Origin of the sequence: Oceanospirillum linum (assembly GCF_001995095.2) — a bacterium.
GTDB classification, from domain to species: domain Bacteria; phylum Pseudomonadota; class Gammaproteobacteria; order Pseudomonadales; family Halomonadaceae; genus Oceanospirillum; species Oceanospirillum linum.
Genome location: NZ_MTSD02000001.1, coordinates 173,015 through 288,357 on the forward strand (window position 1 = coordinate 173,015; position 115,343 = coordinate 288,357).

A 115,343-nucleotide genomic window follows, 5' to 3' on the forward strand; every position below is an offset into this window, starting at 1 on the left:
ATCAACATGACCGTGGTCGTGGTGCTCGTCATGATCGTGCTCATCGTGGTGTTCGTCATGATCATGCTCATCATGGTGCTCGTCATGATCGTGCTCATCATGGTGCTCGTCGTGATCATGCTCATCGTGGTGCTCGTCATGATCGTGCTCATCGTGGTGCTCGTCATGATCATGCTCATCGTGGTGCTCGTCATGATCATGCTCATCGTGATCTTCGTGGTCATCATGAGCATGATGACGTTCTTTATGTCCTTCAGCATCCAGGAAAGGCAGAGAAACCGTGCGCTCTTCCAGTTCGCAATTGGCAGGTAAACTCAGCCATTTCTCCGGGTGATGAAGTATCTCATCTGCATGATAAAGCGCTTCCTGCTCTTTTTTATTCGTTGGCTCATGCTCATAACCGATCACACTATCAGCAGCTGCTGTAAAACTGATGCTAATCTCATGCCCTTCCTGAGCCAGAGCCAGATTAGCGACACCATGCTCATGGGCACTCAGGTCAGCGGCCTTAACAGGGCTCGCCAGTAGCAAGGTAAGTATGGGTAACGCAGTCGTCACAGAAAGAGCCTGCCGGATACGATTCAGGTGTTGATTACAGAAACAATTAAAAGGGACAGAGCGTTTAAAAACAGCAGCAGATTTCATAAATCATCCTTTGTAGGCTACCAGCCAACTTGCAAGCAAGAGTATAAAATTTAGTCCCTGAGCCGACAATTCACTCAGAACACCTTTTAAAAAGACTGACGTTATAAAACAAAATTTGAAATGTTACAACATAACACCCCGGCTGAATATCCCGCTTATCTTTTAGAAACCACGCTCTTATTTGTGGTCAGGACACCCCCTTGTGCCTTGGCTTTAATTGATACAGCTGAAATAATACCGGCATAACAAAGAGCAGCAAACGACGACCTGCTGGCATCTATGCTCCCAACGCTTTCAGAAACCTCATTTCTTTTCGAGAACAGTCGTTACTATGAACGCCGAAAAACGCTACGAGATTTTTTCCCGTCTACGGGATAACAACCCGCACCCGACGACAGAGCTGAACTATACCTCCCCTTTCGAGCTGTTAATCGCAGTACTTCTCTCCGCACAGGCCACGGATGTCGGAGTCAACAAAGCAACAGCCAAACTTTATCCCGTAGCCAATACCCCCCAGGCGATTTACGACCTGGGGGTCGATGGCCTGAAGGAGTACATCAAAACCATCGGCCTGTTTAACAGTAAGGCTGAAAATACCATTAAGACCTGCCGCATACTGCTGGACAAGCACAACGGCGAGGTACCACAAACCCGAAAGGAGCTGGAGGCGTTGCCCGGTGTTGGCCGGAAAACCGCCAATGTTGTGCTGAATACCGCCTTTGGCCAGCCGACCATCGCCGTGGATACTCACATCTTCCGGGTATCCAACCGTACGGGTATCGCCAAAGGAAAAAATGTCGATGAGGTGGAGCAAAAACTACTGCGCCATGTCCCCAAAGAGTTCAAACTGGATATCCATCACTGGCTTATTCTTCATGGGCGCTACACCTGCGTAGCACGCAAACCACGCTGTGGCTCGTGCCTAATTGAAGATCTGTGTGAGTTTAAAGAGAAAACGGAGATCTGATTCCGTCAAAGTAATAAAGGTGTAACGCAACGCGAGAGCAAACCGTACTTTCGCGTACTTTTTCTGAGCGCTCCCGGAATCACCTTCCTACGCCAACAGATGCTCAGCCTGCCGTTGTTACACGGATGTAATATCCCTGCCCCAGATCAACCCTCTCTTTAAAAAAACCTAATGTCATAAAACCGTCATTTGACCCATACCCGGGACAAATGTATTGTCGTTGTATATACATTGCATATCACCAAGATATCCAATACAAAACAGGCGGGGCTGATGATGCCGTCAGAGAAAAAGAAGAAAAAAAATAGCCAACTGATTATCCGTATTAATCAGCAGGAAAGAGATGCATTTGTTTCTCTTTGCGATGAGCTGGATACCAGTGCCGCCCGTGAAGTTCGCCGTTTTATACGCAGTTTTCTGGCAGAGCATAAAACACCAGATGATCAGGCATCCACCTGAAACACTGAATGCTCTGCAAATTACCGCTCTGGTTTGGAGTGTTTATCACTTGGATCAGTCAGCGTTTTTTCAAAGCCGGTGAGTCTTCACCGGCCTAAATCTGAAAGGAGAAGTACGATGGCTAAGGTAGCTAAAAAAGAAGTTAAAAAAGAGATCAAAGCACGCGAAGCTAAGATCGAAAAACATGAAGGCAAAGTTAAAAAGCTGAAAAAAGCACTGAAAAAAGCTAAGTAAGTTTTTGCCTTGCATAGAAACGGCCTACGGGCCGTTTTTTTATGTCAGGCACCCACCCGTTAACAGCTGACACCCCATCTTCCCCCTCTCTTGCGCATCACTTTATTATGACGGTACAGACGTTCAGCTCGCTCTTTTTGTGCAGCCGTCATTCGATCTTGCTAAACTTGCCCTCCTGTCAACCCCGGCTCTGCCAGATTAAGGCAGCAAAAAAATCTGCAACGCTAACCCTCAAGCTAAATAATGGACGTTTTCGTGAACACGAGTGCCCCGCTTTTACAGCCCCGGAACCTGGGCTCAGGCTATCTGGTAAAAATTTTTGTTTTTTTTCTACTGGGTTGTTCTATCGCAATGTCAGCACATGCTGGTGGAATTGAGCTACAGGATGACCTTAACAATAAGGTCGTTCTGCCACAGCCTGCACAGCGCATTGTCAGCCTGGCACCCAGTGTTACCGAGCTACTGTTTTCTGCCGGAGCAGGGAGTAAAGTCGTAGCGGCAGTGGATTATAGTGACTTCCCCGAAGAGGCTAAAACCCTGCCCAGAGTTGGCGGTTATACCCAACTGGATATTGAGCGCATTCTTGCGCTCCGTCCAGACGTGGTAATCGGCTGGAAGAGTGGCAACCACCCAGCGGCACTGGAGCAGCTGCGCAAACTGAACATACCGGTTTATATTACAGAAACCCGCTTTCTGGATCAGATCCCCACAACCCTTGAACGCTTTGGTCTGATGGCAGGCACACAGGCCCAGGCTCAACAGGAAGCCGAACATTTTCGCAATACACTCCATCGGCTCAAAACACAGTACCAGCATAAGACGCCCGTTCGCGTTTTCTATCAGGTCTGGAATCAACCTCTGATTACCATTAACCGGCAAAACCTGATTAATCAGGTCATTGAAGCCTGCGGTGGTCAAAATGTCTTTGCTGAATTGAATACTATCGCCCCCCGTATTGATGTAGAGGCCGTGCTTAAAGCGAACCCCGATGCAATTGTCGCCAGTGGCATGGGTATTGAACGTCCTGAATGGCTGGACGAATGGCTCAAATGGCCTGCTATTAAGGCGGTAAAAAACCATCAGCTACACTTTATTCCACCCGGGCATATTCAACGTCAGACCGTTCGTGTTTTATTGGGTACTGAGCGTCTTTGCCAGCAACTTGAGCAGACCCGTCACACCATGGACGGCCAACCATGACCCAGGACAGGCCCGGCAAAAACGTCAGCTATAGCCAGCAGCAAAAGCTTAGAGCTCTTTTCTGGCTTGGGGGCTTAGCGCTGGCCTGCATACTGAGCCTTATGCTATCGCTACTGACCGGTAGTATCGATGTGGTCATTGCGGATATCTGGCAGCTGATTCAATACCAGACCGGACTAAGTCACTCACCGGTCAACGCACTATCCGCCACCGTTATAACTGAGCTTCGCCTGCCCCGGTCTCTTTCAGCCCTTGTCGTTGGTGCTGAACTGGCGCTGGCCGGTTGCCTGATGCAGGTACTGCTACGCAACCCCCTGGCTGATCCCTATGTTCTTGGGGTATCCGGCGGGGCTGCGGTGGGGGCTCTGTTCAGTATCATGGCGGGGCTGGGCAGTTTCTGGGTCTCCGGCAGTGCCTTTGTTGGCGCATTAACGAACCTGCTACTGGTTTTTGGCCTGTCCCACGCCAGTGGCGTCTGGTCCCCCTCTCGCCTGCTGCTAACGGGGGTGGTCACCGCCGCCGGCTGGGGAGCCGTTATCAGCTTTATGCTCTCCATTGGTGAAGATAATCAGTTACGCGGAATGCTGTTTTGGCTGATGGGTGACCTGAGTCGCGCCACCCTACCCGGCTGGCACGGGCTATTCCTGCTGATAAGCCTGACGATCAGCGCTCTTTTGGCACGACCACTGAATATGATGCTCAGAGGGGAGTTACAGGCTAAGGCTCTGGGTGTTGCCGTTTATCCTCTGCAGATCACCCTGTACTTACTGGCATCGGTATTAACCGCATCTGCGGTTACCCAGGCCGGAAGTGTTGGCTTTCTGGGTCTGGTTGTCCCCCATATTCTACGCCTCAGCATCGGTTCCGATCACCGCCTGCTGTTACCGGCAACAGCTCTGGCAGGCGCTTGTCTTCTGCTACTGGCAGATACCCTTGCCCGTACGCTAATCGCCCCGCAGCAGCTACCTGTGGGGGTTATCACCGCCTTTATCGGAGTACCGGTTTTCCTCTGGGTACTGCAGAAAAGCAATCGGGGGACAATATGAACTGCGACAAGATATTACCGAATAGAGAAAATCCACCACCCTTGCTGGCAAGTCATAACCTGACCGTAAGTATTGGCGGAAAAACCCTGTGCCGTAACTGGCAGCTACAACTCAAAAGTGGTGAAATCTGGGGCATTCTAGGGGGAAATGGCGCAGGAAAAACAACGCTGCTGCATACTCTGGCAGGGTTACGGAAAGCAGATCAGGGTGAAGTTCTGCTGCAGAACAGGCCTCTAGAAAGATTAAAAGACCGTGAAAGAGCGCAACAGCTTGGCTTCTTGCTACAGGATGACAGCACAGCCTTTCCGGCCACGGTGCTTGAAACCGCACTCCAGGGACGACATCCTCATATGGGGCACTTCAGTTGGGAGAGTTCAGAAGATGAAGCCATCGCAATGGCAGCGCTGAAGCAGGTTGGCCTTACCGATTACTGTCAGCGCAATATCGATCAACTCTCCGGTGGTGAGCGTCAGCGACTCAAAATCGCAACACTCCTGGTGCAACAGCCTAAGGTTTGGCTACTGGATGAACCCGCTAATCACCTGGACCTGCACCATCAGGTCAGCCTGCTGGAGCAGCTGATCGGTTCGGTAAAAGCTCACTCCGGGACACTATTGATGAGCTTGCATGACCTGAACCTGGCCCAGCGCTTCTGCGACAAGCTGATTCTGCTCTTCCCAGCGGATGAAAAAGGTAACGGGCCGGAAGTAGGCGATAAAGTAGAGCTACTGACAGAAGAGAATCTCCAGCGCCTCTATCAGCACCCCATCCGCCGTCTGACAACAGAAGCCGGGCCCGTATTTATTCCGGCCTGACACTCTGCACTCTGATCAACAGGTAACCCTATGACGCTCTTATGCTTATCCCGTCGCACCACCCTGCTGCGCACGCTCTTTTGCCTGATGACCATGATGTTTGCCTTACCAACCCAAGCCTGGTGGTTGCCAGGAGGAGACAATAATGAGGATCGCGGCTATCAGGCCGAGTTTCCATTTAATGAACACTATCAGTTTGAGTGCGGTGCGTGCCATATCGCTTACCCGCCTCAGGTTTTACCCAAAGCCAGCTGGCAACATCTGTTTGCCAATCTGAACGATCATTTTGGCGAAGTCGCAACACCGGATCAGCATCAGAAAGAAATACTCAGCTATCTGCAAGACTATGCCAGTAACAGCCCCCATGCCGGTAAATTTAAAGACTTCACCAAGCGCCTGCAGACACCAGCTCCGGTTCGCATCACCGAGCTTAGTTTCTGGCGACTGAAGCATGATAAGGTACTGAACCATAAAACTCGGTTTATCACCAACAATCCGGATGTCGGCAGTAGCAGCCGCTGTAACGCCTGCCATAAAGATGCCGAGAAAGGATTGTTCCAGAAACATACTGTCAGCATTCCGAACATAGAAAAGCGTGCGTATAAATAGCGAATGCCCATAGATAGAATAAAGCGATAACCAAAGACTGATTAATTACTCTGTAACGGGGTCTATTGTAATCTTCCCTATGCATCCCCACTCACTCAACGAGTATAAAGCCTAGCTTTACAGAATACAGAATAACGGCAACACACAAAACTGACCGATTAGCGGAGAAATTATGCGTTTACTACACACTATGCTGCGGGTTGGCGACCTGCAAAAGTCCATCGAGTTTTATACCCAAGTGATGGGCATGGAGCTACTGCGTCAGTCTGAAAACGAAGAGTACAAGTACACCCTGGCGTTTCTGGGCTACGGCGATGAATCCGACACGACTGTTATCGAACTGACATACAACTGGGGCACCAGTGAGTACGATATGGGCAGCGGCTTTGGCCATCTTGCTATTGAAGTTGATGATGTTTACAGCGCCTGCGATAAGATCCGTGCAGCAGGCGGCACCATCACCCGCGAACCAGGACCGGTGAAAGGTGGCAATACCGAAATCGCTTTTGTGCGTGACCCTGATGGTTACGCTATAGAGCTGATCGCCAGTAAGTTTGCTGGCAAAGGACTTGGCCAGGACTGATTTAACCTCTCTGGCCGGATATAGTAGCCATCATGGCCGGATACAGCAGCCATCGGCATTGAGTCGATGGCTATTCCCCTTATCAGCAACCTCTGACCTGCAAAACCCCAGTCCCGTGCGTCTCCCCATCCTATGCCATTGCGGCAGCTTCTTTCTTGAGCTATTTTCAAACAAGTGTTTAAATAGTTTCAGCTCTGCACCGAGCCTGAAGATAACATATCGCTTCTGACCCGCACCGGAAAGCAGCGCCTAACAGACAAGCAACACGTAACAAGAAAACAATAACGAGGGATTTATGTCTGATACCACACGGATTGCCTTTGAGCGCTCAGGCCATATCGCCATTGTGCGCCTTAACCGCCCGGAAAAAATGAATGCCCTGGATATGCAAACTTTCAATGAAATTCTGCAGATTCAGCAGGAGATCGCATCAGACCCAAAAATACGCGCTGTTGTACTGACCGCAACAGGCGATAACTTCTGTGCCGGGCTTGATATTCAGGGCGTGATGACAGACCCCAATGCTGTGGAAACCCTCCTCAGCCAGCCGGAAGATTACCAACTGGCAAGCGCCAAAGCACTGGGTAACTATGTCCAACAGGTCGTCGTTGGCTGGCAGCAGCTTAAAGTGCCGGTTATTGCCGCACTAAATGGCTATGTCTTTGGTGGTGGTCTGCAGATCGCCTTAGGGGCCGACTTCCGTATTGCACACCCGGAAAGTCAGCTCTCAGTTATGGAAATTCGCTGGGGAATCATCCCGGATATGGGCATTTCAGTTGTCGCGCCCTCTGTTATCGCCCGGGATCAGCTGAAATTAATGGCGATGACCGGCGACCGTGTTTCCGGGGAGAAAGCGCTGCAATTAGGCCTGGTTACTGAAACTGAAGATAACCCTGAAGAAAAAGCCCGGGAATTAGCGAACACACTGAGCCTGAGAAACCCTCAAGCGGTTCAAGGTATAAAGCACCTGTTTAACACCGATAATCTGAGCCCGTCTGAAAGCCTGGCACTGGAAGAAAAACTGCAACGCGGAATTTTATTTAGTCCCAATCAGATAGAAGCCGTTCAAGCCAACCTTCAGAAGAGAGACCCTGAGTTCAAATAACTCAGAGCTGCTCCTCTGACAGGTTATTGGCAAAGGCCACAGGCCTGAGCAGATGAAAACAGATCCACACCAGCGGATAGATGCTAATCAGTGTCGTGAGAATATCGGCCAGGGTGTGGTAATCCAGCTCTATCATCAGCATGCCATAACCTACACCACTGATAAGAGCTGCTATCAGAGCGGCTCCCTGTCGCAATCTGGCTCGCCAGCAAAAAGCGGGCTCAGATACTTTCCCGTCGGGTAAAAACATCAAAACCAGCAACATCTGATAAAAAGGGATCAGGATAGCGCTATGGGTGCTGAAATCCAGCCCCCAGCTTTTCCAGAAGCCAAAATAAGTGTCCAGTGCACTGAAGATAAACACCAACAGCAGACTCACTGGCAGAAAAACAGCCCCTGCCCGCATAAAACCCGACCGGTATAACATCCAAAACACGCCTGCAGCCAATAATGGTGTATAAATATCTGCCAGGATATCCCCCATATAAACCTCCTTTTATCGGGTCTGGAAAGTATAAATCGTAAAATAGCATCATTGGCATTACGTATCTTGACAAAATTTCACTATGTAAAACTTTATCTACAAATCAATATGTTAGAACAGCTTTACCCGCTATGCCTTTACCGTTAGTCTAGCCACGGTAAAACCAGCCTGACGATAAAACTGCCTGCTATTACTCAGGCAGCTGAAATCTGATTTTGTTCTGACGGGGGAATTTGGAGTTCCTGATATGGATCCATTAGCACAACATATTCATGAGCGGGCCAGACAACTGACCCGAGACTTACTGGAACCTCACACAGAGGTTTTTAAAGGTGCAGCCGAACTGACGGCCAGCGGCTCCCAGGCACTGGGTATTGTAAATTCAGAGTTGACCCGACTGGCCCTGAACTGCCCTCAGACCGAAGAGAAAAAAGCCATTATCGAAGGCTTCTCCCGGGCTTTAGCTCAGCTGGAGTGGAATGCAGAAGATGCTGCAGATCTGGTTCGCAACCTGGAAAAAGAGCTGAAGCTGCATCCGGTTCAATCCTCCCCATAAGCACCCCGGCACATCTGGTATTTCAGACTGGGCCAACATAAAGGCTCAGAGCTCTGAGCCATTCACTCTAAAGATCACAAAGCTCACGCATCGCTTCATGGGTGCTAAGATAGACTTGGCCCGGCTGCAGACGATGCAGAAAGTCAGTCTGACGCAGCTGATCCATAACCGGCCCTTTCACATCCGATAGATGCAGGGTGATACCCGACTCCCGCAGATTATCGACCATCATCTCCAGTGTTTCTAAGGCACTGGCATCTATAAAGCTAATTCCATTGCAGATCAATACCAGATGCTGCAGCTGAGGTTGCTCAGAAATAATCGCCATTACCTCATCTTCGATATAGCGGGTATTGGCAAAATAAAGATTCTCATCGATCCTTAAACCTAAGCAACAGGGGTTTGTTTTCACCTCAAAACGCTTAACATTGCGAAAGTGTTCACTATCCCCCACACGCCCAACCACAGCGATATGCGGTTTGCTTGTTCGCTGCAACAGTAAAGCCACCGACAGCAACATACCGGCCAACAACCCAGCCTCAACACCGGCGATTAACACCACGGCAAATGTTATCGCTAAAGTCAGTGCATCAGCCCGGTTAAAGTTCCAGGTATTTTTGATACCCGAAAGATCGATCAGCGGCAGAACCGCCATAATCACGATGACCCCCAATACCGCCTTTGGCAAATAATAAAACCAGGGCGTGAAGTAAAGCACCGTCAATGCAAGGCCCGAGGCTGTTATCACTGATGCCACCGTAGTCTGGGCACCGGACGCATCATTTACCATAGAGCGGCCAAAACCACCTGCCACCGGATAAGCGCCACCGAAAGCAGCACCAATATTGGCAAAGCCTAAAGCCACCAGTTCCTTGTCCGGTCTGATGCGCTCCCGGCGCTTACTGGCCAGAGCAGTACCAACGGAGACACTCTCCAGAAACCCGACCAGGGCGATCAATAGCGCCGCAGGTAAAAGCCCCAGCCACCAATCCATTTCAAAGGGCAGTAAAGATAAAGCAGGCAGGCCAGCAGGAATATCGCCAACAATTTTAACGCCCTGCTGGTTATTCAGGTCAAAGCCCACCACCAGCCCAACACCGGCTAAAATAGCAAACATGGGCCCCGCCTTAGCGACAGACCCTGCAAGCAGGGCTGATGCCCCCCACTTTTGCAGCACAGGCCCCAGATACTTTTTGCTATACCACATAATAAAACCCGCAATCAGAGCGATCCCGAGGGTTGCTGGGTTAAAGTCAGGCAGGTTAACGGTCAGATTATTCAGGGTTTCGTAAAAGTGGTGACCGCGGGGGAAATCCAGCCCAAAAACATATTTCAGCTGACTAAAGGCGATCATCATTGCCGCCGCCGCCGTGAAGCCGGTAATCACCGAATGACTGAGAAAATTAACGAGAGAACCTAAACGCAGAATAAACATCAGCAGTAGCACAAGGCCGACTAAAAGCGCCAATACCATAGCTGTGACCATGTAGAGTTCTGTTCCAGGCTCTGCATGCTGTGAAACGGCCTCTCCCACCATCAGCGAAGCAATGGCTACCGGCCCCACCGCAAGGCTGCGACTACTGCCCAAAAGCGCATAAACAAACAGAGGAATAATTCCCGCATACAGCCCCATTTGCGGAGGCAATCCTGCCAGGAATGCGTAAGCCATCCCTTGAGGCACCAGCATAATCGCTACAATAACACCCGCAAGAACATCATTAACCAGGGTGTCACGTCGATAATCGGCCAACCAACCAAGAATAGGGAATACTCTCTGAGCCCGGGTTGGCATTTTTTTGCGTACCTGCACCGGTCTTTGTGAAGGGGATGCCATAGTCAGACGCCTTATTTTTAAAACTTTTTGGAATATTGTTATCATAAATGATTATATGCTAATATTCCATAAAATCGAGTCATCAGCCATCGACAACCCGAAGCCAAATAAAAAATGACAAGCGGTTGTTGGAGCTGTGTCTTAAATAAGCAATACGGCAGAACTGAAGAAAATGGTAACAGCTCGTGAGTCAACCCGCATGCGCTGGCTGCTGAAAGGAGATCTATGATGAATCCGACAATCAAAGCTTTCTTCCATGAAGCAACCTCAACCTTTACTTATGTGGTACACGATGGAAAGAACTCTCAGTGCGCGGTTATCGACCCGGTACTGGATTTTGATTATAAATCCGGTAGCACCAGCACAGAGTCTGTTGAGGCAGTGATCCGGTGGATCACAGAGCATAAGCTAACACCCCAATGGATTCTGGAAACCCACGCCCACGCAGACCACATCAGCGGGGCCAAGCATATCCAGGCTAAGCTGGGTGGCAAAATCGCCATCGGCGAGCACATCACCCTGGTTCAGGGCGTCTTCAAAAAAGTCTTCAACTACGGTGATGAGTTTGTCACCGACGGTCATCACTTTGATGATCTGATGGTTGCAGGCAGTCAGTTTAAGATCGGTGACCTGGAGGCTAAAGTACTGCACACTCCCGGCCACACACCCGCCTGTATCACCTACGATATTGCCGGTAAACTCTTTGTTGGCGATACTCTGTTTATGCCGGATGTTGGCACAGCGCGCTGTGACTTTCCCGGCGGCGATGCTGAAACCCTATATGACTCCATTCATACCCTATTGAATTATCCGGACGATACTGAGCTGTATATGTGCCACGACTATCCTCCGAAAGGCCGTGAGATCCGCCATATGTGTACCGTTGTGGAACAGAAAGAGCACAATATTCATGTGGGCAAAGAAGCCAGTAAGGCAGATTTCGTTAAAATGCGCTCAACCCGCGATGCAACCCTGGAGATGCCAAACCTGATTCTGCCGTCTATTCAGATTAACATCCGTGCCGGTGAACTGCCCGATGCGGAAAACAACGGCGTATCTTATCTGAAACTGCCTCTTAACCAGTTTAAGTAATTTATCTGAAAGAATGGCCATATCCAGCTATAACGCCCCATTTCTGTTAGCTTAAGCTCCGGTTGTCAGCTAAAGAAGAAATAAGGGCATAAAAAAACCGCCGCTATCTTTCTGATAGCGGCGGTTTTTTTTGTGTCAGACAAGGCCGAAGCAGTCCGACACCAGGCTCAGACAGCTTACAGCTGACTGCGGCCTTTCTGTGCAGCGATACGCATACGCAGTGCATTCAGCTTGATAAAGCCTTCCGCATCTTTCTGATCATAAGCGCCAGCATCGTCTTCAAACGTTACAATGTTGTCATCATACAGACTGTCTTCAGACTGACGGCCCACAACGATCACGTTACCTTTGTAGAGTTTCACCCGAACCACACCGTTTACGAATTCCTGAGACTCATCGATCATGGTCTGCAGCATCTTACGTTCTGCACTCCACCAGTAACCGTTGTAGATCAGCTCAGCGTATTTCGGCATGATGCTATCTTTCAGGTGTGCTGCTTCACGATCCAGAGTGATGGATTCGATCGCACGGTGCGCCTTCAGGATCACAGTGCCCCCCGGAGTTTCGTAGCAACCACGGGCCTTCATACCTACATAGCGGTTCTCAACGATATCAACACGGCCAATACCGTTATCACCGGCCACCTTGTTCAGGTAGGTCAGTACGGTTGCCGGGCTCATCTCGTCACCATTAATGGCAACGATGTCACCTTTCTTGAACTGCAGATCCAGATACGTTGCTTCATCAGGAGCACGCTCAGGGCTCACAGACCAGCGCCACATATCTTCTTCCGGCTCTGCCATTGGATCTTCCAGAATGCCACCCTCGTAAGAGATATGCAGTAGGTTAGCATCCATAGAGTAAGGCGACTTCTTCTTACCGGAGGAGAAATCAACCGGGATATTACGGTCTTCACAGTATTTCATCAGGGTATCACGGGAGGTCAGATCCCACTCACGCCAAGGGGCAATCACTTTAACACCTGGCTTCAGAGCGTAAGCGCCCATTTCAAAACGTACCTGATCGTTACCTTTGCCGGTTGCACCATGGGCAATCGCATCAGCACCGGTTTCATTAGCGATCTCAACCAGACGCTTGGCGATCAGAGGACGGGCGATGGACGTACCCAGCAGGTATTCACCTTCATAGATGGTATTCGCACGGAACATCGGGAATACGAAATCACGTACGTACTCTTCACGCACATCTTCGATGTAGATCTCTTTCACGCCCAGAGCTTCTGCTTTGGCTCGTGCCGGTTCTACTTCTTCACCCTGACCCAGGTCAGCAGTAAAGGTCACTACTTCGGCGTTATATTCGTCCTGTAACCAGCGCACGATTACAGAAGTATCCAGGCCACCAGAATAGGCCAGTACTACTTTTTTTATGTCTGACATTGGATGCTCCACGCTGACTAAAATGGCCAGAGACCTCTCTGACCCTAAAATATTCTTGGAGATTAATCCGGAAAACAACGATAAACGGCTATCTCATGGATAGCCGTTCAGGGGGATCATCTGCCTGAAGGAAATTCTTGCGCAACATTATATACGACTTACAGGAAAGTTACGATTTGAGAAAAAAAGACACCCAAAACATGCACAGGAAGGGTCTGATTTCCACAAGTCAGTGGCTCTACTGAAGCTCACCGTTAAACTCACCGGTATATTCCGGGCGGGCATTCGGATCACCCGGCGCCAGACCTTCACGCTCAAGACGGATCGTAACACGACGGTTTTTGGCCCGGTTTGCTTTGGTCGTGTTTGGCACAATCGGATAACGCTCACCATGATAACGGGCGGTGACCATGGTTTCATCAAGCCCTACGTTAAGCAGGTAATTCAGTACCGTATCCGTACGCTGCTTGGATAGTTTCCGGTTATCACGCCGGGAACCGTAACTGTCAGAGTGACCATCCAGGAAGACATACTTAACGGATGGATCAGCCTTAATATACCGCACAATAAGGCTCAGCATCTCTTTATCATCTGCAGTGATATCAAAGCCACCGCCGGGAAAGTTGATTGCTGAGCGGGCAATCTGATCAAAATTCACCGGCAACAGCTCACCCCGGCAGGCGATATAATCAAAGTATGCCGGTTTAAAGTTCAGGGCACTCAGATGGCCACGAACAGGAGCATAACGGGTATCTTTTGGCGTCTGCATAAAGGTTGGATTCATCCCCCGGTTAAGGGACTCTATCATCAGGTGGGCCTGTGGCGAATCGATGCGAACACCGTCTTCACCCTCCCCGACAGTCACTGATCCCAAATCAAGAGGCGCTTCTCCTGCCTTCCAATCGGGTGCCAGCGCCATCAGGTCTGCACGACCTTTACGCAGAGGCTGCCCCAATGGCTCCAGAAAAAACTTAAGATCTTCACCGGAACGATGGGTAAATCGGGCGGTTCCCATTTCAGGAATCGGGTGAGTCAACTCACAATACAAAGGAGAAGGCTCCGTCGCATACCACTCACTGTCACCGATGCCGGCACCAAATTCTGCCGCCATAATAACAGATGGCAGTAAAAGACCCGACGCGATAGCCAACCAGTGTATTCCCCGTGACGTTTTTGCCAATGACCGAGTAAGCGGCATCAGTTGCAATCTCCTTGATTTTTAAGAACTCTCATTTTGCCCTCATCGGCCTGCAAACTCAAAACTTTAGCCTATATCTGACGGTATGAATCAGTTACCATTTGTTCAATTGTAACTTTTGACCAAATTTGACTAGGGAGCAAAGGGTCTTGGATTCTTTCACATCTGACGCAGAGCATTTTGGCGACAAACATCCTATGGCCTACCGCTTCCGGGGCTTTCTACCTGTCGTGGTTGATGTTGAAACTGCAGGTTTCAATGCCAAAACCGATGCCCTGCTGGAGATCGCAGCCGTTACATTAATGATGGATGAAGACGGCTACCTGCACCCCTACAACACCTACTCCTGCCATGTTGAGCCTTTTGAAGGGGCTAATATTGAACAGGCGGCACTGGATTTCACCAAGATTGACCTTGAGAATCCAATTCGCAAAAGCATGGCAAAAAGCGAGCAACAGGCGCTTGGAGATATCTTCAAGCCTGTTCGCAAGGCGTTGAAAGAGTTTGATTGCACCCGGGCCGTTCTGGTGGGGCATAACGCCAGCTTTGACCAGGGATTCGTCAATGCGGCTGTCGAGCGCAGCGGTATTAAACGTAACCCTTTCCATCCATTCTCCAGCTTCGATACAGCCTCGCTGTCCGGTCTGGCTTATGGTCAGACGGTTTTGGCGAAAGCCTGTAAAGTTGCCGGAATCAACTTTGATAACAGTCAGGCTCATTCTGCACGCTATGATACAGAAAAAACCGCAGAGCTTTTTTGCTCTATTGTAAACCGGTGGAAAGAGCTGGGTGGCTGGGAACTTGCCGCTGAAGAGCAGCACCGCCTGAGAGACTAAAACATTCAGTTTCCCATACATAAAAAGCCCTGATAGTCATGCTATCAGGGCTTTGTTATTGATGAGCTTTGAACAGATCAAAGCCCATCCGCGGTGACTTCCAAAAGAAAGTTACAGCTTGTCAGCTTCACCGGTCAGGTAAGAAGCAACGCCTTCAGGGGATGCCGTCATACCTTTGTCACCTTTGTTCCAGCCGGCCGGGCAAACTTCGCCGTGCTCTTCATGGAACTGCAGCGCGTCAACCAAACGGATCAGCTCATCCATATTACGACCCAGCGGCAGATCATTAACGATCTGAGAGCGCACGTTACCTTCCTGATCGATCAGGAACGCACCACGGAATGCAACACCACCTTCTGCTTCAACATCATACGCCTGGCAGATTTCATGTTTAACGTCAGCTACCATGGTGTATTTAACCGGACCGATACCGCCATCATTGATAGCAGTATTACGCCATGCATTGTGCGTAAACTGAGAATCGATAGAAACAGCAACCACTTCAACACCACGGGCTTTGAACTCATCCATGCGGTGATCCAGTGCGATCAGCTCTGATGGGCAAACAAAAGTAAAATCCAGTGGGTAAAAGAAAACCAGACCAAATTTACCTTTCAGTGCTTCCGTCAGATTGTAGTTATCAACGATTTCACCATTGCCCAGTACCGCAGCAGCAGTAAAGTCAGGAGCTTTTTTTCCAACCAATACGCCCATTTTAATTCTCCAATGTTGGGTTATTTAATGACAAAGTCTAACCATAAAAAAATTCTGACACCATACAGTGTCAGAATCAAAAAACGTTGCCCAATCTAAAGTATAGGCAAAAGCCCGGCATTCAAGTGCCGGTCTCTGCCTATGGCAAAAATACGATCAGGAAGCAGCGGCCTCAGAAACCAGCGTCTTCAGTTCGCCGGACTGATACATCTCAATAATGATGTCGCAGCCACCAACCAGCTCACCGTTCACCCACAACTGAGGAAAGGTCGGCCAATTAGCAAATTTAGGCAGTTCTGCACGGATATCCGGGTTATCCAAAATATTAACAAACGCGAATTTTTCTTCACAAGCCATCAGGGCCTGAACCGCCTGGGATGAAAAACCACACTGCGGCATCTGAGGGTTACCCTTCATGTAAAGCAGAATAGGGTTGTTAGAAATCTGATCTTTAATGGTATCTAGCGTGCTACTCATGTGCGTTCCTTTAATACAGGGAAAAGCATTTACGGTATTAACCGACTAATACAGTCAATTTTACAGTGCTTCATCTAAAAATGCAGCCTCAACAGGCGATATTCAAGTCCCAGGTACTTTATTTTTGAACACAATCGTTTTTTTAAAATGCGACTTTATTGACAGCGACAAAGTTTGCCTTTAGCTTTACTCCCTTGGTCACCTTACCGGCAGCAATTCGCTGCCGTTTTCTGTTTTGGGGCTGCTGTTTTTAGATTCTGGCGGCAGACAAGCCACCAGAGCACGGAATACCGCTTGCGCGTAACAATGAAGATGATAAGCATCGGGCGGCCAGCACTGGCTTCAGACCAATGCCTCCGACCTGCAGGCATATAAACTAAAACTGATTATCAGGCTGTCACTCTGCAAAAAGACAGCCGTGAACTCTTATTGGAATTCGTGAAAATGGCAAGACACTTTTTAACCCTGCTGGATCTGTCTCCGGAAGAACTCAATTATGTTATTGAGCGGGCGATCATCATCAAAAAAGGCCTTAAGGCCGGTGAAATCTACGAGCCGCTTAAAAATAAAGTCCTGGGTATGATTTTCGAAAAATCGTCCACCCGTACCCGAGTCTCTTTCGAAGCCGGTATGACCCAGTTCGGTGGCAGTGCCATTTTTCTGTCACCACGGGATACACAGCTCGGTCGTGGCGAACCGGTCGAAGACAGTGCCCGAGTGCTATCTGAGATGGTTGATGCCGTCATGATCCGCACCTTTGATCACGCTGTGGTTGAACGCTTTGCGGAGTATTCCAGTGTACCTGTCATTAACGCACTGACGGATGACTACCACCCATGCCAGTTGCTTGCAGATGTTCAGACCTATGTAGAAAAGCGCGGCAGCATTCAGGGCAAAACAGTGACCTGGGTTGGCGATGGCAACAATATGTGTAACTCCTATATCAATGCCGCCCGCCAGTTCGACTTCCAGTTGAATATTGCCTGCCCGGAAGGCTTCGAGCCCCTGCCTGAGCTATTAGCAGCGAATGAAGAGCGCATTCAGATCTTCCGCAAGCCCGAAGATGCCGTCGCTAATTCACACCTGGTTGTAACGGACGTCTGGGCCTCCATGGGCCAGGAAGACGAACAAAAAGCCCGTGAAAAAGCTTTTGAAGGCTATCAGGTTACCACTGAGATGATGGATCTGGCCGACAACGACGCGCTCTTTATGCATTGCTTGCCTGCTCACCGCGGAGAAGAGGTCAGCGCGGAGCTGATGGATGACCCCCGCGCCGTGATCTGGCAGGAAGCAGGAAACCGACTTCATGCACAGAAAGCCTTGCTAGAATTCCTGATTCTGGGCAAAATTGAGAATAACTCTTAATTAGCTTTTTTTGCACGGTAGATTAAAAGCCCGGGAGCATGCTTTCGGGCTTTTTTGTTCGTAGGGTTTATCCGTCATGATTGATCCTGCACCTGCCACCGCACTCTGTAAGGACCTCTTAATGAGCACTCTGCTTCAGGTCGAAAATATTGAATGTCGCTACGACCAACTGGTGATTACCCGGGAGATTAGTTTTGCCCTGAATCAAGGGGATATCTGCTGCCTTCTCGGCCCCAGTGGCTGCGGTAAAACCACACTGCTCAGAACCATCGCCGGTTTCGATCCGGTTTATACAGGCTCAATCAGTCTGAATGGCGAAGTAATTTCTGCTCCCAACCTTATGGTGCAACCGGAAGAGCGTCGCATCGGTATGGTTTTTCAGGATTACGCCCTGTTTCCTCATCTTACCCTCGCAGAAAATGTCGCTTTTGGCCTTAGAAAATTCAGCGATAAAGAGCGTAAAGAACGGGTTTGTGAAATGCTGGACCTGGTTAACATGAGTGATCTTGGTCATCGCTACCCCCATGAACTATCAGGAGGGCAGCAGCAACGTGTCGCCCTTGCGCGGGCTTTAGCCCCCCGACCGCAGATAATCCTGCTGGATGAACCCTTCTCCAATCTGGACTTTGAACTGCGTAAGCACCTGGGGCTTGAGGTGCGCCGTATCCTGAAAAGCCTGAATATCAGCGGTATTCTGGTAACCCATGACCAGACTGAAGCCTTTGCTATGGCCGATTATGTTGGTGTACTGAATCAGGGGCGTCTGCAGCAGTGGGATACACCTTACAACCTGTATCATGAGCCCCAGAATCGTTTCGTGGCGAATTTTGTCGGCCAGGGATACTTTATTCCAGGAACTCTGCAGAATCACTGCAACGTAGAAACCGAAATTGGCCTGATAGAAGGCAACCGCGCCTACCCGTGGAAAGATGGCACCCCAGTGGATGTCCTGTTACGGCCTGATGATATTGTGCATAGCCCAGAAGGCCCCATCAAAGCGATCGTTGAACAGTTCACCTTTACCGGTTCTGCAACGCTCTATCGATTAAAGCTGCCATCCGGTCAAATAGTCGAGTCTATGTTTAACAGCCATGCAGAGTTCAGTATCGGAGATACCGTTCAACTGGAGGTAAAAGCAGACCATCTGATCCTCTTCCCACAACCCGGGGCCAATGTTAACGAAACACCATCGGCTTTGGCTGAAGCCAGTTAGTAACGGCAGCCAATACTCTACATAAAAGACCACTCGCCTCTTTACAGCCAGAGGCAGAGTGGTTTTTTATCACACCGGTCTTTCGGTTCCACTGGTACCTTTTTCTGCACGGGCTACCTGCTATCAGGCTCCTGACGCTTCTTCCGGATATACAGTGTTCTCATGACACGGGCCACCAACTCGCCTTCCTCATCCAGAATCTGCACTTCAAACTCGGGCAGGTATTTCTCACCGGTCGCCGTTTTTTCCCGAATAGTATCCAGCATCTCCCGGGAGACCCGGAACTCAGCCCGAACAGTGGAGCGCCCTGGCTTTATATAATCAATATGAGCAGCTTTATCCCAAACCACATAATCACGGCCAAGGCTTTCTGAAAGCATCAGCATATAAAAGGGATCTGTCATGGAATAGAGGGAACCGCCATAATGCACACCGACATAGTTCCGGTTATACCAGCGTAATTTCATACGGATACGGGCATAAGAAAAGTCTTTTGCCAAGACTTCAACCTTAACCCCGGCCCCCAGAAGCGGTGGCCAGAGGGAAATCCCCCACTTTAGCAATGTAGCTTTCAAAACAGAACTTCCCTCCGCCGGATCAAACAAGAATTCAAACAGTTGTTCGACATTAAAGCAGAAATAAAAAAAGGAAGGCAAGGCCTTCCTTTTTAATAATCAATCAGTCTTCTGCCCAGCGAGGCAGCAATCAGCTCTGTGTATCCAGCAAACTTCCCAGAGACGCCTGATCAGTACGAACCTCCGCTTGCTTTCGCAGCAGGTCGTTAGACTGATCCTGAATACTACTGTAGGTACTTTGCTGCTCAGTTGTTTCAGCCATTTGGCTGACCTGAGTACTGGGTGCGGAACTAATAGGTACACTGCCCTTTACAGCATCCGCAGAAACCCCTGCATTTGATGTTGGCTGAGTAGTCCCGGATTCCTCCTGACGACTTTCGCTGGCAGCATCCAGACGCTGCTGAGCCTGATTGTTAGTGCCGGCAGCCTGACGGTTTAGCAAGGTTACCTGAGATACAGAAGATTCAATCATATTGGCCTCCAGGAGAGAAAAAATTAAACCCATGACGCACTGGTTACAACCACCAATACGGGCATGGGTTCAATATAGCCTTAAATAACGATTACCGAAAGTATGCAACTGTAACGAATTACTGCTTTGGCTTATCATTCATGATGAAGTAAATCACGCCACCAAAGAAAACCAGAGCACCACCGATTACCAACAAACTGGCAAATACCGCATCATCCATATACATAATCATCACCTCAGAGGGTTCGTGAGTAAACAAATCATCTGAGTTCAGATTAGCAGGGATCAGGGGGTAAACCCTGCCCCAGATCAAACTAATTAGCGGATCTGTATATAGCAGCAACTCATGTGTGACAAAGGTCAATAAATATCGCTTATTGGCCGAGGCGATGCTGAATAAAATGCCCGATCGCTTCCAACTCAGCCACACAAACCTCATGGGCCATTGGATAAGGGTGCCACTGGGAATCTGCAGCTTTCAGTTCCGTTTGCTCAGCCGCTTTTTTACCCATTGAGAACGGCACCACATCATCCTGAGAACCATGCCCGTGCCAAAAAACCATCTCGCCTAGTTTTGGATGAGGTTGCTCAACAGGCTGAGCCTGATAGGTTGATAATGCAAATATGGCGGCAGGCTGGCTAACTGAGTGATCTGCAGTCATATAACGGCCACCGTTCAGGGCTGCTTCAAGCACCACAGCACCACCCTGAGAAAATCCGATCCAGAATATACGATCTTCAGCTATTCCGGCATCAATCTGTTGTCGGGTCAGTTCATGCAGGCCAAGTGCGGCCTCCTGAAGGTGTGCCGGATCGATTTCACGCTCTGGCAGCATCTTCAGAATATCGTACCAGGCGGGCATCTCCCAGCCACCGTTGATACTAACAGGCCGATGAGGTGCCTGGGGAAACAGAAAGCGAACCCCAAGTGAATCCGGTAATTTCAGATAGGGTACCGCCGGAATAAAATCATCAGCTCCAGCGCCCAAGCCATGTAACCAGATGACACAAGCATCCGGTTTCTCTGAGGTCTCGACCTGTTTCATGCCCTGAGTAAATAGCGTCATTATCGCCTCTTTTTTCTGTCAAAAATGTTCATTGTTTAAGATATCTTTGAAAACCAGCGGTATTTTCTTTATGCTGCCGACCATCTGCCTCTTACCATTTCAACCAGACTTTATGCCATGCCGAAGCTGCTTTTCATATTGACTGCTCTTATAGCCAGTTTTTTGCTATCTGCCTGTAGCAGCACACCCTATGGCACAACCAACAGTAAAGTGCATCTGGTTAAACCCGGAGAGACCTTTTACAGCATCGCCCGCCGCTACAAGGTTGATCTGGAGACTCTGTCCCGCTATAACCCGAAAGTTGTTCCCCATCGGCTGAGGGCCGGTACCGAATTACAGCTTCCAACCCGTGGCAGCAACCCTCAGACACCAAGCATTCAATATACGGTGCAAAAAGGGGACACCCTGAGCAGCATTGCGGATCATTTTGCCATATCGCTATCGAACCTGAAGCGCAGTAACCCTGGTATCGACCATGACAGGCTGCACCCCGGGCAGAAGTTAATTATTGGTGTCGCCCCCCGCCGGGCCACCACAGGTTATATCTGGCCGATCTCTAACCCCCGGCTGATCAGTGGTTTTGGTGAAGAGAACTGGGGATTACAGAAAGGCGTCAACCTCCAGGCTCAACCAGGCCAAACCGTATTCGCAGCAAAAGAGGGAACGGTGAGCTTTGCCGGAGAGATGCGAAGCCTGGGGAAGGTCGTCATTATTCAGCACCCAGGTGATCAGCAAACCGTTTACGCAAGCTGCGATGCATTAGTCGTAAAAACAGGTGATACCGTCAAAAAACGCCAACCCATCGCAACCGTTGGTTTTAATACGCTGGTAAATCGTGCCGCACTGCACTTCCAGTTCCGTGATCGCGGTGCTCCTCTCCCCCCGGAAAACTACCTACCTGTGATCCAATAAATCATTGCAGGGAAGCCGCCTCTAAAAAACCGCAGACTTAGCTGCGGTTTTTACGCTTATTGATGGCATCCTGCAAAAAACCTGCAGGCATAGCCCTGGATTCATTCGTAAAGTCGGTCCGGGCACCATTTTCATCAACCCAGCAGCTCACCAGGCGGGCAGGAGTCATATCAAAATAGATATTGCGCGGCTGGACAAAATCAATCACAGGTAACTGAAGCTCATCCCCGGCAATCTCTTCCAGTTCAATTTCGTCAGCCCTGCGATGGCTGTGCTTAAAGCTCTCCGCCGCCACAAAGACAGGCACATCATGATCCTTTGCAGCCAGGGCCACCAGATAGGTGCCGGCCTTATTCACCACGGCCCCATCCTCCAGTATGCTGTCAGCACCCAGAAGCACCACATCAGCGCTGCTGATAAAGCACCCCAGCTGCGCCTCCGCAATATAGGTTGTGTCTATCTTCAGCTCAGACAAAGCACGGGCCAGGCGACGGCCTTCAACACCGGGCCGGGCCTCTGTCATAATGACCCTGCAGTCTGCCGTCTGCATCGTCTCCAGGATAGCCAGAACCGTAGTGCTGTAGCTGTGGGTCAGAATAACACTACCCGGGGGAATCTGTGGGCTAAGGGCCTGAACAATGGCTTTTCCGGCCTGAACAGAAGACTGCTGCAGAGCTCCAGCCTGTTCCATAGCAAACTGACGGGCGTTCTCCATCGCATCTTCCGGCATAAACGCCAGCTGCTCTATCCAACGCTGCATAACATTCCACAGAACCGCCATACTGGGCCGGGCCAGCTGCATCTGCATCGCCAGATCCAAAAGTTCACTTTTCAGATCAGCAGGGCTTTGTGCATCACAGGTATTAGCGTACTCCTTCAGGTCTTCCAGAGCACTTCGCGAAAGCTCACTACCGCCTTTGCGAATATCTTCTTTTACCGCCCGGATACGACGCTCTTTAAACTGATCGTTATTGATATACATACCAGAGATGGTCCTTATTTGTGTCTGATCCGAAAGTTTCTGTTACTCAACATTCATCCGGGGGCGCTAGAGCTTCCCTAACAATTGCTGAAGCTGGCTGAGCCGGTTAACCACGGACTGGCGGTCATTATCCGCAAGGATCTGAGGTGTTACCAGCCAGGATCCACCGACGACCGGTACATTCTTCAGCGCCAGGTAGTCCATCATGTTTTTCGGGGTGATGCCGCCGGTCGGACAAAAAAGAATGTCCTGCAAAGGTGCGCCTATGGCCTTCAGCAGATGAGCTCCCCCCGCTGCTTCAGCCGGAAAAAACTTCTGCAGGCCAAAGCCATAATCCCTTGCCCGCATCGCCTCAGAAGGTGTCATAACACCGGGCAAAAAGGGTACCGGGCAATCCTGACCGGCATCCAGCAACGGATCCGTTGCCCCCGGAGCAACAATAAAATCAGCACCAGCATCCACTGCCCCGGCTATCTGATAGCTTTTCAGCACTGTTCCGGCACCAATGGAAAGTTCAGGAAAATGGCGGTTAAGGTACTCTATTACCTGCAGTGCCGCAGGGGTTCTGAGCGTCACCTCCAGATGTTTCATGCCGGCTTCAATAAAACAGCTGCCAATCCAGTCCGCCTGTTGTACAGACTCCAGCACCAAAACAGGCAGTACTTTCTGTTGGCTTAGCTGAGATAAAAACATAGACACTCCTAAATTTTGCCCGCCTGAAAGATGAAACGAAACAGCGCTTACTCCAATCTCAATAAATCACGACATAGCGGGCCTCTGATCCAGCTTGCGCTTCAGCACCCACATCATAACCGGTTGAGCGAGAACGAAAATCAGCGTTATTGTACTCAGTATCACCATACCCTGTAATACCCCGTGCTCATCAGCAGTCAGCACCCACGAGCTGCCAACCGCCGCGATGCCCGTTGAAACATGCTGAAAAGCAAACTGAGCCGAGGTGTAGGCCGCCCGCTCATGGGCTTCCGGTGTCTGACTGGTCAAAGCATTCTGCGCCACTCTGCGGGCCGATGAAAACACCATAAATCCGGCAAAAATAAAAGGCACCAAGGCCAGTTCCGGCTGCTGCATAAAACCAAACCAAAGCACCAGGGCAAGGCCAAGGCAGACCACGGTTCCCGTCCCCAGACTTCCGAAACGATCCGTCAGATAACCCGTCACCTGCATACCGATAAGAGATGCACCACCTCCGATCATATACAGTTCACCAATGCGTTCACGGGGAAAGCCCAGATTGAACTGGATATAAGCAGAAAGATTGGGAACCAGCAGAAAGTTGCCAAACATAGAAACCACGACCAGCATCAGAGCCCAGCGCGTCAGGGATTTATTGAGCAGTGAGAAAACACCTGTGGCGGGCTTGCCTTTATGTTTCCCCTTATGACGGTCCATCTTAGGCAGTAACAGAAAGATCGCCAGCAAGACACTGATACCGCTCAGGGCTATGCCATAAAAAGGGGTCTGCCAACCATGCCAATTGGCCAGTTCAAGACCAAAAGGGATTCCCGCAACCGCAGCAACAGAAAAAGATCCCATCGCAATTGCCATCGCTCTGCCCCGCCGCTCCGTTGGCACAACATCAATAATCATCGCCATACCAATGGCTGACGCAGGCCCACCAAAAGCTCCGGCACAGATCCTTGCCAGCATTAATTCCGCCTGATCTGTCGCCAGAGTGGCCGCGAAGGTACTAAGTGATAAACCTGCTAAAGCCAGCATAGCGATGGCTCGCCGGTCAAAGCGATCCAGATATTGACTGAGAATAAACCCGGAAGCTGCCGCCGCAAACGTATAGCTGCCACCAATAAGCCCCAGGTCTGACATGGGAATATTCAGATCCCGGGCAAAGTCCGGCCCCAGGGGCATCACCATCATAAAATCGACGATATTAATAAACTGAATCAGGGTCACCAGAATGACAACCCGCCATTCGCCGGGTGCTGCACCAGAGCGCAGAGAGTGGTCTGGGGGTTGTGAGTACATCGGGGCTCCATAGTCGGAACAAAAGAGTGCTGCGGTCTGAAAAAAGAGAATAAGATCAAAAAGAGAGGCATAAAGCCCCTCTGAAGCACTCAAGTATACTCCCTGAGAAGCAATAGCTCGATATCTATGATGCCCCAGGGTCAACAGAAACCTGTCGCACAACTCCGATACCAAGCCGCTTTGCCAGACGTACCAGATTTGCACGGTCGGTCTTCAGCTTACGGGCGCTTTTGGCCCAGTTACCCTCAGATGCGGTTAGGGTCGCAATAATCAGCTTCCGCTGAAATGCCTCTGTTGCGGTTTTCAGCCCCTGCTCCGGGTCAAAACCAGCACTCCCTGTCTCTGATAACTGGCGAGCCTTGTCAGCAGTAGCCGCCACCGATGCCGCCCGTTGCAAAGGTGGCTCTGAAACCTTGTCCGCAGACGATGGGATATCCCCCAGATGGCAGCACTGAATTCGAACCATAGGTTTGATGGCACCGGGCCCCTCTGCAGAGCTATTCACTTCTGGCCTACTCACATCCGCGCTGGCAATTAAAGCAGCCCGGCCAATGACATGCCCAAGCTCCCGGACATTGCCCGGCCAGGGATAAGCTTCCAGAAGTTGCCGGGCACCTTCTTCCAGCAATAACTGCTCCAACCCCAATTTACGGCGGGACAGCTCCATAAAATACCCCGCCAGCAGGCTGATATCGCCATGGCGCTCCCTCAGGGGGGGGGAACCCTGATCGGATAGACACTCAAACGATGATAAAGATCAGCCCGAAAACGATTTCGCTCCACCTCATGCTGTAAAACGCGATTCGTTGCAGCTAAAACCCGTACATTAACGTTAGAGACCCGATCCTGCCCAACCGGCTGAATTTCCTGATTTTGCAAAGCTCTTAGTAACTTACTTTGTGCAGCCAGAGGCAGTTCGCCGATCTCATCCAGAAACAGCGTTCCCCCATCGGCCAAACTGAATTTCCCTTCCCGGTTTCGCTCAGCACCAGTAAAAGCCCCTTTAATATGACCAAACAGTTCGCTTTCCACCAGGTGTTCAGGAATTGCGGCACAATTCACATACACCAAAGGCTCTTTGGCACGCTGCGAAAGCCCATGCAGGGTACGGGCAACCAACTCCTTACCGACGCCCGTTTCCCCCTCAATAAGAATGGCAAAATCAGACGGAGCCACAAGGGCCAACTCCTGTTTCAGCTTTTGCATCACAGCGCTGTCACCAATCAGCTCACCACCATCTTTGATCAGTGCCTCTTGAGTCAACTCATGGATCACATTGCGGGTATGGACAGAGTCAGCTTCCAGATGCTGCAACAGCATAGCGGTTTTCAGGCTGGCCGCCGCCATGGCCGCCATCACCTCCAGAGTCTGTGAGGGGATATGTTCAAAGGCGTCAGGGGTCATACTATCCAATGTCAGCACACCAATCAGCTGCCCATCAGATTGCAACGGAAGTCCCATACAGGCGTGTACCGGCAGGTCACCGGAAAAGCCCTGTAACATACCATCGTAGGGGTCTGGCAGGTCACATCCAAACTCAAAAAGCACAGGGGTTTCTGACCGGCAGATCGCCTCAAAGCGCGGGTGCGAGCGAATCTCAAAACGGCGTCCCAGAGCATCGGCTCCCAGCCCTTTCTGAGCCAGCGGCTTAAGCTCATGTCCCATACGCTGTAACAGAACCACCGCATCACAGGGAACACTGCTTCTCACCGCAGTTAGCAGACGATTGAAGCGGTCCTGCGCACTCAGGCTATCGGCAAGATCAATCGCCAGCTGCAGCAGGGTGCTCTGGCTGACAGGGGATACCCCGGAGCTACCCTCCCCGTGGGCCGCTTTTACAAAGATGTCGCCAGACTTTATTAAGGAGGTATCCGTTTTCTCAGACATAGGTCACACCATTACCGGCCTATCGTTCAATCAGAGGAATCTTCACTAAAGCATACGCCGCCTCAGCAAACAATATGGTTCATGTCATTTTGACCTAAAAATACTTTTTAGACCTACTCAATAAAAGATCTATTTGACTCTTTTATAAATAAGAAAACAAATAAAAAATCATAACATACTGATTAAAAAGACTTTTTAACATCTGGCACACCCAGTGCTAATACCTGTATTACCGCACAGCATAATCCACTCCAGGCTCCGGCTCAGCGGAATGAGCCTGACAGCCAGGGTCATAGGGATCGATGCACCGGACAGGTGCTTTGCGGCACTCAGCTACTTAGAAATCAGTTACTTATAAAAAGGTTTTACACTGCTATGCTTACACCAAACCAGATCGACATTGTTAAAAGTACTATCCCACTGCTTGAAAGCGCAGGCAGCAAAATCACTGAACACTTTTACACCCGTATGTTCAGTCACAATCCTGAGCTTAAAAACATCTTCAATATGAGCCATCAACACTCAGGCCGCCAATCCGTGGCTCTGTTTAATGCCGTCGCCGCCTATGCCCGCTATGTTGATGACTTGCCGGTATTACAAGCCGCCGTTGAGCGCATCGCCCATAAACACACCAGCTTTAATATCCGCCCTGAACAATATGGAATTGTCGGCCACCACCTGATCCACACGCTGAAGGAACTGGCCCCGGATGCCTTTACCCTAGAAGTTGAAGACGCCTGGACCGCGGCTTATCAGCAGCTGGCAGATATCTTTATTCAGCGGGAAGAAGCACTTTATAAGGAAAATGCCCAAAGCCTCGGTGGCTGGGAAGGTCCACGCCGCTTTCGCCTTGAGACCAGCAAACAGGAATCTGAACGGGTTAAAAGCTTTATCTTTATTCCGGTTGACCAACAACCGGTGGTGGCCTACAAGCCGGGACAGTACGTGGGTATTCGCGTTAAACCCAGCCACTCTGAATTTGAAGAGATCCGTCAATATTCATTATCTGATGCCTCAAACGGCAGCAGCTATCGCATCTCCGTTAAGCAGGAAAAAGGTGAAGTCGATGGCCTTGTATCTAATTTCCTGCATGATGAACTGATGGTTGGCGATGAGGTTGACCTGTTTGCACCAGCCGGTGATTTCTACTTCACTGACCGGCAGCAGCCTGTTGTCCTTATCTCAGCAGGGGTTGGCATTACACCGATGATCGCAACGCTGGAGACACTGGCACGTTTGCAATACAAACACCCGGTCAGTTTCCTGCATGCCTGCGAAAATGACGCGCAACACTCCTTTAAACACCGGATTAAGGAACTGAGTAAACATCTTAGTTTTTCCGCCCATACCTGGTATAACCAGAGCCAAGATGATCATAGTGTCGCGGTTAATGGCCTGCATACCGGACTGATGTCACTGGAGGCTATTCAATCAGAGCTTCCCGTGTCAGCGGGGGATTTTTACCTGTGCGGCCCGGTTGCCTTCATGGCCTTTATTAAAAAGCAGCTACTGGAGCTGGGTGTCAGATCAGAGCAAATTCACTATGAGGTATTTGGCCCCCACGCCGACCTTTAAGCTTCAACGGCGCAAGGCCGCCTGACACTGCATACAGGCGGATTCCCCGCCCCTTTAGCAAAATACCCCGACAGATCGATGATCCGTCGGGGTATTTTGTACTCAAATGTCAGCACCCGCTATTAGCTTTTTTGCTTCAGGTATTAACTTTTTACATCAGGTATTCAGAAAGGCCTGCACATGAGCCAGAAAATCCAGTGGTTTCTCCGCATGCAGCCAATGACCGCAGCCTGACATGGTAATCAGCTGATTTTGTGGAAACAGAAGGTCAATCTGTCCCTGATAGCCATCTTCAACATAATGCGAAAGCTCACCGCGAATAAAAAGCGAAGGCTTACTAAAAGCCTGGCCCGTCGGTGCCTTAACCACGGCATCATAATCCGCATTAATCTGCTCAAGGCCCATGCGCCAACCCAGCTTACCATTCGGTTTCTTTTCCAGATTAGTACTCAGAAACTGACGCACACCCAGAGTATCCAGATGCTCCGCCATCAGGGTATCCGCTTCTTTACGACTGGCAGCACCACCGGCATTCTGCACCGCGTAGAGAGCGGCTAACACCTCATCATGGCCGTGGCCATATTCTACCGGTGCGATATCGGCCACAACCAGTTTCTCAATACGCTCAGGGTGATTCAGTGCCAATTGCATCGCAACCTTGCCGCCCATGGAGTGCCCGAGAATATGAGCTTCTTCCAACTGCAGACTGTCCATCAGCGCCAGCACATCACTCGCCATCGCAGGATAACTCATCCCCTCCACGTGGGGAGAGCGGCCATGATTACGCAGATCCAGAGCGATCACACGATATTGCTCCGCAAACTTTTTACTTAAAGTGCGCCAGTTATCCGCTGAACCAAACAAACCATGGATAATGATCAGCGGAAAACCTTCTCCCTGCTCCGTATAAAACAGTGTGGGGCGATCTGACATCCTATATACCTCCGAACCGTGTCATCAAACATAGAAAGGCTATCGAAACAGCGCCGTATTATGCAGCGCCCGCCGGGCTTGCGCCACTATGAGCCCCTTAATCGTGCCATAGCCGTCAAGGCGCATGCTCAATGAAATACCGGATCAGGCAACCTGCAGCTGATACCGGCTCACCTCATCAACGCCAGCATTCAGAATCCCCCTAAGCCGGAGCTGTTTGCGGAACTCACACAGCGTCGGTAGCTGATCAAAGCGGAAAAAGTGCGCCTGACACTGACAGTCCGTCGCCCCAAGATCTTTGACCGGTATTTCAGCCGTGGGCAGATCCTGCAGCACGCTCGCCCAGTCATGTTCACGGGGTTCTTTGTCTTCGGTCATCCACAGGCAAAGAAACTCCATCTCAGGGCGGATATAATCCAGGTGCCAGTGACAACGTTCACTGATGCTCAAATGATGCCTGAGCCTGGCGTGTAGCCCCCCTGGGCCAAAAGCACTGCCCACGTAGGCGTAAAAGCCCGGTGAAAACTTGGTTTCTGTCAGTTTACCAACGCGAATGGTTTTAGCATGTTTCATCTCGAAAAAAATCAGGTAAGAACCCTTTTCTTTCGGTAGCTGACGGGTCAGTTCAGCAATATCGAGACGCGACAGGTCTTTTATTTTTTTCATAGGATCCCTGTTAGCATTCTTGAGTCTGTGTTTCTATATTAGGTTCAGGTACTTTTTATTATTGGTTGCCTGGCCCTTTTTATTTAGTGGTAATAGCTTATATCGCTATTGATCATACTTATCGCAAGCATGAAGGAGACAGATCATGGATCTATCCACTCACAACATGACCAACCTGTTTAACCAGCTTGGCCTGCCCAGCGACGAGACATCTATCCAACAATTTATCAGAGATAACGCCCCTATTCCGGCTGACCAGCCCATCTATGAAGCCAGCTGCTTTACCGATGTTCAGGCAGCCTTTTTAGCCCAGGGTCTGGATGAGGACTCCGACTGGAGTGAGGTTATCGATACGTTACACAGCGCACTGTCTGAACCAGCAAAGTAATATAGACTGAACCGGTCAGGCGGCGTAATGCACCTGCCGTAAACGATACAAAATAAGAGCAAATCTTTCAATTTAAGAAACATAAATTCCACTACCCAGAGAATACCGTTCAGGCAGACCCGTTTTACGGGTGGCCGGACGGTACCTCGCACCGAAAAAACATCAGGCTTTCAGAGGAATACTTGTCAGAAGCTTTATCTGCCCTCAGGATATATTGCATCAGCTCCCCCAGGGCGATATCCTGTTATCTCTGTGTTTTAGCCTATTCAACTTCAGCGTTACATCGACGGTATATGACAATAAAAAGTGAGCCTCCCAGTTGCCACTCTGCAACGCATATAAAATCCCCAGACTATTTCATTCTGCCGAATTCATCAGAATTCCCGGCAACATACTTCAGATCAGCCCTCTCATCACACTTTTTTGCCAACGCAACCACTGTGATTAAATCAGGTTCTGGCACGACATCTTTCTTTTACACCGGCCTGCAATCCGTTAGTCTGCTAAAAAACAATAGCCAGCACGATAAACGATTTGCAGTCAGTAATCGCAACCTGGCAGCAGGCATTGGGTTAAGGCCAAAGAATTTTCAGCAAGTGAGGCAGCATTAATGCGAATACATGTTTTTCAGCATGTTCCCTATGAAGGGCCGGGCAATATCGCCCGCTGGGCAGAAAAAAATGGCCACACACTGACCACCACACATCTTTATGAAGGTGAAGCACTGCCATCCCATGATGACTATGATCTGCTCATGATTCTTGGTGGCCCCATGAGTGCCAACGATGATTTCAATGTTGACTGGATGCAAGCGGAAAAGCGCTTTATTCGTGAGGCGATGGCACAGGATAAAATGTTACTCGGCATCTGTCTGGGCTCTCAGCTTATCGCAAGGGTACTGGGCGCGACGGTCAGCAAAAACGAAGACCGTGAGATCGGCTGGTTCCCCATCACCGCAACGCCTAATGCCATGGTTCTGGGGCTGCCCCAGCAGTTTCAGGCCTTCCACTGGCATGGCGACACCTTTACCCTGCCGGAAGGTGCTAAATCCATCGGCAGCAGCGAAGGCTGTGCTCAGCAAGGCTTTATCTATCAGGATCGGGTTGTAGCGCTGCAGTTTCACCTGGAAACCACCCCAGAGGCTGCCCGTGAACTGGTGGATGCCTGTCGGCATGAGATTGATGAAGAAGGCCCTCACACCCAGCCTGCAGAAGCGATGCTGGTGGACTTTGAACTCTTCTCTGAGGCGAATCAGCGTATGGAGCAGATCATGGGCTATATGCAGGCTCAGCTGGAGGCCACTGCCACCGTGAGCTGATAACCTCGATCCAGATACAGAAAAGCCGGAATATATCAGAGATAGATTCCGGCTTTTTTAGTTCAGACTAAACGTCAGGCTCTTACTACAGTATTTCCAGAACCTTACTACATTATTTCCAGAACCTTACTACAGTGTTTCCAAAACCTTAGCCAGACGCTTCAAGCCTTCTTCCATATCCTCAGGTGTCATCTGACTGAAGCTCAGGCGCAGAGCTTTACCCGCGGATTTCTCAACTTCAAACGGCGTACCCGGCAGAGGCACAACTTTAGCTTCGATTCCTTTCGACAGAACGTCACGGGTATCTGTTTCTAACTCCAACCAGAAGAACATACCACCGGCAGGCAGCTTCCATTTCACAGACTCCGGCAGGTACTGCTTCAGCAGTTTCTGCATCAGATCACGCTTCACACGATAATGGTTCTGCAGACGCTCAATGTGTGCAGGCAAGCTGCCAGCGGCCATAAAATCACCAATGATCTTCTGTCCTAAGCGGTTAGAGTGCAGATCCGTCGCCTGCTTAGCCCGCAAAATCCACGGATACAGATCCGGGTGTGCAATCACATAACCGGTACGCAAACCCGGCCACAGCATCTTGGAAAAAGACCCCATATACATCCAGGTCGCTTTCTTCAGATAAGAGCAGATCGGACGAGTAAAGGCGTTATCGTAGTTCAGAACACGATACGGATCATCTTCAATCAGGGTAACATCATAGCGATCCAGCAACTCAGCCACTGCGATACGCTCCGCTTCTGTGTAGCTGTACCCCGTCGGGTTCTGGAACGTCGGAATCAGATACACCATACGCGGGTTCTTATCTTTAAGCTGCTGCTCTAAAGAGGCCAGATCGACACCGTTTTCACCCAGGTCAAACGGCACAAGATCAGCACCCAGTCCACGGAGAACCTGCAGCATCGCCAGATAGGTCGGATCTTCAACAACGACCTGAGTCCCCACATCCACCAGAATACGGGCCGCAAGATCCAGACCCTGCTGGGAGCCAGACGTGATCATAATCTGATCTTCGGTACAGGCCAGGCCTTCGCTACCCAGCCATTTCACCAGCTCCTGCTTCACCAGAGCCTCGCCATCTGAAGTGCCATACTGCTTAATGCTGCTCAGATCACCCAGTTCCGGCATCTCAGGCATAACAGAAGCATCCGGCAGACCACCGGCAAAAGAGATCATGCCCGGTTGTTGGCTGACCGACAGAATCTCACGGACCGGAGAACCCGGCAGGCGGTTAGCATAAGCGGACAGTTTCAATTCCGGTGAGGGACTGGACATAAGGTAATCCTTTTTCAAATGATGATATTTATTGTCACTGAGCAACAGAGCCTGAAGCGATGAAAAGTGTTTTGCAGGGCTCCAGTCTATCTCAGACTTTATGATGACATTATGGAAATGGAAGGGGCACACAGAAAAGATACAGTTTGCTAAAACAGCCCCATACAGACCAAAATAACTGATACACAGTTCGCTGAAATTTTACCATACTGCCAAAAAGCCACAAACAGATGTCTGAATATAAACCAACACAAGCGTTAAACAGCCCTCAGGAGGAGCCCCTATACCAACAGGTGGGGCAAAAACTCTATCAGCAGGTCATTCAGCACGCCAACCCTGACCAGAAGCTACCCAGTCTGCGCTTAGTGGCTAAACAGTTTAATATCAGTCTGAGCAGCGCGCAAAGTGCCTATCAGTATCTGATTGATCAGGGGCTGGTTATGGTGCGCCCCCGCTCCGGCTACTATCTCCCGGAAACAGTATCCCACGGTCAGCTACAACCCCAGATCCCTGCAGCGAATCCTGCGGCAGAACGGGTAAAGGTCAGTAATCTGGTGATCCGTATGCTCTCTATGGGACGGGAGCACCCCCTGATCAACCTGGGTACAGCGGTACCGGAGCCGGCACTACTGCCGTTAGATGCGCTGGCGAAAATTCAGCGCCAGATCAGTCGAAAACCTCAGTGGGCCTACGGTGGCTACAGCCCCTCCGGGGGAGAGCCTTTGCTGCAACAGGCATTAGCGCAGCACCTTTATCAGCAAGGCATACAGTGCCTGCCTGAGGATCTGCTGATTACCAATGGCTGCACAGAAGCCCTACGTATCGCGCTTAGTGAGTGCACCCGCCCCGGTGATGTCGTGGCCATTGAGTCTCCCACCTACTTCACCATTCTGCAGCAGCTGGAAAGCCTGGGGTTAAAAGCCCTGGAAATTCCAACCTCGCCGGAAACCGGTATCGACCTGAACCACTTAGCCACCATGATGTCAGCTATCACCGTCAATGCCTGTGTTGTAAATCCGGTGGGGCACAACCCTTTGGGTTTTGTGATGCAGGAAACGCAAAAAAATGCCCTTATCGATCTTTGTTACCGTCACGGCACCCGACTGATTGAGGATGTGATCTGTCTGGATCTCGCCTATGCCGATCGCCCTCTTCGCTCACTGCGAGCCCTGGACAACTACGGAGTTGTCAGCCAGTGCGGCTCATTCTCCAAAAGTCTCTCTCCTTCCCTAAGGGTTGGCTGGCTATTACCGGCGGAAGATACCGCCTCCGCTACGGCCCGAAAATTTCAAAACAACGTCAGTGTCAGCACCCCTTGTCAGCTCAGTGTCGCTTATATGCTGGAACAGGGTGTTTATCAGCGCTCTGTGCGTAAGATCGCCAGCCAACATAAATTACGGGTACACCAAACCCGGGAGTGGGTACTGCGTTACTTCCCGTCAGGCACGCGGGTATCTCTGCCCGAGGCGGGTTTTGTTTTGTGGGTCGAGCTCCCGGAACCTTTTATGGCGATGCCTCTGCATCAGAAAGCGCTGGGAAAAGGGGTGATGTTTCTGCCGGGGGATGTCTTCTCCCCCACCAGTGACCTTTATAGCCGCTATCTGCGCATCAACTGCTGCGCCTGCCCGGAGGAGGAGGTTTTGGAGGGGATCAAACGCATCGGGCGCTGCTTTTAAGCGCCCAATGGCAGAGTCGATAAGACGGAGTGATTCAGGAGCTGCCGTTCAGGAAGAGCAACTCAGATGGGAGACGCCACCGGCACCAAAAGCCTCAATAGGCTTTTGACGATAGAAGCGTTCAGCAACCGCTTCTGATTGCTCATCATAGGGCTGCCCCATAACGGTCTGCAGTTCATGGATCAGCTGGTAATCCCCTTCCGCTGCGGCCTGGTAGGCCGGTGCCAGCAGCCATTCCCGCAGGGTGTATTTCGGGTTAACCGCTTTCATCTGAGCCTGCACCTCAGCTTCTGAGCGTACGGCTTCGCCCCGCTCATCCGCTATCACCGCCTCCCGCATAATCGCTTGCCGCCATTGGTTTAACCAAAGCGACCAGCGATGCTCCATCTCCCCATGATCCAGGTTATACCGGGGGTGCAGGGCGACCGCTCCGTAATCGTCACCATTATAGAAGCTGGCTTTCAAGGCGCTGATGTCCGCTTGTTCGGTAGAAAGTTCAGAGGGCGACTGCTCAGAAAGAGCCCGGAAGAAACGGGTATAATCCACCGGTGTCAGCATCATCAGCATCTCAAGCTGACGAAAAAGCTCTGCATCAAACATGGTTAAACCCAGCTTGGCCGCCCACATCGCTTCCATCTCGGCCTGCATGACATTATCAAAGCCGCGCTCAATATCATGCAGCTGCCTTAACGCTTCCGGCTCAGCCGCCAGTAACGGCTGCAGGGCAGAGCAGAAACTACCAAAGTTTTTACCCGCCGCCACCGGCTGATTCATAAAAGAAAAATGCTGTCCACCACCGGTCCACGGCTGGTAATGGGGGTTAAAGGCATCGATAAAGCCGAAGGGGCCGTAATCCAGTGTAAAACCACCGGCGGCGCAGTTATCACTGTTGAAGTTGCCCTGGCAGTAACCCACCCGGATCCAGTTAGCGACCAGTCGGGCCAACCGGCCACGGAAAGCTTTGGCGAGTTCCAGCACGCTATCGGCAAGACTCAGGTTTCCGGGAAGCTCATCGGAATATTCCCGCTGGATCAGGTGACGTACCAGCTGCTCCAGCTCCGCTAAAGCATTCGACTGCTGCTGACGGGCACGGCGGGCAAACAGCTCCAACTGACCAACACGGATAAACGAAGGTGCCACACGGGTAGTGATGGCCACCGGTTCCGCCACCATACGATCCGGGTCCATAGAGCGGGAGCCTTCCGAATACCAGGGGCGTTTGACCATATCGGTTTTGGAGACATACAGCGTTAACGAACGGGAAGTAGGTACACCCAGTGCATGCATATGCTCCTGGGCCAGAAACTCCCGCACGCTGGAACGCAGCACCGCACGGCCATCGCCACCACGGCAATAGGGCGTGCGACCACCACCTTTCAGCTGCATCTCCCAGCGCTGGTTGCCCAGCACCGCTTCCACCACAGACACCGCACGGCCATCGCCATAACCGTTACCGGTCTGAAACGGGCACTGTTGATTATACTCTGTACCATAGATGGAAAGGGCATAACCTGTCGCCCAACCGGTTTTACGAAAAGGAGGCGATAAACGGGAAAGATCACCACTGAACAGGCAGGTAAAGCTGTCATCCTGCGCGAGCTTGTCACTCAACCCCAACTCACGGAAAAAAGCCCCGCTGTGGGCGATATATTGCGGTTGACGAATAGGCGTAGGCGTTACCGGCACATAATGTCCACTGAATACCTGACGGGGGTTATGATCCGCGCCATCGGTCGTGGCATCCGGATCAGAGGTTAGCGAATCCATCAGGGAGTAATCGAGGGCGTTCGCCAGATCATCCAGTGAGTTGATGGTTGCCGTTGTCTTAGAAATGCTTTTCACAATAACGCCTGCCCGTTAGGTAGCTGGAAAGTACTCGTTAGAAAAAGTGCCTGGGTGTCTTTGATAAGACATTATAGAGAGTGCAGGGGCAGGCAAACAACGGGACACAAAGCAGGGTTATTTTTAGGTTCTTTGTTTAAGCAACAAAAAAGCGACCGTAAGGCCGCTTTTAATGAAGTATTTTAATGGCAGGCAACAATCTTACTTACTTATAAAAGGCACGATTGTAATTCATTGCTGTCGGGCGAAGAGCTGACGTTGTTCCGTCATTAAAGCCGTTATCATCACCCATATAAAGCACATTACCTTCGATGGTAAAAATGGTGTAGGTGTAAGTGTCAAAATCAGCACCACTGTAGCGGGTAACATGGCTATCCAGCTCCTGAGCAACAACACCACTGGATGTTGTTACCTCCGCACCTATGCTGAATACACCCTCAGCGATAGGGTTAGGCGCCTCGCTCATGGGGATAGAACAACCGGCATCCAGGTAGTTTTTAATATTGGATGTAAAGTTATTACCGGAGAAGGTCGCGGTAACAATATCGTATAAGGTCTCAGGGTCACTGGGGTCAACAGGCCCACAGGATTTAACCCAGACACCATCCAGAACAGTACCCGTCTCACCGCCAGAACCTGCATCGCCACCTGAACCTGTATCACTGCCGCTGCCACCGCTGGTACTATCACTTCCCGTTGATGAAGACCCTCCGCCACAGGCTGCCAATATTGTCACCATTGCAAATAAAACGATCAATTTCTTTAACATTCCATGCCTCTTAGATCTATCAATCAATAATTGCGACTTTTTCCATTACAGACACAACAATTATATTTTTAATATGTATTTTTGAGATAACCATATAACAAAAAAATCAACCGACGTTTTATAACACCAACCCTGCAGCGAATCAAAACGATTTATTACTTCAATATATCGCTTAATAAAAAAACACTAATAGTTTAATTTCTAATATAAAAGTGGAATTTTTCTTCGATTATCAGCTCAGGAAGTGCGGTGCTTATCATCAGGAGAAACACCGCACCCTGTTCAGGTATGCGTTAATTTAAGACCAATAATCCCAGCGCATATCAGTCCTAAACTCACCAGTTTAGGGGCATCTGCCGACTCACCAAATAAAAATATACCCAGGACAGCCGTTCCGACAGCGCCAATGCCCACCCAGACAGCATAGGCCGTACCCACCGGCAGCGTTTTCAGGGCCAGACCCAACAGCAAAAAACTGGCAACTAAAGAAACCACCGTGCCCACTGTCGGCCAGAGCCTTGTAAAACCATCTGTGTACTTAAGCCCAATCGCCCAAGTGACCTCTAACAGCCCGGCAGCGAACAAAATAAACCAACTTATACCCATGAAATCTCTCCGTTAGCTTTGGGGCCGTCCCCTAACGAGATTGAGCGGTGAGGTCGTCCTCACTTCAGATGAAAAAGATATTTTAAGCGCAAGCGGATGCAGGTAATAGAGAACGTTTCGGGTTAGTTATCGTCTACGGTCTTTCTCTTACCAATGCCTTCCGATGGATAAAAGCAGGACACAGGGCAGGGGGTTAAAGATCATGTTAGTTTCGTAGCACCACGGGATCTCACGGCTGGAGGTGATGCCTTTAGCGTAAGCAAACAGGATGATCTTTAACAGGAAAGATCCAGCTTTTCATAAAAAACGGGGGGTAAGGCAGTGCACGCTCAAAAGCACCCAGCAGCAACTGGCCCTGACCATTGACCACCATCGACGTTTGGTTGTAGTCCTAGTGCTTGAATCGAGCCACCACCGCCTCCTGCGCTTCAAAACCCGACCAGATCATTGTTCGGGAGGTTTTTCTACAGCCTGAACGCTTGGCACAGCGGGCGTTTTGGAGCGACAAAAGAGCGGAAAAATGTTCCGGCTGCTGCCACTTGTTAGCCATGTTTATCGGTGCCTGCATCTCCCCTACTACTGGATTTGAATTCTAGCTTGTCTAGTAACTTCATAAGAATTTCTTGACTGTTTATTGGGTACGCATCATTGGCGTCTGATGAGTAATCTTTGGGAGCAAATAGTCTATTAGCAATTTCTGATTTAAGTCTATGCTGTTCTTCAATAGGTAATGAGGCCAAGTAGGGAGTGATAGCCTTTAAGTCTAGAGAAGTTTGTAAGTGGGCATACTGCTGCTGCCGATGCTTTGCAGATTCACGCGCCAAATATGCCGCTGGAATAGTTAAGAGAAACGTAAAGACCAATCGAAATAATGAGTTCTCCCATTTGAAGGCATCAGTTGTTGTTTCATATAAAGACAAACCAACGATTACCGCAATAATAACCATACAACCTAAAGAACCAGCCCGTAGCCAGTCTGCCATTTTCTTTTCTGATGTTGCACTCGTGTCATAGTCTCCAGCAATAACACTCGCTGAAATAGTTCCAAGTAGGTCGTCTACCCCTTTTTGTTTCTTCTCTAACTCTTCTTTAGCACCAGAATAGAGCGCATCCACAGCCTCTAGTCGAGACTGAACATCTTCTTCAATCGTGTCTATTGAAGATTGAATGTCCTCTAATCTTTTAGATAGTGTTAATTGTCTTTTCTCATGACGATCTTCAGAGTCTTGAAGTTGTCCCTGTAAAATTTCAATATTTTTGCGTAATACCTGAGTATCGGGAAGGCTACGTTTTGAATTATCTTCAATCTCTTTGCGATCAGACCCTGAAAATGTTACTTCTCTATCCTCAATACATTCCTTTAGTGATTTAGACAGGCTAGAAAGCCTGCTAGTCATTTCTCTTAAATTATCATCAGCAGATGAGCTATTTTTTAAGCCATTACTTATTGCCGACAAATATACAGACAAATGAGAAGCCGACTTCGTGACTCGATCATAATCAGCTCCAGACTCCAATGCATTTATATAATCACTATATCTAGCATCAAATGTATTCATGAGCTCTTGAACTTTAGCAGTGACCTTCTTTCCTTTTAAAAAATTTTTTAGATCGGTTACGTATTTATCTGCTTGCCTTGCTATTTGGTCAACTCTATCGAGTGTATTACTTGGAGATTCAGTTTCCATTCTCATTCTCTCGGTATCTCAGATTATTTGATGGCTAACGAGCCTGTAGAAAAACCTGTTTTCAGCCAGCTTTTCTCGCAGCAGCTCGTTTTCTGTTGTTTATTTTCGATGACCGGTTTTATCGGCCATCATTTGTTTATTCTGTGTTTTCCTGCCTTTTTAAGCTTTGGCTGTCTGTAAGCTCGATTCATGCTGCTTTCAGTGCCTGTTCTAAAGCTGTATTAACTCTGTTTTACTGGCTGAGATGTCCGTATTTTGCCAGTTTTTCTACATTATGCACCAGGCAATAAAGTTGCCACTGAATATCTTGGCTGGAGGTGATACCTTTGGAATAAGCAAACAGGATGATTTTCAGCAAAATGGCTGGATCGTAGGCTGGGAGAACTTCGCTATCATTCTTATAAGGCTGGCGAAACGCGAAAAGATCCAGCTTTTCAGCCTCTTTATAAAAAGGCAGTGCATCCCCAAAAGCACCCAGCTGCAACTGATCCTGATAATTGATCACCACCATCGACGTTTGGTTGTAGTCGTAGTGCTTGAATCGAGCCATCACCGCCTCCTGCATTCCAAATGCCCGATCAGACCATAGTTCGGGAGGTTTTTCTACAGCCTGAACGCCTCATTCAGAGGCAATAAAATAGCTGGTTAAAATTAGCGAGGCACGAGCAAAAACCAGCTGTTTTTTGTCCTGCTGAAATGATTTGTTATAAATTTATAGTGCCAATAAGTTATTCAACGTACTTTCTACATCTGTCCATGTGTTAATCCAACAAATCCTAACACCAATATGTAGAAGTGATATTTCCATCAACTCTTGTTGTTTGGGGTCACTTGGTTTTAAATGAATCCAGATATGCCTTGGACTTACTGCTGGGTTGCTCCCTGTTTGATTAGGCATTAACTGAGATAACTCTTTGAGGTTATTTTGATGACTCCATGCAAGCCATTTTCTAATATTTGGATCTGAAAGTGAATGACCAATTATTAAGAACTTTGAGTTTTGAGCATGATACAAGCACAATGTTTGAGCCCAAGTTGACGCATTACCTGCTATTTCTAAATATTCGCTTTCTCGGAAAACTAAATTCTGCCTAGAATCATTGGTCTTTTTACCTTTTGAACCTTTAGGGCTTATGGCTCCATGACAATGATGTATTGGCACGACATTTCTAGAGGAAGTTTCTACTCCTCGAAAAGATTTTACAAATTGTGCTGCGGGTTGATTCCATGAACCTCCGTTATTGTTTCTTGCTATATGCTTTATTTCAACAAGCATATGTAGCAAAGTATCAGCATTAAAGTTAATAATTGATAACGGGAGTCGGTCTTTATCATGAGCTTTACTTAAAACTTCAGCTAATTGATTTAATGTAGAGTCCGAGTAATTAGTATCAAAAAAATCCACTAAAGCTAACGTTTCATCTTTATTTAAATTTCTTGGCTTAGATAAGCCTTTCGCTAAGGCATTTTTTAGAAATGAGCTTCCCATTTGGTTCATTAAATCACTATAGAGGTGCTTCTCTAGCAAGTCATAAAAAGCATCCTTACCTGAACCAGTTATTTCAAGTTGATTAGACGCACCTTGAAGTAAAGAGTCCAATGACCATTTCGTGGCGTCAGCTATGTTATCAAACTCACTCGAAGTGCAGTTCCATCCAAATGCATCATTTACAACATTTCTAGTTAAGTCATACCAAGTAGGAACAAGAGAAAATGAAATGCCAGCACCTACACATAGCGTCCAAGAACTTGATGCTAAATGACCTTTATAATTCGGATTTTTGCCATCAAATGACTTATTTAATAACTCCACTAAGACTCCCGAGTTTGAAAATTTATAACATCTATGGACGCCCCTATTTTGGCAAGTAATTTCCGATAACATAAAAAGGTTTGCAGCCATCTATTCGGATTTTAATCGGGCGTTCGCCCTAATTCCCTGATGAGCTTCGCTGATCTGGTTCTAATCATTTTAGCGTTCTCATATCGGAACGATGTTAGGGCCAGAATGTCCAGATCACGGTTCAACCTGTCGTGTCATCTTTGATACTACCTGCGCAAAATCAGGCTTCCTCTACTCTTTGATAACGAACGCCTTTGGCTAACAATGCCCAGGCTATCCGCGCTAACTTATTCGCCAATGCCACAATCACTTTGTTTTTGTGCATTCGGCTTTCCAAACTCTGTATCCAGCTATACCAAGGACTACCGGGCTTTGAATGGCGGATAACCGCTCTTGCCCCATGAATAAGAAGTCGCCTCAGATACGCATCACCACGTTTGCTGATACCTTGTAGTGTCTGCTTTCCTCCACTGGAATACTGCTTGGGTACAATCCCCAACCACGCCGAAAGTTGTCGCCCTGACTTAAATGCCTTGGCATCATTTTAATCATAGGCATGCGCGTTTTGCCGATTTCAATATACCGCCAAAAATTGAGGAAAGATTTTGATTAGAAAGGGACAAATCCATTTTCTGATCTGACTGCTTCCCTGCTAAACGCGCATGCGCATCTGCGCCAATAACCGTGCGCCTGTGTTCTTAAAAAAGAACAGGCGCGGTTTCCATAATGTATTGAATTTGCAGATTATCCAATTTCGCCGTGCTGGTAAACCGGGCAAAAAGTCGGATGGCGCGCCCACGGCGCTTATGCCGACCTACATGGAAATGAGTCAATTCAAGCGGAGTCAGTCCGCGCCTTTAAGACACGCCTTTAACCCCGCCTCTAACGCATCGACGTCATCAAACGACTGAGGGCTGATCAGCTCAAAACGTGAATCCCGTCGGTAGGCGATGGGGAAGCGGTCGGATTCGCTGCCAACCCGGTTATAGAACTGCCACTGATCACGCACCCGGTACACGGCTTTCAGGCGGAGCAGGTTGGGGATGGTATCCATCCAGCTGACCAGTTTGGCTTCATCAAACTGATCCTGCGGATGGAACAGCCAACCGATGGTATAAACCCCTGCACCTTCACCCGATAACTGAACCGGTTGTCCCGGTTGTACTTTTTGCAGGGCGTCGGCAGCAAAGGTATCCGGTGTCGTCCCGGTCGGTTGGTGATGATGGTGGTGATGCCCATGATCGTGATCGTGATCGTGATCGTGGTCGTGGTCGTGGTCGTGGTCGTGGTCGTGGTCGTGGTCGTGGTCGTGATGATGATGGCCCGTCAGCTCCTGCTGATAAAACACGCCGTCACGGCTGAGGGCCAACAGATCCAGGTCGATCTGCCCCTGCCGGGCCCGAACCACAAGCTGTTTGGGTGGGAACATACCCAGAGCGGCCTGTTCAAAACGGGTGGTTTGCTCTGTGGTCGCCAGATCGGTTTTATTCAGTACCAGAATATCCGACAGACTGAGCTGATCCTGAAAGATCTCATTCTCCTGCACGCGGCGATCTTCAATCGCCCGTGGGTCAACCAGGCAGATCACGGCCCGAAGATCCAGTACCGGGGCAAAGGTCTCACTGGTTAAGGTGTCAATAATGCCCGCCGGATGACCAATACCGGTCGGTTCGATAATCAGACGATCCGGCTTGTACAACCGAATCAGCTTCACCAGCGTTGCCGAGAGAACAACCCCCAGACTGCAACAGATACAACCGCCGGGTAACTCCTGAACTTTAAGGCCACCATCACCACTTTCCGCCCCTGGGCCGGTTTCCGGGTAGGCCGCCTGGTCGATGCCAATCTGGCCAAACTCATTCACGATAACGACCCATTGCTCATGTTCCGGTTTTTGCGCCAGCAGGTTACGAATAGCCGTGGTTTTACCCACCCCTAAAAAGCCGGTAATCAGATGAGTAGGGATCATTTTACGGGATTTTTTATCACCCGTAGCGTTAGAGGATGGGGACTGTGTTAGGCTCAAGGGGAACTCCTGCAAGACAGCCGGGCTGCCGATAAATAGTGTAATCCTAAAAATGTTACAACATAACATTTTAAATGTCTGCCGGATCACCCATGAAACTCAGTATCGTTAAACAGGTGCTCTTATGCGTCGCTCCAGCCGGAACCCTTTTTTACGCCTGCCGATCACTCTTGGCAATGATGTGATCCACCACCTGATTCATGCAGATCATATTCTGCAGATCACCGCCGAAGATGAGCTATCCTGCTCTCTGGAACTGATTAATGGCAAGGAGTACCAGGTAGAGCTGGATCTGAAAGCGATGGAACACCTGCTAAATCAGGCATATGGCCATGAATTAGCCCAGCCAGCATTGGATCTGTAGGCTGCGGCCATCACCTTTTAAGCCTTACGGAAGTATCGATAAAAGCGCATCAGATCCTGCTGTGCGCCATGGCATGACATAAGCTCAAAGCGCACTTTGGTATTGGGGTGACGCTGGGCCAGCTGACCGGTATCCGGTGGATAAACGCAACCTAGCTTGGGGTAGCCACCAATGGTCTGGCGGTCACGCATCAACACGATGGGCTGACCATCCGGTGGCACCTGAATCGCCCCCAGTGCAATACCTTCAGAGGTGATACCTGACTGCAGCGCTTTAATCGGTGTACCCTGCAGACGTACTCCCATACGGTCACTGTCCGGTGAAATCTGATATTCCTCACTGAAGAAGCGCTCCAGCTGCTCCGCCGGAAACTGATTATACTGATAACCGGCAATCACCCGCAGCACCAGATTTTCGGAGTAATCCGGCAGATAATTGTTACTGACCCGCTTGCCGATCAGTTTCTGCAATTGAGGATCTTTGCGGTGTTCCTGCTCGTCACAAGGCAGACAATCACCAAAGTTCAGCAGTTTGCCCTCTCCGGTCAGCCCTCCCATCTGCTCTCGCTGAACCGTAGCGACACTGCCAAAACACGGCTTAACCTGGAAGCCGCCCTTCACCGCCAGATAAGCCCGCGTGCCGGAACGGGGGTAGCCAAATTCCAGCCGATCACCTGCCCGCACAGGAATCACCTGCCAATTCGCCACGGGCTGACCATTCAAAGTCGGTGCGAGATCTGCTCCGGTGACCGCAATCAGAGTATCCACCTGGGCCTGCAGTTTGAGGCCACCAAAGCTGACCTCCACGGCCGGAGCATTCCAGGGGTTTTTCAACAGATGGTTACCCCAGAGAAAAGCATGTTCATCCAGTGGCCCACCGGTGGTCAGGCCAACATGCTGAAAACCGATACGTCCGGCATCCTGTAACTGGGACATCAACCCCGGATGAATCACGGTAAAGCCCGCTTTCAGGCCTGAGCTAAGATCAGCGCTTTTATCACTGTTTTTGACCTGAGCCGCATCTGGCTGCATTTTTTGATCCGGGACAGCATCAGTATCGGTATCAAGGACACCACCCAGCGCCAGAAACTGCTCCCGGCTGATAGGTTCAAAACGTACCGAATCCCCCGGAGCTAAAGGGGTCAGATCCGGCAGGGAACGATCGATCATCCCCTGGGGTGTTCGGCCAATAATATTCCAGCCGCCGGGGGATTCCAGCGGATATACCGCCGTTTGCGTACCCGCAATCGCAACGGAGCCTTTAGCAACACTAAGGCGTGGAGTGGCATGACGGGGAGCCTGAATGGACGCATCGACATCCCCCAGATAGGCAAAACCGGGAGCAAATCCGATGGCGGCGACCCGATAAGCTTTACGGCTATGTCGCTGAATGACCTCGTCGGGAGTTAAGCCTCTGCTCTGTGCCAGTGCTTCCAGGTCCGGTGCCACCTCGGGGTGATAGTAAACGGGAATCGAAATCTGCCGGCCTGCTCTGATGGCTTCCGAGGGGTTATTCGCCCAATGTTCCGCCAGGGGCTCCAGCAGGGCATCAAGCTGGAATCTGAGCTTTGCCGCATCCGTCTGCAGCAGATCAAAGGTGACCAGAACCGTTGTATAAGCCGGAATCAAATCGGTTATACCGGTCAGTCCCCGAATCTTTTCACAAGCCTGGGCGATGCGGGCACTAAGCTGAGCACTGGGTCGAGCGGCAAAATAGAGTATCAGACTGTCAGTAGAGGCTGTTTCAATACGCACCATGGGGTTATCAGTTCCGGTTGTTTCTCGTGGTTCTGGTCATGCAAATAGCTACAGAGCCGGATCAGAAAGACGGCTCCGTCACCCATCATCATAAACATTACTTAACGCGCGTTCAGTGCCCGGCGAATCGCTTTTACCGCCTGCAAAGACGCATCATTGTCCCCGTGTACACATAGGGTATCAGCCTTAAGAAGGACATTAACATCTGGTGTCAAAGTCGAAACTTCATACCCCTGAGCAATAGCCAGAGCCTGTTGTACCACCTGCTGAGGATCATGGTAAACAGCGCCAAGTATACGACGGCTCACTAAGCGGCCTTGCTCGTCATAAGCACGATCAGCAAAGGCTTCAAACATAAGAGGAATACCTACGGCGGCGGCCAGCTGCTCTTGTTGGGTGTTGTCTGCCGTTGCCATGACCAATACCGGTAGCGGGTCAGCACCTGTAAGGCTCTCCCTCGGCGTAAAGTCAGCCACCGCCTGCAAAATAGCCCGCAAAACATCAGGCTGCTGCATCATGTCGTTATACAGGGCACCGTGGGGCTTAACGTAACTGACGCTTTGCCCCTGGGACTGGCAGATTCCCTGCAGTGCTCCCAGCTGATAGAGCACCATGCTGTAAATTTCATCAAAAGAGCAGGCAAGACTACGACGACCAAAACCCACCAGATCTGGGTAGGCCGGATGCGCGCCGACTCTGACACCATGCTGTTTAGCAAGGGCTACAGTACGCTGCATAATCAAGGGGTCTGCTGCGTGAAAACCGCAGGCGATATTTGCCATATCAATATGGGGCATCACGTCCTGATCCATTCCTGCAGACCAGTTACCAAAGCTTTCGCCCAGATCACAATTAAGCTTCATATTTCTGCCTGTTAAGTCAATGCGGTTATCCTGCACCGGAAAGGAAGAAACTCACACCAGACTACGCCAGCGGCCCATTAAAAGCGCTGTTTTTATTACACTTTTCACCTTAACACAGTTAGATTATACCCTGTCGGATTTATGACCTGAACCCTGGGTCGATCCGGGCCCTGCCACAGGAGGTATTCATCTGAAGCCAGGGCGATCTCTCAACCTTTATTTCCGGACTTAAACCTTTTGAGGTGACCCTCCCATGCCGACAACGGAACCGACTCCTCCCGTCACAGCGACAGTCACAGCGGTTGACCCTGTATCCATCACCTCAGCGGCCGCCACTGAAGGCGCTCACAATACCATCGCCATGATTTATACCGGTGGCACCATCGGAATGGTCGGCAGCGACAAGGGCCTGATACCCGGTGGCAATATGGCTGAACGCCTGCTGAATCAATTGCAAACTCTACCGGAAAAACGGCGACGGACACTGCCCGCCTTTGATCTTCTGACCTTACCCCAGCTGATCGACAGCTCAAACGCAACGCCCGGGGATTGGTTAGACCTGAACCGTTTGATCCGTCACCATTCCAGGCGCTATCAGGCGTTTATCATTTTGCACGGCACGGATACACTGGCTTATACCGCCTCTGCCCTGAGTTTTCTGCTACCACAGAATCTTCCCTGTATCGTTACGGGGTCTCAATATCCACTGGAGAAAGAAGCCAGCGATGCACTGAGCAATGTGGAAGCCTCTCTGCTGGTGGCGAGCAGCCTGATCAATCAGCCGATGGCACACAATGCTGGAGTCATCGTGTTTGGCGGCAAAATACTTCAGGGCAACAGGGCCAGCAAAGTCAGTACCCACTCAGCACAGGGATTTGACTGCATCAACCTGCCCGCTTTAGGCACTTGCTCGGAAGGCAAACTGAGCTGGTCGGCTTCTGCTCAAATGGCTGCAGAGCTGAAGCCCACACCGGATATCAATTTCCCGCAGATCAGCACTGACGCGATACATGATATTCCTCAGGTGGTCATACTGAAACTCTGGCCCGGCATTCAATCTCAGCAGATCGCAAGCCTGCTGGCAGCCCCTGTTAAAGGCGTTATTCTGGAAAGTTACGGCAGCGGTAATGCCCCGGATTTGAATCAGCCACTGCTGAGTGCATTTAAAGCAGCCACAGACCGTGGCATTATCATTGTCAATCGCAGTCAATGCCCTGAAGGCTCTGTTAGCATGAGCTATGCTGCGGGTTCCGCCCTCAGCGAGGCTGGTATTATCAGCGGTTATGATCTGACCTGTGAAGCCGCCTTCAGTAAGCTCACACTTCTGCTCTGCAGTAATCTGAGCAACAAACAGGTAAAAGAAGCATTTAATCGAAACCATTATGCCGAGTGTAGCGTATAGCCAGTGTCATACTGAGCCAACTCAAGAGAGAAGGGAATAATGCCGGAACACGACACCAAAAGTACCGCTGAAACTCCAAATACCGTTTTTTACCGGGACTTGCCAGCTGTTACCGACTTTTCTCTGCTGCTGAACCTTGATGCCTATCAGCCAGTACCGGATAACTGGTATGTGCTGGTAGCCGATGTGGTGAACTCCACCGGTGCCATTCTGAATAATCGCTACCAGGATGTGAATACCTTGGGTGCCAGCTGTATTATTGCGGTATTAAATGCCTGCGAGCAGGTGATCTCTGCTACCTGCCAGGCACCGCAATCCTCTGCAACAGCCGGAGATATGGCAGCGGTTCCGGCGGCTCAAAGCCGTGAGCATATTCCTTATGTCTTTGGCGGTGACGGGGCCTCCTTTTGTATCCCTCCCTGTTATTTGGATGCCGCTCTGGCTGCCCTCAAGGGGACTCAGAAAGTCTCTACAGAAGCTTACAACCTGGAGCTGCGCACGGGCTTTGTCGCCGTATCCGACCTGCGGGCAGCAGGCCATGAACTGCTGATCAGTAAGATGCAGGTCAGCCAGCATGCCTTTCAGGCCGCATTTGCCGGTAGCGGCATGACCGAAGCAGAAATTTGGCTGAAAAAAGACCCTGAAAAGTATGCGATTGCGGATTCAATTCCTGCTGAAGCTGATTTCTCCGGCCTGCAATGTCGATGGGATCGCATTCCCAGCCCCCGGGAGGAGACAGTTTCTCTGCTGGTGGAAAGCCAATGTGAAACTCTGGATCAGCAAAGTCAGCTGTATCAGGATACACTGAGTAAAATCATTGAAATATATGGCGACCGGGATCAGCATCACCCGCTACAGGCCAACCGGATGCAGATAACCTTCTCCAATGAGAAGCTACGCACGGAAACGCTACTCTATAGTGCTGGAAAAAGCCGGCTCTACAAACTGGGTTACGCCTTAAAAATCCGGTTTATTGCTATCATGGCCCGTATCATGATGGCCAGTAATATCGTTATTAAGGGCTATAACTGGGGTGGTTATAAAGAAGATATGATCCGCCACTCAGATCACCGTAAATTCGATAATATGCTGCGCATGGTAATGGCAGGCACGCCACAACAACGAGAACAACTGGAAAACTGGCTGAAAGAACGACAGAGCGCAGGGGTGCTGCACTACGGTATCAGCACATCAGAGGCAGCACTGTTAACCTGTCTGGTATTTCAGCATGGTACAGACCATTTCCATTTTGTCGATGGTGCCGATGGTGGTTATGCCCTTGCCGCTACCCACCTGAAACGGCAACGGAAAACATCACATGACATAAAGACAACGGCAATCCATGATGCACCGATATAGAAACACCCCGTACCTGATAGAAACACCCCGTACCTATGGCCAATCAATGGCCATACTTTGTTTCTGTTGCATCCCGCTATAGCCCGGCGTAAAGTCCGGTTTAACCACCTTATTTATATGGAATAGTTACCCACACAACGTTCTGAGCAGGAAGCCAACATGACCGAAGAAGAATTCAAAGCGCTACAGCAATGGCAAAGTAATGATCTATTAGAAGGTGTCCGCTGCCTGATGGCCGTTACCGAGGTAAATAGCCTGACCGATCTGTTCCGCCTCAATGAGTTGGCAGAAAGCTATCGTCAGCATTACCCGTTACCGAATCAGGAGTAACGGAAAAATACCCTTCGCCCGCTTTACAGTACCCCGGCATTTCACTAGAGTTCGCCCTCTGCAAAATGGGGTAGCGAGTAATGCAACAACAGCCAAAACATCAACAGCATGATGTGATTATTATTGGAGCCGGTGCGGCTGGCCTAATGTGCGCCATCAGCGCCGGACAGCGCCAACGCGGTGTACTGGTACTCGACCATGCCCGCAAAGCCGGCAACAAGATTATGGTATCCGGTGGAGGTCGCTGTAACTTCACAAATTATTATGTTGAACCAAACCGCTACCTCTCACGCAACCCTCATTTCTGCAAATCGGCCCTGAGCCGCTATACCCAATGGGATTTTATCGCATTGGTGGACAAGCACGGTCTGCCCTACCACGAAAAGGAAGAGGGTCAGCTTTTCTCGGATAATAAATCCAAGGCGATTCTGGATATGATGCTACAGGAAGTCGCAGATGCCGGTGCCCGACTTCGTCTGAAAACAGACGTTCAGCAGATCACCCCTCTGCCGGATACCGCTGCGCCTTACCGTTATCAACTGACCGTAGAGCAAAACGGGCTGAAAGAAACACTGCACTGCCAGTCACTGGTTATCGCTTCCGGCGGCCTTTCTATGCCCACCATGGGAGCTTCAGGCTTTGGTTATCAGGTCGCTGAACAATTTGGTCTGACAGTACTGCCCCGCTCCGCAGCACTGGTGCCTTTTACACTGCAACCAGAAGAAAAAGAGCTGACCGAACCCCTGTCCGGGCTCAGCACGCCTGCGTTGCTGAGCTGTGAGCCTGCCAAGGGCAGCAAAAACGATAAGGGCAAACCCCGGGAAGGTATGAGCTTTAACGGCAGTCTGCTCTTTACCCACCGTGGCCTGAGTGGCCCTGCAGTACTACAGATCTCCTCCTACTGGCAGTCCGGCGATACCCTTGAGATCGACCTGATTCCGGGACTTGATCTGAACGAGCACCTGAAAGAACTACGTCAGACCCGCCCCAAAGCAGAGCTAAAGACAATCCTTGGTGAGCACTTACCTGCACGCCTGGCCAAAGCCCTGTGCGAACACTGGTTTGATAACACCACCATAAGTGAACTGAGCAATGTAAAAATTGAAGAGATCGCCAACAAGGTGCATCGCTGGCAGCCAAAAATTTCCGGTACTGAAGGCTACCGTACGGCAGAGGTAACCCTGGGCGGCATCGATACTGACGAGCTCTCCTCCAAAACCATGGAAGCGAAAAAAGCCCCCGGCCTCTACTTTATTGGTGAAGTGGTGGATGTCTCCGGCCACCTGGGTGGCTTTAACTTCCAGTGGGCATGGAGTTCAGGGTGGGTCGCCGGGGAAGTGGTTTAAGGTTATGTATACGGCTCTATGACGATTCTGAAAATATCCGGCAAGAGAGCCTTATCATGAGCCGATATGATGTATCAGGAAGCAAGCGTCAGGTTAGTAAACCGACGGTTTCCGGAACGCAGTCGCTTTTCAATAACCTCTGTACGCTCATTAATTTCAATAGCACTGGAGCTGGCAACAGAGCGTTGAATACAGGCTTTTGATACCGATACTTTTGCATTCGGGGATCTGCGAATCATCGTTTTCTCTCCAATTAACTACGTCTTCATTAATAACACTTCAGCCTATCGGATATATACAATTCACCCCACATCCATTTTCCCCTATTCCTGCGTATAATAAGCCTGTGCTAATTGAACTGACAGCAGGTCTGATATGTCCGAAAACCTCGTTACCGCCCCTGATGCCCTGCCCGAAAACCTGAATCTGGATTTCAGCCAGCGCCTTGCCATTAACACCGCTGAGATGGCTTGGCTGCCCAGCCCTGCCAAAGGTGTGCGCCGCAAACCGTTGGAGCGGGCTCAGCGTGAAGCAGGTCATACCACCAGTATTGTCGAATACGCGCCGGGCACCAGCTTTAGTGAGCACCCGCATCCGCTGGGTGAAGAGATTTTTGTTCTGGAAGGCATCTTTTCCGATGAGAGTGGTGATTATCCTGCAGGCAGTTATCTCCGTAACCCGCCGGGCAGTCGCCATGCCCCTTTCAGTAAAGAGGGCTGCAGGATTTTTGTGAAGCTGAATCAGTTTGATGCAGGCGACCTTGAACAGGTACGCATTAAAACAACGGAACAGCCCTGGCAACCCGGTATAGGTGGTTTACAGGTGATGCCATTACATGACTTTGAAGGTCAGCATACCGCCTTGGTGAAATGGCCTGCCGATGAACGCTTCCAGCCCCACCGGCATTTTGGTGGTGAGGAAATTCTGGTGTTATCCGGCACCTTTCAAGATGAATATGCCAGATATCCGACAGGCAGCTGGCTGCGTAGTCCGCACCTGAGTCAGCATACCCCCTTCGTCGATGAAGATACTCTGATTCTGGTTAAGGTGGGGCATCTTCCTTCGGAGAGTTAGACGCAGCGTCCGTTACCTCTTTCTCAGAATACTTATCCAAAATATGAACTCTGTTGCGCCCGGAGTTCTTCGCCTGATAAAGCGCCAGATCGGTTCGCTGATACCAGTGAGAAAACCTATCTTCCGGGTCAAGCTGAGATACCCCGATGCTCACGGTAAAAGCCACGGTCGCTTTGGCAGCCCCTTCTTCAATCAGCCGACGGTATCGCTCTGCCAACTCTCCGGCGGCACTCAGCTCTGTATCCGGCAGCAATACCAGAAACTCTTCTCCCCCCCAGCGCACCAAGTGGTCAGTTTCCCGCGTGACACCGGCCATAACAGCACCGAACCAACACAGAACATCATCCCCGGTTTTATGGCCCAGTGAATCATTGATTCGCTTAAAGTAATCAATATCAAGAATCATCATGCAGACAGGCACCTGATAGCGGCGGCAACGCGCCATCTCCTGCTCAATAAGAGGTTCCGCTCCATGACGATTCATAAGCCCGGTCAGCTGATCGGTTCTTGCCAGATTAAGAGCAGCCTGCTGAGCTTCGTTTTTCAACCGGACCTCTTTTTTCAACATCAGGTTCAAGCGTATATACCAGATAATCACACCACCCAGAACCATAACAGTCGCAAAAATACCCGCCAAAGTTATCAGCCAGTCATGCTGGGCTGCATAGCGGATAGAAACCCAGCGATTGATAACCTCCTGTCGGCTGGATGGAGGAATCTGGCTCATCACTTTATCCAAGATTGAATCCAGTGGTTTCAGTTCGTTACGTACCCCGATTGAAAGCTGCCAAAACCTATCGATCTCACTACTGATCTTCAGCTGGCCAAGATAATGTTTCTGTACCAAGTAACCCGCTGTGATCAGGGAGTCGATATAACCAAAAAGCTCACCCTCACGAACCTTGAGCAAGCCCTCTTCAATATTGTTCACTTCCACAAAATTAAGATCAGGGTACTGCTCACTTAACATAGGATTAAAAGCATAGCCTTTAACGATACCAATCTTCTCCCCCTTCAGGCCATCTAACTTAGACAGATAGGCTTCGTTAATCCCCGTAACCAATACCAGAGGGGACTCGACAAAGGGCCGGGTAAAGCTCAGAAATGATTCCCGTTCAGGAGTTTTCATGATCAGAGGAAAAATATCACACTCCCCTGCCTGTGCCTGCCGGAGGGTTTCAGACCAGGAACCACTCGCTACAGGGGTAAAACGTATATTAAGCTGCTCGGCCACTAACGCCATCAGCTCAGAGGCGATGCCAGTATGCTGACCCGCTTCCAGTCCTTCTAATGGCATCCAGTCAGGATCAATACAGAGCTTCAGATCAGGGTGTGCACGTAAAAAACGCACCTCTTCAGTCGTCAGACCTGCGGCATCGTCCGTACGATGTACACTGCTCATCCAACGCTCTTTTAATCCGGAAACAAAGCTTTGAGGCATTGCCGCCTCCCCTTTGGACAGGATACTGTTCAGCAAGGTATCACCCTTCTGAACCCCCATCGATAACGACGTTTGACGAGGCAGATCAAGACCCGGAACCTGACCGGTCATCAGATTGCTTAACCAATGCTTCTGAATATAAAAATCCAGCGACGGATAGCTACTGACGGCGATATCCGCACGACCATTTGCCACCGCAAGAACCGCTTCATCAGTTGATGCCGTGACTAAAAGAAAAACATGAGGGTAGTGCTCTTGCAGATAGCCATGCAGAAAAGTATTTTTCGCCACCGCAATAATCTGCTTTTCCAGAGGGGCTCCTGCCTGATCACGGTGAAAAACTGCAGCGCTGATATACTCAATATGTTTAAAAGAAGTGAAATCGATATAAGTGCTTCGTTCTGAGGTTTCAACGATAGTAGGAATAATATCCAACTCTCCGGCACGGAGCATTCTTAACGCTTCAAACCAATGAACACCATTAACAAAACGTATCTCTTTATGGAGCAGTCGCCCCATCTCCCGCATATAGTCAGCGGTATACCCTTTTACAACGCCGTCTTCCGAATAACTGAACGGAGGAAAGCTATCCAGCGCCAGAACCGACAAGTAGGGCTTAGTATCAAGATAAGCCTGCTCTTTAGCCGCTAACTGTACCGATGCCTCGGATCTGACAGAGGTTATAAAGAGCATCATCAGAGCTAAAAAAAAGAAAAACAGAGTACTCTTTATTGAGCGTTGTGGGCATGCCCGCAATAACGGCTTTAACATTCCCTTTCCCCCTCTGTATGTTACAGCTTGTATCCCACAGTAATACAACCCTAATCAGGAAGAAACAGTGATTCGTCAAAAATTTCCAAAACCTGACAGGGTTAACTTATTCAGGCTGGCAACCTTCAGGCCCGACAGCAGAAACCCTGAGTAGCCTTTCAGGCAAGGTCTGAAGCAAAAAATTACAGACATTGCCCGATATATAAGGTATTTCGGCGACGTAGTCTGCATAAAGGCGTCAATTGCATTTTACATTCAATTACTTACCGATGTGGCCGACCACTGGTTAGCACCTTCCAAGGCTGGTAAGATACGCCGAACCTTTTGGCCGCAGTAAAGTATTAAGCACGCTGCAAGCAAAAGGTGGCCCATCCCACAGATAAAGGCTTTTCACTCTTAGGATAAGAGCTGAAACAATAAAAAAATGATGAGTATGAATAATCAAACGGTAGATTTGTTTTCCCCGGATCATGATTATGATCTGCGCTTTCATGAAGAACCTGACCTGAGTTTTGCCAGCCAATGGGCCTCAGTACCCGTTCATATTAAAGAAGCCGTAGAGCTGTCTCAGAGCCTGCCTGTGGTTTTCCGTCGTAACCTTACCGGTACGATCGAGATTATTGCGCTATTAACCTGTGATGGCGAACACCTGATCAGGAATGGTCAGTGGACCCTGAAGCAGCAACCGGAATTGCTCCGGCACTATCCTTTCACCTGGATACTGAAACAGCGCGATATTAAGCTGGCCTACTACTCCCAGGCACCGCATTTTCAGGGCAAAGGCCAGAAGCTGCTAACCTCTAAGGGCAAGCCAACCCGTAAGCTGAATGACGTGATCAAGGGATTGGATAAAGCGCAAAGCTTTTTCTCGGCCACCGGCCAACGTATGATGGAGCTGGTTCGCTTCAATCTGCTGACTCCAATCACCGTGGCACAAAATGTTACCTTGCCCCAGGAAACTTACCTGGTTTTGCAGGAGCCTCTGTCCGATGATGTGCGCTCACAACTCAGCCCGGAAGTTGCTCACCTGCTGGACTGCCACCTAAAAAGCCTGGCACTACTGCCGGCCATCAATGGTGTTCTGTCAGATGCCGGGGCAACAGAAAAACCGGCAAACAAGACGCGTAAAAAAGCAGCGTCTGAAAAGAGTTCAGCTAAGAAAGCAGCGGCGCCTAAACAGGCGGAGACAAAGGCTAAAAAAGCAGCCACTCAACCCGCCGGAGCTGAAGGTATCGATAAGATCATCGATAACACCTGTGAGCAACTGGGTGTCAGCCGTGAAGATCTTCAGAGCCGGAAACGTAACGACCTGCTAACTCAGGCCCGCAACCAGCTGGCTGCTGAAGCTAAAGCGGCTGGTAGCCTGAAAGAGATGGCAACCTGGCTGGAGCGCTCTCCTGCCACACTATCCAGCTGGCTCAAATAGCCTGCACTCAAGCAATGCAAACAGCCCGACACTCATCTGTCGGGCTGTTTGCATTTAAAGGCTATCTACAAAACTACGTCTACCACTCATACACCCGCTGTCTTTTGCTTCAGCATGTGCTGTTTCACAATATCCGGCAGTTCAACGACCTTACGTTCCGCCACCGAGAACCAACCAAAAACAGCTTTATGGCGCGCCGCCAGATCACCATTCTGTCGGTAGATACTATTGACCAGCTGAACCGATTTTGCGGAACCGGTGGGCTCACCGAGCTCAATAGTGACCTCAACGACTTCTCCCATAAAAAGTTCACGAAAATATTCTGTTTCTTCCTTAAATAGCACTGGGCCGAGCCCTTGTTGCTTTAGCCACTCCTGAGTCATACCGATTTTAATCATGTACCCGACACGGGTATGAGCACAGAAATCTGCATAAGCACTGTGACGCATATGCTGGTTGGCATCGCAGTCACCCCAGCGCACTTCAATCTGCTTTCGGAACAATACATTTTCATCTGACATTTTTAGCTCTCCTCCGCTACCTCAACCACAAACCCTGGTCGGGCAGTAAACCGACATAGGCAGTAAACTGATATCGATAGTATCAGGCTCGGATACCTTATTAACTTTAATCGCAGTTGCAGCATTGTGACCCGATCTTTAGTATAAGTTAAATTCATAATTCAAATTCTTACCATGATTCTAAATCATCAAAATGATTTAACGCCACAGGATAGATAAGCCGGTAAGAAAATAAGAAAGAACAAGAGCCTGCGCCATGGATATACGCACCCTAAAAAAGATCGACCTAAATGCACTGGTAACCCTAAAAGTACTTCTGGATGAGAAGCATGTCACCCAGACCGCCCATCAGCTGAATCTGACGCAGTCTGCTGTCAGTCGAACACTGGCAAAGCTCAGGGAGATGTTTAACGATCCACTCCTGGTCAAGTCCGGGAAGCATCTGGCCCTGACAAACCGGGCAGAGAAGCTTCAGCCTCAGCTTAACGCACTACTGGAAAATGCCAGTGCACTGCTGCTGCCGGAAAAATTCAACCCTGCAACTCACAAAGGCAGTATTCGCCTGGCAACAACCGACTACGGCACCCATAGTTTGCTGCCAAGGTTGGTTCCTGCTTTAAATGAGGTTGCTCCCGGTGTCAGCCTGACCGCTGTGGACTGGCGCTCTAACCTGTTGACCGAGCTGGAGGAGAACCGGGTTGATCTGATTATCGGAGGGGCTACTGTCCCGCCTTCAGATATTTTCCAGCGCATTGTGGCCCATGATCATTTTGTAGCCGTTGTCCGCAAAAGCCACCCATATGCGCAAAAAATCACTCTGGATCAATACCTTCAACTCAAGCACGTTATGATCAGCCCCACAGGAACGGGTAACAGTGGTATTGATGATCTGTTGGCATTCAACCGCCATAAACGCAATATCAGTGTTCGGGTACCCCATTTTTTTGCCGCACTGGAGATTATTGCCACCACCGATATGATCATCCTGCTACCGGCTAAGTTTGTGCGCCGTTATGTCTCTGAAGATAAATATTCAGTACTGCCGCCTCCGTTTGAGATCCCTCCGATGGAGATCTCCATGTTTTGGCATGCCAGAATGCATCATGACCCACTGCATCAATGGTTTCGCCAATTTGTCTACGACACCATCTATGACCGAAGCCGCTGATCAGCATACTGGATTGCCATAAAGTCTCTTAAGACGAAGAAAGGGTTTTACTATTGATAACGCGAATACTCACACCCAGCAAACAAGCGCTGAATAGCATCAGCACCATCGGCAATGGCGTTCCATCGGCAAAGTAACCAATAATCCCTCCGGAAAGGCCTCCGGCAAGAAAACCCAATGCAGCGATGAGAGCGGTGGCGGTTCCGGCTCTCTCTGGAAACAGCTCAGTCGTACAGGAGATACTGTTAGCCACCACAAAACTATGGCTACCCATAAACAACATCGTCATCGGAATCAGCAGATAAAGTGAGTGCTGATCTGCCAGCAGAATATAGGCCACCATCAGGCCACTGGCCACCAGCTGCACACCCTGCCCCAGTGCAATCAGCTGACGGGGTTCAAAACGGCTCAGCAGGCGCAAGTTGACCCGGCTCATCAGTAGCATCGACGCAACATTAAAGCCAAAAACAAAGGGATAGATCGTTTCTGTTAAGCCAAAATACCCCATCAGAACACCGGGGGATGCGGTAATAAACCCTAACAGCCCGGCATAGGCTGCACAGGTTGACACAATAAAGCCCCATACCCTGCGTTCACGCATCACGGCAAAATAGTTCGCCAACAGATTCCCGTCGGCCCTCATCGGACTGGTTTCCGGCAGATAGCGATAAAACAGCAGCATCAGTACCAGGGCATACACCAGAAGAAAGGCGAAAATAGCGTGCCAGCTGCTCACCTGCAAAATAAGCATCCCGATAACAGGTGCCGCCAAAGGTGCCACCATCATCACCTGCATCACACGTATCAGGTTTGCCGCACCCGCTTTACCAGAGCTGAGATCCCTGATAATGGCAGAGCTGTTGACCATGGCAAGGCCACCACCCAGCGCCTGAAAAAAGCGTAGCAACCAAAGCTCAGTTAACGTGTCAGACAGCAGAATTCCCAGGCTTGAAAGTGCAAAAATCCCTAAACCACTCACCACCAGTTTCCGGCGGCCAAAGCGATCTGAGAGCGGGCCTCCCAGTAGTTGCCCGATACTCAAGCCTAATAAAAAATAGCTGATCGAACTCTCTACCTTATGAACCACAACCGCAAAATCAGTGGCCATTGCAGGAATTGCAGAGAGATAGATATCGGTACCTAAAGGTGCCAGCGCCGTCAGAGCGGAGAGCATCAGTAGCAGACTGGTCGTGGCTTTGACATTCATTGAGGAGGTACTAACCACCCGATCAGGTGGAGAAGAGGGCTTTCTGTCAGACATAAAATCAGTCCTGGTCTTCAGGGGGTCACCCTGCAGTAAATCATCAGCAAAAAAAAGCAGAGCAGAGGAAGTACCTCTGCTCTGTAAAACAGCGACAACAGACAGTACCGGCATGAAGAGTACTGCCGTGAAATTTACAAAGTCGCTGATAAGAACACAATCTGATAACCCAGAGATTCAATGGGCTTAAAGAGGAACCGTCAGAATCGGTCGACGACAGTGATGCATCACTTTTGTCGGTGTATCCCCTAACAAGCTATTCTGATGGCGAACACCCATAACGATCACAGTCGCATCTATTTCCTCTGCCACTTCAAGGATCTTTTTCCAGGGTGAGCCTTCTTCAACGCGGGCTTCCAACTGGCCATCCGCCAGCATTTCTGACGCATCAAGTTCCTCACGGCAAAACCGCTCGACACGCTCGACAACCTGCTGCTGAACATGCTGGAGACTCTCATCATGCAGCGCCTTCAGACTGGGATCATCACTCATCATTGAGCGCACAAGACGCTCCGCATGACCGCTTACCGGCTCAACCACATGGAGAAAGGTGATCTGAGATTTGTAATGACCGCAGAGGCTCATCGCCGCACGAAAGGCTGGGCGGGAACCGGGCCGAATATCCGAGGCATATAAAATACGGTTAACTCCGGGCAGCATAGCAAACCCTCCTTATTATCCGAAGTTGCTCAGAACAAAGCCGTTCTGAGCAATTTTCATTCATTGTTATTTTTTTCTATATTCGGGATTGTTATCGGTATAAAAGTTCCGGCAGAAACAGAGCGATCTGAGCAATAAAAGTGATCAGCACCAGGCGAACAATATCCGCCATCCAGAACGGTGTTACCCCTTTAAAGATAGTGCCCGGTTTCACATCCCGGAGCACCGCACTGAGCACGAAGACATTCATCCCCACCGGCGGCGTAATCAGACTGATCTCCGTCACCACCACAACCACGATACCGAACCAGACCAGATCAAAGCCCAGGCTCTGAACCAGCGGATAGAAAATCGGCACCGTCAGCAGCATCATAGAAAGACTTTCAAACACCATACCCAGCACAATGTAGATCGCCAGAATAACCAGAATAACCCCCATCGGGCTAATATCCAGCGACGTCACAAAATCCAGCAGAGCATCCGGCAAACCGGCACGATTAATAAAGTCAGAAAAAACCAGCGCACCGATCAGAACACCAAACAGCATCGCTGTGGTTCGACCGGTATCTGTCATCGCATGGAACAAAGAATCCAGGGTCAGAGAGCGACGGGCCAGCGCGATAACAAACGCACCACCTGCACCGATACCTGCAGCCTCCGTCGGCGTGAAGACACCCAGGTAGATACCACCCATTACGATGGTAAAAAGCACCAGCACGCCCCAAACGCCTTTCAGTGCAGCGAAACGCTCACTCCAGCTCATCTTCTCACCCGGAGGACCCGCCTCAGGGTTACGCCATACGGTGTAACGCACAGCCGCCAGATAAAGAATGATCCCCAGAAGCCCCGGAATAAAACCCGCAGCGAACAGCTCACGGATACTGGACTCTGTCAGCAGGCCATAAATCACCAGAATAACACTGGGCGGAATCAGAATACCCAGGGTGCCACCGGCGGCAATAGATGCCGTGGCCAGAGAATCAGAATAGCCAAACTTACGCATAGGTGGCATCGCCACCTTCGCCATGGTGGCTGAGGTTGCCAGAGACGAACCACAGATGGCAGAGAAGCCACCACAAGCCACAACGGTAGCCATTGACAGACCACCTTTACGGTGTCCGAGAAAGGCGTAGGAAGCCTGATACAGCTCCTGAGACAATCCTGACTTGGTTACCAGGTTGCCCATTAAGATAAATAAAGGGATAACCGACAGACCATATTCCTGTGCTGTATCGATGACACGGTTCGCGGCCATAGATAAGGCACCGGTCCAGCGGAAATCAAATAAGTTGTCAAAGCCCAGCCCCTGCAGGTAGGCGAAGCCGAAGAATCCTACGAAGCCCATCGCAAACGCGATAGGGATTCGCACGATCACGATCAGTGCCAGCAGAATAGCAAAGCCGATAAGTGCTACAGTCATAAACTTGATCCGGAAATAACGCAGATGACAAACTCAGCCCAACCCGCTACAGATTCAGGCTAAGCCTTTTTCTGCACCAGACGATGGAGCGTTAACTCTCAGCTGAGCACGGGTTTCGATTTAGTCGCGGGTTTCGAGAATGATCCGATACACGCCATAGGTAATCATCAGCGCTGCGGTGGCATAACTCATAACCGCAATATACTGCACGATATACCCCACAGGGATCTCAAGATATTCCGTAACGACCCCCCGACGCATAGATCGTTCGCCCAGGTAGAACATACGCTCTGCCAGGAAGTAAAGCCCGCCGGACATCAGCAGTGCAGAGAGCAAGCCCAGCACACGCATCAGCTTATGACTGATGAAACTGTCCAGAAGATCAACAACAACATGGCCACCGCGCCAGGTAACTATCGGCATTTGGGCAAAAACAATCACCGCCAAGCCGATCTCTGTAAGCTCTACGGCACCATCCACTGCATTATCGAAAAAATATCGGCCGATCACATCCATGCAAGTCAGAGCCATTAAAGCAAACAGAACCACCGCCGCACAGGCCTCAAGAAAAAAGGCCAGCCAGATAACCGGCCCTTTTTCCTCGTAGTGTTCTGCCACCCACTTAGGAAGCGTTGCGAGAGACATACACTACTCCACTCAGTTACCGTTTTTCATATTAGCTTCGTAATCACGGGCAATTTTGCGCATCTCTTGCAGCGCCGCTTTCGCGTCTACGTCACGATCTTCAACAGAGTCGATCCAAACCTGATCCATACCTTTGGTCAGGGTTACGAACTCTTTGTACATCGCATCATTTTTAGAGATACGTTTTACATTTACACCGGCTTCCTGAGCCGCTTTGTAACCATCCAGATCGGCACCATCCCATGCACTACCAGCCAGGGCTGACAAGCGCAAACCGGATACACGGCGGATCGCCTGACGGTCTTTCTCAGACAGATCTTCCATAAACTCAGGATTAATAAACATAGAGAAGCTACCCAGGTACATACCACCCGGCAGTACGGTCACATAATCAGTAACCTCACTCAGACGCAGGGATTTCTGCTCACCCATAGGAATGAACACACCGTCAATAACGCCCTGTTGCAGCATCTCATAGACCTTAGTCGCCGGTGCACCAACCGGAGTCACATGCATGCGCTCAGCAAGAACCCCCTGCACACCACCGCCAACGCGAATTTTCTTACCCTTAAGGTCCGCCAGAGCGTTAATCGGCTCCTTGGAGTGGATCAGACCCGGCCCATGGGTAAACATACCCAGAACTTCCAGACCTTCAAACTCACCGGCTTGCTTAAAGTACTTATCGTACACTTTCCAAAGCGCAACAGATGCAGCCTCTGCACCAACACCCAGACCAGGCTGTTCAACCGCTTGTGGTAGTTTAAAGCGACCCGGCACATAACCGTGATAGCTGAAAGAAGCGTCGATCACACCATCTTCAACCAGATTGAACATCGTTTTAGGATGACCTAAACCCTGTTCAATTTTAATTTTCACACGACCTTCTGTCGCTTCTTCAACCCATTTAGCCCAGGTAGGCCAAACAACTGAGTTCTGAGCCGCCGTTGGTGGCAGCCAGGTGCCCACACGCAGAATGGTTTCAGAAAAAGCCGAATTAGAAGCCAGTACGGAAGCACTCAGGGTCAGACCCACCAGTGCTTGTTTAAACGTTTTCTTCATTATTGTCATTGTTGTTGTCTCCTGCTTAGGTTTTGCCCTATAACCGGCCGTGCAGTAGGGTCAAGCTGGTTATAGTTCACACGCTTTATCGTTGTTAGTGTTTTTTATTCTCAGTCAGCCATTACAGATCTTTGCCTGCTCCGGCAGGTTTTAAATCACTTTAAAACCCTGACAAAAAGATTCTGTATCAAATTCAATGCCTGTACCACTTTCCCCTGCAGGATAAAGAGCCATACCAGCGCTACTTATCCCCATCAATAACTCAGGTCAAAGCTGCCAAGCTTAAAATCTGACGCAGATCAGATTTCCAAGATACAGCATTATTTACGATACCAAAAGAGAATCCTAAATAAAATTTATGTATCTGTTTAACCTCAAAAACCGAGTATAAACTCTATTTAATACCAGAGATCCGGGGCAGTTAATCGCCACCAACGCCTATTTGGCAGCAAACAGCGGGTGGATATTGTTCTTGTTAAACTTAAGAACAGGGTCCAGCTCTGTCATCTCAAAGGAGATCTGACAGTAGCCGTTATCGGTAACAGGGGTCATCCAGTTACAGAGAATCTCAAACACCCTTTCTGCAACTTCCTGTTTAAGTGCCATATCCCGCCCATGACCGATTTTCAGACTAAGATTGAGAAAAGCAAAGTCTTCCCGGCCATCCGCTACCCGATAGTCATAACAACGAATCGCACGGCTACGGACGCCACCAATCGGGAAGGCTCCGGTTGAAACCACATACTCATGCAGCGCTTTAAACAGCGGCTGAAAATCCAACTGCTCATGCAGATTGTCAGAATACTCCACAACAAAATGCGGCATAGATCACCTCAATATCAGCTTCAGATTCAACCGAAGCGCCCGTTACAGACAGAGAGCACACCTGGTGCACCCTGCCTACCGGATAAAAAAATTACACACCCCATTTAGGAATATGGTGTGACCCCATACTGATACAGACATTCTTTGGCTCACAGAAAACTTCGAAACTGTAATCGCCACCTTCACGGCCTGTACCTGATCCTTTAACACCGCCAAACGGAGTCCGCAGATCCCGCACGTTCTGGCTGTTCACAAACATCATGCCCGCTTCAATGCGGTTGGCGATGCGATGCACCTTACCCACATCCTGAGTCCACAGGTAAGACGCCAGACCATAGTCATTGTCGTTCGCCATGCGAACCACATCTTCTTCATCTTTAAACGGAATAATCACCGCCACAGGACCAAAGATCTCCTCACGGGCGATGCGCATATCGTTGGTGACATCACGGAAAGCGGTCGGACGAACAAAGTGCCCCCCTTTCAGATGATCCGGCAGCTCATCAACCGGCTTCTCAGGACCACCGGCGATCAGGGTTGCACCCTCTTCGATGCCGGTTTTGATATAACCGGTTACCTTATCCCAATGGGCCTGACTGATCAGAGAACCAACCTTGGTGTCCATCTCAGTCGGATCACCCACCTTAATCTTGTTAGCACGAGCGGCGAACGCTTCGCAGAACTTGTCGTAGATACCTTCCTGCACAAACAGACGGGAACCGGCAGTACAACGCTCACCGTTGATAGAGAAGATACCGAATACTGCAGCATCCAGAGCGCGCTCGTAGTCGCAGTCATCAAAGATGATCACCGGAGACTTACCACCCAGTTCCATGGAGAACTTCTTCAGGCCTGCGTTCGCGATGATATGCTTACCGGTTGACGTTCCGCCGGTGAAAGAGATCGCATTCACGTTAGGGTCGGTAATCAGTGCGTTACCGGTAGTGCCACCAAAACCATGAACGATGTTAAATACGCCAGCCGGAATACCCGCCTCCAACGCCAGATGACCCAGGAAGTCGGTCGACAGCGGAGACAGCTCAGACTGTTTCATCACCGCCGTGTTACCCAGCGCCAGCGCCGGTGCTGTTTTCCAGGTGCCGGTCATAAAAGGTACATTCCATGGGGAGATCAGAGCACAGACACCGGTTGGCTGATACAGGGTGTAGTTCAGCATCTGGTCATCCATCGGATAGGTGTGACCGTTCATCTGGCGGGATTTTTCAGCGAAGAAGTAGAAGTTATTGGAAGAACGTGGAATCAGAGCATTCTGAGTCTGATAGATCGGCAGCCCCGTATCCGCTGTTTCCAGCTGAGCAATCTTCTCAACATTCTCACCGATCAGGTCACCCAGTTTTTCGATAATTTTAGAACGCTTGGCAATCGGCATATTCGCCCAGGCAGGGAATGCATCTTTTGCCGCCTGAGTTGCTGCCGCAACCTGCTCAGGGGTTGCGTGAGCGACTTCAGCCAGAACCTCTCCGGTCGCTGGATTTACGGTTTCAAAGGTTTCAGGGCTTTCTACCCACTTGCCGTTAATCAGGTTCTTAATCATTGTTCTGTTCCGTCCTACCATATGCACTAAAGCCCTGCGGGGCTTTAACTGAAATTTGAGCCTGCTGTCTTTCTCCGAAGTTCAGATCCAACCTCCGAGCAACAACAACTTAACATATTAACCAATTTATTTAACATATTAACAATTGTCAACTGAGAAGTTGCCTATGAAACTAAAATCTGTCTGCTAACTTTAGTCTAATCTCAGGGAAAAATGACAAAAACAGCCTGAAAGCCCTACCTGGCCTGAATGATGAAAGAGTCCTGCAAAACCTGCAATTTAATTAACATATTAAGTTATTGACAATTCCGCCCTTAATAGCAAAACTAGTTAACATAGAAAGTAATCAACCTAGACATGTACAACTCATCAGAACATTCCAACAAGAATCCAAAAAATCTGGAGATTTCGCCATGAGGCACAGCCGAATCCTGAAGGATGGCGTAGCAACTGAGCTGGCTATCGACCCAAATCAAAAGCAGGACATGACGTCACAGCAATGGCTGCCTGCAACCACAGGCACCGTGTTTGGCATCGCGCTGAACGACAAAGAGCTTTGCGCCAGCATGGAGCAGGCTTTTAACGAAAAGCCCCACGTAAATCCGCCGAAAACTCCGGTACTGCATATTAAGACAGCCAACACCCATATCGGTTATGGCGCGGCGATCCCGGCACCTGCAGATGGCACCACTATTTATGCAGGCCCATCTCTGGGTATCGTCATCGGCAAACAGGCTACCCGCGTTTCTGAAGAGAACGCCATGGATTACGTTGCCGGTTACACCATCGTCAACGAAGTGTCTCTGGCAGAAGGTTCTTTCTACCGCCCGGCAGTTAAAGCCAAATGCCGTGATGGTTTCTGCCCCATCGGCCCATGGGTTGTCAATAAAGAAGATATTTCCGACCCTGAGAAACTGGGTATCAACACCTTTATTAATGATGAGCTGGTTCACAGCACCAGCACCGACCAGCTGGTTCACGGTCTGGCTAAAATCGTCAGCTACCTGAGCAGCTTTATGACGCTGCAGGAAGGCGATCTGATTATCGCCGGTACGCCACTGCGTACAGAGAAGCTGGCACTGAAAGCCGGTGATACCGTTGCCATCGAGATCGATTCTATCGGCCGTCTGGAAAACAGCGTTGTTATTGAGTCGAACATCAACGAAGCAGAGCTGGGTTAAGGGGAGTTCATCATGAAACGCGCACGTATTCTTTTAAACGGTGAACTGACCAAGGTTACCGTTAACGACAATCTGGATGCTGTTCTGGCCGACGGCACCGTTATTGCTCAGGCCGATGCTGACTGGCAGCCACCTTGCGATGGCAAGATCTTCGTTCTGGCGATCAACTATGCCGATCACGCCGCCGAGCTGTCCTTCAAGGCACCGGATGAGCCACTGGTGTTCCTGAAAGCGCCAAACACCCTGTTAGGTCACAACAAAAACACCTATCGCCCGGACAACGTAGACTACATGCACTACGAATGTGAGCTGGTCGCCATCATCGGTAAAACCGCGAAAAACGTTTCCCGTGAAAACGCGATGGATTACATCGGCGGCTACACCGTCGGTAACGACTACGCGATCCGGGATTACCTGGAAAACTACTACCGCCCTAACCTGCGGGTTAAAAGCCGTGATACCTGTACTCCGGTTGGCCCTTATATCGTTGACGCAAATGACGTTGCTGATCCCCACAACCTGACTCTGCGCACCTATATCAACGGTGAACTGAAACAGGAAGGCTCCACTAAGGATCTGGTGTTCAACATTCCTTATCTGGTGGAATACCTGAGCAACATCATGACCCTGGAGCCCGGCGATATGATCTTCACCGGTACACCTGAAGGTCTGGCGGATGTGAAGCCCGGTGACGAGATCGTCACCGAAGTTGAAGGTGTTGGTCGACTGGTGAATCACATCATCAGCGAAAGCGACTACCTGAAAACCCTGGGCTAAAAAAGCCTCACCGTTAAAGAACCATACTGACACTAACAATAAGAATAAAAACCGCTGGCTACATCTGTAACAGGAACAGCCAGCGGTCAGCACAAGGATTATCACGATGCTTTCCGAAGAGATTATTAAAGATTGCGCCGCCCAGCTGCATCAGGCGGAAAAAGACCGCAAACAGATCCGCCAGATCTCCCTGCAACACCCGGAGATCACCATTCCCGATGCCTATAAAATTCAGAGTGAATGGCTGAAACTGAAACTGGCAGAAGGTCGTAAAGTGATCGGTCACAAGATCGGTCTGACCTCCCGCGCCATGCAGATGTCCTCCCAGATCGACGAGCCGGATTACGGCACCCTGCTGGACGACATGTTGTTTGAAGATGCCGGTGATATCCCCACCGACCGCTTTATCGTCCCCCGTATCGAAGTGGAACTGGCGTTTATCCTGAAAGCGCCCCTGTCCGGCCCGAACTGCACGATTTTTGATGTTTATAACGCCACCGACTACGTGATTCCGGCACTGGAACTGATCGATGCCCGTTCTCAGTCCATCGACCCGGAATCCGGTCGTCCGCGCAAAGTGTTCGACACCATCGCCGATAACGCCGCCAACGGTGGCATTATTATGGGTGGTCGTCCGATCAAACCCTCTGAGATGGATCTGCGCTGGGTATCCGCCATGATGTATCGCAACGGTGTCATCGAAGAAACCGGCGTTGCTGCGGGCGTACTGAACCACCCGGCAAACGGCGTTGCCTGGCTGGCAAACCGCCTGCACCCTTACGGCATCACACTGGAACCGGGGCAGATCATTCTGGGTGGCTCTTTCACTCGTCCGGTTGCTGCCCGCAAAGGTGATACCTTCCAGGTGGATTACGGTCCACTGGGAAGCATCAGCTGCTTCTTTAAATAGAAGTAATCAGAGAAATGCCAAATACAGGTAGTTAGAGAGGCGTCGGATGGCGCTTCGCTTATCCAACCTACCGATTTTCAGAACGACCCCGACAGCGATGCCTGTCGTCATAGCCGGTCGATCCGCTTCAGGAGAACGCAATGCCCGCGCCAACGAATACCTTTAAACAAGCCCTGAAACAGGGTGATACCGCTCAGATCGGCCTGTGGCTGGGTCTGGCCAACAGCTATACTGCGGAACTGCTGGCCGGTGCCGGGTTCGACTGGCTGCTGATCGATGCCGAACACGCGCCGAATGATCTGCAAACCATTCTGGGTCAGCTGCAGGCGATTGCCCCTTATCCCTCTCATCCGATTGTTCGTCCGCCATGGCCGGATGCCGTGCGCATCAAACAGATTCTGGACTTAGGGGCACAGACTATTCTCGCGCCTATGGTGGAAACCGGTGAACAGGCGGCAGAAGTCGTGTCTGCCACCCGTTATCCGCCCCAGGGCATTCGGGGTGTCGGTAGCGCACTGGCTCGCGCATCCGGCTTTAACCGTATGCCTCAGTATCTGCAGACCGCTAACGATGAGATCTGCGTACTGATTCAGATCGAGACCCCGAAAGGCGTTGAAAATCTGGATGACATTCTGGCAACAGAAGGTGTCGATGGCGTCTTTATCGGCCCATCCGACCTGAGCGCCTCCATGGGCTATATTGGTAATCCAGGTCACCCGGAAGTACAGAAAGTGATCGAAGAGAGCATCGCCAAGATCGTCGCCGCCGGTAAAGCACCGGGTATTCTGATCGCCGATCAGGCTCTGGCACAGCGCTATATTGAGCTGGGTGCACTGTTCGTTGGCGTTGGCACCGATACCGGGCTGCTGATGAAGTCATCCAATGATCTGGCAGCTAAATTTAAAAGCGGAATTGAAGCACCAAAAGCTGAAAAGGGCTCAGTTTACTGATTCTTTTCTGCGTACCTTAATCAGAGCAGATACGCCATGCCGGTAAACCATAACGATGAGTGGATTCCCAACATTGTCATCGGACAGGATTATGACCAGCACTTTGCGGATGCCTCCATTCACTTTGATGTGCTGGGGCGCATGGCGGATTTCTTTGGTCGTGATATGCCGGTGCACCTGCATGCTCAGTTTCTGCAGATCCACTTTATTCATGGCGGCAAAAGCCACTTCTATATCGACGAAGCGGTTTATAACTGCGAAGGGGCCTCTGTTTTTCTGACCCCACCGGCTATCCCCCACTCCTTTATGACCCAGAAGGGGATTACCGGTTACGTGCTGACCGTGCATCAGTCGATGATCTGGTATCTGCTCAGTGACAGTCAGAACAAGCAGCTGGACAGCGAGCGTATCCGCCCTATCTGTATCGAAAAACGCAAGCTGAATGATCAGCAGCTGACCCTCTGGCATCGGTTAGAACACAGTTTTGAAGCTCTGCAGGATGAGTGGCAGGGCGCGCATAGCGACAAAAACTTTGCCCTTGAGAGCATCGTACGCCTGCTGCTGTTACAGATCATGCGTCTGGCTCCGGAAAACAGCGAAACCCAGATGGTCGCCAGCGAAGAGCTGCGCCTGTTCCGCCGTTTTTCCGAACTGCTGGAGCAACAGTTTCGCAACCGTTGGTCCCTCAGCCAATACTGCTCCACCATAGGCGTCTCTGAAAGCCGCCTGAATCATATCTGTCAACGGGTCGCCAACTGCCCCCCGAAAAAGCTGATCCATGAACGCGTGCTACAGGAGAGTAAGCGCATGCTGCGCTACTCCAACCTCAGTATTAACGATATCGGTTTTGAACTGGGCTTTACCGATCCGTCGTACTTCTCCCGTTTCTTCCGTAAGCAAACCGGCCTGACCCCGAAAGACTTCAGGTTACAGAGCGAGTCAAAGTACCCTTAGACTGCTATACTTAAACGAGTTATGGGAGATATATGATGAAACAGAGAACACCGACCAGAATTGTCAGCAAAGAGCGCATATTAAGAGCAGTTGCCAGCTCCAGCGCTATTGAAACGAATGAATCGATCACTCAGATCGAAAACAGACTACGAAATAAGAAAAGCCGTTTTAGTGATCTTCAGCTGGCTCGTTAAGATTTGACAACGTCTAGTATATCCCTGACCAGACGCTCAATATATTGATAGTCTCCAGCAACGCCTGCCTGAATAGACTTAAAATAAAAGTCCTTATTTTGATCCCAAATTGAATAGTCCAATGCACTGAACCCCGCCTGAACCGCCATAACATCCATCAGCAATCTCGATATACGTCCATTACCCTCTCTGAATGGATGCAGAAGAATGAACTCAACATGGCTTCTCGCCAACAAAGAAACCAGCTGGCTTTCATCTAACTTCATTAAATTCTCGAATTGACTAAGAAAATCCATTTCAAAATCATTGAGCAATACAGAGATATACTTAGCTCCGGCAAACAAAAAGCCGCCTTTTGACATATTCACGGTTCGCAGCTCTCCCCCCCATTCATAGATAGGATTAAGCCATCGGTAATGCCATCTGCGTATGTCCGAAACAGATAAAGATGACAGCTGAAATTCAGGGGAAAATATCGACTCATAAAGCTTATGCAGCATCTCCTCCTCAACCAAGTTCATCTCATTAATATCTGTGATACCAAGACGATTCTTCAGTACAACCACTGTTTCAGACTCTAAATCACCTTCTGATGATCCTATACTGTACTTCATCTTAGCGGCCTCCATCCTGCAGCATCTGTCCTTAAGGATAAGCTATTTGCTTAGATTGTCCGCTTACATTCCGCAAAAAATCGGTTAGACTTACCATATACTTAATATGTTAACGAGATATTAATCTGACCATGGTAACCATCCCCCTTAACAAACATGATGGGCGTATCACTGGCGATGTCCGGCTCACTGTTCAGCGGCGTAAATATCATCACTCATCATCAATTTAAGGTTTCCAATCGAGCCATGCTTCGGGACAATATGCCCTACTCCATTATCATGCTGCTCTTTGCCACCGGAATCCTCTTTATCATGGAGGCCAAGGGTGTTCGCTGAAGCAAAAAAATATGACACCGCCGCTGCATCCGGGACTCTGGAGCAGCAGGCTGATCAGGCTAAAAGCCTGCAACGGAAATTTGATCAGATGCGTAAATTTAATGACTCTATCCCGCTGAAACTGCTGAAGGCCCGTGAATCCACGATGGCTTTCTTCCGCCCGATTCTTCAGGAAGCCGGGCTAACAGAACAACAGTGGCGCGTGATCCGTGCCCTGAATGAATATGAAGAGCTGGAATCCAAACAACTGGCAGAGCTGTGCTGTATTCTCAGCCCCAGCCTGACCGGCATCATCAACCGGCTGGAAAGCCAGGGGCACCTTAAACGCCGGAAATCCACCGAGGATCAGCGCCGTGTACTTATCAGCCTCACGGATCAGGCCAAACAACTGTTCAAAGAACTCAGCCCGCGCCTTGAAGGCCGCTATGGTGACCTGACCAATCAGATCTCAAAAGAAAAACTCCAACAGCTGAATGAACTGCTCAGTGAAATTATTCATCTTGAGCCATAAGCAGCATAAATCTGTATAGACAGGGGGCTCTATAACCTGTCTTAGAAAAGCCACGCTTATAAACCCTGATCTGACGCAAGAAAAACGCCCCTAAAGCCGATACTGCGCGTTGACAATAGTTAACATGTTATCTATATTTTTACTTAACATATTAACTTTAATTCAATAGCAACCCTAAGACCTGCCTGTCTCGGGCAAAGTGACAACCGGAATATAACGATGACCCTATCCCTTCAAACACTGCACGAGCTAAGTACTGATTCCGCTTTGGTCATGCTTCAGGCCGCCAAACGAAAAGCAGAACAACTGGGCATTAGGGTCTGTATTTCTGTTGTGGGCCCCCAGGGCATCCCATTAGCCAGTATTCGTATGAACGGTGCGCCTTTGTTGTCTGCATCTCTGGCAGAAGACAAAGCCTACACCGCCGTTAGTTTTAATCGCGCCACCCATGAATGGGATCAGCGCCTCGCAGAGCAGCCTAAAGTACAGCAGGCCCTTGGGCAGCGGGACAGATTCACTATGCTCGGTGGCGGCGTGCCGGTAAATGTTCCGGCAACCACCGCACTAACCCCTGCATCCGACACAGGTTATGACTCCGACAGCACAGGTTCCCTGACCGCTTCGAGTTTGCTCGCAGGTGCTGTCGGGGTCTCCGGTGGCGCTGTTCATCAGGATATAGCGTGCGCAGAAGCGGCCATTGCAGCGTTAGGTATCAACAACTCATACAGTCCATGATCCGGCCCAAATGAATAATGGGGCTCTGAACAACGGGGCCAATGAACACCCGTATCGCTAGTAAAAATAAAACGACATTAAAAAAAGTAAAAACAAAAACGACGACTATGGAGTCCAGCAATGCTGCAGAAAAGCTACCCCTACTATCTGGCCAACGAACCGGTTTCCCCGAACCAGGATCTGTCCGTCACCAACAAATACACCGGTGAAGTGACAACCCATGTTGCCATGGCCGATGTCAACGCCATTGACCAGGCGATTGCTGCGGCTAATGCTGCGGCTGAGCCGATGCGCAAGTTACCCGCCTTTAAGCGCCAGCAAATTCTGGAATACTGTGTAAAACGTTTTCAGGAACGCTTTGAAGAACTGGCTCAGGCTCTGTGTATCGAAGCGGGTAAACCGATCAAAGATGCCCGTGGCGAAGTGACCCGCCTGATCGACACCTTTAAAATCGCCGCCGAAGAAGCCACCCGGATCTACGGTGAAGTGATCCCGATGGATATCAGCCCCCGTGCCAACGGCTACAGTGGCCAGTGGAAGCGCGTTCCCATCGGCCCGTGCTCGTTTATTTCCCCCTTTAACTTTCCCCTGAATCTGGCGGCGCACAAGGTCGCTCCGGCCATTGCAGCGGGTTGCCCTTTTGTACTCAAGCCCGCCTCCCTGACGCCCATTGGTGCTCTGATTATCGGTGAAGTACTGGCGGAAACCGATCTGCCCAAAGGTGCATTCTCGATTCTGCCCTGTCACCGTGATGGTGCCGATCTGTTCACTACTGACGACCGCCTGAAGCTGCTGAGCTTTACCGGCTCTCCGGAGGTTGGCTGGCAGCTGAAAGCCAAAGCCGGTAAGAAGCCCGTGGTACTGGAGCTGGGCGGCAACGCGGCCTGTATCGTCGATGAGGGCACCGACCTTGAAGATGCCGTCGCCCGTATCGTATTTGGTGCGTACTACCAATCCGGTCAGAGCTGCATCTCCGTTCAGCGCATCCTGGTGCATGAGAGCCTGTACGATGAAGCCCGCACGCGCCTGATCAAGGCTGTTGGTGAGCTGATTCACGGTGACCCGGCGGATGAGAACACCTTTATCGGCCCGATGATCTCCGAGAAAGAAGCCGCCCGTCTGCACGGCTGGGTTGAAGCCGCGAAAGCAGGCGGTGCTAAGGTGCTGGCCGGTGGTAACTGTGACGGTGCCATGCTGGAAGCCACCCTGTTGGAAGAGGTCTCCCCGGAGATGGATGTCAGCTGTCAGGAAGCCTTCGGCCCGGTGGCGATTCTGTCTAAATTCAGCGACTACGATGAAGCGCTGAAAGAGGTCAACAACTCTGACTTTGGATTGCAGGCGGGTATTTTCACCAAAGATATCTACAAAGCGCAAAAGGCCTGGGATGAGCTGGAAGTCGGTGGTGTCGTGATCGGCGACGTACCTTCATGGCGTGTGGATCATATGCCCTACGGTGGTGTGAAAGATTCCGGTATCGGCCGCGAAGGTATCCGCTATGCCATCGAGGATATGACCGAGATTCGCCTGATGGTGCTGCGGAATCCAAACCCTTAAGCCGATCTGCTCAGCCCGATAACGCGATAAAGAGAGCCTTTAATGAAAACAGCATCCATTCATCCGTCATCTTCACTGATGACACTGCTGTCAGCCATGGCGCTGACCAGTCCACTGGCACTGAACCTGTTTGTGCCAGCGATGCCGGATGCTGCCCGCTCTCTGGGTGTTGATATCAACACCATCCAGCTGACCTTCACCAGTTATCTGCTGATGCTGGCGGTGGGTCAGCTGATCTCCGGCCCTTTGGCTGATTTTTTTGGTCGTCGCCCGGTTCTCCTCTGGGGTCTTGCCCTGCATATAATCGGCAGTGCTCTGGCGGCGGTCGCCCAGGATATTAGTTTTCTCGTGGCCGGTCGTGTGCTGCAGGCACTGGGTGGCAGTACCGCGATGTCGCTGGCCCGCACCGTGATTGTCGATCTCTATGGCCGACAGGGTGCCGCCGGAAAGATGGGCTATATGGTGATGGCGATTGCCATTGCTCAGTCCATTGCGCCAACACTGGGGGGCTTTCTCAACCTCTGGTACGGCTGGAATGCGACACTCCTGCTCCCCATTGTGATTGGCAGCGTCGTGATGGCCGCCACCTTCAAATGGCTACCGGAAACCTGTGAACAGAAAAGCGATAACCTGCGATTAGGTCGTGTTCTGGGCCAATACGGCAACGTGCTGACCTCATCGGAGTATCTGGGTTACGCCCTCTCCACCACCTTTATCGCCACCGCATTTTATATGTTTGTGGGTAGCTCTCCGTATATTGTGATCGATCTGTTTGGCGGGAACTCAGCCCAGTTTGGCAGCTGGTTTCTGGCGGTATCCCTTGCTTTTATGGCGGGCAGTTTTCTCTCTACCCGCCTGGCCAAATGGCTGAATATCGACCGTATGGTGATGCTGGGCAATAGCCTGTCACTATTTGGAGCGGGGCTACTGCTGCTGTTCGCCCTTGAAGCGAAGCTCAGTATGTTCACCCTGTTCTTACCCATGGCCTTGGTAACCTTTGGCCGTGGCTTCAGCCAGCCCAACGCCCAGTCCGGTGCGATAGCCTGCGCCTCAGGTTCTGCAGGCACCGCCTCGGGCCTGATGGGTTTTATTCAGTTGCTGACCGGTGGCCTGATGGCTCAGATCACCCCCTGGCTGATGCAGCAGGGGTTAGTGGTGCTGATGAGCAGCATTTTGGCTGCGCCGGTTCTCGCCATTATCTGCCATAGCTACTCATGGCACAGGAGATCCGCTAAAGCCACACATGCTTAGTGTGCCACCCAATGACCTGACACGCCTTAACAGATAAACCCAACAACCTGATATACACTTTTTAATGGCATCGCCCTACAGCTGATGTCCGGTAACCCCAAAGAGGATAATAACAATGGGAAAACTTGCACTAGCCGCCAAGATCACACATGTACCATCTATGTATCTCTCGGAACTGGATGGCCCACGTAAAGGCTGCCGTCAGGAAGCGATTGATGGTCATATCGAAATCGGTCGCCGCTGCCGTGAACTGGGCGTAGATACCATCGTGGTATTTGATACGCACTGGCTGGTCAATGCTGGCTACCACATCAACTGCGCTGAGCACTGGGAAGGCAACTACACCAGTGGCGAGCTGCCACACTTTATCAGCAATATGGAATATGACCTGAACGGTAACCCTGAGCTGGGTAATCTGATGGCGAAAGTGTGTAACGAGCAGGGTGTAGAGTCTCTGGCACACGACAGCACCACCCTGGCACCGGAGTACGGTACTCTGGTTCCCATGCGTTATATGAATCAGGACAACCACTTTAAAGTGATCTCGGTATCTGCCCTGTGCACCGTTCACTACCTGAATGACAGCGCCCGCCTGGGTTGGGCACTGCGTGAAGCGATTGAAAAACACTACGATGGCACCGTTGCCATTCTGGCCTCCGGTTCTCTGTCTCACCGCTTTGCGCAAAACGGACAGGCACCGGAGTTCTCCGACAAAGTTTGGAGCCCCTTCCTGGAAACACTGGATCACGAAGTGGTGAAAATGTGGCAAAACGCCGAGTGGGATAAGTTCTGCACCATGCTGCCGGAGTACGCCATCAAAGGCCACGGTGAAGGTATGATGCACGACACCGCCATGCTATTGGGCGCACTGGGCTGGTCAGGGTATGACGGTAAAGCTGAAGTGCTGACGCCTTACTTTGGTAGCTCCGGCACCGGACAGATCAACTGCGTATTCCCGGTAACCCCGCAGGATGGCAGCAAAGTACCCGCGCCACAGGCATCCAAGCAGGCTGAACTGGCTTATGGTGAGAGCCGGGTTTAAGTTTTAAGCCTTATTAAACGCAAAAAACCGGATCAATTGATCCGGTTTTTTTGGGCTTTAAATTTACACCTCACTTTGATCAGTGAAGCTGATTGGGACATGCTCAACTTCAGCCTGATCACTTTAGGCGGTAAGGGTTCTGATAACTCGTGGGTTCGTAGCGCCAATTTGCCCTTCTTGAACTGCTTGATTTCATTGATGCCATCAAGAATTTCTGCCCCAAGGTTCCTGTCACCCATTTTTAATTGCCTCCGCTATCTGCTTGAGCATATAGCCAGGAATACTGGCGCGCTCTGATTTACTGTACAGCGTGAGCATCCATATCTCGTGGTCAGACTTCTTCCAGTAGTAAATGGCTCTGATACCACCGCTCTTTCCCGAACCCGCTGGTGCCCATCAAACTTTACGAACGCCACCTGAGCCTTTGATTAGATCCCCGGCATCCGGCTTTTGCAAAAGGTAGGATTTAACGCACTTGTTATAAGGACATTCGATATACAAACTGTTTTTTGGAGTTAACAAATCCAGTTTTTTCATAAAACAAGTGTGAATCCAGCCTTTTAGAATTACACCTTACTCTTAGTTCTGACTTTTGAGCTTCGGAGTGCTTCACAGCAAATTCAACTAACCTGCGGCCAATACCCATATTCCTTGTTTCAGGATCTACAACTAAACCACCTATTTCATAGAATGTCGGCGAAGCAACGCGATGAGCTTTAAATAAATGAATCCAGCCTAAAATATCATTCGATTCTTCAAACACCCAAACCCAATCATTTTTTGATTCAAGTAAACATTTAAGTCTTTCATCTGCTAAGTCTTGTGGAGTACTTCCATAACCGAGATGAAGAGATAAATTATTAATTGATTTAGAATCATGCAGTGTTGCAGCTCGAATATTGGACACTAAACTCTCCGTACTTATAACGAGCCTGTAGAAAAACTCTTTTCCAACCGGTTTTTTCCACCAACAGCCCACTTTCTGTTGTTTATTTTCGATTGCCGGTTTTTCAGCAACCCTTGCTTGATTCTGTATTTCCGGCCTTTTTAAGCTTTGGCTGTCTGTAAGCTCGATTCATGCTGCTTTCAGTGCCTATTTTAAGGGTGTATTGGCTCTTAAGGCTGGTGAAAAACAGAGAGATAGCTTTTCAGCCTCTTTATAAAAAACGGGGGTAATGCAGAGCATGCTCAAAAGTACCGGGCTGCAACTGATCCTGATAATTGATCACCACCATCGACGTTTGGTTGTAGTCGTAGTGCTTGAATCGAGCCATCACCGCCTCCTGCGTTTCAAAACCCGATCAGACCATAGTTCGGGAGGTTTTTCTACAGCCTAAGCGCAGGCGAGCGTAAGCGAGCCCTGCGTGCCTTAGCTTGTTATGCATTTAAATACTGCTCAATTGTCGACAAATCGCGTTTTTTAATATTTTTTATATCTTCTCTCATTACTTGAATTAGCTCGATACCTGCCTGTTTATATACTTCTTCTGGCTCCGTGAACACCGAGGATTTTTGGTATTGAATTGCGGCCTTATTCTCTCCTGGAGTTATGTAATGAAAGCGACCGTATTTTTTAGTAAATAAATTTAATAATAAATCACCATTTAGACCCAAGTTGTCTAGCAATAGCCGAGCAGAAACTTTACGTGGATAAACATGCTCCTCACTAAATTTTGGTTTGTCGACGTCACTTTTAGGATGAAATGATTTTATTGCTTGCCTTGATATGAAACCAGTCCAAGCATCAGTTGGTTTTGGGATGTACCAAATAGCCGCGCCAATTATCGTCTCAATAAAAGCCTTTTGTTGTAACTCAGCGCTAATGTAAGTTGGGCGAATTGCAATTATTACTTCTGCTAGCGCATTGCAATGACCAGCAATCTTTTTTTCTTTAATTAGTTGTCTTTCATTCATCCCATATCCTCAAACTAAAGTCTATAGCGCCGCGCTCTGCGGAAAATTTGGAGCGCAGCGGAAAGTTTGTCCGACAGCAGTGCCTTGTTATGCGCTATTGAGAAAAATTCAATTTAGTTGTTTTTCCTAATTTCTATTGCCTCTTCTACAGCATTAGCTAAGTGTTTGCTGATCCAATCATATTTCTCTTGGCTAGTTGTCCCTGTAGGGTTGTAGCACTTCACTATTGACGATAGTTTTTTTCCTGAGTTTCCATAACCAATATAATCAAACGGGTTGCTACCTTTTGATGAGGTGTTACCACCACTGTCTTTTAGTCCATGGACATAAATTCCTACGACTCCTTTGCCATCGTCCCAGCCCTTAACTATTTCATGATTAATCCACTTCCTATCTGCGGTATTGCTGCCTACAAGAACTACAACGCATGACTTTCCAGACATTTCATTTGCAATCCATTTTTTTATCGCAGCATCCCCACCTTTTTTAACTGTTTCCCAATTGTTATCTGATGTAGGCTTATTTCCATCAATTGCTCCGATACTTCGTACTGTTCCAGCACGCCAGTTATCAGGTAAATAGTGAAAGCTGTAAAAACAGTTACGTTTAGGCATATTTAGCGTCCTTATTTTAATGATTTTAGTAAGTCAATTACTCCACTCTGAATCGTAGTCAACTCAGATTCTTTATCGCAAATTTGGTTTATGAATTTTCTTGCATTTTCAGGAAAAGCATCACTATCAAAATACCCCTCTTTCAGAAGTTGGCAATAAATCTGTCTACTTGCATATTCAGTTGCCCCTACAGGGATTAATAGCAAACCATTTGACTTTGCTATTTCAAATTCCTTGATCAATCCATCGGCAACGACTACCTCTCCATCTTTCAATTTATTTCCAAATAGAAAAATGGCTATACCTGAATATGAAATCATGTCTGTTCGGTAGTCATGCCAAACTTGCGCGATTGGTCGAGTGCCAACTTCAGTCTGAGGGAATGGCCTGAGTATTAATTGGTCAGAATCCAAGCGTAGCCCGCTCATATAAACATGTTCTAGCGCCCCAGTAATTACAGAGCTACCAACACCTAAACCGAAACCAGATACTATTCTAAATCCTAAACTTGATATTTCTTTCGCTAGAGAGTAAATGAAGTTTTCCGCAACTGAGGGCTCCCACCTACCGTATTCATGCGCTGAGCCAGAAATGAAAATAGTATTTCTTTTAAAAGCCCACTCTATTTGCTGGAGAATATCCGTTATTTCTGCATAGCTAGAGACCAATATTGTTTTTATTCCGAATCTAAGTAAATCCTGAATAAATAACTCTTGCTTTCTTGCTCGGTACTCCGTGTCAGCTTCAGGTTCACCATCCTTTGGCTCCACAAGTTTTTGAATGCAATAGTGCTGCCGCTGATCCGTAGAGTAAGCAACGCGCACACGACTTAAGATGTAATCTAAGTTGGGGTCAGTAAAGCTAAAACCTAGGAACAAAAATGTTTTTGCTACAAGGTCACCACTAAGTGCATTTATGAATGGCTGCATTTTGACGTGGTATGTCTCGTAATCATCCTTCGTAAGTACAGCCTCATCAGGATGTTCAATGTCTCCATGCATCTTGTAAACAACGGCGTCTCGCCCTCGTTTAGTAAAGCTCAACTGCTTAATTCTATACTTTGTATCAGGAATTTTTCCTGTTTCTTTTAATGAATTCTCAATGAGCTTATCGTAATTTGTTGTCCAATATGTTGATATTGGAAGCCTGGCAAGTATCTGATGGTTCTCGGTAATTTTTGCATTGTCAGATAGCTCGTTAATGAGTAACTGATTTAATTTTCCACGATTAGCCAAGTTTGAATTACAGTGGTACTGCGCCAAAGCAACTAAATCAGTTTCTTTTTCAATTTCAAGTTCAAGTTCTTCTGCTACTGGCCGAAGCAATTCTGACCAACTAACAAACCCTGCCGGAGCGGATAGCCCTGCACCAGCGAAAATAGCTAAATTCTCTTCGGTGAGATCCTTAAGTAGCTCTTGCACAAATCGTTGACGTTGTTGATCAGTAGTAACTTTCAATAGATAACTCCATTGTTAATAAATTCGCATAACATTTTAATCATAGGCATGCGCGTTCTGACGATTTCAATATACCGTCGAAAACTGAGGAAAGGGTTTGATAAGAAAGGAAAAATCCGTTTTCTGATCTGACTGCTTCCCTGCTAAACGCGCATACGCATATACGCCAATAACCGTGCGCCTGTTATTGTCGCGCCCGTTCCTATAATTCATTGAATTTGCAGCTTATCCAATTCTCGCAAGCGGGTAAACTGAGCATTAAGTCGTAAGAAGCTTCATGCCAAAAACCTATCAAATCCGTTTAGACAGATTTTTATAAATCGCATCTTTATCGCACTTACCGACGGCCAGTACGTAAACGACGATCTCATCGTCGATCACCCGTAGCTTAGACGCGGGTACGTGAGGGTTTAGCAGGCGTTCTGCCAGTTTCTTCTTAAACTGGCTCTTGATGGGTGGCGCTAATTTACGATCATGGAGATCAACCCTGCTCTTCAAGGAAATAATTGCTGGCAACTCGGTTTACAAACCCTATAATCGTACGGAAACCTCGTACATAAAGGTGTTCCACATGGACACAATCAGCGTTAACAAATTCCGCGATAACCTAAAGGCTGTCGTTGAACAGGTTGCCGATCAGCATGAGCCGGTGAAAGTCACCCGCCGTGCCGGTGAGGACTTTGTGGTCATCAGCGCAGAAGATTGGGAACGTGAGCAGGAAACCCTGCACGTTCTGCAAAACAAAGACCTGATGCAACAGATTGCAGACTCTCTGCAAACCCATACCCAAGGAAAGGGTTACACGCCTACGGATGTGCAGATGAATGAGATCCTTGGTATTTGAAGGCCAGACATGGCAAGCCTACGGGGCGATGCGGGAGAAAGATAAGCGCCTGCATAAAGCACTCTGCAAGGTGCTGAAAGAGATGCTGCGTTCTGACGATCCCGCAACGGGTATCGGGAAACCCGAACCGCTCAAGCATAATCTTTCCGGACTCTGGTCACGACGAATCTCTCAGAAAGATCGCCTGATCTATCGCTTCGATGATAAGTCGATCTATATCTTTGCCATTGGTGGGCATTACGACCAGAAATGAGCAATATTTTGCTCACCACCAAAGAATTCAGCGTTTTTTGAGCAGCATATTGCTCAAAATGGGCTTTGATTACCTGGATGACAAACTAAAACGCTGGGGGCTGTTATGAGCTTAAACACCGACCAACGTCAGGCATTACTGATAGAGCTGTTACGACAGCACTTACAAGGCAAACTGACCCAAGGGGAAGTTCTGCAACAACTCCGAAAGGAGGTTCTGGGCTTTACCCAAACACGCTACGCTGAACTGGTCGGTGTCAGCCGCCGTACCCTGACCGATATTGAGCAGAACAAAGGCAGCCAGACCCAGAGTGTGATCAACAAGGTATTTAAACCCTTTGGTATTCAGATGGGTCTGATACCTACTCAATCCAATATCGCCCATTACCTGCTGCATGAAAACTCAGAAACAGCAGCAGCCGATCATTAGCAAGCCGTTTTATCTGTTCCAGATGACAAAAAACCGGATCAAGTTGATCCGGTTTTTTTGTGTTCAAAGTCTGACAGCTCAGATCTTTTTCAGAACCTTGCGGAACACCGCCAGTTCTTCGTCGGTGAGATCACCAAACACTTTTTCCTGATAGTCTTCTGACAGCTGCCAGTAGGCTTCGGCCTGATGAGCCCCCTCTTCGGTCAGGGTCAGGTTATCATCCTGCACGCTTATCCAGGCTTTACGCTTTAGCTTTTCAACCGATGGGGCCAGGTCCTGATCCGGCATCAACAGATAGTCAACCATGGCGCTGAAGCTAACCGAGCCAAGGTCTTTCAGAACCATCAGCAGGTGAGCCTCCGCGACCCGCAAGCCACTTGCCTGCTGCATCGGCCAATAGCCACGCTGATAGCGTTTTACCGCACTCAGCATCTGGTAATAGAGGTTGTTATCCAGCATTTTTTCACGATCAGCATCGGCTTGCTCAGCCGCTGCGGCATCAGCTTCTGCGCTTTTCTGAGCAGCCCCCACATGCGGTACAACCGCAGAGTAAGTACCGCCATGGTACAGCAGTGGTGCACGACCGTAATCGTCAAAGGCTTCAACTTTACCGATCAGAATCCAGTGGTCACCCCCATCAACTTTGTCATAGTTCGCGCACTGAAAACGAGCGGCGCAGTCCGTCAGCAGCGGCGCATCACCCAGACCTTTCCCGTAATCAATGCTGGAGAACTTGTCATCAGACGGGCGGGCGAAGTGGTTGGAGATATCGATCTGATCCGCCGCCAGCACGTTCACGGCAAAATGACTGGCATTATCAAAAATCTCAACACTGCCGGAGTTTTTCATGATGCTCCACAATACCAGCGGCGGATCAAGGGAAACGGAGTTAAAGCTGTTTGCGGTAACACCTGCCTGCTGTCCATCTTTAGCAGTGGCAGTAATTACGGTGACGCCGGTGGCGAAGTTGCCCAAAGCACGGCGAAATGCTTTCGGGTCAAATGCAGTAGTCATAATAGGGGCCTTGGTTTTTCACTAAACATGTCTGAACTTATTATGTTTTTATCCGGTATGACCGCTAACAACAGCGTTGCCGCCGGATAGGCTTACAGCAAAGAAGTTAACGGACAGCCGAAGAAACAGCGCGGTATAACGCAGTAAGCTGCTTCACAGGGCGGGTAGCATTTATGAATAGCAGGTCGTTGTCCAGCCCTGTTTTATCTGACTTCGCTAACATCGACTAAAGTCGGACAAAACACGGTTCCGACAGGATAAAAAGACCAAAAAAAGCCCGGTTACAAAACCGGGCAAACTCAGACCAGGTATATTCCGAATGCAGTAGGGGTTAAAGCATTCAGGCCCGGCTCAGACACAATGAAGATCATCGATGCGGATGGTGCTGATGGAATCAGCACCAACCCTGAAAACCGGTCAGACCGCCTCTAATACCTTGCGGAACGTTGCTAACTCTTCCTCAGAAAACTGTCCAAAAACCTCATCCTGACGTTCACTGGCGACTCGCCATAGGGTTTCCGCCTGCTCTGCACCGGCTGAAGTCAGGCTTAACTGACCACCCTGCTGGGTCAGCCAGCCTTTGCGGCATAACGTCTCAACAGCGCCGTGAAGATCGTTATCCGGCATACCGATACGCTCTTCCAGATCCTGAGTTGCCAGGGAGCCAAAATCATTCAGGGTTAGTAGCATACGGGCTTCAATGGTGCGCAGACCGGTGGCCAGCTGCAGCGGCTGATAACCGGACTGATAGCGCTTAACCGCCTGAAGCATCTGATAATACAGATTGCTTGCCAGACGCTTGTCATTCTTTTCCTGACCCGCATCCGTTGCTTCAGAATCTTTTGGTTTAGCACCGGCATGGGGAATCACCGCGGAATACGCGCCACCATGATAGAGCAGAGGTGCGCGGCCATAATCATCATAAGCGACAACCTTACCCACCAGAATCCAGTGATCACCACCATCCAGTTTCTGGTAGCTCTCACACTGGAAGCGCGCCGAACAGTCCGGCAGTAAAGGCGCATCACCCAGGCCTTTTTCGTACTCGATATCGGCAAACTTATCATCAGACGGGCGGGCAAAATGGTTCGATACCGGAATTTGGTCTGCCGCCAGAATATTCACGGCAAAATGGCTGGCGTTGTCGAAAACCTCAACGCTACCGGAGTTTTTCATGATGCTCCACAATACCAGTGGCGGCTCCAGGGAAACCGAGTTAAAGCTGTTGGCCGTGACACCGGTTTGGACACCTTCAGGTGTACACGCGGTAATAACCGTGACACCCGTGGCAAAGTTACCCAGCGCGCGACGAAAATCCCGTGGGTCAAATTCAGTACTCATGGTTGTTGTCCTGTTCTTGCTTTTATTCTGAGAAGAGTCGCAGAAAGAGAAAAGAGATAGCGATCTGCCGGAGCACCTCCGGCAGAACGGCGATTTACAGCAGAGACGGATCAGGCTCAAGACCCAACAGCTCACGGCCAATAATTTGTGCGCAAACATCATAATCGGTGTAAGCATGGGCTGCGGTCATATTGGACTCGCGCCACAGGCGTTGACCTTCACGGTCGGCATACCAGTTAGAGGCTCCCATAACTGCCCACAGGCGGTTAACGGCTTCTACACACATTTTGATGGCATAGGCCTGATTGGTGCGCCAGTGCGCCAGGGTGTAACGATCAGGATATTCGTGCCGCTCGCCATACTCTTTATGCTCGTTCCAGGTTTTCTCCAGATAAGCACGGGCCGCACACACCTGCTGGTAGGACTCGGCAATACGCAGCATCGGCGGTACAGAGCCATCCACTTTAGCACCGGTATAGGCCCGGACACGGTTTTTGGTCAGGTCTTTGTAGACTTCGATCATACGCTCCGCGACACCCAGGCTCATGGCGGCGAAGCCACAAGCAAAATAAGGGCGATAAGGCGTGTGATAAATTTTACTGTCAGGGTACAGTTCACGACCTTTATGACGGCCTTCCATCATATCTTTTGCTGCCTGAATACGATGCTCAGGCACAAATACACCTTCGATATGAGCGGTCTTCGTACCGGAGCCCTGCATCGCAACTGAGTACCAGTCATCAATAATGGTAAATTCGCTACGGGGAATAACGGCAAAACTGTACACTTTCTCATCGTTTACCATGCGGTTCAGACCGACGATAATCCAGTCCGCATGATCAACGCCGGAGCTCCACTTCATATCACCGGTAAAGATGATACCGCCCTCAGTTTCTTCGTACTTACCAAAGGGCGCAATGGAGGAAGACGCGACCGCATCCGGGTTCTCACCCCAGAACTCTTCCTGGGCTTCTTTGCTGAACATCGCCATCTGATGGTTATGGGTACAGAGCAGGCTGTAAGCCCATGCCGTTGAGCAGCAGGCACCCGCCAGTGCTGCGATACAATCGGTAAATTCCGGCAGTGAGATCTCCAGGCCGCCGTATGCCTTAGGCAGGAAGGCGCGGTTCAGGCCGATGCCGTGCAGCATGTCGATGTTGTCCTGGGGAATCTTGCGCAGCTCTTCTGTCTTAGTCGCATTAGCACGGATCGCAGGCAGAATTTCCTGGAGCTTATCCAGCATTGGGTTGTTCTGTTTCATGAGACTGTACCCACATAATTGTTGTTGTATTCGTTATTAACCGCACCGGGCGGAGGGGCTTCAGGCCTGAAAGCCTTAACCCGCGTTGATGAATGAATTATGGACGCAAGCCTCATGGCTAAACATGACATTTTCTCGCTAAAAATGGGACTTTTATGTTCTGCCTGTATTTGTGCAGGCAAACGCTATACTCAATTTCAGACTCATGCACACCAATCCGTTAGAATGACACCATCAGAATTGGAGACCTCAAATGACAGCGCTAAGCCCTAAAACCCCACCAGAAATCGCTCGCCTGATCCAGGCGCTGCCAAAAGCAGAGCTACATCTGCATATTGAGGGTTCCTTTGAGCCGGAGCTGATGTTTGCTATCGCAAAACGGAACCGTATTACGCTTAGCTATGATTCAGTGGAAGCTCTCAAAGAAGCCTACCAGTTCAATAACCTGCAGGAGTTTCTGGACCTCTACTATCAGGGGATGAATGTTCTGCAGACCCGTCAGGATTATTATGATCTGACCCGTGCGTATCTGGATAAAGTTCACAGCCAGAATGTGCGCCATGTAGAGATTTTCTGGGACCCGCAGGGCCACCTGGAGCGAGGTATCGACTTTGCGACCCAGATTGACGGTATTTTGCAGGCGCTGAAAGAGGCCAGGGCCCAGCATGGCATCAGTTATCGCCTGATTATGTCCTTTCTGCGTCATCTGCCGGAAGAGAGCGCTTTTGAGACGTTGGAGCTGGCGAAACCTTACCTGGATGAGATCTATGGCGTAGGCCTGGATTCTTCTGAGATGGGGCATCCGCCGGAGAAGTTTCAGGGTGTATTTGCCGCCTGCCGGGATCTGGGTTTAAGGATCACTGCCCACGCCGGTGAAGAAGGCCCGGCAGACTATGTCTGGCAGGCACTGGATCTGCTGCAGGTGGACCGGGTAGATCACGGTAACCGCTCACTGGAAGATGACACCCTGATCGAACGGCTGAAAGAGTCCCAGATGGTGCTGACGGTTTGTCCACTGTCGAACCTGAAGCTACAGGTGGTGAAAGATCTGAATGACCACCCGATTCCGGCCATGCTGCAAGCGGGCCTGAAGGCGACCATCAACTCCGATGATCCGGCTTATTTTGGCGGTTATATGAACGAGAATCTGATGCAGTTGCAGCAGGCGGTCGGCCTGAGTGCGGACGATATTATCACCCTGACCCGAAACAGTATCGAAGGCAGCTGGGCGGAAGAAGCCCGTAAGAAAGAGCTGTTGGCAGAGCTGGATCGTGTGGTGGCAGACTTTAGCTAACCTCAGGGCAGAAAAAATCAGCTTATAAAAAAGGGCTGGCGGATAAACTGCGGTGCAGTGTATTCGGCAGCCCTCTCTTTTTTACCTGAAAGGTTTGAATCATAACCTTGTTGCTAAGGTTAAGGTTTCCGCCGGGCCTGTTGCGACACTCATAGCCTGGTAATTTGCGGATTCTCGCTTTAAATCGTTTCATCACACCACCTTTCCTCGCAGAGATTTAATCTGTCCCCGTTGATTTTTCTTATCCATCCGCTTCTTCTGTGAGTTACGGCTGGGTTTGGTGGGTCTTCGGGCTTTCTGAATCTTAGTGGCATCCAGAATCAGCGTCTTAAGTCGCTGTAACGCATCTTCCCGGTTCTTCTCCTGAGTGCGGAACTGCTGCGCTTTAATCACCAGCACACCTTCTTTACTGATCCGGCTGTCTTTCAGTGCCAACAAACGTTCTTTATAGAACTCCGGCAGACTGGAAGCGGCAATATCGAATCGCAGGTGAATCGCTGATGACACCTTATTCACATTCTGACCACCGGCGCCCTGGGCCCGTATAGCCTGCAGCTCCAGCTCCTCATCGGGAATGGTCACTGCATTGGATATCTGTAACACCTGAGTGCTCCTTATCGCTGTTTATATTCAGCTGACCTATCGCTGCTTATATTCGGCTAAGCGAACAAAAGCTCTGAACCGTCAGCGGTGCGTACGATACGCCCTATCAGTAACATGTCAAATATCCGTAGTCGGTATCGCCCGCTTACGGATATCCATCCATAGCGCCACCAGGAACCAGACGGTCAGAAAAAATGCCAACACTTCCGGTGTTTCAGCGACATACATCACCTCGTCACTCAGTAACGCTGTTCCGGCAATCAGCAGCAGGTAATAGGGCAGGTTGATCAGGCCAGAGAGCAAGACCACTTTAAAGGGATGTCGGTTTGCGCCTTGGGCAAACATATAGAACGCCAGTGCATTGGTGTGCAGCATCGCCAGCAGCAGATTACGCAAAGTATAATCCTGATGACCACTGCGGGCTGGATCACCCCAGATCCGACCCAGACCATAGTTAACGCAAGAGCCTAACGTCGCTGCCGCCACCATCATCAGAGTCAGCCAGAGCATATCGCTGAAGTCTGGCTCAGACAGCACCACGATCACCACAGCAAAAAACTGACCGGGAAAGTAAAAACCCAGATAGATAATGGACTCAGCCAGAATAATCAATAACAGCAACCAGCTCTGACTATCCCCGAGATTCGACTTCAGCTGCTCAAGCATCGCTTCACCGGGGGGAATCCAGCCGATGCTGACCAGCAGTGTCAGTAAACTAAAGGCGATAATGGCAGAAAATGGTAATAGTGAGTAATAGCGCATAAGTATCTCCGGAACTTACAGGCTTTACGCAGGGAAATAAAAAAGGGTTCACGACGCTATGATCGTGAACCCTCTTCAGATTATATCCGCAGACAAAAAACGATATGCCCTTAGCTCTGATGCTTGTACCTATCAATCACGGTATCCATACCAGCAACAATCATCTCAGAAAGATCACATACTTTATGATATAGCTCCTCAGCCTTAGCCTGGTCACCGGACTCTTTGGCTTTAACGATCTGCTGAATCAGCTCATGCATCTCAATATGTGGGTTTTCGATCGCTTTAAGATCCGCCTCCTGACGGCAGAACTCATGGCCTTCGCCGTAGTACCATTGTCCGAAATCGCAATCATGGGCAGAAACAGCCTGCTGCATGGAGATACTGCCCGCCCCATCCAGGAAGGTGCGCAGACGCATTTTCCATGCCTGGTGCGCACTACGGGCCACCGCCAGTTCTATGGCCGGATCGTTGCTTACTTTGAAGTGGCGGATAACCCCCATCAAAGAGGTTAGCTCTGTACCCATCGCTGAGGTTCTGCGCAAAATCTGGTCAGCGCCGTCTGCACTCTCCTGTGCCCCTTCGGCAATATTTACCACTCTATGATTGATATCATCAGAAACCTGGCTCTGCTCTTCTGCAGCGCTGGCGATCTGATAAACGGTGTCATTAATTTGCTGCATACCATCGGTGATCGCCTGTAATGCATCACCGGATGCATTGGCTACGTCCACCAGTTCCTGTACATGCTCCTGACTGTGGTTGATCACATCGGTAGTGTCCTTAGTTACCTTCAACAGGTCGGCAATCATGACATTGATCTGGCCGGTTGCTTCCTGGGTACGCTGGGCTAACTGACGCACCTCATCGGCTACCACAGCAAAGCCACGGCCCTGCTCTCCGGCTCGGGCAGCTTCAATGGCGGCATTTAGTGCTAACAGATTCGTTTGATCGGCAATGCCGTGAATCACATCCAAAATAGTATGGATTTCAGTAGTTTGCTCATTCACACGATTGATCATATCAACCGTAGAGCCAACATTTTCGGCCATCTCATGGATGGTTCGGATACTCTCTTTTACCGTGGCATAGCTGACACTGGAGCGCTTGCTGGCTTCTTCAGTAAAGGTTGAAGTACTGGAAGCATGCTGGGCAACCTCCTGTGCCGTGGCGGTCATCTCATTCACCGCCGTGGCCACTTCATGGGTATTCACCCGCTGTTTATGGGTTAGCTCAATGGAATGCTCTGTAATATCAAAGAGTTCAGAGCCCGAGCGAGAAACACTGGCCACTGAAGTCATCAGGTTTTTAATAATACTTTCCACATGGGCGATAAAGCGATTTACAGTTTGCGCAATATCAGCAACTTCATTATTGCCTTCAACATGGATTTTTTGGGTAAGATCGCCATCGCCGCTGGAGATATTTTCCATCGTCGCCCGCATTAAATCCAAAGGTTTGGTAATTCCACGGGTAATAATAACCGCCAAGATCAAACCAAAAATGATAAAGGCAACAGCAATCAGCACAGAATCCAGAAAGGAGCGATCCAGCATTGCCAGATAATGATCGCGATCCATCGCAACCTGAACAACCGCTGCGGGCTGGCCGGAGAAATCGGTTAGAACACCGGCATAAACCGCCACATCACGACCATTGATATCAAGTTGGCGAAATATCTGCTCCCGCTCGCCGGATAAAACCTGCTGCAGAAGCTCCGCTGATAGCAGCTGATCACGACCTAAAGTAGACGCATAGTCTTCCAGTCGTCCCTTACCGGGACGGGATACCACAAAGTCGGCCCCCGTTTCTGACTTCGCCTGATCAAAGAAAAACTGTCCTAATGAAAAACCAAACTCCACCGATCCCCAGTGGCGACCGTCAATCAGCACCGGAGCAACGCCACGAATACCTAAACCGGCTACGCCTTTTTCGATACCGCTAACGGGCTTAACATCGCGATTAGTCATCACAACCGTTTCACGAAAACCGGACAGGTCATCACCGAACTTGGCGGTTTTATGAACCCGGAAATAGGAAGTCGCCGGTGGCTGATGAAACTGAAACTGGCGTAGGCCAAAGTCTGTCTCAAGCTGCTTAAAGGCCGGTAAGGTACTCAGTTCAAGGGCCGAACGATCACCCTTGATCAAATGTTCTTTAACCTCTTTCTGGTTGGCGGTATAGGTTGCCAGTGCCAGCGCCAAACGCTCCTCGCTCTTCACTCTATCTTCCAGCTGCCCAAAAAGGCTGACCAATTCCCGACGCTCGGCCTCCTCAATAATCAGCTTCATATCCGTCAGAAGCAGAGGGATGACAATGCCACAAACCAGTAACATAAAAAGGCCAAACCCCAGAACCAGACGCGTTCTTATCCGTAAACGACTGAACATATAACCTACCTCAAAAAAAGAAAGCTAATATAACTTAATCTAATTCTATCGTTTCTTATAAAGAGCACAATCTAACAGGTGAGAAAAACGTATTATTAAGCGACAAGCGATGCAAAAAGCGCCATAACCAAAAAAAGCAGGCAGGATGGATTCAGAAAATGACCGGAAAAGAGCTGGCAGCGTCAGAAAGCAGGCATTAAATAATCAACGGCCCTCCTTCAAGGGCTCTAACAGCGCTTCCAGTCCATGAATTTGTAACTCCAGCATCAGCGCCAGCAGTTTACCCAGCTCTCCCTTTGGAAATCCTTGTTTACTGAACCAAAGTAAATAGGGCTCAGGCAGATCAGCCAGAACACGCCCCTTATATTTTCCAAAGGGCATTTTCGTACGAGCTAGTTTTAACAGGTGTTCCTGATCAAAATTTAACTCGGGTAACATAGCAACTCACTCACATCAGGTTATGAAGCAGGTACAAACTGGTTTAGCAGGCCATTATAAAGCTGAATATAATGAGAGACTTCAACCAGACATGACGCTGAACATTATAAGGGCACTATGCTAAGCTGCTGAAATTAAAAGTTAAATAACAAATACAGCAAGAGGCAAAGATGACAGATAAAACAGTATTGGCTTTTGATGTCTATGGCACTCTGATAGACACCCAGGGCGTATTAGACGCACTGCAAAATATCATGGGTGCTAATGCACCTGCTTTCTCAAAGCTATGGCGGGAAAAACAGCTGGAGTACTCGTTTCGTCGTGGCCTGATGCAGGATTATGTCGATTTTTCTGTATGCACCCGAAACGCCTTGGATTATGCCTGTCTGGCACTAAAACAGCCCCTTGAAGAAGATGTACGCCAGGCCTTAATGGCGGTCTATAAAACACTACCTGCCTTTGCCGATACCCTGGCAGGGCTGAAAGCGGCTAAAGATGCCGGTATGGTTTGTTACGCCTTCTCCAATGGCAGTGCCGCTGCTGTTGAAGGACTGTTAGACCATGCTGGGATCCGGGGCTACTTTGACGGCATCATCAGTGTTGAAGCACTGCAAACGTTTAAGCCTAACCCGGGTGTTTATCAACTGCTTCTGGATACTGCCGGTGTATCAGCAGGCAGTGGCTGGCTGATCTCAGGCAACCCCTTTGATATCCTTGGCGCTCTCAATCACGGCATGAAGACCGCTTGGGTAAAACGCTCAAGCGAGGTGGTATTTGATCCCTGGGGGCCAGAACCGACGGTGGTTATCAATCAGTTGGATAAGCTGGTCAGCGCGATTCAGACATCCTAAAAAAACGGCAGCCTGAGCTGCCGTTTTTTGCGTGTTTAAGATAACACCGTCTTACTGAGGCTGTTGCGCCTCAGCTTCTTTATCCAACTGCAGGGTTGTCAATGTACGCTGGCGAATCTCTTTCAGCATTTCCGGCTGATCAGAAAGTGTGAAGCCATAAGAAGGCACCATCTCTTTGATCTTATCCTGCCAACCATCCGAGGCCAGACGATCTTTAAAGCACTTTTCGATAATTCCAATCATGGTATTAACCGAAGTAGATGCCCCCGGAGATGCCCCCAGAAGTGCAGCTAATGAGCCATCTTCAGTAGTGATCGCTTCCGTACCAAACTCGAGCTTTCCTTTACCCTGCTCATCTTTCTTAATGATCTGCACCCGTTGACCGGCCATGGCCAGTTCCCAGTCTCCATCCTGGGCTTCAGGGAAAAAGTTACGCAGAGAATCACAACGGGCACTGTGGGACTGACGCACTTCACTGATCAGGTACTTGGTCAGATCCATATTCTTCATGCCCACAGACATCATTGGCATTAGGTTATCCGGCCGGATAGTGCTGACCAGGTCAAACATGGAGCCCTTTTTCAGGAACTTAGTCGTGAAGCCAGCAAAAGGACCAAACAGCAATGCTTTCTCGCCATTAATAATCCGGGTATCCAGATGCGGCACTGACATTGGAGGCGCACCGATCGGCGCCATCCCGTAAACCTTAGCCATATGCTGTTCAACGATTTCAGGCTTCTTGCAAACCAGCCACATACCGCTCACCGGGAAACCGCCGTAGCCCTTACCTTCTTCTACGCCAGACTTCTGCAACAGAGGCAGAGCTCCACCTCCAGCACCCAGGAAGACAAAACCAGCATTAATTGTCACATTGCTGCCGTTTTTATCTTTTAACTTAACGTTCCAGCGGCCATCTTTCGCTTTGTCGATATCCTGAACATTGTGACTCAGCAACAGTTCAAAGCCATCTTGCTTCTGCAGATGGTCAACCATATTGCGGGCAACAGAACCAAAATCAACATCAGAGCCATAACGAACGCGGGTTGCGGCAACTTTTTCGGAAGGGTCACGATTCTGCATCACTAATGGCATCCACTGACGAATCACATCGTGATCCTCAGAGTACTCCATATCTACAAACGCCTGAGATTGGCTGAGAGTCTGATAACGGGCACGTAAAAACTCAACATTCTTCTCGCCCCAGACAAAGCTGCAATGCGGTGCCGTGTTAATAAACTTTTCAGGGGAAGGAAGTGCCTTCTGCTCCACCAGATAGGACCAGAATTGCAGGCTGACCTCAAAGGCCGAATTGATTGCGAAAGCTTTGGTAGTATTGACGCTGCCATCCGCTTGCTGAGGTGTATAGTTCAGCTCACAGTATGCGGCGTGACCAGTACCGGCATTATTCCAACCATCGGTACTCTCGTGCGCCACATGGTCAAGGCGCTCTACCATAATGAGGTTAATATTGGGATCCAGCTGCTTTAACAGCATACCCAGGGTCGTGCTCATCGCACCGGCCCCTACTAGCAACACATCTGCAGTTTTTGCGGTCATAGAGCTTTGCCATTTATCGTATTGTTGGGATTGAACCGACACCAGAAATCAGCTTTTGGCTTCTCCGGCCCGTCTTAGTCAAACAGTCAGGCAGAGTCTCTGGATATCCCTTTTTAGTTATCATCGCGGGTACACATGAACCATCTACAGGATCAGATAATTAATGAGACATTTTGTCTACAATTCCCCGTGGATGGCGCAGAATTATACGGATTCTGACTGAAAAGTCTTGAGCTAAAATGAGTAAATAACTTATCAATTGGGCGAATATTACCTCTAAAGTCGTAGCGACTCGCACTTGTATTTAACAGATAGCATCTATCTGACAAATTGTTCCGCCCTGTGGGTCTTTTTTGCCCTGTAGTTAACACAGCAGCAGCGCACAAAAAAATGATCCCTGATCAGGAACATCCTTTACAATCACCCAGAAACATCCTTTACAATCACAGTATTGCGCCCGAAAATAAACAGATTTACCTCAAGGAACAGGTCATGTCATTTGAAAGTGCTCTGACATTTTTTATCGCACTCTTTATCTTTGGTATCACCCCCGGACCTGGAGTCTTTGCTATTCTGGCCAGAGGTATGATGTTTGGCGCACGTAGCTGCCTGCCAATGGCCGTGGGTATGATTGCCAGTGATATTGTCTATCTGATTCTGGCCTGCCTGGGTTTGGCCGCCGTTGCAGAGCATTGGGGTGGATTGTTTACAATTATCCGCTATGTGGGTGCCGCCTACCTGCTCTATCTGGGATACAAAATGTTCACCAGCAAGCCGGATCTGAGCCAGCAGGGTAACGCAGGAAGCGACCAGGGGGTCATCGCCGGATTTATTCAGGGCTTTCTTATCTCAGCATCCAACCCCAAGGTGATCCTCTTCTATATCGCCTTTTTGCCGACCTTTATGGACCTGACCGTGCTGACCACCCAGGATATCGGGCTGGCCTCGGTACTGACTTTTGTTGCCTTGTTAGCAGGTCTGATGCTCATCGCGGCCTTCGCCGCCTGGGCCAGTAAGATGCTGCGCTCGGAGCGATCGGTAAACCGCCTGAACAAGAGCGCCGGTGGCATTATGATGAGTGCCGGTGCTTACCTGGCACTGAAGAGCTAAGAATTTCTCAGCCTGCAGCGTAATACACAAAAGAAAGGGCGAATGCTTTTAAAAGCATTCGCCCTTTTCTATGCTCCGGTAACGTTAAACCGGTAGCCGGACCGATAATTGTAAACCACCTTCAGAATGGTTTTCCGCTTCCAGCGTGCCCCCAAGACGCTCAATAGCCCGGCGGGCGATACTCATGCCAAGGCCGTAACCATCACCGTGACCGCCTGTGCCTCTTACGAAGGGAGTGAAAAGCTCCTTCAGCAGGTCATCGCCGATGCCCTCACCATGATCCCGAAGCCGGATCAGCAACCGGCTCCCTTCCTGATGGGCAGAAAGCTCCAGCAGACTATCCTCCGGAGTGTACTTGAGGGCATTGCCGATACCATTTCTGAGAGCCCGGGCCAGCAGATCCCGGTTTAATGTCAGGTGCAGTGTTTCCGGCTCTATCTGAACCTGGACAGGCCGGTCCGGCTGACTGAATCTGAGATCACTGATCAGCTCATCAAACAGTTCTCTGACCGAGAAACGGTCGCCTTCTTTATGGGCACTTTCCAGACGACTGAATGAAAGAATCTCTGCGATCAGGCCATCAAGGCGCCCGCACTCGCGATTAATACGCTGAGCCAGAGAGCTTCCCTCCCCCAGCTGCTGCTCGGCCAAACCGGCACTGACCTGGAGACGGGCCATGGGTGCACGAAGCTCATGGGAGACATCCTGCAGTAAGCGTTGCTGGTTTTTCAGCGTGCTTTCAACATAATCTGCCATCTGATCAAACTCCCGGGTCAGATCTCCGATTTCATCTTTACGCTGGCTCAGCTTTGCCGAGGCCCGGGCACTGAGATCTCCATGGCGATAGATCTGCTTAACATACTCACTGAGCTGTCGAATCGGTCTGACCAAAACTATACTGAGAATTAACGCTGACAGTGCAGCAACAGCCAGTATCAGTACCATTTGGATAGAAAAGAGGTAACCTGTGAAACGCTCTTTATGTTTCAGCGGTAATGGAATATCGGTTAACAGACGATAATCCCTCCCGGTCTCAGACTTTAATTTAATAGCAAAAGAGTCTCGCGGCGGTGGCCTACGGTGGCCGGTTATCTGCACCCCTAAACGCCTGTGCTCCGTATCCACTTCATACAGCCAGACGGGGGGCCGCCGATCTCTCCGATGATCAAATACAGCAAAATCCTGACTTTCAAACCGGTTACGGGGCAAGACCCAGGCCGGCGACTCCTGTGAGGGATTATCCAGGAGATTGCCATAACTTTTAGCCTCGATACTTTTCTGCGAGTCTTCATAGAGTTCGATCAGCTCAAGTGCCTGGTGCTTAAACTGGGATTTAATCAGGTGTCGCCAACGATCCTCATCGTTACTGTTAGCAACAATAAAAAAGACTCCTGCCATCCCCAGGGCACTGACTAACCAAATAGTAAGAAAGATTTTCCAGAACAGCGTATTTAGCCATCTCATGATCTGTTAACCCTGCCCTTGCTGGCCGGTAAAGACAAAAATATACCCTTGTCCACGCACTGTTTTTATCAGTTCTTTACCGTCTATTTTATCTCTGCCAGAGCCACTAAAGTGCGGTACTAACTTCTGACGTACCCGACTGACATGCACATCAATAGCTCTGTCATAGGCAGTCAGCTCACGGTGCAAAACCCAACGGGTTAACTGCTCTTTACTCAAAACCTGTCCGGCGTGTTGCATCAGATAAGTCAGCACATTGAACTCTGCGCTGGTCAACTCCAGCAACTCACCGGATACCTTTGCCTCTCGGGTTGACGGGTTCACACTGATCGGCCCAATAACGACAGCTTCATCCGTTAGCCGCCCCTCCGCCGGAGCCTGAGCGGCACTGCGCCGTAACACCGCGCGAATACGGGCCAACAACTCCCGGGGGTTGCAGGGCTTCCCGAGATAATCATCCGCCCCCATCTCCAGCCCCAGAATACGGTCAATCTCATCACCACGCCCTGTCAACATAATCACAGGCAGCTTATGGCTGGGGCGAATCTGTTGCAGTAACTCAAGACCTGTAGTGCCCGGCATCATAATATCCAGTACCATCAGGCTATAGCGCTGGCCCTGTAACATATCAATCGCTTGCTCAGCACCGTAGGCAGCATCAACCTGATAACCCTCTGCGCTCAGGTACTCCATCAGCAGGCTGCATAGCTCTTTATCGTCATCAACCAGTAATAATCGTTCGTTAGACATCTTGTTACCTCTGCGGTGCATCTCTAAGTAGTATCTTATGAGCAATGATACTGTCTTTGGCCTTTGACGTAAGGCGCTGTATTCCTTTCAGGATGGGGTTTTACCTAACTTTACACCTCATTGTCACAACTTTGCGTGGTAAAAGATCATACTCACTTCATCGAAAACGACTTCCAAAAACGGAAGAATAAACATCAGATGGAGATACCCTTTATGACACTTCTGAAGAATATGAAAAGCAAAAAAACCTTCGCCCTGCTGGGTTCCACATTAGCCGCGTTAACCTTAAGCGCCGCAGTTGCCGCTCACCCCGGTAAGAAGCAGGATGATCATCAGCGTGTAAAATGTGATAAAGAACAGTGTCAGGAACAACACGCAGAGCACCGCCTTAAGAAACTGAAGCGTTTTCTGAAACTCAGCGATGCGCAAACTGACAAAATAAAATCTCTGTTCGCGCAACATAAGGAAGAACGGGGCGAAAACCGTTCACCCCGCAATCTTCAGCGGGCTCTTATAAAGCTTGACCCGACCGATAAAAACTACGAAAACAAAGTGGCTGATCTGATTGAAAATGCCCAAAAGAAAATGGCAGAGCGGATACAAAACCGTGCAACCTTGCGCCAGGAAATCTACCTTCTGCTATCCCAGGAACAGCGTAGCAAACTGGAATTAATGGAAGAGATGCGCCAGTTCATGGGGGACAAAGGACCCAAAGGCCCTAAAGGTGAACACCGGCATCACAAAAAGATGCGTCCTGCGCCAATGGAAGCCTCTTAATACTGAATCCTGAAACCTCATCTGAAAAAGCGGCAACTTAATGCCGCTTTTTTTATGCCTCATAGTAAGTCAGGAGCCGAAAATACCAGCACCGGTTTGTAAAGAAAGCGCATTTAATCTTTACACCGTAAAGATACGTTAAGAAAAAAAAAGTAGTGATAAGAGAGCTAAATCTTTGTTTCTTCAATAGAAATGGGCACCAACCTTGCTCTTTAATAATTGCCGGTCAGTAGCTGCTGCGACGAAAGAAACGGCAAGCTTTGAGCGGATACAGTTAATCGACGAAACAATGACCCATTCCCAAAACACTCAATAAAAGGAGTGACCTATGAGTATTAATGGTGTTCAGAGTGTTGGACAAAGCCAAATGCAGGAGATGCGCAAACCACCTTCTCCAGAGGAGCTGGCAGAGCGTATGTCACAATCCATTGAGGATGGTGATATTGAGCTGGATAGTCTGGTTGAAAACCTGACAGAACGCTTTGGCGAAGAGGCATCATCGATTGTTGCTGATGATGGTTCTCTCGACATGGACGCTCTGACAAACTTACTGGCAGAGAATGCCCCTCAGGGAGCTGGTGGCCATCCGCAAGGTGGAATGGGTGGTATGCCACCACCACCGCCACCACAAGGTATGGCATCAACAGAAGAGCTTGAGACTAAGCTGCTCGAGGAGTATGGCGAAGAAGCAACTTCTGCGGTATTCACTGAAGATGGTATAGACTTTGAAGCATTGAAAAGTCTGCTAACCAGCGGTGAGTCGCAGGAAACCGGCTTCCTGCTGGATGTAGAAGGCTAAGTAAAACACTTAGTATCGGGTGCGGACTTGTCCGCACCTCTTAGAACTCTTATTTCGTTGCAAATAATTTCAGCGCATCACCTGTTAAACGATATCCAACCCACTCACTTTGCGGCTTAGCTCCGAAAGATTCGTAAAAGTCGATAGCAGGCTGATTCCAGTCCAGAACATTCCACTCAAACCGACCGCAGTTTTCTGCCACGGCCTTCTGTGCCAGATGTTTCAACAGAGCTTTACCGGCACCACAACCACGGAATTTAGGTGTGATGTACAGATCTTCCAGAAAAATACCGTACTGCCCCAACCAGGTTGAGAAGTTGTAGAAGTAAATTGCGTAACCTGCCATCTCACCATCGACTTCACAGATCAGACTAAAGGCCTTTGGGTCCTCTCCGAACAGCGCCAGCTCCAGCTGACCCGGGTTAGTTTTCACCTCGTCAGGGGCTTTTTCATATACCGCCAACTCAATGATCATTGCATAAATATTTTCAATATCTGCCGCTGTGGCAGGGCGAATCTGAATAGCAGACATAACACACTCCTGAATCTGAAAATGGTGGTAAACCCTGATAGTAGCTCAGCGGATCACAACGACCTGAAAGGTATCAAATTTTTCTCAGAGCTGATGCTATTTTCTATTTCGGATACGGACCTGGAAACCTGAAGCAAAGCAATCCCAAAACAGGTCACTAAGCCGAAACGATGGGGAGTTCCGGCTTAGCTCTAACGGCTAAAGGTCTGCGCCTGAGGTATCACGGGGCAGAAAGGCGTGTTTTTCCCACAGATCATACTGCTTACGGAAGCCATCCAGATCGGTCCACACCTTTTTGAAGAACTCGTTTTTTGCACTCTGTTCTTCAACGACTTCATTCCAGGCACTGTTATAAGCACTCAGAATCTCATCACTCCAGTAACGGATCTCAACACCGTTCTTTTTGGCGCTGGCTAACACTTCAAATTGCTTAGCCTCGCCTTCCGCCAGAGAGTCAGCCACAACAGCTTTACAGGCGGTCTCAACCAGAGACTGCTGCTGCTCGTTCATCGTGTTCCAGACTTTCTTGTTGATCAACAGCTCCTGCATGGAGGTTTGCTGGTGCCAGCCCGGAAAATAGTTGTACTTAACGATCTTCTGGAAACCCAACATCTGGTCAACCTGTGGCAGGGAGAACTCAGCCGCATCAATCGCACCTTTTTCCAATGCACTGAAAATCTCAGCCGGTGGGATCTGCACTGTGCCCACACCCATTTTATCCATTACATTGGCACCCAGGCCGTAGAAACGCATATTTAAGCCTTTCAGGTCTTCAACCGTATTGATCGGTTTTGCGAACCAGCCAGACGTTTCCGGCGGAATCATACCACAGGGTATCGCATGCACATTATAGCCGGAGGTATCGTACATCTCCTGATGCAGTTTCCGCCCATTACCGTAGTACATCCAAGCCATAAATTCGCTGGCTTCCGGGCCAAAAGGCACCGAGGTAAAAAAAGCTGCCGCCGGCATCTTACCCTGCCAGTTAGCCGAAGCTGCAAAGCCGGAATTAACCTTACCCGCTGAGACTGCGCCTAAGATCTCAGAAGGTGCAATCAGTTTGCCTGGCTCATAAATTTTCATGCGCACGGCACCGCCGCTGGCGGTGTTAAGTATATCAGCCAGCTTAACAATCGGTGAGCCCACCGCCGGTAGCTTTGATGGAAAGGCCGTGGGTGTTTTCAGCAGCAGGCGATCACCTGCTTCAGCCGTTGTAACCGTCAGAGCAGCGGGTGCTATGACGGCGGCCAGGCCAAAGCTCCTGGCCCAGGATTTAATTGAAACGGATTTCTTCGCAGGGTTTGGTCTTTCCAGACTCATGATTATTGCTCCAGCATTCGTAGGGTTTGCATATTTTTATAGGATTTTTTTATTTGGCCAGGACGCGGAACAGAAATAGTATCCGCGCCCTGACCCCGTTCAGGCAGAGGGTGCTGCCTTAAGGTCTAGCAAAAAAAGATTTGTCCAAAAAGGCTGTCAAAGATCGAAAATCTTGCCTGGGTTCATAATGCCTTTCGGGTCCAGTGCCCGCTTGAGGCTGCGCATCAGATCCACTGCTTCACCATGCTCTTCCAGCAGGTAGCCTTTTTTGCCGTAACCGATACCGTGCTCGCCGGTACAGGTGCCTTCCAGTTCCAGTGCCTTGGCCACAATCGCTTTAGATAGAGCCTTACCTCTGGCCTGCTGCTCTGCATCGTTTTCATCCTGCAGGATCAGCACATGGAAGTTACCATCACCCACATGGCCAACAATTGGGCAACTCAGACCAGAAGCGACCGCTTCCTGTTCGGCAAACAAAACGGCTTCTGCCAGGCGGGAAACCGGCACACAGACATCGGTGGTCAGTACCGAAGCTCCGGGCTGCAAAGAAAGCCCCGCGAAGTACGCCTGGTGGCGTGCCTTCCAGAGTGCATTACGGGCTTCGGTGCTTTCAGCCCAGCTAAAGGCACTGCCACCCATAGATGCGGCAAGCTCTTCCACCAATTCCACCTGCTCAGCAACGGAGGCCACTGTACCGTGAAATTCAAAAAACAGAGTCGTTTTCGGCTCAAAACCCTCCAGCTTGGAGTAACTGATGCAGGCCTTCATCTGCAGCTCATTCAGCAGCTCGATGCGGGCAATGGGGATCGCGCACTGCATAACAGAGATCACGGTATCCACGGCACTTTGCAGATCATCAAACTGGCAGGTTGCTGCTTTAATCGTGTCAGGGATGGGGTGCAGTCGTAGCTGAATCTCAGTAATGACGCCCAGGGTACCTTCAGAGCCGGTATAAAGATGGGTCAGATCATAACCGGCAGAGCTTTTACGGGCACGACCACCGGTTTTAATGATACGCCCCTCAGGTGTAACCACCGTCAGCCCTATCACATTCTCCAGCATCGTACCGTAACGAACGGCGTTAGTACCTGATGCCCGGGTTGACACCATACCGCCAATACTGGCATTAGCGCCGGGATCAATCGGGAAGAAGATACCGTCATAGCGCAGAGCCTGATTCAGAGCTTCACGGGTAACGCCGGCCTGAACGCGGCAATCCAGGTCTTCAGCATGGATTTCCAGAACCTGATTCATCTCCGAAAGGTCCAGTGAAATCCCTCCCTCCAATGCCATGAGATGGCCTTCAACCGAGCTACCCGCACCGTAAGGAATAACAGGCATGGCATACTGATGACAAAGCGCCAATACCTGGGCAACCTCCTCAGTAGACCGCACCATAACCACAGCATCAGGGGCTTTACAGCCGTAGCTGTCTTCTCCCTGGCCATGCTGATCACGCACCGCCTGAGCGGTAATCAGCCGTTCTCCCAGTAATGTTTTCAGTTGCATGATCACAGAGGCGCGGGCCGGTGCATCAGCGTAACAAAAGGGGGCCATTTGGCCAGATACAGATGAGTTGATCTCCTGAGAGGTCATAGTGCAGCTCCTGGTTGCTGTCATTCAGACATAGCGTTTATGGCCTCACCTCGTGTCCGCCTTTTATTACGTCAGGAGGAGATCATCGGGCAAAGCTCATTTGTAGGGTCAAAGATCTCAATATAGGTATGCCTGATAATAGAACTTGCCATAACGGTAAAAAAATTATTTATTAGAATAGAATCATTCTAAAAAAGAATGATAAAATGAAAATATTTCCACAAAATATCATTATTTTATTTTTATAGCGGCTGTCAAACGGCCTTAAAGGCAATAAAATATCAATATCAGAGGATAGAATTGCCTTTTTATAGTCGGAAAAACAGAGAGTTGTTAAGGTAGTCATTCATTTATTTTATACTAAAGACACCCCCATTTAAGGGATCTCATCCAGCCCTGAAGATGGTCTCGCACACGGGAGTGTGCATCTACTGGGATTAGACAAACCCACAAATGCCTGGCACAGATACAACATCCATGCAGATATACCACCCAGACAGACAATCATGAAAAAAATGTGCGAATACCTGTTATCACCTTGCGCCTCAGCATCTTCTGGCCAGAACAGGAGTGTTTCAGCTAATGCAGGATAGCCACAACCTGAGTCAACGCCTGAGCCGGGTTAACCTTAACCTGCTTGTAGCTTTTCATGCCCTGTATCAGGAGCGCCACCTGACTCGCGCTGCAAACCGTATAAGCCTCAGCCAGCCCGCCATGAGCCATGCACTGAAGAAACTGCGTAGCCAGTTTGGTGATGAGCTCTTTATTAAAACATCTGAAGGGATGCAGCCAACGCCATTGGCTAACCGACTGTTCCAACGTATTGAAACCGGTCTGTTGCAGCTGGATGAAGCCATCATCAGTAGTCACAGCTTCAATCCTGAGAAAGAGGTGCGTGAGTTTCGTATAGGTATCACGGATTTCATGATCAGTGAACTTGTCCCCTATCTGGTCCGCGCGGTAAATGAGCAGGCCCCGGGGATCAGCTTTAATATTCTTTACACCAAAATATCCAGCCCGGAAATGGCCTATAAGCTGTTGCAGGATCAGGAACTGGATCTGGCAATCTCGCAATTTGAATACCTGCCACAGGGAACCTGCTATGAGATGCTTTATGAAGATCATCTGGTATGCGTAGGAGATGAAACCATCTATGGCAAAAAGGAAGCCCTGAGCCTTGATGAGTTTCTGACACCTTCCCATGTTGCCCTTTCTCACAGGGAAGATGAGCCCATTCTGGTCAACAGAAAACTGATCTCCCTGGGGATGCAGCGCAAGGTTGTGGTTAAAACTCCCTATATTGCGACTCTTCCGGCAATTCTAACCGGCACCAATATGATCACTGTGATAACTGAATATGGTGCAGAGCTGATCTGCCCGAAATCATCCCTGAAAACATATCAGATGCCAATCGAGTTTGATCCGCTTTATGTCTGCCAGATCTGGGAGAACCGGAAAGATGACGATCCAGGGATACACTGGTTACGCACTGTGGTTCGTAACTGCCTTCAGGAGCAGGGGATAAGTCGCTAATGTCATCACAGGATATAAAAAACAATGATGCTCGCTACCTGTACTACACGGATCAGCCGGACTGGCAACAGCTGGATAGTTTGATTGCAATCCGTGAAGCCCTGCAAGAATTGGTAATCGGCATCGGTTTTGATACGGCAAGTCTGATTTACGCTCCCGTAGGCGAACTGCCTAACCGGACACCAGGGCAGGTGTACCCACTGGTAACCGTTGGTAATGATAATCTGCGCTGGCTGAAGCAATGGCGGGAGCACACTGAACATAGTGAAGACAACCCCTTAAGCCACCGCCTGTCACCAACCTGGAAGCATACTCTGCAACATACTCTGCCCCAGCGCTTTGATCTGGCCGAGCCGGAGAAATGGAGTAAAAACCTGACACTGGCTGACCAGCGTTGGCTGAGCGCCCTGTTTGATTATGGTTTTCAGGAGCTCTGCGTCACACCGGTACATTTTCCCGGCCGGGAATATGTCGCACTATCCTGTTTATCCCATCGCAGCCATCCCAAACCGGCACCACTATCAGAGCAGACCCAGGCAAACCTGCTGTACAGTACTCACCGTCTGGCGCATATCTGTCTGCAACCAGAGTTTTCGCAACTACGAAACCGGGAAAGCCACGCTGGATTACTTTCCAGACGGGAAAAAGAGTGCCTTTATTGGGCAGCAAAGGGGAAATCCGCAGCAGAAACGGCGGCTATTCTCGCCCTGCAACCGGAGACAGTTCGAACCTACCTGAAGGCTTTAATGAAAAAGCTCAAAGCTGAGAACAAACCCCAGGCGATCGCCATCGCTTATGAGACCGGCCTCTTGGGCAATCGCGTGATGTAGTGATCAAGAAACACTTTCAGATCATCCGGCTTCAATGGATGAGAATAGTAATACCCCTGGAAACGATCACAACCGAAGCGAGCCAGTATATCGGCCTGCTCCTGCGTTTCCACACCCTCTGCAAGCACGGCCATTTCATAGTTTTTCCCGATGGCGATAATGTTCTGCACCATTTTTCGGGCTGCATCGTCATTAAGAATATTATCGACAAAACTTTTATCAATTTTCAGCTCATCCACGGGTAAAGCACGCAGCATACTCAGAGAGGAGTAGCCAGTACCAAAGTCATCCATAGAGATCTGAATACCCATATCATGAATCTGGTTTAGCAAAGGCAGAATATAGTCCAGGTCTTCAATAAAAAGACTCTCGGTGATCTCCAGGCAAACAAAAACTTTACTCAGTCCGACATCATCAATTGTATCCAGTAGCAAAGCCATAAAGTTTGCCTGCATAAACTGGCGTACAGAGACGTTGATCGAAAGGTGGAACTCAAGTCCGGTTTCCTGCTGCAGTTTTTTTATCTCACTCAGGGAGCGGCGTAGCACAAACTCTCCTAAGCGAGGCATAAGACCCGATGCCTCAGCAATCGAGATAAACTGATCCGGTGGCACAAAGCCCAACTCCTCACTTTGCCAACGGGCCAACGCCTCAACACCATACAATCTGCCGCTATGATCGACCTGTGGCTGGTAGACCATAAAGAGTTCATGATTATCCAGCCCTTTACGTAGCTGCTGTTCAACCACCAGTTTTTGCAGATAGCCATTTTGCATCTCATCAGCAAAAATGCGCACACTGTTTTTGTGTTTCTTGGCTTCGTACATTGCGATATCTGACGCACGTAGCAAGCTGTCAAGATCAGTGCCATGCAGCGGATATTTTGCAATGCCGATACTGGCCCCCAAAGTAAAGTTAATGCCTTCAACCTGATAGGGGTGGGAAAGCGAAGCGATAATATCCCGAGCCATCGACAGGAGTGATTCATCTTCATGTTCCCGGACAAAGATCAGGAACTCATCACCTCCCTGCCGAATAAGGGTGGTACGCTCAGGAGTGGTTTCACGCAGGCGTTGCGCCAGCTCCTTCAGAACCTCATCACCAAATTCATGGCCAAAGCTGTCGTTCACGCTCTTAAAGTGGTCCATATCGACAAAGAGCACACTAAAGCCGGGATCGTCCTGAACCAGCCAGTCATCTTTATGCATCAGAAGATAACTGCGATTAGGCAACTGTGTCAGAGGGTCGTGACTGGCCTGGTAGATCAGATCCTGACGGCGTTTATCCTCTGCCTTAGCAATCAGTTTGAACAGCTGATAAATCACAACCTGCCCGATCAGAAACAGCAGCACGTAGATCAGAAAGCTCTTAATAAAATCATCCAGTAACTTACGAAGTTTTACCTCTGACACAGTCCAAAGCTGGTATGTCTTATCAAAACGGGCAACACCCACACTTTTCCAGGACCTTGTACTTATCTGAAAAGAACCCATGCTTTCCGAGTCCTTCAGGTAGTCCATTGACTTGCCGGATCGTTGCAACAGGCTATTGATCGCTTCCTGTATCAGGTCACTTCGGATAGGACGGTCATAGCTCAGGTTCATCCCCGGCCCTTCAGATGAGTGATACTGGGGGGTAGCGGTCAATGGCACGAATCAGAGAAACCCTGTTAAATTCATCCATATGAATAGCGCCACTGAAAAACCGGGAAGCGCCTTTAATACGCAGGCCAGCGGTCATAACAGCAATAACATAACCGCGCTCATCCCTGATCGCTTTCCGAATAGGGATAACCCACTCATTCAGTGCCGTCATAAAGTAGGTACGCCCCAGCACCATAGAGTCTGACTCCAGAGCAAGTTTAAAAGAGTCCCGGCTGGACTCTTGCTGCAGCAAATTCGGTAACCGACTGGGATTCAGGTTGGAGCTGATAAATGTCAGCCTGCCATCGGGCGTTGCCAGGCCAAAACCAACAATCGCCGGATTCAGGTCAAGTACCTGATCCAATACAGACTGCTTTTTAACACCCTGCAGAAATGCCGGATCTTTAGTTAACTCAGAACCCAACACATCCAGGATAACCTCCTGATTTACAAACAGGGAATGGCTGGCATTACTCACCAACTCCACCAGGTTTTCCTGCTTTGTCAGATAAATATCCTGGATGTTAAGCCAGCGGTAATAGGAGATGATGATCAGAAATAGCAAACTACCGGCAAACAGCAGCGTGTAGAGTGTCCATATATTTTTGCGGAGCAGTGCCATAGAAGATCCATCGCTCAAATCGGGACAGATATCTCATGACATCTGTAACATCAGGTTACAAACTTACCTGAGTCCGAGGTTGTCGTCCAGTCAACCGCGATGAATAACATTGGATCAAAAAGCGAAAAAACGCCTGCAAAAAAATACGCCCACTCAACTCTGCAGCGGAAGATCAGAGGGCTTTGCGAATATGCTCCGGCCCGATCTGTTCAATAGAAGAACAGCCCGCCAGAATCATGCAACGTTCAAATTCAGATTTCAGCAGTGTCAGGGCGCGGGTCACCCCTTCTTCACCACCTGCGGAAAGGCCACGGACATAGGCTCGTCCCAAGCTGCAGGCATTAGCCCCCAATGCCAGAGCCTTGAATACATCAGTGCCACGACGAATGCCACCATCGACTATAATTTCCATATCAGGGCCTACTGCCTCACGCACCTCCTGTACGAGCTCAATGGGGGCCGGAGTACCATCCAGCTGCCGGCCGCCGTGATTCGACAAAATCACAGCACTGGCACCTATCTCTTTGGCTTTAACCGCATCAGCTGCTGACATAATGCCTTTAATGGCAAAAGGACCGTTCCATTGTTCATTCATTCTGCGGGCATCCTCCCAGGTCAGATCCTTTTTGAACAGCTTGCTCATCGCTTCAACAAAAGCATGAGAATCTCCCAGGGACACTTTTGGCATTTTCGGAAAATTCCCCATATTCGCCCCTTCGCTTTTCAGATACTGCAGCAACCACTTAGGCCGCATCATGAACTGTAAGGTCGATTTAAGCGTCAGAGTTGGCGGAATACTCAGGCCACTCCGAGCATCCCGCTCACGATTACCGCCAACAATAGTATCGATCGTCAGGACCATGGCTTTAAAACCTGCAGCCTGGGACCGCAGGTTCAGATCTGAAGCCAGCTGTTCATCATCCAGCACATAAACCTGAAAAAACTTATCACCTTGGCTACTGGCTGAAATCTGCTCCAAAGAGCGGTTTGAAAACGTTGATGCTGTATAGGGAACACCAAACCGGCTGGCTGCCCTTGCACCCGCTAATTCAGCATCCTTCGGGCACATCATTCCGGAAAAACCCGTGGCCGAAATATAAAAAGGCTGACTTGCATCACACCCCATAATACGGGTACGGGTATCAATACGACTTACATCCTGCAGGGCACGGGGGATAATCTGATAACGCTGAAAGCCTGTACAGTTTCTGTGCAAGGTCACTTCATCATCAGCTCCACCTTCAACATAGTCATAAACCGGAGTCGGCACTTTTTTTGCCGCAAGCCTGGCAAGGTCATCAATGTTGATACAAGACTGTAAATCACGCATAGGGTAAGTGCCTTCTTATCAGTAAATATCCGACAATCAGAGAACCAAAATCCGCCGGAAGATAGGGTAGGCAAAATAATACGGGGAACACGCACAGGAGCAGATACCCCTCTTTGGGTGAGGCATGGGAGTCTGCACCGCCAAAAAAGAATACCAGACCCATCATGTTTACTTACACGAAAAAACTGCAGAGCACAGTCTGAATTCAGACATTAATGCCAGATAAGGCTGATCGGATCATCAGGGCTAAAACGATCTGCAACCTGCGCCTGCAGCAATTCAGCAGAAGCCAATGCATCCGTTAAAGCATGATGCGGAGCATAAAAAGGCAGATTGTAACGGGTACGGCTGTCTGCCAGGCGAATCGATACTATTTTTTTGCCCAGCATACGGGCCAACCAACCCAGGGGGTGATGTCGATGCAATCGGGCCTCCAGCTCCATCGTATCAACCACCGGAAAGATAACGCCTTCTCCCAGGCGGGCCTTGAGGGCAGCACTGAGAAATGGTTGTTCAATCCCCCGGTGATGGACAACGGCCACCCGCCCCTTCAGGGCCTCCAACAATTGAGGAAGAATGCGTCTAAGATCTGGGGCATCATCTATATCAGAATGAGTAATGCCGTGGATCACGACAGATTCTTCATGCAAAGGTTTGCCGGGATCAAGTATCCAGTGCCGGGACTGACGGCAGTAAATTCGTTTCAGCGTAAAAGGCACCAAGCCTATACTGACAATGCCATTTTTCTGTGGACTTAACCCTGTAGTCTCAAAGTCCATTGCAACAAAGGGCACTTGTGCCAGGGGGGTATCGGGGTGGATACAGCCAGCCCCATAGAAGCTTTTCAGTAAAGGGTGTTCTGCCTGCTCTGCCAGCTGACGAAATCGCTCCGGCCACTCAGGTTGAACCTTTGCCTTCTCCTTGGGTATCAGGTGAAACATCAGTTAATTCGCCCGGTTAGGTTGATAACGGAATTTCAAAAACTTCTGAGCGTCACTGAGAATCTGGAACGCTTCTTTCAGGTTGCGTCGCTCAAAGTGGGACATATTTTCAGGCTCAATATTATTATCCGGCTCCTGCTCAGCCTCAATATCCAGAGCCTGATGTCGAGTACGTACCCGGGAGATAAATTCCATCGCATCCCGGAGATCCGGCCCACGGCCGGGCGGAAGAATTTCAGCTTCAATCACATCATCCAGACGATCAAATGAATTCTGCGCTCTGGAACCCACGGCCAAAGCATGAACCCGAATCAGGTCAGCCAGTGGCGCTGTTCCCCGACGCTTCAGGTTAATCGAGTTTTTATGCTGACCATCCTGCTCCATCACAAATGTCTTAAAAAAGCCCAGAGGCGGTGTACGGTTCAGGGCATTGCGTGCCATACAGGCAAGGAAGCGCTGACTACGTCGGGCCCGGCGACTGATCAGGGCCTGAAGCTGATCGGCCCACTCCGTACGTCCCCAGACACCATCAAGGTCAAAAAAGATATTACTGTTCAGCAGCGATTCAGGTGTCGGGTTGTCGATCCAGTCGATAAAGTACTGCTCCCAAACCGATTTTGGCTGACGCCATTGACGGTTTGTTGCCATCACATCACCTGTGCAATAGCTATAACCACAGGCAGCCAGTCCATCGCTAACGAAAGCGGCCAGCTCTCTGAAATACTCATCATGCAGTTTAGGATCAAAGCTATCATCCAGAATCATAGCGTTATCCTGATCGGTTACAATCAGCTGCTCATCCCGCGCCATGGACCCAAGGGCCATAAAACAGTAGGGCACTGGAGGAGGCCCAAATTTTTCCTCCCCTAGCTCAAGTAACCGTTGTTTAAAGCTACGGCCAATAACCGCCATGGCAGATCCAACCATGCGGGAATTAGCATCTTCATTCACCATACGTACAAAACTTGCCTGGACATCGCCATATAGTGATGCCAATTCCTCAACGGTTTGCTGCCGAAAAATACTACTGACCACAAACAGACTATTACGGGACTCGTAACGCACCAGATCTGACAGAGCAATGACGCCAACAGGCCGACCTTTTTTTAGTACAGGCAGGTGGTGCACATTCGTTCTTAACATGGTGAGCATCGCCTCAAAAACGTACTCATCACTGTTAATCATCACCAGCCCCTGTGACATAATCTCTTCTACTGGTGTATCAAAAGGCAGTCCTTGAGAGACAACCCGGGTACGCAGATCCCGGTCCGTTATAATGCCGCAAACCTTATGCTCACTGCCATCTGAAGCTGAGACCAGAGCCTGGCGACGATCAAAACTTTCCTCCGACTCATTCGGGTCACTGGCCTCTGTTTGCAGGATAAGTAAAGATGAGACGCCTTCATCCGTCATCAACCCGGCAGCCTGTTGGACAGTAGCCGCACTGGAAATTAAAACCGGCTCACGGCTTATCAGGGCCGTAATGCGGGAAGTCAGAAGCTCATTCGCATCTTCCCGGCGGGATACAGCCTGCCGCAATCTTGACTGATCACCAACCTCAAAAAAATCTGCAAACTCTTCATGCTCATCAAACAGAGCGCGGAATGCTGCTTCCGGAATAAAGTAGATCAGACAATCTTCAATCGCTTTAACGGGAAAACGGACTTTCTGCTGCATAAGCAAGCTCTGATAGGCAAACAGACCTCCTTCGCTCATCCGGTTGTACAGCTCGCCGTTCCGTCGATAGATCTCAACTGCACCGCTGCGAACAATACAAAGATCCGATACCGCATCCCCTACCTCCAGAATTTGAGTATCAGCTTTGTAATAGGAGATCTCGACCTGCCGGCTCAGGGCAGCCAATGTCGCCTCAGGCAGATTTTTAAACGGCACAAAGCGGCGCAGGAACTCATAAACCTCAACCTGTTCAACTTCCATTTCCCACCTCCGGATACTGCATACAGATATTATCTGAGCTTAAGTCGTCGCGAACATAATAATTCGATTACAAACGAAAAAAGGGTAGGAACGCAATGCGCCCTACCCTTTTTATCAAGCGATCTGAAACTTAACGAAGTTTAAACGCTCTTTGGCTCTGACGCCAAACCTTTAAGAACCGATACAGAGGCAACCAGAAGCACAAAAGTGAATGGCAAGCCAGTGGATACGGCCATCGCCTGCAGAGCAGTCAAACCACCGCCCAGAATCAGAGCAATCGCTACCAGTCCTTCAAAGGTACACCAGAAGACACGCTGCGGCTTAGGTGAATCCACTTTACCACCGGCAGAAATAGCATCAATAACCAGGGAACCTGAATCAGAGGAGGTTACAAAGAACACAATTACCAGCACAATAGCAATTAAAGAGGTGATCTCTGACAGTGGCAACACATCCAGCATCAGGAAAAGTTTGATCGGCAGGTCTGCCTGACTAACGGCCTGATAACCATCGTTCACCAGCTGACTGATCGCAGTACCGCCAAAAGCGGTCATCCAAAGCACACAAGCCAGGGAAGGGATCAGCAGTACAGAGATCATAAACTCACGCACAGTACGACCACGGGAAACACGGGCGATAAACATACCAACAAAAGGAGACCAGGAGATCCACCATGCCCAGTAGAAAGCAGTCCAGCCTGAGGCAAAGTTGGCATCTTCACGACCCACAGGGTTGGCCAGTGCAGGCAAGTGCTGTACATAAGAAACCAGATTACTGAAGAAACCGGTCAGAATCGCGAGGGTTGGGCCAACAAAAATGACAAAAAGAAGCAATAATGCAGCCAGAACCATATTGATCTCAGACAGGCGTTTAACACCCGCGTCCAGACCTGCCAGCACAGAGATCATTGCCAGACCGGTAATGCCGATAACCAACAGCACATTCGTCGTCGATCCCATCGGCACATCAAACAGATAGTTCAGACCCGCTCCAGCCTGTGATGCCCCAAGCCCTAAAGAAGTTGCTAAACCGAACAGGGTCGCAAATACCGCCAGAATATCGATGATATGGCCTGGCCAGCCCCAAACACGCTCACCCAGAAGAGGGTAAAAAACGGAACGCATCGTCAAAGGCAAGCCTTTGTTGAAAGAGAACAACGCCAACCCTAAAGCAAGAATCGCATAGATTGCCCACGGGTGCAGTCCCCAGTGATAAATCGTTGCAGCCATACCCAGGGATGCAGCTGCTTCAGCATCACCTGCCGCGCCACCCAAAGGAGCCCAGTCGGTACGCACGCCATTCTCCATGCTGATACCGCCCATTGATGATGCGAAGTGAGACATAGGCTCAGACACACCATAAAACATCAGGCCGATACCCATACCGGCAGCGAACAGCATCGCAAACCAGCCAGCATAAGTGTAATCCGGTGTCGCCTCTGTTCCGCCTAATCGTACCTTGCCCAGTGGCGAGAAGATCAGAAACAGGCAGATCAGAACAAAAATGTTTCCAGCACTGATGAAAAACCAGTCCAGATTGGTGGTTAACCAGCTGCGCATAGAGCCAAATACAGGTGCAACCTGTGACTGGAACATTAATGTCAGCAGTACAAAAGCAACAATAGTAAGACCGGAAATCATAAAGACCCGGTTGTGGATATCGAGACCAAACGGCCCGATTTGCAGCGCGACATTATCCTGACCGACCTGGTAATCCGTATTAATCGGATTAACCTCGCCATCAGGAGTCATAATATCGTTTTTATCACTCATGAATTTAGCCTTCTCAATAAGTATTTGGTTTCTGCACTGTGACGGCTACTTAAAGGCTCTCCACCCAATAGTGATGGCCATGTAAAGACATGGATCAGGACGTTTACAAAGTCATTAAGATAGAAGAAAAGCACAGAAAAACCGAGATAGGAAATTACTTACATACCTAATCATTATAGCACAAAGATATTTTTTCTGGGATCGGAAAAGTCAAAAATACTGTCCAGCCAGTCAGTTAGCCCTAATAAAGTCTGTCTAATAATGATCAGCCACGTACTTTGTACCAAAGGCGCTCCAAGATCAGCATTGCATCCTGTGCCTGTTGTAGCCCCAGTTCAAACATCGAAGGGGACAGATGACAAAAAGCGGGCAATCGATGAATTAATTGCACATCAATGCCGCAGTAGCGATATAAACCCGCAGCATCAAACCAGGGATTTCCAATCCCGGCATACTCCCAATCAATCAGAACCAACCGGCCATCCTGCCAGCAACAGTTTCCGGGGTGCAGGTCATGATGGGTATAACACTCAGGTACCTCAGGTAACGAAGCAAACAGTTGCACTAATCGTTCAAGCAGCTCAAGCCAGCCGACCGGGTGGGATTCACGATTTAAGCAACGCTGATAGTCCTGAAACAAACCGGGGTAGCTGATGAGGGCAACCTGGCGCAGTTCAGCCTCCGGCAAGGGCAGCTGCTGGAGAGACTCAACCGCCCGGAGCAGGTGCTGAGCCAAGGGGCCAGACAGCGCCTCCGGCCCAAGCCCCAAGCCATGATGACGCATAACACACCACCCCAAGTCCGGGCGATTACAGATAACAGACATTGCCCAATCGCAATCCGCCAACTGCTGCAGCACACAAGCCTCACGTTCGCGGGAGACACCAAAAACCAACTTATCTGAAGCATTAATACGTAAAACGAGAACCTGCCGACCATTACTGCCTTTATACAACCAGTTACTGGTCCCAAGCTGACTCAAAGGCATCCAGTGCACCTTGGAGTTCAGTTGCTGATTAACCTGTTCAAAAATAGCGTTGTGCATAGCGAGTCCAACAAGTTTCCGATATGATTCACGGCATTAAATCCGATCCGGTCGGGTGGTGATCAGTACGGTATTCTGCACCTGTTTATTATTTCAGATGCATGCGCTGACAACTCAGTCTGAATATACCTGCAGCACCGGTGTGAGTGTGTCATCCGGTTAGTGTGGGCAACAAGTCATGTACACGCAATAAAGAATGGCTGACGGCATACTCAAATATAACCATATGGGCAAGAAACAACCCGGATCATAAGCTTCCGGAAAAGGTTTCGTGCCTGACTTTTTGTTGCTTCCTGCCAAACCGGTTCACAACCTCTTTAGTCTTGCTCCCTCAAGAAGGAAAGTACGTAATGGGTCGATTTACATTCCAGACATTCAAAATCCGCATCAGTAATATGCTGATCACGGCGGCAGCTCTGCTGTTTCTTTCGCAGACTCAGGCCGCTGATAAGCCAGAGCTCACTGTTTACACCTATGATTCTTTTATTTCTGAGTGGGGGCCGGGCCCACAGTTACAAAAAGCCTTTGAGGCTAACTGTGAATGCAGCCTCAAGTTTATCGCCGTAGAAGATGGTGTCAGCATTCTGAATCGCACCCGCATCGAAGGTAAAAAAACCAAAGCAGATGTGTTGCTCGGTCTTGATAACGCACTGATAGAAACAACCCGTCAACTGGGCCTTGTCCAGCAGCACAATACCAACCTGTCAGGGTTATCCGCTCACCTGAACTGGTCTGATAAGCACTTTGTACCTTTCGATTACGGTTATTTCGCGTTTATTTATGACAGTAATAAGACCCCAGTGCCCGTAACATCTCTGGAAGAACTCATTCAGTCTGATGCTCAGGTGATCTATCAGGACCCACGCACCAGTACACCTGGCCAGGGTTTTATGACCTGGATGAAAGCCGTTTACGGCGACAATGCACCGGCACAATGGCAAAAACTGGCAGGTCATACGGTCACTGTAACCAAAGGCTGGTGGGAAGCCTACAGCATGTTTCTTGAAGGCGGCAGTGACTACGTACTCAGTTACACCACTTCTCCGGCTTACCACCTCATCGCGGAAGGAAAGAGTCAATATAAAGCAGCACTATTTAAAGAGGGCCATATTGCCCAAACCGAAGTGGCGGCCATCAGTCGCTATAGTGATCAACCTGAGTTAGCCAATCAGTTCCTGAGCTTTCTGATCTCACCGGAAGCTCAGAAGATCATCCCCGTCACAAACTGGATGCTACCGGTTATTGATCATGCCGAGTTACCTGAAGCATTCGACCAGTTGATACAGCCTGAAACCATAGGCTTCACACCAGAGCAACTGGCCAGTAACCGCAATCAATGGTTACGTGAATGGCGCCAGGCTGCCAGCCAGTAACCCGCCGGAAAAGCAACATGACACATATCTCAGACAGCCGATGGCTAAAGTCGGCTGCTGTTGTCGCCTACAGTCTGGTCATACTGATAACTACTCTGGCCTTTTATGGTCTGATCGGCTTTGATGGTGCTCACTTGCAGGTAGGGCTTCTGACAGATCCCTATATTCTGCAGATTCTGAGCTTCTCCCTAAAGCAGGCAGGACTGAGTGCCTTACTGTCCGTCGCCTTAGCGCTACCGGTGGCCAGAGCGCTGCACTTTATGCCACAACTGGTAGCCAAAAAAGCTTTTCTGAGTCTCTGCTTGCTGAGCTTTGTAATGCCAACACTGGTACTTATTACCGGTCTGGTTTCGCTGATGGGGCGCACAGGCCTTATCACTCCCATTCTGCCGAATGACTGGAATCTCTATGGGCTGAATGGCATTCTTATCGCCCATATTTATCTCAATACACCACTGGCGATACGGGTACTGAGCCAGCAGATGGCTCATATTCCAGATACCAGTTGGCGACTGGCCCGCCAGCTCAGATTCAGCCGTTGGCAGCAGTTCACTCATGTTGAGTGGCCCGCAATCAAACCCAGTCTCTTAATGCTGCTGGGGTTTATTTTTGTACTCTGCTTTAACAGCTTTGCCGTCGTATTAGCTCTGGGGGGCGGCCCCGGTTCCACGACCTTAGAAGTCGCCATCTATCAGGCTTTAAAATATGACTTCAACTTAAGCGAGGCTCTGACTCTGGCCTGGCTGCAATTTACACTGGCCGGACTGATCTTTGCACTCATCGCCCGAATGGGGAAACTCAACTGGCTAAGCGCAGACACCAGCAGTCAACGCTGGCAACCCGTCCTGGGAAGGCGGAGCCAACACCTGCACCGTATTTTTTATTACCTCAGCTGGGGCGCTTTATTACTGCCATTACTGGCGCTATTACCAACAGTAAGTGAGGCAAAACTCAGCAACATTGATTTGCCCGGACTGCTTCAGGCGGCCTTTTTCTCATTACTGCTGGGCTTTGCTGCTGCAATACTGGCGATGCTTCTGGCCTGGCTACTGCTGATACCGATCAGACGTGCCAGCCTGAATCGTCTTGAGAATCAGCGTGTTGTACTTCAGTGGCTGGCGACACATACATTAGTAGCCCCAGCCATGGTGCTATCGACCGGTCTCTATATTCTGCTGCTACCAAGAATCGATTTAGATCACTGGGGAATGTGCTGGCTGATATTCATCAATAGCGTACTTTTACTGCCCTTTGTTATTGCTCAGCTTAAACCACGGCTACTGCAGTTCGACCTGCAATACGGGCGATTAAGTGCCAATCTTAAACTAAGCATTTCAGATCACTT

The 115,343-nt window shown here is 49.6% G+C and carries 114 protein-coding genes and 2 pseudogenes (2 of these 116 running past the window's edge); 50 read left to right on the forward strand and 66 right to left on the reverse strand.

All coding sequences use genetic code 11. From position 1 onward, the window contains the following. Positions 1–645, reverse strand: partial view of a ZrgA family zinc uptake protein gene (locus BTA35_RS00840; RefSeq protein ID WP_077242542.1) — the 5' portion only. It extends 165 nt beyond the left edge of the window; the window shows 645 of its 810 coding nt (coding positions 1–645); its start codon is at positions 643–645; the stop codon falls past the left edge of the window. Positions 646–976: 331 nt separating this feature from the next. On the opposite strand from BTA35_RS00840, the gene nth reads away from it, so the two are divergent. The 8 genes from nth (at position 977) to BTA35_RS00880 (ending at position 7,663) form a co-directional block, all read left to right on the forward strand. Continuing rightward, a complete protein-coding gene (nth, locus tag BTA35_RS00845) occupies positions 977–1,612 on the forward strand; it encodes an endonuclease III (RefSeq protein WP_077242543.1) in 636 nt (211 codons plus the stop codon). A gap of 276 nt (positions 1,613–1,888) precedes the next feature. After that, the gene (locus tag BTA35_RS00850; RefSeq protein WP_077243332.1) at positions 1,889–2,071 is read left to right on the forward strand and encodes a hypothetical protein; all 183 of its coding nucleotides are present in this window, start codon (positions 1,889–1,891) and stop codon (positions 2,069–2,071) included. A gap of 489 nt (positions 2,072–2,560) precedes the next feature. Beyond that, positions 2,561–3,505 (forward strand): cobalamin-binding protein, encoded by a 945-nt coding sequence (locus tag BTA35_RS00855; RefSeq protein ID WP_238377454.1) that lies wholly within the window; start codon positions 2,561–2,563, stop codon positions 3,503–3,505. Then, positions 3,502–4,551 (forward strand): FecCD family ABC transporter permease, encoded by a 1,050-nt coding sequence (locus BTA35_RS00860; protein ID WP_077242545.1) that lies wholly within the window; start codon positions 3,502–3,504, stop codon positions 4,549–4,551. Before BTA35_RS00855 ends, BTA35_RS00860 begins: the two co-directional genes overlap by 4 nt. Beyond that, positions 4,548–5,366: an ABC transporter ATP-binding protein gene (locus BTA35_RS00865; protein WP_077242546.1), complete on the forward strand. Its 819-nt coding sequence runs from the start codon at positions 4,548–4,550 to the stop codon at positions 5,364–5,366. Before BTA35_RS00860 ends, BTA35_RS00865 begins: the two co-directional genes overlap by 4 nt. Before the next feature lie 30 nt (positions 5,367–5,396). Next, on the forward strand, positions 5,397–5,975 hold the full coding sequence (locus BTA35_RS00870) for a hypothetical protein (RefSeq protein ID WP_077242547.1): 579 nt from the start codon (positions 5,397–5,399) through the stop codon (positions 5,973–5,975). A 172-nt stretch (positions 5,976–6,147) separates the two neighbouring features. After that, a complete protein-coding gene (gene gloA, locus BTA35_RS00875) occupies positions 6,148–6,558 on the forward strand; it encodes a lactoylglutathione lyase (RefSeq protein ID WP_077242548.1) in 411 nt (136 codons plus the stop codon). Between the two features lie 295 nt (positions 6,559–6,853). Further along, positions 6,854–7,663, forward strand: a complete 810-nt coding sequence (locus BTA35_RS00880) for a crotonase/enoyl-CoA hydratase family protein (protein ID WP_077242549.1) — start codon at positions 6,854–6,856, stop codon at positions 7,661–7,663. A 1-nt stretch (position 7,664) separates the two neighbouring features. Here the strand turns inward: BTA35_RS00880 and BTA35_RS00885 are convergent, their stop codons facing one another. Continuing rightward, complete coding sequence (locus BTA35_RS00885) at positions 7,665–8,147, reverse strand: hypothetical protein (RefSeq protein WP_077242550.1); 483 nt, start codon at positions 8,145–8,147, stop codon at positions 7,665–7,667. Between the two features lie 247 nt (positions 8,148–8,394). On the opposite strand from BTA35_RS00885, the gene BTA35_RS00890 reads away from it, so the two are divergent. Further along, a complete protein-coding gene (locus tag BTA35_RS00890; protein WP_077242551.1) occupies positions 8,395–8,703 on the forward strand; it encodes a hypothetical protein in 309 nt (102 codons plus the stop codon). Positions 8,704–8,770: 67 nt separating this feature from the next. Here the strand turns inward: BTA35_RS00890 and BTA35_RS00895 are convergent, their stop codons facing one another. Beyond that, a complete protein-coding gene (locus BTA35_RS00895; RefSeq protein ID WP_238377455.1) occupies positions 8,771–10,537 on the reverse strand; it encodes a SulP family inorganic anion transporter in 1,767 nt (588 codons plus the stop codon). Positions 10,538–10,762: 225 nt separating this feature from the next. Here BTA35_RS00895 and BTA35_RS00900 point away from each other — a divergent pair, with 225 nt between their 5' ends. Beyond that, on the forward strand, positions 10,763–11,629 hold the full coding sequence (locus BTA35_RS00900; RefSeq protein ID WP_202931144.1) for an MBL fold metallo-hydrolase: 867 nt from the start codon (positions 10,763–10,765) through the stop codon (positions 11,627–11,629). 176 nt (positions 11,630–11,805) lie between these two features. Here BTA35_RS00900 and BTA35_RS00905 read toward each other — a convergent pair whose 3' ends face one another. After that, entirely contained in the window at positions 11,806–13,026 is a 1,221-nt protein-coding gene (locus tag BTA35_RS00905) for an argininosuccinate synthase (RefSeq protein WP_077242553.1), read from the reverse strand. A 238-nt stretch (positions 13,027–13,264) separates the two neighbouring features. Continuing rightward, a complete protein-coding gene (locus tag BTA35_RS00910) occupies positions 13,265–14,224 on the reverse strand; it encodes a flagellar protein MotY (RefSeq protein WP_077242554.1) in 960 nt (319 codons plus the stop codon). Between the two features lie 197 nt (positions 14,225–14,421). Here BTA35_RS00910 and rnt point away from each other — a divergent pair, with 197 nt between their 5' ends. After that, positions 14,422–15,060 (forward strand): ribonuclease T, encoded by a 639-nt coding sequence (gene rnt / locus BTA35_RS00915; protein ID WP_077243334.1) that lies wholly within the window; start codon positions 14,422–14,424, stop codon positions 15,058–15,060. Between the two features lie 111 nt (positions 15,061–15,171). Here rnt and BTA35_RS00920 read toward each other — a convergent pair whose 3' ends face one another. Next, positions 15,172–15,774, reverse strand: coding sequence for a peroxiredoxin (locus tag BTA35_RS00920; RefSeq protein WP_077242555.1), 603 nt, complete (start codon positions 15,772–15,774; stop codon positions 15,172–15,174). Between the two features lie 156 nt (positions 15,775–15,930). Then, positions 15,931–16,251, reverse strand: a complete 321-nt coding sequence (gene grxD / locus BTA35_RS00925) for a Grx4 family monothiol glutaredoxin (RefSeq protein ID WP_077242556.1) — start codon at positions 16,249–16,251, stop codon at positions 15,931–15,933. A gap of 444 nt (positions 16,252–16,695) precedes the next feature. On the opposite strand from grxD, the gene argF reads away from it, so the two are divergent. Beyond that, complete coding sequence (gene argF, locus BTA35_RS00930) at positions 16,696–17,616, forward strand: ornithine carbamoyltransferase (protein WP_077242557.1); 921 nt, start codon at positions 16,696–16,698, stop codon at positions 17,614–17,616. 121 nt (positions 17,617–17,737) lie between these two features. Beyond that, on the forward strand, positions 17,738–18,829 hold the full coding sequence (locus BTA35_RS00935) for an ABC transporter ATP-binding protein (RefSeq protein WP_077242558.1): 1,092 nt from the start codon (positions 17,738–17,740) through the stop codon (positions 18,827–18,829). A 113-nt stretch (positions 18,830–18,942) separates the two neighbouring features. Here BTA35_RS00935 and BTA35_RS00940 read toward each other — a convergent pair whose 3' ends face one another. From BTA35_RS00940 to BTA35_RS00955, 4 genes are all read right to left on the reverse strand, one after another. Beyond that, positions 18,943–19,404 (reverse strand): DUF4442 domain-containing protein, encoded by a 462-nt coding sequence (locus tag BTA35_RS00940; protein WP_202931145.1) that lies wholly within the window; start codon positions 19,402–19,404, stop codon positions 18,943–18,945. A 130-nt stretch (positions 19,405–19,534) separates the two neighbouring features. Further along, positions 19,535–19,876 carry a hypothetical protein gene (locus BTA35_RS00945; protein WP_077242559.1) on the reverse strand — a complete coding sequence of 114 codons (342 nt, stop codon included), beginning with the start codon at positions 19,874–19,876 and terminating at the stop codon, positions 19,535–19,537. Between the two features lie 118 nt (positions 19,877–19,994). Beyond that, the gene (gene ccoM, locus BTA35_RS18750; RefSeq protein WP_283589688.1) at positions 19,995–20,102 is read right to left on the reverse strand and encodes a cytochrome c oxidase subunit CcoM; all 108 of its coding nucleotides are present in this window, start codon (positions 20,100–20,102) and stop codon (positions 19,995–19,997) included. Between the two features lie 148 nt (positions 20,103–20,250). Continuing rightward, positions 20,251–20,943: an alpha/beta hydrolase gene (locus tag BTA35_RS00955; protein WP_103989635.1), complete on the reverse strand. Its 693-nt coding sequence runs from the start codon at positions 20,941–20,943 to the stop codon at positions 20,251–20,253. A 138-nt stretch (positions 20,944–21,081) separates the two neighbouring features. On the opposite strand from BTA35_RS00955, the gene BTA35_RS00960 reads away from it, so the two are divergent. Further along, complete coding sequence (locus BTA35_RS00960) at positions 21,082–21,855, forward strand: M23 family metallopeptidase (RefSeq protein WP_160054858.1); 774 nt, start codon at positions 21,082–21,084, stop codon at positions 21,853–21,855. A gap of 37 nt (positions 21,856–21,892) precedes the next feature. On the opposite strand, the gene BTA35_RS00965 is transcribed toward BTA35_RS00960, so the two are convergent. The 5 genes from BTA35_RS00965 to norR form a co-directional block, all read right to left on the reverse strand. Continuing rightward, the gene (locus BTA35_RS00965) at positions 21,893–22,837 is read right to left on the reverse strand and encodes an eIF2B alpha/beta/delta subunit family protein (protein ID WP_077242562.1); all 945 of its coding nucleotides are present in this window, start codon (positions 22,835–22,837) and stop codon (positions 21,893–21,895) included. Between the two features lie 66 nt (positions 22,838–22,903). Continuing rightward, positions 22,904–23,530 carry a bifunctional 4-hydroxy-2-oxoglutarate aldolase/2-dehydro-3-deoxy-phosphogluconate aldolase gene (gene eda / locus BTA35_RS00970; protein WP_077242563.1) on the reverse strand — a complete coding sequence of 209 codons (627 nt, stop codon included), beginning with the start codon at positions 23,528–23,530 and terminating at the stop codon, positions 22,904–22,906. A 66-nt stretch (positions 23,531–23,596) separates the two neighbouring features. Continuing rightward, positions 23,597–24,838: an MFS transporter gene (locus BTA35_RS00975; protein ID WP_139363601.1), complete on the reverse strand. Its 1,242-nt coding sequence runs from the start codon at positions 24,836–24,838 to the stop codon at positions 23,597–23,599. A 124-nt stretch (positions 24,839–24,962) separates the two neighbouring features. Next, on the reverse strand, positions 24,963–25,505 hold the full coding sequence (locus BTA35_RS18755) for an AAA-type ATPase lid domain-containing protein (RefSeq protein WP_338012988.1): 543 nt from the start codon (positions 25,503–25,505) through the stop codon (positions 24,963–24,965). 41 nt (positions 25,506–25,546) lie between these two features. Continuing rightward, positions 25,547–26,725, reverse strand: coding sequence for a nitric oxide reductase transcriptional regulator NorR (gene norR / locus BTA35_RS18760; protein ID WP_338012989.1), 1,179 nt, complete (start codon positions 26,723–26,725; stop codon positions 25,547–25,549). 375 nt (positions 26,726–27,100) lie between these two features. On the opposite strand from norR, the gene hmpA reads away from it, so the two are divergent. Then, a complete protein-coding gene (gene hmpA, locus BTA35_RS00985; protein WP_077242565.1) occupies positions 27,101–28,300 on the forward strand; it encodes an NO-inducible flavohemoprotein in 1,200 nt (399 codons plus the stop codon). Positions 28,301–28,456: 156 nt separating this feature from the next. On the opposite strand, the gene BTA35_RS00990 is transcribed toward hmpA, so the two are convergent. Together BTA35_RS00990 and BTA35_RS00995 are read right to left on the reverse strand one after the other, a co-directional pair. Then, positions 28,457–29,233 carry an alpha/beta fold hydrolase gene (locus BTA35_RS00990; RefSeq protein ID WP_077242566.1) on the reverse strand — a complete coding sequence of 259 codons (777 nt, stop codon included), beginning with the start codon at positions 29,231–29,233 and terminating at the stop codon, positions 28,457–28,459. Between the two features lie 144 nt (positions 29,234–29,377). Continuing rightward, positions 29,378–29,899: a GIY-YIG nuclease family protein gene (locus BTA35_RS00995; RefSeq protein WP_077242567.1), complete on the reverse strand. Its 522-nt coding sequence runs from the start codon at positions 29,897–29,899 to the stop codon at positions 29,378–29,380. A 145-nt stretch (positions 29,900–30,044) separates the two neighbouring features. Between BTA35_RS00995 and BTA35_RS01000 the strand changes: the two genes are divergently transcribed. Both BTA35_RS01000 and BTA35_RS01005 read left to right on the forward strand, forming a co-directional pair. Further along, complete coding sequence (locus BTA35_RS01000; protein WP_077242568.1) at positions 30,045–30,287, forward strand: DUF2789 family protein; 243 nt, start codon at positions 30,045–30,047, stop codon at positions 30,285–30,287. 610 nt (positions 30,288–30,897) lie between these two features. After that, positions 30,898–31,605, forward strand: coding sequence for a type 1 glutamine amidotransferase (locus BTA35_RS01005; RefSeq protein ID WP_077242569.1), 708 nt, complete (start codon positions 30,898–30,900; stop codon positions 31,603–31,605). 129 nt (positions 31,606–31,734) lie between these two features. Here the strand turns inward: BTA35_RS01005 and BTA35_RS01010 are convergent, their stop codons facing one another. After that, a complete protein-coding gene (locus BTA35_RS01010) occupies positions 31,735–32,895 on the reverse strand; it encodes an aminotransferase-like domain-containing protein (protein WP_077242570.1) in 1,161 nt (386 codons plus the stop codon). A 230-nt stretch (positions 32,896–33,125) separates the two neighbouring features. Here BTA35_RS01010 and BTA35_RS01015 point away from each other — a divergent pair, with 230 nt between their 5' ends. Next, complete coding sequence (locus tag BTA35_RS01015; RefSeq protein WP_077242571.1) at positions 33,126–34,571, forward strand: aminotransferase-like domain-containing protein; 1,446 nt, start codon at positions 33,126–33,128, stop codon at positions 34,569–34,571. A 48-nt stretch (positions 34,572–34,619) separates the two neighbouring features. On the opposite strand, the gene BTA35_RS01020 is transcribed toward BTA35_RS01015, so the two are convergent. The 9 genes and pseudogenes from BTA35_RS01020 to BTA35_RS17860 form a co-directional block, all read right to left on the reverse strand. Beyond that, positions 34,620–36,413, reverse strand: a complete 1,794-nt coding sequence (locus BTA35_RS01020) for a protein adenylyltransferase SelO (protein ID WP_238377456.1) — start codon at positions 36,411–36,413, stop codon at positions 34,620–34,622. Between the two features lie 205 nt (positions 36,414–36,618). Then, positions 36,619–37,182: a hypothetical protein gene (locus BTA35_RS01025; RefSeq protein WP_077242572.1), complete on the reverse strand. Its 564-nt coding sequence runs from the start codon at positions 37,180–37,182 to the stop codon at positions 36,619–36,621. A gap of 282 nt (positions 37,183–37,464) precedes the next feature. Then, a complete protein-coding gene (gene sugE, locus BTA35_RS01030) occupies positions 37,465–37,788 on the reverse strand; it encodes a quaternary ammonium compound efflux SMR transporter SugE (protein WP_430522257.1) in 324 nt (107 codons plus the stop codon). Between the two features lie 180 nt (positions 37,789–37,968). Continuing rightward, positions 37,969–38,073, reverse strand: a pseudogene (locus BTA35_RS18890) (transposase); the annotation flags it as partial. Positions 38,074–38,330: 257 nt separating this feature from the next. Next, the gene (locus BTA35_RS01040; RefSeq protein WP_077242573.1) at positions 38,331–39,476 is read right to left on the reverse strand and encodes a hypothetical protein; all 1,146 of its coding nucleotides are present in this window, start codon (positions 39,474–39,476) and stop codon (positions 38,331–38,333) included. A 232-nt stretch (positions 39,477–39,708) separates the two neighbouring features. Then, positions 39,709–40,026, reverse strand: a complete 318-nt coding sequence (locus BTA35_RS01045; RefSeq protein WP_077242574.1) for a transposase — start codon at positions 40,024–40,026, stop codon at positions 39,709–39,711. A gap of 162 nt (positions 40,027–40,188) precedes the next feature. Continuing rightward, the gene (locus BTA35_RS01050; protein ID WP_160054861.1) at positions 40,189–41,289 is read right to left on the reverse strand and encodes an SIR2 family protein; all 1,101 of its coding nucleotides are present in this window, start codon (positions 41,287–41,289) and stop codon (positions 40,189–40,191) included. A gap of 250 nt (positions 41,290–41,539) precedes the next feature. Continuing rightward, positions 41,540–41,860, reverse strand: a pseudogene (locus BTA35_RS01055) (transposase); the annotation flags it as partial. Positions 41,861–42,163: 303 nt separating this feature from the next. Further along, positions 42,164–43,345: a CobW family GTP-binding protein gene (locus tag BTA35_RS17860; RefSeq protein ID WP_077242576.1), complete on the reverse strand. Its 1,182-nt coding sequence runs from the start codon at positions 43,343–43,345 to the stop codon at positions 42,164–42,166. 124 nt (positions 43,346–43,469) lie between these two features. Between BTA35_RS17860 and BTA35_RS01065 the strand changes: the two genes are divergently transcribed. After that, positions 43,470–43,709, forward strand: a complete 240-nt coding sequence (locus tag BTA35_RS01065) for a hypothetical protein (RefSeq protein ID WP_077242577.1) — start codon at positions 43,470–43,472, stop codon at positions 43,707–43,709. A 17-nt stretch (positions 43,710–43,726) separates the two neighbouring features. Here the strand turns inward: BTA35_RS01065 and pxpB are convergent, their stop codons facing one another. Both pxpB and BTA35_RS01075 read right to left on the reverse strand, forming a co-directional pair. Next, positions 43,727–45,466 (reverse strand): 5-oxoprolinase subunit PxpB, encoded by a 1,740-nt coding sequence (gene pxpB / locus BTA35_RS01070; protein WP_077242578.1) that lies wholly within the window; start codon positions 45,464–45,466, stop codon positions 43,727–43,729. 101 nt (positions 45,467–45,567) lie between these two features. Then, positions 45,568–46,329 (reverse strand): 5-oxoprolinase subunit PxpA, encoded by a 762-nt coding sequence (locus BTA35_RS01075; protein WP_077242579.1) that lies wholly within the window; start codon positions 46,327–46,329, stop codon positions 45,568–45,570. Between the two features lie 253 nt (positions 46,330–46,582). Between BTA35_RS01075 and BTA35_RS01080 the strand changes: the two genes are divergently transcribed. From BTA35_RS01080 to BTA35_RS01090, 4 genes are all read left to right on the forward strand, one after another. Further along, positions 46,583–47,731 carry an asparaginase gene (locus BTA35_RS01080; protein WP_077242580.1) on the forward strand — a complete coding sequence of 383 codons (1,149 nt, stop codon included), beginning with the start codon at positions 46,583–46,585 and terminating at the stop codon, positions 47,729–47,731. A gap of 39 nt (positions 47,732–47,770) precedes the next feature. Continuing rightward, entirely contained in the window at positions 47,771–49,090 is a 1,320-nt protein-coding gene (locus BTA35_RS01085) for a DUF3095 domain-containing protein (protein ID WP_077242581.1), read from the forward strand. Between the two features lie 159 nt (positions 49,091–49,249). Continuing rightward, positions 49,250–49,420 carry a hypothetical protein gene (locus tag BTA35_RS17865; RefSeq protein WP_160054864.1) on the forward strand — a complete coding sequence of 57 codons (171 nt, stop codon included), beginning with the start codon at positions 49,250–49,252 and terminating at the stop codon, positions 49,418–49,420. Between the two features lie 80 nt (positions 49,421–49,500). Further along, on the forward strand, positions 49,501–50,766 hold the full coding sequence (locus BTA35_RS01090; protein ID WP_077242582.1) for a BaiN/RdsA family NAD(P)/FAD-dependent oxidoreductase: 1,266 nt from the start codon (positions 49,501–49,503) through the stop codon (positions 50,764–50,766). A 74-nt stretch (positions 50,767–50,840) separates the two neighbouring features. Here the strand turns inward: BTA35_RS01090 and BTA35_RS18185 are convergent, their stop codons facing one another. Continuing rightward, positions 50,841–51,005, reverse strand: coding sequence for a hypothetical protein (locus BTA35_RS18185; RefSeq protein WP_202931146.1), 165 nt, complete (start codon positions 51,003–51,005; stop codon positions 50,841–50,843). Between the two features lie 136 nt (positions 51,006–51,141). Here BTA35_RS18185 and BTA35_RS01095 point away from each other — a divergent pair, with 136 nt between their 5' ends. Next, the gene (locus BTA35_RS01095; protein ID WP_077242583.1) at positions 51,142–51,840 is read left to right on the forward strand and encodes a cupin domain-containing protein; all 699 of its coding nucleotides are present in this window, start codon (positions 51,142–51,144) and stop codon (positions 51,838–51,840) included. Here the strand turns inward: BTA35_RS01095 and BTA35_RS01100 are convergent. Continuing rightward, complete coding sequence (locus BTA35_RS01100; RefSeq protein WP_077242584.1) at positions 51,809–54,052, reverse strand: transporter substrate-binding domain-containing diguanylate cyclase; 2,244 nt, start codon at positions 54,050–54,052, stop codon at positions 51,809–51,811. The genes BTA35_RS01095 and BTA35_RS01100 overlap by 32 nt on opposite strands. Positions 54,053–54,485: 433 nt before the next feature. On the opposite strand from BTA35_RS01100, the gene BTA35_RS01105 reads away from it, so the two are divergent. Next, positions 54,486–55,478: a SapC family protein gene (locus tag BTA35_RS01105; RefSeq protein WP_160054867.1), complete on the forward strand. Its 993-nt coding sequence runs from the start codon at positions 54,486–54,488 to the stop codon at positions 55,476–55,478. An 86-nt stretch (positions 55,479–55,564) separates the two neighbouring features. Here the strand turns inward: BTA35_RS01105 and BTA35_RS01110 are convergent, their stop codons facing one another. Then, positions 55,565–55,999 carry an acyl-CoA thioesterase gene (locus BTA35_RS01110; protein ID WP_077242586.1) on the reverse strand — a complete coding sequence of 145 codons (435 nt, stop codon included), beginning with the start codon at positions 55,997–55,999 and terminating at the stop codon, positions 55,565–55,567. A gap of 256 nt (positions 56,000–56,255) precedes the next feature. Here BTA35_RS01110 and BTA35_RS01115 point away from each other — a divergent pair, with 256 nt between their 5' ends. Beyond that, complete coding sequence (locus BTA35_RS01115; RefSeq protein WP_077242587.1) at positions 56,256–57,167, forward strand: LysR family transcriptional regulator; 912 nt, start codon at positions 56,256–56,258, stop codon at positions 57,165–57,167. 28 nt (positions 57,168–57,195) lie between these two features. Here BTA35_RS01115 and BTA35_RS01120 read toward each other — a convergent pair whose 3' ends face one another. From BTA35_RS01120 to hpaE, 7 genes are all read right to left on the reverse strand, one after another. Next, entirely contained in the window at positions 57,196–58,428 is a 1,233-nt protein-coding gene (locus BTA35_RS01120) for a multidrug effflux MFS transporter (RefSeq protein ID WP_160054870.1), read from the reverse strand. 186 nt (positions 58,429–58,614) lie between these two features. Continuing rightward, the gene (locus BTA35_RS01125; protein ID WP_077242589.1) at positions 58,615–59,088 is read right to left on the reverse strand and encodes a universal stress protein; all 474 of its coding nucleotides are present in this window, start codon (positions 59,086–59,088) and stop codon (positions 58,615–58,617) included. A gap of 91 nt (positions 59,089–59,179) precedes the next feature. Beyond that, positions 59,180–60,508: a TRAP transporter large permease gene (locus tag BTA35_RS01130; RefSeq protein ID WP_077242590.1), complete on the reverse strand. Its 1,329-nt coding sequence runs from the start codon at positions 60,506–60,508 to the stop codon at positions 59,180–59,182. Positions 60,509–60,628: 120 nt separating this feature from the next. Continuing rightward, positions 60,629–61,153: a TRAP transporter small permease gene (locus tag BTA35_RS01135; protein WP_077242591.1), complete on the reverse strand. Its 525-nt coding sequence runs from the start codon at positions 61,151–61,153 to the stop codon at positions 60,629–60,631. A gap of 12 nt (positions 61,154–61,165) precedes the next feature. Further along, complete coding sequence (locus BTA35_RS01140) at positions 61,166–62,212, reverse strand: TRAP transporter substrate-binding protein (protein WP_077242592.1); 1,047 nt, start codon at positions 62,210–62,212, stop codon at positions 61,166–61,168. Positions 62,213–62,650: 438 nt separating this feature from the next. Next, entirely contained in the window at positions 62,651–63,037 is a 387-nt protein-coding gene (locus BTA35_RS01145) for a 5-carboxymethyl-2-hydroxymuconate Delta-isomerase (RefSeq protein ID WP_077242593.1), read from the reverse strand. A 91-nt stretch (positions 63,038–63,128) separates the two neighbouring features. Beyond that, complete coding sequence (gene hpaE / locus BTA35_RS01150) at positions 63,129–64,592, reverse strand: 5-carboxymethyl-2-hydroxymuconate semialdehyde dehydrogenase (protein WP_077242594.1); 1,464 nt, start codon at positions 64,590–64,592, stop codon at positions 63,129–63,131. A 413-nt stretch (positions 64,593–65,005) separates the two neighbouring features. On the opposite strand from hpaE, the gene BTA35_RS01155 reads away from it, so the two are divergent. The 6 genes from BTA35_RS01155 (at position 65,006) to BTA35_RS17870 (ending at position 69,558) form a co-directional block, all read left to right on the forward strand. Further along, complete coding sequence (locus BTA35_RS01155; RefSeq protein WP_077242595.1) at positions 65,006–65,773, forward strand: fumarylacetoacetate hydrolase family protein; 768 nt, start codon at positions 65,006–65,008, stop codon at positions 65,771–65,773. A gap of 12 nt (positions 65,774–65,785) precedes the next feature. After that, entirely contained in the window at positions 65,786–66,550 is a 765-nt protein-coding gene (locus tag BTA35_RS01160) for a fumarylacetoacetate hydrolase family protein (RefSeq protein ID WP_077242596.1), read from the forward strand. A 106-nt stretch (positions 66,551–66,656) separates the two neighbouring features. Then, positions 66,657–67,460, forward strand: a complete 804-nt coding sequence (gene hpaH, locus BTA35_RS01165; protein ID WP_077242597.1) for a 2-oxo-hept-4-ene-1,7-dioate hydratase — start codon at positions 66,657–66,659, stop codon at positions 67,458–67,460. A gap of 140 nt (positions 67,461–67,600) precedes the next feature. Beyond that, positions 67,601–68,410, forward strand: a complete 810-nt coding sequence (hpaI, locus tag BTA35_RS01170; RefSeq protein WP_077242598.1) for a 4-hydroxy-2-oxoheptanedioate aldolase — start codon at positions 67,601–67,603, stop codon at positions 68,408–68,410. 36 nt (positions 68,411–68,446) lie between these two features. Continuing rightward, positions 68,447–69,364 carry a 4-hydroxyphenylacetate catabolism regulatory protein HpaA gene (gene hpaA / locus BTA35_RS01175; protein ID WP_077242599.1) on the forward strand — a complete coding sequence of 306 codons (918 nt, stop codon included), beginning with the start codon at positions 68,447–68,449 and terminating at the stop codon, positions 69,362–69,364. 32 nt (positions 69,365–69,396) lie between these two features. Then, entirely contained in the window at positions 69,397–69,558 is a 162-nt protein-coding gene (locus BTA35_RS17870) for a hypothetical protein (RefSeq protein WP_160054873.1), read from the forward strand. On the opposite strand, the gene BTA35_RS01180 is transcribed toward BTA35_RS17870, so the two are convergent. Continuing rightward, positions 69,555–70,172: a Fic/DOC family protein gene (locus BTA35_RS01180; protein ID WP_077243339.1), complete on the reverse strand. Its 618-nt coding sequence runs from the start codon at positions 70,170–70,172 to the stop codon at positions 69,555–69,557. The genes BTA35_RS17870 and BTA35_RS01180 overlap by 4 nt on opposite strands. 159 nt (positions 70,173–70,331) lie before the next feature. Here BTA35_RS01180 and BTA35_RS17875 point away from each other — a divergent pair, with 159 nt between their 5' ends. From BTA35_RS17875 to hpaD, 6 genes are all read left to right on the forward strand, one after another. Beyond that, a complete protein-coding gene (locus tag BTA35_RS17875) occupies positions 70,332–70,508 on the forward strand; it encodes a hypothetical protein (protein ID WP_160054876.1) in 177 nt (58 codons plus the stop codon). Beyond that, positions 70,498–71,019 carry a homoprotocatechuate degradation operon regulator HpaR gene (gene hpaR / locus BTA35_RS01190; RefSeq protein ID WP_238377457.1) on the forward strand — a complete coding sequence of 174 codons (522 nt, stop codon included), beginning with the start codon at positions 70,498–70,500 and terminating at the stop codon, positions 71,017–71,019. Before BTA35_RS17875 ends, hpaR begins: the two co-directional genes overlap by 11 nt. 219 nt (positions 71,020–71,238) lie before the next feature. Further along, positions 71,239–71,754, forward strand: a complete 516-nt coding sequence (locus BTA35_RS01195) for a GlcG/HbpS family heme-binding protein (RefSeq protein ID WP_077242601.1) — start codon at positions 71,239–71,241, stop codon at positions 71,752–71,754. A 120-nt stretch (positions 71,755–71,874) separates the two neighbouring features. Continuing rightward, positions 71,875–73,308 carry an aldehyde dehydrogenase family protein gene (locus BTA35_RS01200; RefSeq protein ID WP_077242602.1) on the forward strand — a complete coding sequence of 478 codons (1,434 nt, stop codon included), beginning with the start codon at positions 71,875–71,877 and terminating at the stop codon, positions 73,306–73,308. Positions 73,309–73,350: 42 nt separating this feature from the next. Next, positions 73,351–74,559 (forward strand): multidrug effflux MFS transporter, encoded by a 1,209-nt coding sequence (locus BTA35_RS01205; RefSeq protein ID WP_077242603.1) that lies wholly within the window; start codon positions 73,351–73,353, stop codon positions 74,557–74,559. A gap of 115 nt (positions 74,560–74,674) precedes the next feature. Then, a complete protein-coding gene (gene hpaD / locus BTA35_RS01210) occupies positions 74,675–75,601 on the forward strand; it encodes a 3,4-dihydroxyphenylacetate 2,3-dioxygenase (RefSeq protein ID WP_077242604.1) in 927 nt (308 codons plus the stop codon). A gap of 478 nt (positions 75,602–76,079) precedes the next feature. Here the strand turns inward: hpaD and BTA35_RS01225 are convergent, their stop codons facing one another. The 5 genes from BTA35_RS01225 to BTA35_RS01245 all read right to left on the reverse strand — a co-directional run bounded on the left by BTA35_RS01225 (position 76,080) and on the right by BTA35_RS01245 (position 80,084). Next, on the reverse strand, positions 76,080–76,508 hold the full coding sequence (locus BTA35_RS01225) for a GNAT family N-acetyltransferase (protein WP_160054883.1): 429 nt from the start codon (positions 76,506–76,508) through the stop codon (positions 76,080–76,082). 470 nt (positions 76,509–76,978) lie between these two features. After that, the gene (locus BTA35_RS01230) at positions 76,979–77,515 is read right to left on the reverse strand and encodes a hypothetical protein (RefSeq protein WP_077242606.1); all 537 of its coding nucleotides are present in this window, start codon (positions 77,513–77,515) and stop codon (positions 76,979–76,981) included. A 113-nt stretch (positions 77,516–77,628) separates the two neighbouring features. After that, positions 77,629–78,129 carry a TIR domain-containing protein gene (locus BTA35_RS01235; protein ID WP_077242607.1) on the reverse strand — a complete coding sequence of 167 codons (501 nt, stop codon included), beginning with the start codon at positions 78,127–78,129 and terminating at the stop codon, positions 77,629–77,631. An 11-nt stretch (positions 78,130–78,140) separates the two neighbouring features. Beyond that, positions 78,141–79,586 (reverse strand): SIR2 family protein, encoded by a 1,446-nt coding sequence (locus tag BTA35_RS01240; RefSeq protein WP_077242608.1) that lies wholly within the window; start codon positions 79,584–79,586, stop codon positions 78,141–78,143. Positions 79,587–79,877: 291 nt separating this feature from the next. Continuing rightward, entirely contained in the window at positions 79,878–80,084 is a 207-nt protein-coding gene (locus tag BTA35_RS01245; protein WP_238377458.1) for a type II toxin-antitoxin system RelE family toxin, read from the reverse strand. Positions 80,085–80,157: 73 nt separating this feature from the next. Between BTA35_RS01245 and BTA35_RS01250 the strand changes: the two genes are divergently transcribed. The 3 genes from BTA35_RS01250 to BTA35_RS01260 all read left to right on the forward strand — a co-directional run bounded on the left by BTA35_RS01250 (position 80,158) and on the right by BTA35_RS01260 (position 81,112). Continuing rightward, entirely contained in the window at positions 80,158–80,430 is a 273-nt protein-coding gene (locus BTA35_RS01250) for a type II toxin-antitoxin system Phd/YefM family antitoxin (RefSeq protein ID WP_077242610.1), read from the forward strand. Then, positions 80,411–80,683: a Txe/YoeB family addiction module toxin gene (locus tag BTA35_RS01255; RefSeq protein ID WP_077242611.1), complete on the forward strand. Its 273-nt coding sequence runs from the start codon at positions 80,411–80,413 to the stop codon at positions 80,681–80,683. The genes BTA35_RS01250 and BTA35_RS01255 overlap by 20 nt, the downstream gene beginning before the upstream one ends. Positions 80,684–80,788: 105 nt before the next feature. Continuing rightward, positions 80,789–81,112 (forward strand): helix-turn-helix domain-containing protein, encoded by a 324-nt coding sequence (locus tag BTA35_RS01260; RefSeq protein ID WP_077242612.1) that lies wholly within the window; start codon positions 80,789–80,791, stop codon positions 81,110–81,112. A gap of 78 nt (positions 81,113–81,190) precedes the next feature. Here BTA35_RS01260 and BTA35_RS01265 read toward each other — a convergent pair whose 3' ends face one another. The 3 genes from BTA35_RS01265 to BTA35_RS01275 all read right to left on the reverse strand — a co-directional run bounded on the left by BTA35_RS01265 (position 81,191) and on the right by BTA35_RS01275 (position 84,728). Next, entirely contained in the window at positions 81,191–82,126 is a 936-nt protein-coding gene (locus BTA35_RS01265; RefSeq protein ID WP_077242613.1) for a p-hydroxyphenylacetate 3-hydroxylase reductase component, read from the reverse strand. Positions 82,127–82,543: 417 nt separating this feature from the next. Next, positions 82,544–83,467, reverse strand: a complete 924-nt coding sequence (locus BTA35_RS01270) for a p-hydroxyphenylacetate 3-hydroxylase reductase component (RefSeq protein WP_077242614.1) — start codon at positions 83,465–83,467, stop codon at positions 82,544–82,546. Between the two features lie 94 nt (positions 83,468–83,561). Then, positions 83,562–84,728, reverse strand: a complete 1,167-nt coding sequence (locus tag BTA35_RS01275; protein ID WP_077242615.1) for a p-hydroxyphenylacetate 3-hydroxylase oxygenase component — start codon at positions 84,726–84,728, stop codon at positions 83,562–83,564. 253 nt (positions 84,729–84,981) lie between these two features. On the opposite strand from BTA35_RS01275, the gene BTA35_RS01280 reads away from it, so the two are divergent. Next, positions 84,982–86,022, forward strand: coding sequence for an adenosine deaminase (locus BTA35_RS01280; RefSeq protein WP_077242616.1), 1,041 nt, complete (start codon positions 84,982–84,984; stop codon positions 86,020–86,022). A gap of 192 nt (positions 86,023–86,214) precedes the next feature. Here the strand turns inward: BTA35_RS01280 and arfB are convergent, their stop codons facing one another. The 4 genes from arfB to BTA35_RS01300 all read right to left on the reverse strand — a co-directional run bounded on the left by arfB (position 86,215) and on the right by BTA35_RS01300 (position 90,215). Beyond that, complete coding sequence (gene arfB / locus BTA35_RS01285; protein WP_077242617.1) at positions 86,215–86,625, reverse strand: alternative ribosome rescue aminoacyl-tRNA hydrolase ArfB; 411 nt, start codon at positions 86,623–86,625, stop codon at positions 86,215–86,217. Positions 86,626–86,742: 117 nt separating this feature from the next. After that, a complete protein-coding gene (locus BTA35_RS01290; protein ID WP_077242618.1) occupies positions 86,743–87,387 on the reverse strand; it encodes a hypothetical protein in 645 nt (214 codons plus the stop codon). 110 nt (positions 87,388–87,497) lie between these two features. Beyond that, positions 87,498–89,777, reverse strand: a complete 2,280-nt coding sequence (locus tag BTA35_RS01295) for a methyl-accepting chemotaxis protein (protein WP_077242619.1) — start codon at positions 89,775–89,777, stop codon at positions 87,498–87,500. A 204-nt stretch (positions 89,778–89,981) separates the two neighbouring features. Beyond that, complete coding sequence (locus BTA35_RS01300) at positions 89,982–90,215, reverse strand: DUF3820 family protein (RefSeq protein WP_077242620.1); 234 nt, start codon at positions 90,213–90,215, stop codon at positions 89,982–89,984. A 170-nt stretch (positions 90,216–90,385) separates the two neighbouring features. Between BTA35_RS01300 and BTA35_RS01305 the strand changes: the two genes are divergently transcribed. Then, positions 90,386–91,066, forward strand: coding sequence for a haloacid dehalogenase type II (locus BTA35_RS01305; RefSeq protein ID WP_077242621.1), 681 nt, complete (start codon positions 90,386–90,388; stop codon positions 91,064–91,066). A gap of 51 nt (positions 91,067–91,117) precedes the next feature. On the opposite strand, the gene mqo is transcribed toward BTA35_RS01305, so the two are convergent. Continuing rightward, positions 91,118–92,665 carry a malate dehydrogenase (quinone) gene (gene mqo / locus BTA35_RS01310; RefSeq protein ID WP_274378406.1) on the reverse strand — a complete coding sequence of 516 codons (1,548 nt, stop codon included), beginning with the start codon at positions 92,663–92,665 and terminating at the stop codon, positions 91,118–91,120. Positions 92,666–93,115: 450 nt separating this feature from the next. Here mqo and BTA35_RS01315 point away from each other — a divergent pair, with 450 nt between their 5' ends. Beyond that, positions 93,116–93,733, forward strand: a complete 618-nt coding sequence (locus tag BTA35_RS01315) for a LysE family translocator (protein ID WP_077242623.1) — start codon at positions 93,116–93,118, stop codon at positions 93,731–93,733. An 84-nt stretch (positions 93,734–93,817) separates the two neighbouring features. Here BTA35_RS01315 and BTA35_RS01320 read toward each other — a convergent pair whose 3' ends face one another. Both BTA35_RS01320 and BTA35_RS01325 read right to left on the reverse strand, forming a co-directional pair. Next, positions 93,818–95,197: a sensor histidine kinase gene (locus BTA35_RS01320; RefSeq protein ID WP_077242624.1), complete on the reverse strand. Its 1,380-nt coding sequence runs from the start codon at positions 95,195–95,197 to the stop codon at positions 93,818–93,820. A 6-nt stretch (positions 95,198–95,203) separates the two neighbouring features. Continuing rightward, positions 95,204–95,947, reverse strand: a complete 744-nt coding sequence (locus BTA35_RS01325) for a response regulator (protein ID WP_077242625.1) — start codon at positions 95,945–95,947, stop codon at positions 95,204–95,206. Between the two features lie 213 nt (positions 95,948–96,160). Here BTA35_RS01325 and BTA35_RS01330 point away from each other — a divergent pair, with 213 nt between their 5' ends. Continuing rightward, on the forward strand, positions 96,161–96,724 hold the full coding sequence (locus BTA35_RS01330) for a Spy/CpxP family protein refolding chaperone (RefSeq protein ID WP_160054887.1): 564 nt from the start codon (positions 96,161–96,163) through the stop codon (positions 96,722–96,724). 328 nt (positions 96,725–97,052) lie between these two features. After that, positions 97,053–97,523 (forward strand): hypothetical protein, encoded by a 471-nt coding sequence (locus tag BTA35_RS01335; protein ID WP_077242627.1) that lies wholly within the window; start codon positions 97,053–97,055, stop codon positions 97,521–97,523. A 49-nt stretch (positions 97,524–97,572) separates the two neighbouring features. Here the strand turns inward: BTA35_RS01335 and BTA35_RS01340 are convergent, their stop codons facing one another. The 3 genes from BTA35_RS01340 to BTA35_RS01350 all read right to left on the reverse strand — a co-directional run bounded on the left by BTA35_RS01340 (position 97,573) and on the right by BTA35_RS01350 (position 100,971). Further along, complete coding sequence (locus BTA35_RS01340; RefSeq protein ID WP_077242628.1) at positions 97,573–98,055, reverse strand: GNAT family N-acetyltransferase; 483 nt, start codon at positions 98,053–98,055, stop codon at positions 97,573–97,575. 198 nt (positions 98,056–98,253) lie between these two features. Then, positions 98,254–99,375, reverse strand: coding sequence for a TRAP transporter substrate-binding protein (locus tag BTA35_RS01345; protein ID WP_077242629.1), 1,122 nt, complete (start codon positions 99,373–99,375; stop codon positions 98,254–98,256). Between the two features lie 156 nt (positions 99,376–99,531). Beyond that, on the reverse strand, positions 99,532–100,971 hold the full coding sequence (locus tag BTA35_RS01350) for an FAD-binding oxidoreductase (RefSeq protein WP_238377459.1): 1,440 nt from the start codon (positions 100,969–100,971) through the stop codon (positions 99,532–99,534). Between the two features lie 582 nt (positions 100,972–101,553). On the opposite strand from BTA35_RS01350, the gene BTA35_RS01355 reads away from it, so the two are divergent. Continuing rightward, positions 101,554–102,504, forward strand: coding sequence for a LysR family transcriptional regulator (locus BTA35_RS01355; protein WP_077242630.1), 951 nt, complete (start codon positions 101,554–101,556; stop codon positions 102,502–102,504). Beyond that, positions 102,504–103,334, forward strand: coding sequence for a helix-turn-helix transcriptional regulator (locus BTA35_RS01360; protein ID WP_077242631.1), 831 nt, complete (start codon positions 102,504–102,506; stop codon positions 103,332–103,334). Before BTA35_RS01355 ends, BTA35_RS01360 begins: the two co-directional genes overlap by 1 nt. Here BTA35_RS01360 and BTA35_RS01365 read toward each other — a convergent pair. The 7 genes from BTA35_RS01365 to BTA35_RS01395 all read right to left on the reverse strand — a co-directional run bounded on the left by BTA35_RS01365 (position 103,298) and on the right by BTA35_RS01395 (position 112,625). Then, entirely contained in the window at positions 103,298–104,938 is a 1,641-nt protein-coding gene (locus BTA35_RS01365) for a putative bifunctional diguanylate cyclase/phosphodiesterase (RefSeq protein WP_077242632.1), read from the reverse strand. The genes BTA35_RS01360 and BTA35_RS01365 overlap by 37 nt on opposite strands. 10 nt (positions 104,939–104,948) lie before the next feature. Next, positions 104,949–105,599: a PDC sensor domain-containing protein gene (locus tag BTA35_RS01370; protein WP_077242633.1), complete on the reverse strand. Its 651-nt coding sequence runs from the start codon at positions 105,597–105,599 to the stop codon at positions 104,949–104,951. A gap of 172 nt (positions 105,600–105,771) precedes the next feature. Next, positions 105,772–106,929, reverse strand: a complete 1,158-nt coding sequence (locus tag BTA35_RS01375) for an alpha-hydroxy acid oxidase (RefSeq protein ID WP_077242634.1) — start codon at positions 106,927–106,929, stop codon at positions 105,772–105,774. 212 nt (positions 106,930–107,141) lie between these two features. Next, complete coding sequence (locus BTA35_RS01380) at positions 107,142–107,870, reverse strand: 3'-5' exonuclease (protein WP_077242635.1); 729 nt, start codon at positions 107,868–107,870, stop codon at positions 107,142–107,144. Between the two features lie 3 nt (positions 107,871–107,873). After that, the gene (locus tag BTA35_RS01385) at positions 107,874–109,808 is read right to left on the reverse strand and encodes a DUF294 nucleotidyltransferase-like domain-containing protein (protein WP_077242636.1); all 1,935 of its coding nucleotides are present in this window, start codon (positions 109,806–109,808) and stop codon (positions 107,874–107,876) included. Positions 109,809–109,948: 140 nt separating this feature from the next. After that, positions 109,949–111,580 carry a BCCT family transporter gene (locus BTA35_RS01390; protein WP_077242637.1) on the reverse strand — a complete coding sequence of 544 codons (1,632 nt, stop codon included), beginning with the start codon at positions 111,578–111,580 and terminating at the stop codon, positions 109,949–109,951. Positions 111,581–111,845: 265 nt separating this feature from the next. Then, on the reverse strand, positions 111,846–112,625 hold the full coding sequence (locus BTA35_RS01395) for a phosphotransferase (protein WP_077242638.1): 780 nt from the start codon (positions 112,623–112,625) through the stop codon (positions 111,846–111,848). Between the two features lie 350 nt (positions 112,626–112,975). On the opposite strand from BTA35_RS01395, the gene thiB reads away from it, so the two are divergent. Next, positions 112,976–113,998, forward strand: a complete 1,023-nt coding sequence (gene thiB / locus BTA35_RS01400) for a thiamine ABC transporter substrate binding subunit (protein WP_238377460.1) — start codon at positions 112,976–112,978, stop codon at positions 113,996–113,998. Positions 113,999–114,015: 17 nt separating this feature from the next. Beyond that, positions 114,016–115,343, forward strand: partial view of an ABC transporter permease subunit gene (locus BTA35_RS01405; protein ID WP_077242639.1) — the 5' portion only. Its footprint extends 295 nt past the window's final position; 1,328 of the gene's 1,623 nt are visible here — the first part of the coding sequence; the start codon lies at positions 114,016–114,018; its stop codon lies beyond the right edge, outside the window.

Excerpts from the sequence above, each read along its gene's own strand:
- nth (WP_077242543.1), top strand. The coding sequence starts at position 977 with ATGAACGCCGAAAAACGCTACGAGATTTTTTCCCGTCTACGGGATAAC.
- BTA35_RS00850 (WP_077243332.1), top strand. The coding sequence starts at position 1,889 with ATGCCGTCAGAGAAAAAGAAGAAAAAAAATAGCCAACTGATTATCCGT.
- BTA35_RS00860 (WP_077242545.1), top strand. The coding sequence starts at position 3,502 with ATGACCCAGGACAGGCCCGGCAAAAACGTCAGCTATAGCCAGCAGCAA.
- BTA35_RS00865 (WP_077242546.1), top strand. The coding sequence starts at position 4,548 with ATGAACTGCGACAAGATATTACCGAATAGAGAAAATCCACCACCCTTG.
- BTA35_RS00870 (WP_077242547.1), top strand. The coding sequence starts at position 5,397 with ATGACGCTCTTATGCTTATCCCGTCGCACCACCCTGCTGCGCACGCTC.
- gloA (WP_077242548.1), top strand. The coding sequence starts at position 6,148 with ATGCGTTTACTACACACTATGCTGCGGGTTGGCGACCTGCAAAAGTCC.
- BTA35_RS00880 (WP_077242549.1), top strand. The coding sequence starts at position 6,854 with ATGTCTGATACCACACGGATTGCCTTTGAGCGCTCAGGCCATATCGCC.
- BTA35_RS00885 (WP_077242550.1), bottom strand. The coding sequence starts at position 8,147 with ATGGGGGATATCCTGGCAGATATTTATACACCATTATTGGCTGCAGGC.
- BTA35_RS00890 (WP_077242551.1), top strand. The coding sequence starts at position 8,395 with ATGGATCCATTAGCACAACATATTCATGAGCGGGCCAGACAACTGACC.
- BTA35_RS00895 (WP_238377455.1), bottom strand. The coding sequence starts at position 10,537 with ATGGCATCCCCTTCACAAAGACCGGTGCAGGTACGCAAAAAAATGCCA.
- BTA35_RS00900 (WP_202931144.1), top strand. The coding sequence starts at position 10,763 with ATGATGAATCCGACAATCAAAGCTTTCTTCCATGAAGCAACCTCAACC.
- BTA35_RS00905 (WP_077242553.1), bottom strand. The coding sequence starts at position 13,026 with ATGTCAGACATAAAAAAAGTAGTACTGGCCTATTCTGGTGGCCTGGAT.
- BTA35_RS00910 (WP_077242554.1), bottom strand. The coding sequence starts at position 14,224 with ATGCCGCTTACTCGGTCATTGGCAAAAACGTCACGGGGAATACACTGG.
- rnt (WP_077243334.1), top strand. The coding sequence starts at position 14,422 with ATGGCCTACCGCTTCCGGGGCTTTCTACCTGTCGTGGTTGATGTTGAA.
- BTA35_RS00920 (WP_077242555.1), bottom strand. The coding sequence starts at position 15,774 with ATGGGCGTATTGGTTGGAAAAAAAGCTCCTGACTTTACTGCTGCTGCG.
- grxD (WP_077242556.1), bottom strand. The coding sequence starts at position 16,251 with ATGAGTAGCACGCTAGATACCATTAAAGATCAGATTTCTAACAACCCT.
- argF (WP_077242557.1), top strand. The coding sequence starts at position 16,696 with ATGGCAAGACACTTTTTAACCCTGCTGGATCTGTCTCCGGAAGAACTC.
- BTA35_RS00935 (WP_077242558.1), top strand. The coding sequence starts at position 17,738 with ATGAGCACTCTGCTTCAGGTCGAAAATATTGAATGTCGCTACGACCAA.
- BTA35_RS00945 (WP_077242559.1), bottom strand. The coding sequence starts at position 19,876 with ATGATTGAATCTTCTGTATCTCAGGTAACCTTGCTAAACCGTCAGGCT.
- ccoM (WP_283589688.1), bottom strand. The coding sequence starts at position 20,102 with ATGTATATGGATGATGCGGTATTTGCCAGTTTGTTGGTAATCGGTGGT.
- BTA35_RS00955 (WP_103989635.1), bottom strand. The coding sequence starts at position 20,943 with ATGACGCTATTTACTCAGGGCATGAAACAGGTCGAGACCTCAGAGAAA.
- BTA35_RS00965 (WP_077242562.1), bottom strand. The coding sequence starts at position 22,837 with ATGTATATCAATAACGATCAGTTTAAAGAGCGTCGTATCCGGGCGGTA.
- eda (WP_077242563.1), bottom strand. The coding sequence starts at position 23,530 with ATGTTTTTATCTCAGCTAAGCCAACAGAAAGTACTGCCTGTTTTGGTG.
- BTA35_RS00975 (WP_139363601.1), bottom strand. The coding sequence starts at position 24,838 with ATGTACTCACAACCCCCAGACCACTCTCTGCGCTCTGGTGCAGCACCC.
- BTA35_RS18755 (WP_338012988.1), bottom strand. The coding sequence starts at position 25,505 with ATGGAGCTGTCCCGCCGTAAATTGGGGTTGGAGCAGTTATTGCTGGAA.
- norR (WP_338012989.1), bottom strand. The coding sequence starts at position 26,725 with ATGTCTGAGAAAACGGATACCTCCTTAATAAAGTCTGGCGACATCTTT.
- hmpA (WP_077242565.1), top strand. The coding sequence starts at position 27,101 with ATGCTTACACCAAACCAGATCGACATTGTTAAAAGTACTATCCCACTG.
- BTA35_RS00990 (WP_077242566.1), bottom strand. The coding sequence starts at position 29,233 with ATGTCAGATCGCCCCACACTGTTTTATACGGAGCAGGGAGAAGGTTTT.
- BTA35_RS00995 (WP_077242567.1), bottom strand. The coding sequence starts at position 29,899 with ATGAAAAAAATAAAAGACCTGTCGCGTCTCGATATTGCTGAACTGACC.
- BTA35_RS01000 (WP_077242568.1), top strand. The coding sequence starts at position 30,045 with ATGGATCTATCCACTCACAACATGACCAACCTGTTTAACCAGCTTGGC.
- BTA35_RS01005 (WP_077242569.1), top strand. The coding sequence starts at position 30,898 with ATGCGAATACATGTTTTTCAGCATGTTCCCTATGAAGGGCCGGGCAAT.
- BTA35_RS01010 (WP_077242570.1), bottom strand. The coding sequence starts at position 32,895 with ATGTCCAGTCCCTCACCGGAATTGAAACTGTCCGCTTATGCTAACCGC.
- BTA35_RS01015 (WP_077242571.1), top strand. The coding sequence starts at position 33,126 with ATGTCTGAATATAAACCAACACAAGCGTTAAACAGCCCTCAGGAGGAG.
- BTA35_RS01025 (WP_077242572.1), bottom strand. The coding sequence starts at position 37,182 with ATGTTAAAGAAATTGATCGTTTTATTTGCAATGGTGACAATATTGGCA.
- sugE (WP_430522257.1), bottom strand. The coding sequence starts at position 37,788 with ATGGGTATAAGTTGGTTTATTTTGTTCGCTGCCGGGCTGTTAGAGGTC.
- BTA35_RS01040 (WP_077242573.1), bottom strand. The coding sequence starts at position 39,476 with ATGGAAACTGAATCTCCAAGTAATACACTCGATAGAGTTGACCAAATA.
- BTA35_RS01045 (WP_077242574.1), bottom strand. The coding sequence starts at position 40,026 with ATGGCTCGATTCAAGCACTACGACTACAACCAAACGTCGATGGTGGTG.
- BTA35_RS01065 (WP_077242577.1), top strand. The coding sequence starts at position 43,470 with ATGCGTCGCTCCAGCCGGAACCCTTTTTTACGCCTGCCGATCACTCTT.
- pxpB (WP_077242578.1), bottom strand. The coding sequence starts at position 45,466 with ATGGTGCGTATTGAAACAGCCTCTACTGACAGTCTGATACTCTATTTT.
- BTA35_RS01075 (WP_077242579.1), bottom strand. The coding sequence starts at position 46,329 with ATGAAGCTTAATTGTGATCTGGGCGAAAGCTTTGGTAACTGGTCTGCA.
- BTA35_RS01080 (WP_077242580.1), top strand. The coding sequence starts at position 46,583 with ATGCCGACAACGGAACCGACTCCTCCCGTCACAGCGACAGTCACAGCG.
- BTA35_RS01085 (WP_077242581.1), top strand. The coding sequence starts at position 47,771 with ATGCCGGAACACGACACCAAAAGTACCGCTGAAACTCCAAATACCGTT.
- BTA35_RS17865 (WP_160054864.1), top strand. The coding sequence starts at position 49,250 with ATGACCGAAGAAGAATTCAAAGCGCTACAGCAATGGCAAAGTAATGAT.
- BTA35_RS01090 (WP_077242582.1), top strand. The coding sequence starts at position 49,501 with ATGCAACAACAGCCAAAACATCAACAGCATGATGTGATTATTATTGGA.
- BTA35_RS18185 (WP_202931146.1), bottom strand. The coding sequence starts at position 51,005 with ATGATTCGCAGATCCCCGAATGCAAAAGTATCGGTATCAAAAGCCTGT.
- BTA35_RS01095 (WP_077242583.1), top strand. The coding sequence starts at position 51,142 with ATGTCCGAAAACCTCGTTACCGCCCCTGATGCCCTGCCCGAAAACCTG.
- BTA35_RS01100 (WP_077242584.1), bottom strand. The coding sequence starts at position 54,052 with ATGTTAAAGCCGTTATTGCGGGCATGCCCACAACGCTCAATAAAGAGT.
- BTA35_RS01105 (WP_160054867.1), top strand. The coding sequence starts at position 54,486 with ATGAATAATCAAACGGTAGATTTGTTTTCCCCGGATCATGATTATGAT.
- BTA35_RS01110 (WP_077242586.1), bottom strand. The coding sequence starts at position 55,999 with ATGTCAGATGAAAATGTATTGTTCCGAAAGCAGATTGAAGTGCGCTGG.
- BTA35_RS01115 (WP_077242587.1), top strand. The coding sequence starts at position 56,256 with ATGGATATACGCACCCTAAAAAAGATCGACCTAAATGCACTGGTAACC.
- BTA35_RS01120 (WP_160054870.1), bottom strand. The coding sequence starts at position 58,428 with ATGTCTGACAGAAAGCCCTCTTCTCCACCTGATCGGGTGGTTAGTACC.
- BTA35_RS01125 (WP_077242589.1), bottom strand. The coding sequence starts at position 59,088 with ATGCTGCCCGGAGTTAACCGTATTTTATATGCCTCGGATATTCGGCCC.
- BTA35_RS01130 (WP_077242590.1), bottom strand. The coding sequence starts at position 60,508 with ATGACTGTAGCACTTATCGGCTTTGCTATTCTGCTGGCACTGATCGTG.
- BTA35_RS01135 (WP_077242591.1), bottom strand. The coding sequence starts at position 61,153 with ATGTCTCTCGCAACGCTTCCTAAGTGGGTGGCAGAACACTACGAGGAA.
- BTA35_RS01140 (WP_077242592.1), bottom strand. The coding sequence starts at position 62,212 with ATGAAGAAAACGTTTAAACAAGCACTGGTGGGTCTGACCCTGAGTGCT.
- BTA35_RS01145 (WP_077242593.1), bottom strand. The coding sequence starts at position 63,037 with ATGCCGCATTTTGTTGTGGAGTATTCTGACAATCTGCATGAGCAGTTG.
- hpaE (WP_077242594.1), bottom strand. The coding sequence starts at position 64,592 with ATGATTAAGAACCTGATTAACGGCAAGTGGGTAGAAAGCCCTGAAACC.
- BTA35_RS01155 (WP_077242595.1), top strand. The coding sequence starts at position 65,006 with ATGAGGCACAGCCGAATCCTGAAGGATGGCGTAGCAACTGAGCTGGCT.
- BTA35_RS01160 (WP_077242596.1), top strand. The coding sequence starts at position 65,786 with ATGAAACGCGCACGTATTCTTTTAAACGGTGAACTGACCAAGGTTACC.
- hpaH (WP_077242597.1), top strand. The coding sequence starts at position 66,657 with ATGCTTTCCGAAGAGATTATTAAAGATTGCGCCGCCCAGCTGCATCAG.
- hpaI (WP_077242598.1), top strand. The coding sequence starts at position 67,601 with ATGCCCGCGCCAACGAATACCTTTAAACAAGCCCTGAAACAGGGTGAT.
- hpaA (WP_077242599.1), top strand. The coding sequence starts at position 68,447 with ATGCCGGTAAACCATAACGATGAGTGGATTCCCAACATTGTCATCGGA.
- BTA35_RS17870 (WP_160054873.1), top strand. The coding sequence starts at position 69,397 with ATGATGAAACAGAGAACACCGACCAGAATTGTCAGCAAAGAGCGCATA.
- BTA35_RS01180 (WP_077243339.1), bottom strand. The coding sequence starts at position 70,172 with ATGAAGTACAGTATAGGATCATCAGAAGGTGATTTAGAGTCTGAAACA.
- BTA35_RS17875 (WP_160054876.1), top strand. The coding sequence starts at position 70,332 with ATGGGCGTATCACTGGCGATGTCCGGCTCACTGTTCAGCGGCGTAAAT.
- BTA35_RS01195 (WP_077242601.1), top strand. The coding sequence starts at position 71,239 with ATGACCCTATCCCTTCAAACACTGCACGAGCTAAGTACTGATTCCGCT.
- BTA35_RS01200 (WP_077242602.1), top strand. The coding sequence starts at position 71,875 with ATGCTGCAGAAAAGCTACCCCTACTATCTGGCCAACGAACCGGTTTCC.
- BTA35_RS01205 (WP_077242603.1), top strand. The coding sequence starts at position 73,351 with ATGAAAACAGCATCCATTCATCCGTCATCTTCACTGATGACACTGCTG.
- hpaD (WP_077242604.1), top strand. The coding sequence starts at position 74,675 with ATGGGAAAACTTGCACTAGCCGCCAAGATCACACATGTACCATCTATG.
- BTA35_RS01230 (WP_077242606.1), bottom strand. The coding sequence starts at position 77,515 with ATGAATGAAAGACAACTAATTAAAGAAAAAAAGATTGCTGGTCATTGC.
- BTA35_RS01235 (WP_077242607.1), bottom strand. The coding sequence starts at position 78,129 with ATGCCTAAACGTAACTGTTTTTACAGCTTTCACTATTTACCTGATAAC.
- BTA35_RS01250 (WP_077242610.1), top strand. The coding sequence starts at position 80,158 with ATGGACACAATCAGCGTTAACAAATTCCGCGATAACCTAAAGGCTGTC.
- BTA35_RS01255 (WP_077242611.1), top strand. The coding sequence starts at position 80,411 with ATGAGATCCTTGGTATTTGAAGGCCAGACATGGCAAGCCTACGGGGCG.
- BTA35_RS01260 (WP_077242612.1), top strand. The coding sequence starts at position 80,789 with ATGAGCTTAAACACCGACCAACGTCAGGCATTACTGATAGAGCTGTTA.
- BTA35_RS01265 (WP_077242613.1), bottom strand. The coding sequence starts at position 82,126 with ATGACTACTGCATTTGACCCGAAAGCATTTCGCCGTGCTTTGGGCAAC.
- BTA35_RS01270 (WP_077242614.1), bottom strand. The coding sequence starts at position 83,467 with ATGAGTACTGAATTTGACCCACGGGATTTTCGTCGCGCGCTGGGTAAC.
- BTA35_RS01275 (WP_077242615.1), bottom strand. The coding sequence starts at position 84,728 with ATGAAACAGAACAACCCAATGCTGGATAAGCTCCAGGAAATTCTGCCT.
- BTA35_RS01280 (WP_077242616.1), top strand. The coding sequence starts at position 84,982 with ATGACAGCGCTAAGCCCTAAAACCCCACCAGAAATCGCTCGCCTGATC.
- BTA35_RS01290 (WP_077242618.1), bottom strand. The coding sequence starts at position 87,387 with ATGCGCTATTACTCACTATTACCATTTTCTGCCATTATCGCCTTTAGT.
- BTA35_RS01295 (WP_077242619.1), bottom strand. The coding sequence starts at position 89,777 with ATGTTCAGTCGTTTACGGATAAGAACGCGTCTGGTTCTGGGGTTTGGC.
- BTA35_RS01300 (WP_077242620.1), bottom strand. The coding sequence starts at position 90,215 with ATGTTACCCGAGTTAAATTTTGATCAGGAACACCTGTTAAAACTAGCT.
- BTA35_RS01305 (WP_077242621.1), top strand. The coding sequence starts at position 90,386 with ATGACAGATAAAACAGTATTGGCTTTTGATGTCTATGGCACTCTGATA.
- BTA35_RS01315 (WP_077242623.1), top strand. The coding sequence starts at position 93,116 with ATGTCATTTGAAAGTGCTCTGACATTTTTTATCGCACTCTTTATCTTT.
- BTA35_RS01320 (WP_077242624.1), bottom strand. The coding sequence starts at position 95,197 with ATGAGATGGCTAAATACGCTGTTCTGGAAAATCTTTCTTACTATTTGG.
- BTA35_RS01325 (WP_077242625.1), bottom strand. The coding sequence starts at position 95,947 with ATGTCTAACGAACGATTATTACTGGTTGATGACGATAAAGAGCTATGC.
- BTA35_RS01330 (WP_160054887.1), top strand. The coding sequence starts at position 96,161 with ATGACACTTCTGAAGAATATGAAAAGCAAAAAAACCTTCGCCCTGCTG.
- BTA35_RS01335 (WP_077242627.1), top strand. The coding sequence starts at position 97,053 with ATGAGTATTAATGGTGTTCAGAGTGTTGGACAAAGCCAAATGCAGGAG.
- BTA35_RS01340 (WP_077242628.1), bottom strand. The coding sequence starts at position 98,055 with ATGTCTGCTATTCAGATTCGCCCTGCCACAGCGGCAGATATTGAAAAT.
- BTA35_RS01345 (WP_077242629.1), bottom strand. The coding sequence starts at position 99,375 with ATGAGTCTGGAAAGACCAAACCCTGCGAAGAAATCCGTTTCAATTAAA.
- BTA35_RS01350 (WP_238377459.1), bottom strand. The coding sequence starts at position 100,971 with ATGACCTCTCAGGAGATCAACTCATCTGTATCTGGCCAAATGGCCCCC.
- BTA35_RS01355 (WP_077242630.1), top strand. The coding sequence starts at position 101,554 with ATGCAGGATAGCCACAACCTGAGTCAACGCCTGAGCCGGGTTAACCTT.
- BTA35_RS01360 (WP_077242631.1), top strand. The coding sequence starts at position 102,504 with ATGTCATCACAGGATATAAAAAACAATGATGCTCGCTACCTGTACTAC.
- BTA35_RS01365 (WP_077242632.1), bottom strand. The coding sequence starts at position 104,938 with ATGAACCTGAGCTATGACCGTCCTATCCGAAGTGACCTGATACAGGAA.
- BTA35_RS01370 (WP_077242633.1), bottom strand. The coding sequence starts at position 105,599 with ATGGCACTGCTCCGCAAAAATATATGGACACTCTACACGCTGCTGTTT.
- BTA35_RS01375 (WP_077242634.1), bottom strand. The coding sequence starts at position 106,929 with ATGCGTGATTTACAGTCTTGTATCAACATTGATGACCTTGCCAGGCTT.
- BTA35_RS01380 (WP_077242635.1), bottom strand. The coding sequence starts at position 107,870 with ATGTTTCACCTGATACCCAAGGAGAAGGCAAAGGTTCAACCTGAGTGG.
- BTA35_RS01385 (WP_077242636.1), bottom strand. The coding sequence starts at position 109,808 with ATGGAAGTTGAACAGGTTGAGGTTTATGAGTTCCTGCGCCGCTTTGTG.
- BTA35_RS01390 (WP_077242637.1), bottom strand. The coding sequence starts at position 111,580 with ATGAGTGATAAAAACGATATTATGACTCCTGATGGCGAGGTTAATCCG.
- BTA35_RS01395 (WP_077242638.1), bottom strand. The coding sequence starts at position 112,625 with ATGCACAACGCTATTTTTGAACAGGTTAATCAGCAACTGAACTCCAAG.
- thiB (WP_238377460.1), top strand. The coding sequence starts at position 112,976 with ATGGGTCGATTTACATTCCAGACATTCAAAATCCGCATCAGTAATATG.